At 73.1% G+C, this 88135-nt stretch carries 93 protein-coding genes; 50 read left to right on the top strand and 43 right to left on the bottom strand.

Translation table 11 applies throughout. From position 1 onward, the window contains the following. Positions 1–609: CAP domain-containing protein (locus tag ABD296_RS20145; protein ID WP_344269043.1), on the top strand; the 609-nt coding region annotated here is incomplete at its 5' end. Positions 610–624: 15 nt separating this feature from the next. Here the strand turns inward: ABD296_RS20145 and ABD296_RS20140 are convergent. Continuing rightward, positions 625–2097 carry a sigma-70 family RNA polymerase sigma factor gene (locus ABD296_RS20140; RefSeq protein WP_344269041.1) on the bottom strand — a complete coding sequence of 491 codons (1473 nt, stop codon included), beginning with the start codon at positions 2095–2097 and terminating at the stop codon, positions 625–627. Between the two features lie 177 nt (positions 2098–2274). On the opposite strand from ABD296_RS20140, the gene ABD296_RS20135 reads away from it, so the two are divergent. The 3 genes from ABD296_RS20135 to ABD296_RS20125 all read left to right on the top strand — a co-directional run bounded on the left by ABD296_RS20135 (position 2275) and on the right by ABD296_RS20125 (position 5125). Beyond that, positions 2275–3369 (top strand): sensor histidine kinase, encoded by a 1095-nt coding sequence (locus ABD296_RS20135; protein WP_344269038.1) that lies wholly within the window; start codon positions 2275–2277, stop codon positions 3367–3369. A gap of 12 nt (positions 3370–3381) precedes the next feature. Continuing rightward, entirely contained in the window at positions 3382–4047 is a 666-nt protein-coding gene (locus ABD296_RS20130; protein WP_344269035.1) for a response regulator transcription factor, read from the top strand. Between the two features lie 67 nt (positions 4048–4114). Then, the gene (locus tag ABD296_RS20125) at positions 4115–5125 is read left to right on the top strand and encodes a hypothetical protein (protein ID WP_344269032.1); all 1011 of its coding nucleotides are present in this window, start codon (positions 4115–4117) and stop codon (positions 5123–5125) included. Here the strand turns inward: ABD296_RS20125 and ABD296_RS20120 are convergent. Further along, entirely contained in the window at positions 5101–5595 is a 495-nt protein-coding gene (locus ABD296_RS20120; RefSeq protein ID WP_344269029.1) for a DUF3237 domain-containing protein, read from the bottom strand. The two genes, ABD296_RS20125 and ABD296_RS20120, sit on opposite strands and share 25 nt — an antisense overlap. 25 nt (positions 5596–5620) lie before the next feature. After that, on the bottom strand, positions 5621–6067 hold the full coding sequence (locus ABD296_RS20115) for a nuclear transport factor 2 family protein (protein ID WP_344269026.1): 447 nt from the start codon (positions 6065–6067) through the stop codon (positions 5621–5623). Positions 6068–6184: 117 nt separating this feature from the next. Here ABD296_RS20115 and ABD296_RS20110 point away from each other — a divergent pair, with 117 nt between their 5' ends. Both ABD296_RS20110 and ABD296_RS20105 read left to right on the top strand, forming a co-directional pair. Then, positions 6185–6751, top strand: coding sequence for a DinB family protein (locus ABD296_RS20110; protein WP_344269023.1), 567 nt, complete (start codon positions 6185–6187; stop codon positions 6749–6751). 1 nt (position 6752) lies between these two features. Continuing rightward, a complete protein-coding gene (locus ABD296_RS20105) occupies positions 6753–7190 on the top strand; it encodes a VOC family protein (protein WP_344269020.1) in 438 nt (145 codons plus the stop codon). A gap of 10 nt (positions 7191–7200) precedes the next feature. On the opposite strand, the gene ABD296_RS20100 is transcribed toward ABD296_RS20105, so the two are convergent. Beyond that, on the bottom strand, positions 7201–7773 hold the full coding sequence (locus ABD296_RS20100; protein ID WP_344269017.1) for a dihydrofolate reductase family protein: 573 nt from the start codon (positions 7771–7773) through the stop codon (positions 7201–7203). Positions 7774–7925: 152 nt separating this feature from the next. Next, positions 7926–8159: a winged helix-turn-helix domain-containing protein gene (locus ABD296_RS20095; protein WP_344269014.1), complete on the bottom strand. Its 234-nt coding sequence runs from the start codon at positions 8157–8159 to the stop codon at positions 7926–7928. 169 nt (positions 8160–8328) lie between these two features. Here ABD296_RS20095 and ABD296_RS20090 point away from each other — a divergent pair, with 169 nt between their 5' ends. Then, on the top strand, positions 8329–8619 hold the full coding sequence (locus tag ABD296_RS20090) for a hypothetical protein (RefSeq protein WP_344269011.1): 291 nt from the start codon (positions 8329–8331) through the stop codon (positions 8617–8619). A 120-nt stretch (positions 8620–8739) separates the two neighbouring features. Here the strand turns inward: ABD296_RS20090 and ABD296_RS20085 are convergent, their stop codons facing one another. Next, the gene (locus ABD296_RS20085; protein WP_344269008.1) at positions 8740–9162 is read right to left on the bottom strand and encodes a nuclear transport factor 2 family protein; all 423 of its coding nucleotides are present in this window, start codon (positions 9160–9162) and stop codon (positions 8740–8742) included. A 187-nt stretch (positions 9163–9349) separates the two neighbouring features. Here ABD296_RS20085 and ABD296_RS20080 point away from each other — a divergent pair, with 187 nt between their 5' ends. Then, complete coding sequence (locus ABD296_RS20080) at positions 9350–9928, top strand: TetR/AcrR family transcriptional regulator (RefSeq protein WP_344269005.1); 579 nt, start codon at positions 9350–9352, stop codon at positions 9926–9928. A 123-nt stretch (positions 9929–10051) separates the two neighbouring features. On the opposite strand, the gene ABD296_RS20075 is transcribed toward ABD296_RS20080, so the two are convergent. Continuing rightward, the gene (locus ABD296_RS20075; protein WP_344269002.1) at positions 10052–11191 is read right to left on the bottom strand and encodes an FAD-dependent oxidoreductase; all 1140 of its coding nucleotides are present in this window, start codon (positions 11189–11191) and stop codon (positions 10052–10054) included. Between the two features lie 104 nt (positions 11192–11295). Here ABD296_RS20075 and ABD296_RS20070 point away from each other — a divergent pair, with 104 nt between their 5' ends. Beyond that, the gene (locus ABD296_RS20070; protein WP_344268999.1) at positions 11296–11880 is read left to right on the top strand and encodes a TetR/AcrR family transcriptional regulator; all 585 of its coding nucleotides are present in this window, start codon (positions 11296–11298) and stop codon (positions 11878–11880) included. Positions 11881–11935: 55 nt separating this feature from the next. On the opposite strand, the gene ABD296_RS20065 is transcribed toward ABD296_RS20070, so the two are convergent. Together ABD296_RS20065 and ABD296_RS20060 are read right to left on the bottom strand one after the other, a co-directional pair. After that, a complete protein-coding gene (locus tag ABD296_RS20065; protein ID WP_344268996.1) occupies positions 11936–12667 on the bottom strand; it encodes an MOSC domain-containing protein in 732 nt (243 codons plus the stop codon). Between the two features lie 32 nt (positions 12668–12699). Next, positions 12700–13491 carry a helix-turn-helix domain-containing protein gene (locus ABD296_RS20060; protein ID WP_344268993.1) on the bottom strand — a complete coding sequence of 264 codons (792 nt, stop codon included), beginning with the start codon at positions 13489–13491 and terminating at the stop codon, positions 12700–12702. Positions 13492–13577: 86 nt separating this feature from the next. On the opposite strand from ABD296_RS20060, the gene ABD296_RS20055 reads away from it, so the two are divergent. The 3 genes from ABD296_RS20055 to ABD296_RS20045 all read left to right on the top strand — a co-directional run bounded on the left by ABD296_RS20055 (position 13578) and on the right by ABD296_RS20045 (position 14994). Beyond that, complete coding sequence (locus ABD296_RS20055) at positions 13578–13964, top strand: nuclear transport factor 2 family protein (RefSeq protein WP_344268990.1); 387 nt, start codon at positions 13578–13580, stop codon at positions 13962–13964. Positions 13965–14082: 118 nt separating this feature from the next. Then, positions 14083–14355: a winged helix-turn-helix transcriptional regulator gene (locus ABD296_RS20050; RefSeq protein WP_344268987.1), complete on the top strand. Its 273-nt coding sequence runs from the start codon at positions 14083–14085 to the stop codon at positions 14353–14355. 72 nt (positions 14356–14427) lie between these two features. After that, positions 14428–14994, top strand: a complete 567-nt coding sequence (locus ABD296_RS20045) for a carboxymuconolactone decarboxylase family protein (RefSeq protein ID WP_344268985.1) — start codon at positions 14428–14430, stop codon at positions 14992–14994. Here ABD296_RS20045 and ABD296_RS20040 read toward each other — a convergent pair whose 3' ends face one another. The 6 genes from ABD296_RS20040 to ABD296_RS20015 all read right to left on the bottom strand — a co-directional run bounded on the left by ABD296_RS20040 (position 14995) and on the right by ABD296_RS20015 (position 20275). Next, positions 14995–15450, bottom strand: a complete 456-nt coding sequence (locus ABD296_RS20040; RefSeq protein WP_344268982.1) for a tellurite resistance TerB family protein — start codon at positions 15448–15450, stop codon at positions 14995–14997. It abuts the gene before it with no gap. A gap of 97 nt (positions 15451–15547) precedes the next feature. Then, positions 15548–16708, bottom strand: a complete 1161-nt coding sequence (locus ABD296_RS20035) for a sulfotransferase family protein (RefSeq protein ID WP_344268979.1) — start codon at positions 16706–16708, stop codon at positions 15548–15550. A gap of 29 nt (positions 16709–16737) precedes the next feature. Next, on the bottom strand, positions 16738–17523 hold the full coding sequence (locus ABD296_RS20030; RefSeq protein WP_344268976.1) for an SDR family oxidoreductase: 786 nt from the start codon (positions 17521–17523) through the stop codon (positions 16738–16740). After that, positions 17523–18731: a hypothetical protein gene (locus ABD296_RS20025; protein ID WP_344268975.1), complete on the bottom strand. Its 1209-nt coding sequence runs from the start codon at positions 18729–18731 to the stop codon at positions 17523–17525. Before ABD296_RS20025 ends, ABD296_RS20030 begins: the two co-directional genes overlap by 1 nt. Before the next feature lie 110 nt (positions 18732–18841). Then, positions 18842–19315, bottom strand: coding sequence for a nuclear transport factor 2 family protein (locus tag ABD296_RS20020; RefSeq protein WP_344268972.1), 474 nt, complete (start codon positions 19313–19315; stop codon positions 18842–18844). A 114-nt stretch (positions 19316–19429) separates the two neighbouring features. Further along, complete coding sequence (locus ABD296_RS20015; protein WP_344268969.1) at positions 19430–20275, bottom strand: NAD(P)H-binding protein; 846 nt, start codon at positions 20273–20275, stop codon at positions 19430–19432. A 118-nt stretch (positions 20276–20393) separates the two neighbouring features. Here ABD296_RS20015 and ABD296_RS20010 point away from each other — a divergent pair, with 118 nt between their 5' ends. After that, positions 20394–20792 carry a winged helix-turn-helix transcriptional regulator gene (locus tag ABD296_RS20010; protein ID WP_344268967.1) on the top strand — a complete coding sequence of 133 codons (399 nt, stop codon included), beginning with the start codon at positions 20394–20396 and terminating at the stop codon, positions 20790–20792. On the opposite strand, the gene ABD296_RS20005 is transcribed toward ABD296_RS20010, so the two are convergent. Genes ABD296_RS20005 through ABD296_RS19985 form a run of 5 tightly spaced genes read right to left on the bottom strand, consistent with a single transcriptional unit; the run spans position 20789 to position 26536 of the window. After that, positions 20789–21652 (bottom strand): ATP-binding cassette domain-containing protein, encoded by an 864-nt coding sequence (locus tag ABD296_RS20005; protein ID WP_344268965.1) that lies wholly within the window; start codon positions 21650–21652, stop codon positions 20789–20791. The two genes, ABD296_RS20010 and ABD296_RS20005, sit on opposite strands and share 4 nt — an antisense overlap. After that, positions 21649–23451, bottom strand: a complete 1803-nt coding sequence (locus ABD296_RS20000; RefSeq protein ID WP_344268963.1) for a dipeptide/oligopeptide/nickel ABC transporter permease/ATP-binding protein — start codon at positions 23449–23451, stop codon at positions 21649–21651. Before ABD296_RS20000 ends, ABD296_RS20005 begins: the two co-directional genes overlap by 4 nt. Beyond that, the gene (locus tag ABD296_RS19995) at positions 23448–24389 is read right to left on the bottom strand and encodes an ABC transporter permease (RefSeq protein WP_344268961.1); all 942 of its coding nucleotides are present in this window, start codon (positions 24387–24389) and stop codon (positions 23448–23450) included. The genes ABD296_RS20000 and ABD296_RS19995 overlap by 4 nt, the downstream gene beginning before the upstream one ends. Beyond that, positions 24383–24979, bottom strand: a complete 597-nt coding sequence (locus ABD296_RS19990) for a TetR/AcrR family transcriptional regulator (RefSeq protein ID WP_344268959.1) — start codon at positions 24977–24979, stop codon at positions 24383–24385. Before ABD296_RS19990 ends, ABD296_RS19995 begins: the two co-directional genes overlap by 7 nt. Before the next feature lie 30 nt (positions 24980–25009). Continuing rightward, positions 25010–26536 (bottom strand): ABC transporter substrate-binding protein, encoded by a 1527-nt coding sequence (locus ABD296_RS19985; RefSeq protein ID WP_344268956.1) that lies wholly within the window; start codon positions 26534–26536, stop codon positions 25010–25012. A gap of 519 nt (positions 26537–27055) precedes the next feature. Between ABD296_RS19985 and ABD296_RS19980 the strand changes: the two genes are divergently transcribed. Then, on the top strand, positions 27056–27991 hold the full coding sequence (locus ABD296_RS19980) for a phosphatase PAP2 family protein (protein ID WP_344268954.1): 936 nt from the start codon (positions 27056–27058) through the stop codon (positions 27989–27991). A gap of 45 nt (positions 27992–28036) precedes the next feature. Here the strand turns inward: ABD296_RS19980 and ABD296_RS19975 are convergent, their stop codons facing one another. Continuing rightward, positions 28037–28876 carry a helix-turn-helix transcriptional regulator gene (locus ABD296_RS19975; protein ID WP_344268951.1) on the bottom strand — a complete coding sequence of 280 codons (840 nt, stop codon included), beginning with the start codon at positions 28874–28876 and terminating at the stop codon, positions 28037–28039. 102 nt (positions 28877–28978) lie between these two features. Between ABD296_RS19975 and ABD296_RS19970 the strand changes: the two genes are divergently transcribed. Beyond that, positions 28979–29686: an SDR family NAD(P)-dependent oxidoreductase gene (locus tag ABD296_RS19970; protein ID WP_344268948.1), complete on the top strand. Its 708-nt coding sequence runs from the start codon at positions 28979–28981 to the stop codon at positions 29684–29686. Positions 29687–29707: 21 nt separating this feature from the next. Here ABD296_RS19970 and ABD296_RS19965 read toward each other — a convergent pair whose 3' ends face one another. The 4 genes from ABD296_RS19965 to panB all read right to left on the bottom strand — a co-directional run bounded on the left by ABD296_RS19965 (position 29708) and on the right by panB (position 33012). After that, a complete protein-coding gene (locus tag ABD296_RS19965) occupies positions 29708–30349 on the bottom strand; it encodes an SDR family NAD(P)-dependent oxidoreductase (RefSeq protein ID WP_344268945.1) in 642 nt (213 codons plus the stop codon). 58 nt (positions 30350–30407) lie between these two features. Beyond that, the gene (locus ABD296_RS19960) at positions 30408–31178 is read right to left on the bottom strand and encodes a TVP38/TMEM64 family protein (RefSeq protein WP_344268942.1); all 771 of its coding nucleotides are present in this window, start codon (positions 31176–31178) and stop codon (positions 30408–30410) included. A gap of 88 nt (positions 31179–31266) precedes the next feature. After that, on the bottom strand, positions 31267–32067 hold the full coding sequence (locus ABD296_RS19955) for an SAM-dependent methyltransferase (protein WP_344268939.1): 801 nt from the start codon (positions 32065–32067) through the stop codon (positions 31267–31269). 84 nt (positions 32068–32151) lie between these two features. Continuing rightward, a complete protein-coding gene (panB, locus tag ABD296_RS19950; RefSeq protein WP_344268937.1) occupies positions 32152–33012 on the bottom strand; it encodes a 3-methyl-2-oxobutanoate hydroxymethyltransferase in 861 nt (286 codons plus the stop codon). A 220-nt stretch (positions 33013–33232) separates the two neighbouring features. On the opposite strand from panB, the gene ABD296_RS19945 reads away from it, so the two are divergent. Beyond that, on the top strand, positions 33233–34093 hold the full coding sequence (locus ABD296_RS19945) for an alpha/beta fold hydrolase (RefSeq protein ID WP_344268935.1): 861 nt from the start codon (positions 33233–33235) through the stop codon (positions 34091–34093). Positions 34094–34180: 87 nt separating this feature from the next. Continuing rightward, positions 34181–36016: a serine/threonine-protein kinase gene (locus tag ABD296_RS19940; RefSeq protein ID WP_344268932.1), complete on the top strand. Its 1836-nt coding sequence runs from the start codon at positions 34181–34183 to the stop codon at positions 36014–36016. A gap of 18 nt (positions 36017–36034) precedes the next feature. On the opposite strand, the gene ABD296_RS19935 is transcribed toward ABD296_RS19940, so the two are convergent. Then, the gene (locus tag ABD296_RS19935; RefSeq protein WP_344268929.1) at positions 36035–36829 is read right to left on the bottom strand and encodes an FHA domain-containing protein; all 795 of its coding nucleotides are present in this window, start codon (positions 36827–36829) and stop codon (positions 36035–36037) included. Positions 36830–36999: 170 nt separating this feature from the next. Between ABD296_RS19935 and ABD296_RS19930 the strand changes: the two genes are divergently transcribed. Continuing rightward, on the top strand, positions 37000–37425 hold the full coding sequence (locus ABD296_RS19930) for a ChaB family protein (RefSeq protein WP_344268927.1): 426 nt from the start codon (positions 37000–37002) through the stop codon (positions 37423–37425). Between the two features lie 58 nt (positions 37426–37483). On the opposite strand, the gene argG is transcribed toward ABD296_RS19930, so the two are convergent. From argG to ABD296_RS19900, 6 genes are all read right to left on the bottom strand, one after another. Continuing rightward, a complete protein-coding gene (gene argG, locus ABD296_RS19925) occupies positions 37484–38935 on the bottom strand; it encodes an argininosuccinate synthase (RefSeq protein WP_344268924.1) in 1452 nt (483 codons plus the stop codon). 124 nt (positions 38936–39059) lie between these two features. Continuing rightward, complete coding sequence (locus ABD296_RS19920; protein ID WP_344268921.1) at positions 39060–40289, bottom strand: styrene monooxygenase/indole monooxygenase family protein; 1230 nt, start codon at positions 40287–40289, stop codon at positions 39060–39062. Between the two features lie 49 nt (positions 40290–40338). Continuing rightward, a complete protein-coding gene (locus ABD296_RS19915) occupies positions 40339–40986 on the bottom strand; it encodes a GTP-binding protein (protein ID WP_344268918.1) in 648 nt (215 codons plus the stop codon). Continuing rightward, positions 40964–41305: a DUF742 domain-containing protein gene (locus tag ABD296_RS19910; RefSeq protein ID WP_344268914.1), complete on the bottom strand. Its 342-nt coding sequence runs from the start codon at positions 41303–41305 to the stop codon at positions 40964–40966. The genes ABD296_RS19915 and ABD296_RS19910 overlap by 23 nt, the downstream gene beginning before the upstream one ends. A 55-nt stretch (positions 41306–41360) precedes the next feature. Continuing rightward, positions 41361–41801 carry a roadblock/LC7 domain-containing protein gene (locus tag ABD296_RS19905; protein ID WP_344268911.1) on the bottom strand — a complete coding sequence of 147 codons (441 nt, stop codon included), beginning with the start codon at positions 41799–41801 and terminating at the stop codon, positions 41361–41363. Then, on the bottom strand, positions 41798–42868 hold the full coding sequence (locus ABD296_RS19900) for a sensor histidine kinase (protein WP_344268908.1): 1071 nt from the start codon (positions 42866–42868) through the stop codon (positions 41798–41800). The genes ABD296_RS19905 and ABD296_RS19900 overlap by 4 nt, the downstream gene beginning before the upstream one ends. 42 nt (positions 42869–42910) lie before the next feature. Between ABD296_RS19900 and ABD296_RS19895 the strand changes: the two genes are divergently transcribed. Then, positions 42911–43189 carry a hypothetical protein gene (locus ABD296_RS19895; protein ID WP_344268904.1) on the top strand — a complete coding sequence of 93 codons (279 nt, stop codon included), beginning with the start codon at positions 42911–42913 and terminating at the stop codon, positions 43187–43189. Positions 43190–43370: 181 nt separating this feature from the next. Here the strand turns inward: ABD296_RS19895 and ABD296_RS19890 are convergent, their stop codons facing one another. After that, complete coding sequence (locus ABD296_RS19890; RefSeq protein ID WP_344268900.1) at positions 43371–44273, bottom strand: LysR family transcriptional regulator; 903 nt, start codon at positions 44271–44273, stop codon at positions 43371–43373. A gap of 74 nt (positions 44274–44347) precedes the next feature. Here ABD296_RS19890 and ABD296_RS19885 point away from each other — a divergent pair, with 74 nt between their 5' ends. Next, positions 44348–45295, top strand: a complete 948-nt coding sequence (locus ABD296_RS19885; protein WP_344268897.1) for an EamA family transporter — start codon at positions 44348–44350, stop codon at positions 45293–45295. On the opposite strand, the gene ABD296_RS19880 is transcribed toward ABD296_RS19885, so the two are convergent. Together ABD296_RS19880 and ABD296_RS19875 are read right to left on the bottom strand one after the other, a co-directional pair. Further along, positions 45183–45827, bottom strand: coding sequence for a GNAT family N-acetyltransferase (locus tag ABD296_RS19880; RefSeq protein WP_344268894.1), 645 nt, complete (start codon positions 45825–45827; stop codon positions 45183–45185). The two genes, ABD296_RS19885 and ABD296_RS19880, sit on opposite strands and share 113 nt — an antisense overlap. A gap of 85 nt (positions 45828–45912) precedes the next feature. After that, positions 45913–46647 (bottom strand): helix-turn-helix domain-containing protein, encoded by a 735-nt coding sequence (locus ABD296_RS19875; RefSeq protein ID WP_344268891.1) that lies wholly within the window; start codon positions 46645–46647, stop codon positions 45913–45915. A gap of 225 nt (positions 46648–46872) precedes the next feature. On the opposite strand from ABD296_RS19875, the gene ABD296_RS19870 reads away from it, so the two are divergent. The 18 genes from ABD296_RS19870 to ABD296_RS19785 all read left to right on the top strand — a co-directional run bounded on the left by ABD296_RS19870 (position 46873) and on the right by ABD296_RS19785 (position 67808). Further along, a complete protein-coding gene (locus ABD296_RS19870; protein ID WP_344268888.1) occupies positions 46873–47535 on the top strand; it encodes a DUF4097 family beta strand repeat-containing protein in 663 nt (220 codons plus the stop codon). A 34-nt stretch (positions 47536–47569) separates the two neighbouring features. After that, complete coding sequence (locus tag ABD296_RS19865) at positions 47570–48553, top strand: ATP-binding cassette domain-containing protein (protein ID WP_344268886.1); 984 nt, start codon at positions 47570–47572, stop codon at positions 48551–48553. Continuing rightward, a complete protein-coding gene (locus ABD296_RS19860; protein WP_344268884.1) occupies positions 48550–49335 on the top strand; it encodes an ABC transporter permease in 786 nt (261 codons plus the stop codon). Before ABD296_RS19865 ends, ABD296_RS19860 begins: the two co-directional genes overlap by 4 nt. A gap of 137 nt (positions 49336–49472) precedes the next feature. After that, positions 49473–50891, top strand: coding sequence for an MFS transporter (locus tag ABD296_RS19855; protein ID WP_344268883.1), 1419 nt, complete (start codon positions 49473–49475; stop codon positions 50889–50891). Positions 50892–50916: 25 nt separating this feature from the next. After that, complete coding sequence (locus ABD296_RS19850; protein ID WP_344268881.1) at positions 50917–51486, top strand: GNAT family N-acetyltransferase; 570 nt, start codon at positions 50917–50919, stop codon at positions 51484–51486. A 125-nt stretch (positions 51487–51611) separates the two neighbouring features. Further along, a complete protein-coding gene (locus tag ABD296_RS19845) occupies positions 51612–54443 on the top strand; it encodes a Na+/H+ antiporter subunit A (RefSeq protein WP_344268880.1) in 2832 nt (943 codons plus the stop codon). After that, positions 54440–54973: a Na(+)/H(+) antiporter subunit C gene (locus tag ABD296_RS19840; protein ID WP_344268878.1), complete on the top strand. Its 534-nt coding sequence runs from the start codon at positions 54440–54442 to the stop codon at positions 54971–54973. Before ABD296_RS19845 ends, ABD296_RS19840 begins: the two co-directional genes overlap by 4 nt. Further along, a complete protein-coding gene (locus ABD296_RS19835; protein ID WP_344268876.1) occupies positions 54970–56487 on the top strand; it encodes a Na+/H+ antiporter subunit D in 1518 nt (505 codons plus the stop codon). Before ABD296_RS19840 ends, ABD296_RS19835 begins: the two co-directional genes overlap by 4 nt. Next, a complete protein-coding gene (locus tag ABD296_RS19830) occupies positions 56484–57041 on the top strand; it encodes a Na+/H+ antiporter subunit E (RefSeq protein ID WP_344268875.1) in 558 nt (185 codons plus the stop codon). Before ABD296_RS19835 ends, ABD296_RS19830 begins: the two co-directional genes overlap by 4 nt. Before the next feature lie 13 nt (positions 57042–57054). Then, positions 57055–57348, top strand: coding sequence for a monovalent cation/H+ antiporter complex subunit F (locus tag ABD296_RS19825; protein WP_344268874.1), 294 nt, complete (start codon positions 57055–57057; stop codon positions 57346–57348). Continuing rightward, complete coding sequence (mnhG, locus tag ABD296_RS19820; protein ID WP_344268872.1) at positions 57345–57701, top strand: monovalent cation/H(+) antiporter subunit G; 357 nt, start codon at positions 57345–57347, stop codon at positions 57699–57701. Before ABD296_RS19825 ends, mnhG begins: the two co-directional genes overlap by 4 nt. Before the next feature lie 464 nt (positions 57702–58165). Continuing rightward, positions 58166–59053 (top strand): ThiF family adenylyltransferase, encoded by an 888-nt coding sequence (locus ABD296_RS19815; protein ID WP_344268869.1) that lies wholly within the window; start codon positions 58166–58168, stop codon positions 59051–59053. Further along, positions 59050–59988, top strand: coding sequence for an aspartate/ornithine carbamoyltransferase family protein (locus ABD296_RS19810; RefSeq protein WP_344268866.1), 939 nt, complete (start codon positions 59050–59052; stop codon positions 59986–59988). The genes ABD296_RS19815 and ABD296_RS19810 overlap by 4 nt, the downstream gene beginning before the upstream one ends. A gap of 75 nt (positions 59989–60063) precedes the next feature. Beyond that, complete coding sequence (locus ABD296_RS19805) at positions 60064–61476, top strand: MFS transporter (protein WP_344268862.1); 1413 nt, start codon at positions 60064–60066, stop codon at positions 61474–61476. A gap of 80 nt (positions 61477–61556) precedes the next feature. Next, complete coding sequence (locus tag ABD296_RS19800) at positions 61557–62777, top strand: pyridoxal phosphate-dependent aminotransferase (protein ID WP_344268859.1); 1221 nt, start codon at positions 61557–61559, stop codon at positions 62775–62777. A 44-nt stretch (positions 62778–62821) separates the two neighbouring features. Beyond that, a complete protein-coding gene (gene carA, locus ABD296_RS19795; protein WP_344268856.1) occupies positions 62822–63871 on the top strand; it encodes a glutamine-hydrolyzing carbamoyl-phosphate synthase small subunit in 1050 nt (349 codons plus the stop codon). Beyond that, a complete protein-coding gene (gene carB, locus ABD296_RS19790; protein ID WP_344268853.1) occupies positions 63871–67056 on the top strand; it encodes a carbamoyl-phosphate synthase large subunit in 3186 nt (1061 codons plus the stop codon). Before carA ends, carB begins: the two co-directional genes overlap by 1 nt. Then, positions 67053–67808 carry a maleylpyruvate isomerase N-terminal domain-containing protein gene (locus tag ABD296_RS19785; RefSeq protein ID WP_344268850.1) on the top strand — a complete coding sequence of 252 codons (756 nt, stop codon included), beginning with the start codon at positions 67053–67055 and terminating at the stop codon, positions 67806–67808. Before carB ends, ABD296_RS19785 begins: the two co-directional genes overlap by 4 nt. On the opposite strand, the gene ABD296_RS19780 is transcribed toward ABD296_RS19785, so the two are convergent. From ABD296_RS19780 to ABD296_RS19765, 4 genes are all read right to left on the bottom strand, one after another. After that, a complete protein-coding gene (locus ABD296_RS19780; RefSeq protein ID WP_344268847.1) occupies positions 67802–68488 on the bottom strand; it encodes a TetR/AcrR family transcriptional regulator in 687 nt (228 codons plus the stop codon). The two genes, ABD296_RS19785 and ABD296_RS19780, sit on opposite strands and share 7 nt — an antisense overlap. A gap of 98 nt (positions 68489–68586) precedes the next feature. Further along, entirely contained in the window at positions 68587–69420 is an 834-nt protein-coding gene (locus ABD296_RS19775; protein WP_344268844.1) for an SAM-dependent methyltransferase, read from the bottom strand. 87 nt (positions 69421–69507) lie between these two features. After that, positions 69508–69717 (bottom strand): DUF397 domain-containing protein, encoded by a 210-nt coding sequence (locus ABD296_RS19770; protein WP_344268841.1) that lies wholly within the window; start codon positions 69715–69717, stop codon positions 69508–69510. Continuing rightward, entirely contained in the window at positions 69714–70571 is an 858-nt protein-coding gene (locus ABD296_RS19765) for a helix-turn-helix domain-containing protein (protein ID WP_344268838.1), read from the bottom strand. Before ABD296_RS19765 ends, ABD296_RS19770 begins: the two co-directional genes overlap by 4 nt. 219 nt (positions 70572–70790) lie before the next feature. On the opposite strand from ABD296_RS19765, the gene ABD296_RS19760 reads away from it, so the two are divergent. Then, entirely contained in the window at positions 70791–71288 is a 498-nt protein-coding gene (locus ABD296_RS19760) for a hypothetical protein (protein ID WP_344268835.1), read from the top strand. A gap of 33 nt (positions 71289–71321) precedes the next feature. Here the strand turns inward: ABD296_RS19760 and ABD296_RS19755 are convergent, their stop codons facing one another. Both ABD296_RS19755 and ABD296_RS19750 read right to left on the bottom strand, forming a co-directional pair. Next, positions 71322–71969 carry a nitroreductase family protein gene (locus ABD296_RS19755; RefSeq protein ID WP_344268832.1) on the bottom strand — a complete coding sequence of 216 codons (648 nt, stop codon included), beginning with the start codon at positions 71967–71969 and terminating at the stop codon, positions 71322–71324. A 59-nt stretch (positions 71970–72028) separates the two neighbouring features. Further along, positions 72029–72730 carry a FadR/GntR family transcriptional regulator gene (locus ABD296_RS19750; protein ID WP_344268829.1) on the bottom strand — a complete coding sequence of 234 codons (702 nt, stop codon included), beginning with the start codon at positions 72728–72730 and terminating at the stop codon, positions 72029–72031. A gap of 171 nt (positions 72731–72901) precedes the next feature. On the opposite strand from ABD296_RS19750, the gene ABD296_RS19745 reads away from it, so the two are divergent. Then, complete coding sequence (locus tag ABD296_RS19745; protein ID WP_344268826.1) at positions 72902–74296, top strand: GntP family permease; 1395 nt, start codon at positions 72902–72904, stop codon at positions 74294–74296. A gap of 121 nt (positions 74297–74417) precedes the next feature. Here ABD296_RS19745 and ABD296_RS19740 read toward each other — a convergent pair whose 3' ends face one another. Beyond that, complete coding sequence (locus tag ABD296_RS19740; RefSeq protein WP_344268823.1) at positions 74418–75203, bottom strand: SDR family NAD(P)-dependent oxidoreductase; 786 nt, start codon at positions 75201–75203, stop codon at positions 74418–74420. A gap of 237 nt (positions 75204–75440) precedes the next feature. On the opposite strand from ABD296_RS19740, the gene ABD296_RS19735 reads away from it, so the two are divergent. From ABD296_RS19735 to ABD296_RS19720, 4 genes are read left to right on the top strand one after another with little or no spacing between them, the layout of a single operon-like run. Then, the gene (locus ABD296_RS19735; protein WP_344268820.1) at positions 75441–75605 is read left to right on the top strand and encodes a hypothetical protein; all 165 of its coding nucleotides are present in this window, start codon (positions 75441–75443) and stop codon (positions 75603–75605) included. Further along, on the top strand, positions 75605–76510 hold the full coding sequence (locus tag ABD296_RS19730; protein ID WP_344268818.1) for an ATP-binding cassette domain-containing protein: 906 nt from the start codon (positions 75605–75607) through the stop codon (positions 76508–76510). The genes ABD296_RS19735 and ABD296_RS19730 overlap by 1 nt, the downstream gene beginning before the upstream one ends. Then, complete coding sequence (locus tag ABD296_RS19725; protein ID WP_344268816.1) at positions 76507–77283, top strand: ABC transporter permease; 777 nt, start codon at positions 76507–76509, stop codon at positions 77281–77283. Before ABD296_RS19730 ends, ABD296_RS19725 begins: the two co-directional genes overlap by 4 nt. A 15-nt stretch (positions 77284–77298) precedes the next feature. After that, entirely contained in the window at positions 77299–78765 is a 1467-nt protein-coding gene (locus ABD296_RS19720) for a cytochrome P450 (RefSeq protein WP_344268814.1), read from the top strand. Between the two features lie 9 nt (positions 78766–78774). Here the strand turns inward: ABD296_RS19720 and ABD296_RS19715 are convergent, their stop codons facing one another. Then, the gene (locus ABD296_RS19715) at positions 78775–79455 is read right to left on the bottom strand and encodes a class I SAM-dependent methyltransferase (protein WP_344268812.1); all 681 of its coding nucleotides are present in this window, start codon (positions 79453–79455) and stop codon (positions 78775–78777) included. 288 nt (positions 79456–79743) lie between these two features. Between ABD296_RS19715 and ABD296_RS19710 the strand changes: the two genes are divergently transcribed. From ABD296_RS19710 to ABD296_RS19685, 6 genes are all read left to right on the top strand, one after another. Next, on the top strand, positions 79744–82086 hold the full coding sequence (locus tag ABD296_RS19710) for a DUF4407 domain-containing protein (protein WP_344268809.1): 2343 nt from the start codon (positions 79744–79746) through the stop codon (positions 82084–82086). Next, the gene (locus ABD296_RS19705; RefSeq protein ID WP_344268806.1) at positions 82083–82676 is read left to right on the top strand and encodes a 4Fe-4S single cluster domain-containing protein; all 594 of its coding nucleotides are present in this window, start codon (positions 82083–82085) and stop codon (positions 82674–82676) included. Before ABD296_RS19710 ends, ABD296_RS19705 begins: the two co-directional genes overlap by 4 nt. Next, complete coding sequence (locus ABD296_RS19700) at positions 82673–84070, top strand: hypothetical protein (RefSeq protein WP_344268803.1); 1398 nt, start codon at positions 82673–82675, stop codon at positions 84068–84070. Before ABD296_RS19705 ends, ABD296_RS19700 begins: the two co-directional genes overlap by 4 nt. Continuing rightward, complete coding sequence (locus ABD296_RS19695; RefSeq protein ID WP_344268800.1) at positions 84060–86558, top strand: AAA family ATPase; 2499 nt, start codon at positions 84060–84062, stop codon at positions 86556–86558. Before ABD296_RS19700 ends, ABD296_RS19695 begins: the two co-directional genes overlap by 11 nt. Then, a complete protein-coding gene (locus tag ABD296_RS19690; RefSeq protein WP_344268797.1) occupies positions 86545–86715 on the top strand; it encodes a hypothetical protein in 171 nt (56 codons plus the stop codon). The genes ABD296_RS19695 and ABD296_RS19690 overlap by 14 nt, the downstream gene beginning before the upstream one ends. A 174-nt stretch (positions 86716–86889) precedes the next feature. Beyond that, the coding region (locus ABD296_RS19685) for a hypothetical protein (protein WP_344268793.1) at positions 86890–88135 on the top strand (1246 nt) is incomplete at its 3' end.

Raw genomic sequence — 88135 nt, 5'->3', positions numbered from 1 at the left:
AAGGACGGCGCGCCCACCGCGAGCGGGTCGTCGCTGTCGCCGAGCGCCGCGTCGCCGCGTCCGGTCGCCGACGCGCCGCGGCCCTCGCCCAGCAGGACGGCGAAGCCGAAGCGCCACAAGAAGGCCAAGCCGTCGCACAAGCCGACCCCGCACGCGACGCACCACCGTTCGGCCAAGCCCGCGCCCGCCAAGCCGGCGGCCCCGGCCGCGCCGGTCGGCGGGACCGCCGGACGCTACGCCTCGCAGGTCGTCACGCTGGTGAACGCCGAGCGCGCCAAGCACGGCTGCCGTGCGCTGACCGTCAACAGCAAGCTGGCGCGGGCCGCGCAGGGCCATTCGGCCGACATGCACGCCCGGAACTTCTTCGAGCACACCAACCCCGACGGCAAGGACCCGGGCGACCGCATCACCGCGGCCGGATACCGCTGGTCCGCCTACGGGGAGAACATCGCCAAGGGCCAGTCGACCCCGGCGAGCGTGATGACGGCGTGGATGAACAGCCCCGGCCACCGCGCGAACATCCTGAACTGCGGTTACAAGGAGATCGGCGTCGGCGTGGTGATGGCCGGCGGCCCGTACTGGACGCAGGACTTCGGCACGAGCCGCTGACGCAGTACGCGCCGTTCAGGCGGGCGTCGCGAAGTCCTGGGTCCACCACGGCCCGCCGGACCCGTGCACGACGCCCACCCCGATCATCGTCAGGCGGCAGTTGAGGATGTTGGCCCGGTGCCCCGCGCTGTTCATCCAGGCCGTCACGACGGCGGGCGGGGACGCCTGGCCCTGCGCGATGTTCTCCGCCCAGGCGCTCCAGCGGAAACCGGCGGCGGTGATCCGGTCCCCCGGGTCGTCGCCGCCGGCTCCGCGGTGGTCGAGGGCGCGCCGGGACGCCATGTCCTGCGCGTGCGCCTGGGCGGCCTTGTGCAGGGCCGGCGAGACGCGCAAGGGGCGGCACCCCGCCTTGGCCCTGTTCTGGTTGACCAGCCGGACGACCTGCTGCTCGATCGACGACGCCGGGGCCTTGGCCGGCTTCTTGGACGGCCGCGCGATGCTCTCCTTGACCGACGTGGAGCCGGGTTCCGGCTTGGGCGTGCGCGACGGCGTCCGCTGCGCCGCGACCGGCGGGTCGTCGCGGCGCGGCTGCTCTCCGGGCGAGCCCTGCATGCTCCAGAAGATGACCGCCGCGCCCGTGACGCCGGCCACCGCGGCCCCCGCCCCCCACTTCGCCGCCGCCACCCCGCCGCCCTTGGCTGCGCCCCCCGACGAGACTGCGGCGGAGGAGGGCGCCGTGCCGACGCCGGTTGAACCTGCGGACAGCGCGGTCGCCAGGGAGTGCAGCGGGTGCGCGGCGGGCAGCGGCACCATGACCAGGCCCGCCAGCAGCGCTTCGGGCGGAAGGAGGTCGCGTTGCCGGGCGCCGCAGACCCGGCACCCTCGGATGTGCTTGGCAACGCGCTTGCGCCACAGCGGGGACGGCACCCCGTCCCACCGCGCGAGCACCGGGCCGAGCGCCTCGCAGCGCGGCTCCGCCGCCACGGCCCGGACGACGGCGCGGCACGTCGCGAGCTGCTTCTTCATCCGCTGCACGCGGACGGCCGCGTGCGCCGCCGACAGGCCCAGCGCGTCGGCCAGCTCGGCGCGGGACAGGTGCCCGGAGGCCTCCAGCCACCACAGCCCGAGCAGGTCGCGCTCGCCCGCGTCCAGCCAGCGGGTCGCCTCGGCGATCTCGCGGCGCTGGCCCGACAGCTCCAGCCGCAGCACGGCGGCCTCCGCGAAGTCGGCCTCGGACGCGGCGACCCGCGCGATGGCCTCCGGGTCCATCGGCGTGCCGCGCTGCAGCGACGTCCAGCGGCGGCGCACCTGGTTCATCGCGATGGACACGAGCCAGGAGCGGAACCGGCCGGGCTCGCGCAGGCCGTCCAGCCCGCCGAGCGCGCGCAGCACCGAGTCCTGGACGACGTCGTCCACGTCGGCGTGGCCGTCGAGGGCCCAGCCGACCACGTTGTAGAGCAGCGGCAGGTGCTCGGCGACCAGCCGCTCCGTGGCCTCGGGGTCGCCGTCCTGCGCCGCCCGGACCAGCAGGTCCACGTCCTCGCCCACGCGTGTCACCGTCCCTTCGGCGGATCGCCCCGATTCCCCAGGAGACCTCCCGAAGCACCGCAGATAACAACAAGCAGACCATCACCGGCAAGTGCCCTGTTCCTTGTACGGCTGCGGACGGTCCGGCGGTTCCGGTCGCGCCCCGTATCGAGGGCTTGGTTGGTAGCGTCGGCGAGCGTGCGGGATCGGTATGCGGCGGTGTTGCCGTCCTGGTGGCGGACGGTCGCCGTGGTGTGCGCCATCGGCGCGGCGGGAGCCGTCCCGTTCCTGGATCTGGGCTGGTCAGAGCGCATAATCGTCGTCGCGCTGCTGGGCGTTCAGGGCGCGGCGGCGGCGTGGCTGATGCGGGAGCGTCCCGAAGTGGCGCTCGGAGTGACGGCCGCCGCGGGCGCCGGGGTCCAGGCGCTGGGCGCCGAGATCGGGCCCGGAATCGTCTTCGTCGTGTTGTGCGTGTTCGCCTGGCTGCGGCCCGCGCGGGTCTCGCTGTGGGGCATGGGCATGGTCGCCGCCGCGACCGGCGCCGTCGCGGCGGCGCAGGGCCGGATGGTCGCGGTGTGGCCCGTCGCCGCCCTGCTCGCCTGGAGCTGGGGCGCGCTCGGACGGGCGGGCGCGGCGCGCCGGCACTCCGAGGCGCGGCGGGCGGCGCTGGAGGAGCGGGCGCGGATCGGCCGGGAGCTGCACGACGTCCTCTCCCACACCGTGTCGGTGATGGTCGTGCAGGCCGCCGCCGCGGACGACGTGTTCGACGCGAACCCCGACCTCGCGCGGCGGGCCGTCCGGAACCTGGAGGCCGAGGGACGGCAGGCGCTCGCGGAGCTGCGGCACTTCCTGCGGTCGATGCGGGACGCCGAGGCCGCGGACCCCAGCGGATCGGTGCCCGGCCTGGGAGACTTGGACCGGCTCATCTCCTCGGTCGCCGGCACCGGGCTGCACGTGCGGCTGCACCGGGAGGGCATGGGCGATGTGCACGTTCCGTCCGGCGTGGGCCTCGCGGTCTACCGGATCGTCCAGGAGGCTCTGACGAACACGCTGCGGCACGCCCGCGCCGGCCGCGCCGAGGTCGTCCTCCGCGTCGCGGACGGATGCCTGGACGTCGATGTTCTCGACGACGGCGCAGGCGAGAGCGGCGGCACCGGCCTCGCCGGGAGCGGCCAGGGGGTCGCCGGGATGCGGGAGCGCGCCCTGCTGCTCGGCGGCACGTTCGAGGCCGGGCCCGACCCGTCCGGCGGGTTCCGCGTGCGGGCCTCGCTGCCGATGGAGGCCCACCATTAGAGGGGTGCGTGCGTGACCGTTCGCGTGCTGATCGCCGACGACCAGGACCTCGTGCGGGCCGGGTTCAGCATGATCATCGAGGCGCGGGACGACCTGACCGTCGTCGGCGAGGCCGGGGACGGGGAGTCGGCCGTCCGCCTCGCCGCCCGGCTCGCACCCGACGTCGTGCTGATGGACGTGCGGATGCCCGGCCTGAACGGCATCGAGGCCACCCGGCGCATCACCGCCACCGAGGACCCGCCGAAGGTGGTCATCCTGACGACGTTCGACCTGGACGAGCCGCTGTACGCGGCGCTGCGCGCGGGCGCCGCCGGGTTCCTGCTCAAGGACGTCCGGCCGAACGACCTCGCGGAGGCGGTCCGGGTCGTCGCGCGCGGGGAGGCGCTGCTCGCGCCGTCGGTCACCCGGCGGCTGCTCGACCGGTTCACCGCCACCGAGCCGCGCCCGCCCGTCCGCCCGGACGCGCTCGCCGCGCTGACCGACCGCGAGATGCAGACGCTGGAGCTCATCGCGCGCGCCGCGTCCAACGCCGAGATCGCCGAACGGCTCGTCGTCACCGAGGCGACGGTGAAGACGCACGTCTCCAGCATCCTGCGCAAGCTCGGCCTGCGCGACCGCGTGCAGGTGGTCGTGCTGGCCTATGACCTCGGCCTCGTCCGGCCGCGCCCCTGCGACTAAAGTCGGAGCGCCGAGACCGATCCTTCGTTGGAAGCGCCCGGCGCCGCGCGTTCCTAGCGTTGACGGCATGACATCGCAGCCGCGTTCCCGGCGGGCGGCGTGGACGCTGGTCCTGGTCGCCCCCGCCGTCGCCGAGCTCACCCTCGGCACGGTCCCGGTCCGGATGATCTGGCTCGTGCTGCTGTACGTGCCGATCTACGGCGCCGGCGTGCTGCTGATCCGGGAGCTGGTCCGCCGCCTCGGGGGCGGGTGGAGCAGCGTCCTGGCGATGGGCCTCGTCTACGGGCTGGTCGAGGAGGGGCTGGCGCTGCAGAGCCTGACCAGCCCGCACCTGTACGACGCGGCGGACTGGGGGCCGAGGCCGTTCGGGGTCAACGCCCCGTACACCGAGTTGAACCTTCCCTACCACGCGGTGTTCAGCGTTCTCGTGCCGATCGCGCTGGTCGAGCTGGTGTTCCGCCGCCACGGCCGGGCCCCCTACCTGCGCCGCGGCGGCGTGATCATCACGGGGATCGTCGCGGCCGTCGGGGTGGGCCTGTTGCGCGTCTCCGTCCCGCCGTCCGAGGACCCGCATTACACGCTGCCGGGCGACACCGCGCTGGTCATCCTGGCGCTCTGCGCGGTGCTCGCCTTCGTCGCCCTGTCCGTGCTCCCTCGCCTGCGCCGCCCGCCCCTACCGGGCGTCCCGCCTGCGCCGTGGAAACTCGGCGCCGTCTGCAGCCTCGCGTCCTTCGGCTTCCTCGCCCTGCTGTTCCCCTTCGCCGGCGCGGACCACTCCGCGTTCGTCCCCCGGGCGTGGGTCCCGATGCCGATGGCCGCCGCCGCGCTGCTGGCCGTCTGCACCGCGTTCTACCTGGCCCGGACGGGCGGCTGGACGGACCGCCACCGCCTCGCCGCGATCTCCGGCGCCCTCGTCGCGCACACCGCGTTCGGCTTCGCCGCCAACACGGACAACGTCCCCGACGCGGTCGGCCTGGCCGTCATCGCCGCCGTGATGATCTATCTCCTGCAAGCCCTTGCCCGTCGCCTCCGCACCGACGCGGGCGTCCCCGCTCACGCCACCTGGGCGACCTTGTAAGCGATACCGCACTCGACGAAGTAGCCCGAGCCCACGCAGACGATGTCGTTCAGCCACGCGTACCGCTCGGCTCCCGTCTCGAAGAGCGGGTTGGTCCGGAAGTAGTAGCGGGACGGGTCGACCCGGTGCCTCCCGGCGGGGTCGGCCATCTCGGCGCCCAGCTCCGGCGGGGTGGTGAAGCGGCCGCCGTAGGTCATGTGGATCAGGGCTCCGTCGTCCGTCCGGAGCGCGAGCCGGACGTCCAGGGCCATCGTCCCGCCGGAGCGGAACAGCGCCCAGTCGCCGCCGCCCCGCAGCACGTCGCCGCGCAGCTCCGGACCCTCGAACCTCCCGCCGGCGGAGCCGAACAGCATGCGCCGCCCGGACGGTCCGCGGCCGAAGTCCAGCGGCGGATCCAGATCGACCACGATGTCGAAGAGGAACTCCGTGCGGGTCTCTCCGACGTCCTTCACGCGCGGGTCCGCGACCATGCGCATCACCTTTCTCGGTGGGGGTTCAGGCGGCGGCGAAGAGCCCGCGCCGGACGGCGTCGGCCGAGACGCCCGACTGCGCGCACAGCTCCGACAGGTCGAAGAAGAAGTACTCGCCCGCGATCAGGTCGTCCTTGAACGCGAACCGGATGAACACCGGCAGCTCGGCGCGCCCGCCGCTGGGCACCACGCCGAAGCGGTCGCCCGTCATCGTCATCCGGACCGTCCCCCAGCAGACGAGGTTCTCGCCGTTCGCCGCATGCCCCTGCAACGCGACGTCGTAGTCCGGGAACGAGGCGAAGAACCGGCGCAGCGCCTTCTCGTTCTGCGCATGGCCGCGGGCGGTCGCTCCGAACGCCGGGGTCTCCAGGACCATCTCCGGGTGCAGCAGCTTCATCGCCGCCGGGACGTCCTGGCGGCTCTTGGCGACGGCCAGTTCCTGCGCCAGCGCGAACATGCGGTCACCGTCCATGCGAAAACAATACGAACGATCGTACATATAAACAAGGGTCTCGAGGCGCCCGTTCCCTGGAACGTCCTTGGTGACAAACGGAACGAAACTGTCCGCTGTCTGCGCCAGGCTGGCCACATGACCGAGCAGACCTGGAATCCCCTGCTGCGGGATCAGCTGACCTGGCACTGGACGAACCTGCTGCGCCCTCGCCTCGACGGACTCACCGACGACGAGTACTTCTGGGAGCCCGCACCCGATTGCTGGAGCGTCCGCCCGCGCGGCACCGGCACCGCCCCGGTCCAGGCCGGATCCGGCGCGATGACCATCGACTACGCGTTCCCGCCGCCGGAACCCGCGCCGTTCACGACGATCGCGTGGCGCCTCGGGCACGTCATCGTGGGCGTCCTCGCCCTCCGCAACGCCGCGCACTTCGGCCGCGCCGCCACCGGCTACGACTCGTTCGAATACGCCGCGACCGCGTCCGAGGCGCTGGCTCAGCTCGACGCCGAGTACGCCGCGTGGACGGCCGGGGTCGAGTCCCTCGGCGAATCCGGCCTGGCCCGCCCGTGCGGGGAGGCCGAGGCGCCGTGGGGCGAGCGTCCGATGGCGGCCCTCGTCCTGCACATCAACCGCGAGACGATCCACCATCTGTCCGAGGTGTGCCTGCTCCGCGACCTCTACCTGCACCGGAAGGCGAACTGACATGGCCCGCGAGACCCAGATCACCCTCGACTGCGCCGACCCGGCCGCCCTCGCGGCGTTCTGGGCCGAGGCCCTCGGCTACCGGCTCCAGGACCCGCCCGGGACCTTCCGCACCTGGGACGAGGCCCTGGACGCGATGGGCGTGCCGCCCCAACGCCGCAACGACGCCTCGGCGGTCGTCGACCCCGACGGCGCCGGCCCCCGGCTGTTCTTCCAGCGCGTCCCGGAGCCGAAGCAGGTCAAGAACCGCGTCCACCTGGACGTCCGGGCGGCTCCCGGCCTCACCGGCAACGAGCGGATGGCGGCCCTGGAGGCGGAAGCCGAGCGCCTCGTCTCCCACGGCGCCGCCCGCCTCCAGCGCCACGAGCCCGCTCCACCGCTCGGCGCCGGCCACATCATCATGGCCGACCCCGAGGGCAACGAGTTCTGCCTCGACTGACCCGGCCCGGTCAGCGGACGACGTCGAAGACGTTCTTCTGGATCCCGTTCGCGTACGCCTCGTGCTCGACGAGCTTCAGCTTCTGGGCGTCCTTGTCGGTGTCGCCGAACAGCCGCTTGCCGGCGCCGAGCAGCAGCGGGAAGACCAGCAGGTGGTAGCGGTCGATCAGGCCCGCGTCGGACAGGGCCCGGCCGAGGGTGGCGCTGCCGTGGACGATGATCGGCCCGCCCTCGGTCTCCTTGAGCGCGGCGACCTCGTCCACCGAGCGCAGGATCATGGTGTCGCCCCAGCCGGAGACCAGGTCGTCCTCCTTGAGGGTGGTGGAGACGACGTACTTCGGCATCACCTTGTAGTCGGCGAACTCCTCCATGGACGGCCAGACCGGGCTGAACGCCTCGTAGCTGACCCGGCCCATCATCATCGCGGCGGCCTCCTGCTGCTCCCGCCCCTTGATCTCATAGGCCTCCGGCAGGAACTCGACGTCCTTGAACGTCCACCCGGAGTTCCGGTACCCCGGCTCCCCGCCGGGCGCCTCCACGACGCCGTCGAGCGAGACGAAAGCGGTGCTGATCAGAGTGCGCATCTGGCTTCTCCCAAGCATCTCGTAGGGGTCTTCCCATAGGGCCGGCTCGCATCCGCCGCGGCCGTTCACCCGACCATGACAGACCGCCCCCACCACCGAAACTCATCGCCACCCAACATGGCCCACCGTCCGACCCCGGACCCCGGCGCTCTTCAGCCGGACGGCCGGACGAACACTCCTCGGCCGCGCACGCCGACCACTTCGCCGGACTCGCGAAGGATGCGAAAGGCATCTGAGACGGTACGCGTTGAGATGTCGTATTCGTCGGCAAGCTCGCTCGTCGTGGGCAGCTTCGTCCCAGGCTGGTACGTCCCGGTTGCGATTCGCTCGCGGATCACCTCGACGAGCTGATCCCTCAGCGGCGCGATGCCGTCCAAGCTGGCCATAACGCTACGTTACGCTGCTCGTTTCAATGGTTACGTTCAATTCAATTCTATTCAATTCATATCTCTGCGTAACTCTGCAAGACTGGGGCCAGGCACAGAAGCGCCCCGCCCGGACGTTGCGACCGTCCGAACGGGGCTAGGACCGGACGCCTCAGGAGGCGAACGACCCATGACCCCCGATGCTAGAGCGCGACTCGAAGCGCTCGGGACCGTTCTGCGTGCGCACGGGCTGAGCGCGTGGTTCACCCCGGACGGCCTTCATGTCGAGAAGCCGGAAGCCGACGGCTGTTGCACCGTCCACCCCTGCGTCGTCGTGACCGTCGAGCCGCGTGCGGAGGACGCGGGACGGCCATGGTTCTGGACGGGATGGCGCCACCCCATCGCGGAAGCGGACCAGATCACGGACGCCGTCCTGGCGATCAAGACGCTGCTCAGCGGGACGCCGGGAGTGACGCTGTGACCGCTCTCGTGATGGCGGCGGTCGCCATCGGCGCGGCGGTGCTGGCGAGTTCTGCGACGGCCCTGGCGATCCCGCGGCGTCCCCGCTACACCGGCAGGCACCGCGCGCAGTTCTGATCGTCTACGACTCACGTCCGATGGCGGCCATGGCCGCCGGGATGTTGACGTAGTCGCGCAGATGCACGATCTGCCCGTCCCGCACGGTGAGCACGACGATGTTGGGAAGCGCGAACCCGCCGGTGGAAGCGCTCGTCCCGAGGGCTTCCTGCTCGACGATGATCGTTGCCGGGTCTGCGGTGTCATGGACGGCGAGCGTCCGGTAGCGCTCGTACTTCAGCGGACCATCCTTCCAACCCGCGGCTATCCAGTTCACGATCTCGTCCCGGCCTTCGAGCCGGGACGGCAGCCCCGGAGCCGTGAACGGGAACTCATGAACGGCGTCGGCCGCGTACAACCGGCTCATCTCGGCGACGGACTGGTCGATCGCGGCCCGGCGGTAACGCTCCAGAACGCCCCGCGCGCCGGCTCCTCGCTCGGCGGTCACCTCGCCGCGATCAAGTCGTCAACGACGATGTGGCCCCGCTCCGGAAACACCATGGGGCACCTCCTCCGACCATGACGCTAAGATGAGGAATAGTCCGGTTATGCGAAAACGGTACCGGACTATTCCTCCGGCTGGCAACGGTGAGGTGATCGCGCTGGCAGAGCACGGACCGCGTACCGGGCGTCCGATGCGCGCAGACGCCCGGCGCAACTACGAGAAACTGGTCGAGCAGGCGCGGATCGCGTTCACCGAGTTCGGCGTGGACGCCCCCTTGGACGAGATCTCCCGGCGGGCGGGGGTGGCCAGCGGAACGCTGTATCGGCACTTCCCCACTCGTCTCGACCTCATCGAGGCAGTGCTAGCCGGGCAGATAGCGGAACTGGTCAACCTCGGCCGCGGGCTACTGACGGCCGAGGACGCGTCCGCCGCGTTGTCCAGGTGGTTGCGTGCCGCACTCGCGCACGCGCTGACCTATCGGGGCCTGGCCGCCGCAGTGATGAACTCGGCCCTCGACCAGGACAATGACCGCGCATCGACCTGGCACGCGCAGATGTTCGAGGTGGGCGCCGCGCTACTGGCCCGCGCACGGCGATCGGGGGCGGTGGGCGCCGACGCGGACCCGGCGGACGTCCTGAAAATGGTCGGCGCCATAGCCTGGGCCGTCCAAGACGCCCCGGACGGCTCAACGCAAGCCGACCGCATGCTCACACTCCTCATGAACGGCCTACACGCCCCGCACCGATCAGACTCACGGCCAGAGGAGTGAGCCCAGCCCCGAGAGCGTTGGCGAAGCCGTTCCCGGTCCACGCAAGACGCTGCTAGGCCGGCTCCAATCCAGCCGGGAGCGGGGGCGGCGCGGCACGGGCGGCGCGGCGGCGGGTGGCGGGGTTCAGGAGGGGGTGTTGTTGTTGAAGTTGGGGATGTCGGCGGACAGGAGGTGTTCGGCAGCGCCTTCTAGTAGCTCGGCGGTCTCTATGGAGCGGGGCAGCATCGTCTTCTCGTAGAGGCGGACGGCGTCGGCGACGGTGGGGGCGTCCGCGAGGGCGAGGGCGAGTTCGCAGGCGTCCAGCATGGCGAGGTTGACTCCGACGCCGAGGGGCGGCATGAGGTGCGCGGCGTCGCCGAGCAGCGTCACCGCCTGGTCGTGCTCCCAGGTGTGCGGGACGGGGAGCGCGAAGATCGGGCGGTCGACGTAGCGGCCGTCGTTGTCGGTGATCATCCGGCGTAGGCGGGGCGACCAGTGGGCGTACTCGTCGAGCAGGAGGGCGCGGATGCCGGCGGTGTCGCCGGTGGTGAGGCCGCTCGCGGCGATCCAGTCGGCCGGCGCCCGCCGAATAATGTAGACGCGGATGCGGTTTCCGCCGTTGCGCTGGGCGAACAGGCCGCGGTCGCCGTCGGCCGCGGCGGCGCCTCCGGCGCCGACCAGTTCGGCGATCTCGGGGTGCCGGTTCTCGACGTCGGAGAACCATGCCTCCAGGAAGCTCACGCCGCTGTACTCGGGGACGGCCGGCGACACGGCCCGGCGCACCCGGGAGAAGGCGCCGTCGGCGCCGATGACCAGGTCGGTCTCGATGGTCGTGCCGTCGGCGAAGTGCAGTCGCCGGGGCCCGCCGGCGGGTCCGCCGACACTTTCGAGGGCGCGTCCCCACTGGACGGTGCCCGGCTCCAGAGAGTCGAGCAGGAGGGCCCGCAGGTCACTGCGGTCGATCTCCGGTTTGAAGAGCTCATCGGCCTCCGGGACGTGGTGGGACCTGAGCGCGCCGGACGGGTCCAGCTGGCGCATCTCCTGCCCTTCGGGACGTGCCAGCGCGAAAAACGCGTCGAGGAGGCCGGCTTCGTGCAGGGCGATCTGGCCGTTGTCCGCGTGCAGGTCGAGGGTGCCGCCTTGGTCGCGCGCGTCGGGGCCTTCGTCGCGGTCGTAGACGGTGACCGCGATGCCGCGCCGCTGGAGGATGCGCGCGCAGGTCAGGCCGCCGGGACCTGCGCCGGCGACGCTGATCCTGGCGCTGGCGGGTTCGGGAGAGTTCATGGTCGTTCCTTCCGTCGTTCTGGACTCGCTCAGAACGGAGACTAAGTATAAAAGTGCATCGAGTCAACGAATCGACTCGCTACATTGTCAGATATACTCGCCTCATGACTACGTCCCCGGTCGGCCGCCGCGAGCGGAAGAAGGCCGCCACCCGGCAGGCGATCGCCGACGCCGCGCTGCGCCTCTTCCTCGATCGCGGCTACGACCAGGTGAGCGTCCACGACGTCGCGGACGCGGCGGACGTCTCCCCGTCCACGGTGTTCAAGCACTTCAGCGGCAAGGAGGCGCTGGTCTTCGACCAGGACGAGGACCACGAGTCGGACCTGGTCGACGCGGTCCGGCGACGGCCTGCGGGGCAGAGCGTCCTCGACGCCCTCCGGCGGCACGTCCTCGACACCTGGCCGCCGATCGCGGAGCACCCGCAACGGGCCGGCTTCGTCGACCTGGTCGACTCCACCCCGGCACTGCGCGCCTACTCGGAACGCATGTGGACCCGGTACACCGACGCCCTCACCGCGGCCATCGCCGACGAGTGCGGCGTCCCCCACGACGACCTTGCCTGCGCGACGCTCGCCCGGTTCGTCCTGGACATCCCGTCCCTCACCCGCGGCCGCCGCGATCGCCGCGCCGCCGTGGAAACGATCTTCGACATCCTCGCCCGCGGCTGGACTCCCCCGCCCACCACCTGAGGCCGGGGCGGCGGCTCGTTGAGGTGCGGTGTGTTATGGCAGCACACGCCGCAGGTCAGCGCTGCCCTGGCTGAGCGGGGGCGCCGAGTTGCAGTCGGTCGCCTAGGGAGATGGTGCCGCCGTGGAGGACGGTGGCGTAGATGCCGAGGTTGAGGTCGTTGGCGGCGATGGCCTTGAGGACGCGGCCGTCATACGCGAGGTGGTCTTGGGCGTTGTTGACCATCACGCATCGTTCGGTGCGGTGGGTGAAGGCCACGACGACCTCGGAGCCTATGCGGGCCGTCCGGCCGATCCACGCGTCCTCGACGAGGCCGGGTTCGCAGCCGGTGCGGACGACCAGGTTGGGACGGAGGCGGCGGGCATCGACGGCGGTCCCCGGGACGGCTCCGGCGAGCCAGGCGAGCGAGGCGTCCGTGACGATGTGCAGCGGCGCCTGGTCGAAGTGGGAGATGGAGTCTTCCCGGGCGAGGGTCACGTCGGTGCGGTCCAGCGTTCGCTGCAGGTGAAGGTGGACGTCATCGTCGTCGCCGCGAACCTCGCGGCCGTCGGGCAGGGTGATCACCGGGACATCGCCGTCGTAGCGGGCGCGGAAGTCGAAGAGCCCGTCGATGCGGCGGAAACGGCGGGTGTTCTTGCCGCTGCCGAACTTCCCGTTGCCGTCCCGGACGGCGTAGAGCCGGTCCCCGATCGCGCCTCGCCCGTCGACCGCCAGCGCGTCCTGGCGCTCCCCCAGCATCGACTTGACGGGGTATCTCCACAGTTCACCGGTGTGCCCGCTGTCCGTCATACGGATTGAGACGTGCGCGCAAGGAGTCGTGTTCAGGAGACCGACGGGGCCTTGCCGGCCTCATCGGGGGGTGTTTCGAAGTAGGCGGCGGTCTCGGCGTCCGCCGGGTAGTAGGACTCGATCGCGACCTCGTCCAGCGTGATGTCCATCGGGGTGCCGAACGTGGTGATGGTCGAGAACAACCGCAGTTCCCGCCCGCCGAAGCGGACGACCATCGGGATCATGACGTCGGATTCGGGCGGCGGGCCGTCCTCGGGGCCGGGCGCCAGCAGTTCCTCGTAGAGGGCGGTGAGTTCGAGGTCGGGGGCGGCGGCGAGCTGCCGCCTGACCCGGGAGCGGAACACCGCGCGCACGTCGGCCAGGTTGACGACCAGGGCGGCGAGGCCGCGCGGGTCCAGCCCGAGCCGCAGCAGGTTGACCGGTGGCCGCAGCAGTTCCGGATCGACGTCCGCGAGGAACGGTTCGAGCGCGCGGTTGGTCGTCACGATGTTCCATCGGCGGTCGAACGCCAGCGCCGGGTACGGCTCATGCGCGCGAAGGACCCGCTCGACCGCGTTCCGGGCCGCCGTCAGCGCACCGTCGTCGAGCGGCCGCTCGGGGTACCGGGGCGCGAAGCCGGCCGCGAGCAGCAGCCGGTTGCGGTCGCGCAGCGGCACGTCGAGCTGGTCCGCGAGGCGGACGACCATGTCGGCGCTCGGGTTGGACTTACCCGTCTCGACCAGGCTGACGTGGCGGGGCGAGACGTCCGCCGCGATCGCCAGGTCGAGCTGGCTGAGCCGGCGGCGATGCCGCCACTGCCGCAGGAGTTCCCCCACCGTGTGCATGGTCCTGAAGGGTACTCATCGTGGCGCCGGACGCCATGAAATGCGATTTCATCGACAATTCCCGCGGCCGTGGAAAGACTGCACCCATGACCAACGAGAACAAGGGCATCATTCAGCGGGCACTGGCGGAACTGATCGAGACGGGCGGCGTGGAAACGCTCGCACCGCTGCTGAGCGACGGCTTCGTCCACCACCGTCCGGACGCGACCTCCTCGACCAAGGCGGAATGGCTCGCCGCCGTGCAGACGACGCTCACCGGCCCGCTCGCCCGCATGCAGGTCGAGGTCCGGCACCTGCTGGCGGACGGCGACCACGTCGTGCTGCACTCCCGGCGGCGGCTCCCCGACGGGGGCCCGGAGATCGCGGTCGTCGACATCTGGCGGATCGAGGACGGGCTGATCGCCGAATGCTGGGAGAACATCGAGCCGGTGGCCCACGCGGCCGCGAATTTGGAATGGTGGAACGGTTCCTGAACCCGTGACACCCCACGCCCTGCGCCGCGGGCGGTAGCGTTTCGGAAAACGAAATGTGGGGGTGGGCATGGCGAGGCCGGGCAGGCCCGTGCGGGGGTCGGCGTCGGGGCGGCCGATCATGGCGGCGCTCGACCTGTTCGGGCGGCGGTGGACGCTGCGGATCGTGTGGGAGCTGCACGAGGGGCCGCTCGGGTTCCGGCCGCTGCAGCAGCGCTGCGACGCGATGTCGTCGAGCGTGCTGCGGCAGCGGCTGGTCGAGCTCGCCGAGGCGGGGCTCGTCCGGCAGGCCGATGACGGGCGGTACGAGCTCACCCCGCTCGGCGCGGACGCGCGGGAGGCGCTCGGACCGCTGTCGCGCTGGTCCGAGCGGTGGGCGGCGGAGCTGGAGTGACGCCGGGGCCTTGTGCTTCTGTTTTCGAAGCGCGATGATGCTTCTGAAAACGAAGCACTCCAGGGAGGCGTCATGGCGCGCATCGCACCGCTCGAACCCCCGTACGCACCGGAGATCGACCAGGCACTGCGCAAGTGGATGCCGCCCGGCGTGGCGCACGAGCCGCTGGCCCTGTTCCGCGTCCTGCACCGCAACCCCGAGCTGGCGTCGCGGATGCGGGTCCTCGGCGCGGGCCTGCTGGCGCACGGGCGGCTGCCCGCGCGGGACCGCGAGATCGTCATCGACCGGACGTGCGCGCGGGCCGGATGCGAGTACGAGTGGGGCGTGCACGTCGCGGGGTTCGGGGAAGCGGCCGGCCTGACGGCGGAGCAGATCGACGCGACCGTGTCGGGGGACCCGGCCCCCTGGTCGGCGCGGGAGCGGGTGCTCGTGCGGGCCGTCGACGAGCTGCACGACTCCGCCGGGCTGTCGCAGGAGACGTGGGACGGGCTCGCCGCGTCCTACGACGAGCCCCAGCTGCTGGAGCTGCTCGTTCTCGCCGGGTGGTACCGGATGATCGGCCAGCTGATCAACGCCCTGGAGATCGGGAACGAGCCGTGGGCCGCCACGTTCGCCGCGCCCCGGCCGGCCGGGCGGTGACTACAGCTCGAATTCGGCGGGCGGGAGGCCGACGGCGAAGCACGCCTCGCGGACGATCGCCTTCTCGGCGTCGTCGAAGTCGCCGTCCGCGCCGCCGATGACGATGCCGATCTGGATGACGGCGCGCGCCTCGGCCGGCTTCTTCTTCACCTTGCCGATGTCCTGCAGCACCGCGACCTTGCCGAAGTCGAAGTCGGCGGTCAGCTTCGCGACGTAGTCGTTGAAGCGGCGCTGCAGGTCGTCGGCCGGGAAGTTCTGCAGCACCTCGTTGCCCATGATCAGCGACGCCGTCCGCTGCCGCTCGGCCGCGTCGACGCTGCCGTCGGCCGCCGCGACCAGCGCGCACATGGCCATGCTCGCGTCACGGAACGCTCCGCTCGTCAGTTCGTTCTTCTTGGTGAGCAGCTGCGCCTGCATCGTCTGGGTGGATTCGCGGAGCCTGTTCCAGAGAGCCATCGTTTCCCTCACGTCGCCGTGCGGACCGTCCGCACTCGTTCCTACAACTGTAGTAATTGAGCGATGGTTCCCGGCGCGCCCGCCGTCCGCAGACGGGTCAGTTGCGCAGGTCGCTCATGTAGTCGGCGAAGCGGGCGTCGACCTCGGCGGCGGTCAGGCCGAAGTCCTCCAGGGAGTAGCGGTGCGCCGGCTTGGCGGCGCTGGTGGTGCTCTCGGTGTGGAGGTCCGCCATCGCCGCGCGGGCCTCGGCGGTGAACGGCAGGCCGAAGTGCGCGTAGACGGATTCGACGGTGCCGATCGGGTCGCGGACGAAGTCGTCGTAGTGGACGTCGGCGAACTGCGCGGGGTCGTGCTTCGCGCGTTCGGCGCGGAACGCGTCCAGGCCGCGGCTCCACAGGTCGAGCTGGTCGCGGCCGATCGTGGCGCCGGTGAACACCTCGGACCAGCCGTCGGTGGCGTGCGCGGCGAGGCTGCACATGGACGCCATGGCGGTGCGCGGCGTCCGGTGCGTCTGGATGATGAGGGCGTCGGGGTAGGCGTCCATGAGCGCGTCCAGCGCGAACAGGTGGCTCGGGTTCTTCAGCACCCAGCGGCGGCCGGCGTCGTTCAGCCCGATGAGCTGGAGGTTGCGGCGGTGCCGGGCGTAGGCGGGCGTCCAGTCCTGCCCGGCGAGCCAGGACGAGTACGTCGGCAGGTGCGCCAGGCATTCGAACGAGATCGACAGCATGTTCTGCCGGAGCAGTTGCCAGCATTCCTCGACCGAGTCCGCCGAGATGTAGTGGACGCCCATGAATTCGGGGTTCTCAATGTGGTGCCGGCGGTATCCGGCGTCGATCGCCTGGAAGACGGGGTCGTCCGCCCATTTCTCTCGGGGCGGCCGGGGCTGCGGAACTTCCGCGAGCCACAGGTCCAGGCCCTGGTGGGCCGGGTCGGCGGTCAGAAGGCGGTGCAAGGCCGTGGTGCCGGTGCGGGGCAGGCCGGTGACGAAGACCGGACGCTCGATCGGCACGTCCGCGTGTTCGGGGTGCCGTTTCCAGGCCGCTTCGGAGAACTGGCGGGCGGCGAGCGCGCCGCGCAGCATCGCCCGCTGCGCCTTGTTGCCGACCGGGGTGAGCCCGGCGTCCTTCGTCAACGATTCCAGGAGGACTTTCAGCCCGTCGAGGTAGTCGTCGTCGCCGAACTCCGCCATGCCGGTGACCCTGCTCGCGGACGCGTGGAGGTCCTCGACCGTGCCGACGCCGTCGCGGCCTGCGCTCATCGCTGTGCCTTCCTCAACACGGGGCCTTTCTAGTGGTGCCATTCGCCGGAGTTGACGTCCAGGCATTGCCCGGTGACCGCGCGGGCCAGCGGCGACAGCATGAACACCACGGCGTCGGCGACCTCGTCGGGTTCCGGCAGTTTGCGCAGGTCGGTGGTGGCCGCGTTCTCGTCGTACACCTGCTGCATCGGGACGCCGCGCTTCTCGGCGAGATGGTTGAAGTACCACTGGAGGTTGTCGGCCCAGATGTAGCCGGGCGCGATCGTGTTGACCCGGATGCCGCGCGGCCCCAGTTCGGTGGAGAGGTTCTGCGTCATCGCCAGAAGCGCGGCCTTGGCCATCTTGTAGGCGCCGAAGGTGCGCCGCGAATGCCGCAGCACCGCCGAGTTGATCATCACGACGGAGCCGCCGCGCTCCTCCAGGTCGGGGACGAGCAGCCTGGTCAGCCGGAGGGCGGCGAGGACGTTCGTCTCGAACCCGGTGCGGACGGCGTCGATGTCGACCTTCATCAGATCGCGCAGCGGCGGCGTGGCGAAGGCGTTGTTGACGAGCCCGTCGACCCGTCCGAACGACGTCCGCGCCGTTTCCACGAGCCTTTCGCAGGCCGCCGGGTCGTTGATGTCGGTCGGCACGGCGACGGCGCGGCGGCCGAGGTCCTCGACCTCCTTGGCGACCTCGGCGAGCCGGGTCTCGTTGCGGGCCGCGAGCACGATGTCCGCGCCCGCCTTGGCGCATTGCAGGGCGAGGCCGCGTCCCAGTCCGGGGCCGATACCGGAAACGACGACGACCTTGTCCTTCAGCAGTTCCGATGCCATCAGCCGAGCATCCTTCGCGCGACGGCGACCTGGCGGGCGGCGATCCGCTCGGCCCATTCCTCCGCGGTGACGCGCTGCTTCTCGTAGTACGGGAGAACGCGGGGCAGGTCGTCGAACTTGACGATTTCGGCGGTCGGGCCGTCGTCCGGCGACAGGTCGCGGGCGAGCCGCTGCCAGCGGAACTGCAGATAGCCACGGCGGTGGCCGGTCCGCTCGATCCAGTTGGCGAGTCCGGGATCGCGCTCGCTGACGATGTAGCGGATCTTCCCGTCCCCGTCCACGCGCGCCTGGTCGCGGGTGAGGCTCGTCTGGTGGTTGATGTAGTCCAGCGAGATGTACCACATGCTGCCGAGCTGGAAGCCCATGTACGGCGCCACCGACGGGTCGGCGGCGGGCGCGGTGATGACCATGACCTCGTCGTCGTCCAGGTCGTAATGGCCGACGGACGAGAACTGCGTCGAGAGCCCGCCGGGCGTCGACCGCGGCTCGGTCAGGGTGTTGACCGGCAACTGCAGGTAATGCCATTCGGGAAAGGCCAGGAACGTCTTGATCCTGGACACCAGCATCTTCCCCGCGACCGCGTAACGCCGCGCCATCCGGTCGGACGGGACGGGCTCCGGGGACGTGCCGAGCGTGTCGGCGCGGTGGATGCGGATCTCGCCCGTCTTCTCGTTCTCCCAGTCGCTGAACACCTCGCGGACGATCAGCATCGCGGACCCGGGGGCGACCGCGACGTAGTCGTCCCCGGCGCCGTCCTTCGGCGGGCCGAACGTCAGCCGGAACGAGCCGTCCTCGGCGATGTTCAGCTTCCGGTCGTCGAACGCGGTGAGGCTGTCGGGCGACTGCGTCGGCGAGTAGTCGCCGTTCATGATCTGGAAGCTGAGGTCGGCGGTGGTGCCCCGACGCCCGGTGACGACGTACTCGGCGTCGTCCCTGATGTAGGCGTGGAAGTACAGCGTGTCGGGGTTGTCCAGGCCCAGCTTGGTGTACGGGCCGGTGGACGAGGCGAAGTACGGGTGGTCGTGCTGGTAGGCGCCGACCATGTGCAGGCACGCCTTGATGCTGCCCGCGAGGTAGTCCAGGCCCTCGGCGAGGTCCTGGTCGGTCTTGACGTGCGGCGCGTTGCGGATGATCTGCTCCGCCTCGACGACCGCGTCGGCGAACGGGCGCGTCGCGGCGTCGGAACGGTCTGTTGCGTCGGTGGCCACCGGGCTCTCCTGGGGACGCGAGTTCATGGGCGCGCCGGCACGTGCGGCGGGCGGTGCTGGGGACGGACGCTAGAACGCGTTCTATCTCCGGGTCAACGGACGGGTCCCGATCACCGGGAGCCGTCGACGGGGGTGGTGAACTTCAGGCTCGGGACGTCGTCCAGCGACACCATGTACTCGTAGGTGCGCTTGTGCCCGGTCTTCTCGACGAGCCATTGGCCGTCGCCGCCGCGCCGGTAGACGTCGTGGTAGAACGCGGCGCCGCGGATGAGCAGCCGGTGCTCGGGGATGATGATGGTGTCGTCGAGCGACCAGACGCCGGTCGCCCGGTCCCCGTCCAGGTCGATCTCCGGAGAGCCCGCGGTGTGCGCGCTGATCTTGTCGGACCCCAGGTTGGCGCGCATGTAGTCGACGATCGCGGCCCGCCCCTCCAGCCGCAGGGTGCTGCCGAGCACGGGGGTGTCGTACTCGGCGACGGCGCCGTCGGCGAACAGGCCGGCGAACTCGTCCCACTGCTTGAGGTCGACGCAGCGCAGGTAGCGGTGCTTGAGCCGGCGGATCTCTTCCAGGGCTTCCAGGTCCATGCGCCCCAGCCTGACCGCTCCGCCCGCGCAAGACAAGAACACGTTCTAACAATCCGACGACGCTCCGGCCGCCCTCCGCGGGCGGCCGGAGGCCCCGCAGGACCCGCGCGCGGATCAGCGGAAGGCGGCGGCGTTGGCGCGGGCCCAGTCGGCGTACGCGCGCGGCGCCCGCCCCAGCACCTTCTCGACATCGGGGCCGACCCTCCGCTCGGCCGGGGTGGGCGCGCCCAGGATGGCCAGGGTGGTCTCCACCACGTCCGCCGGCATGAAGGCCAGCATCCGCTCCCGCGCCTGGTCCGGGGCCAGCTCGACGAACCGGACCGGCTCGCCCAGCGCGGCCCCGATCGCCTCGGCCTGCTGCCGGGGCGTCACCGGGGCAGGACCGGTCAGCTCGTAGATCCGCCCGGCGTGACCGTCCTCGCGCAGCGCCGCGGCCGCGACCTCGGCGATGTCGCCCGGGTCGATGGCCGGCAGGCCGACGTCCCCGAACGGCGCCGCGACGGTCCGCTCGGCGCGCACCGACGCGGCCCAGGCGTAGCTGTTGGACGCGAAGTTGCCCGGCCGCAGGATCGTCCAGTCCAGGCCCGACCCCCGCACCGCCTCCTCGATGGACAGCCCCAGCACTCCGTGCGACGCCGACTCCGGTCGGGTCGCCACGCCCTGCGAGGACAGCAGCACCACCCGCCCGACACCACCGGCCTCGGCCGCGTCGAGGATCGCGCCCACGTCCAGCGTGTGGGCACTGGCGCCGCCGCTCTGCAGGAACAGCGCGTCGGCACCGTCGAACACCGGGCGCAGGCTCGCGGCGTCGGCGAGGTCCGCCCGGCGGTGCTCGACGCCGCGGGGCGCGTCGGCCTCGGCGATGTTCCGGGACGTGGCGGTCACCTTCTCGCCCGCCTCCGCGAGCACCCGCACCAGCGCGCCACCGACGTTGCCGGTCGCTCCGGTCACAACGATCATGGTCGTCCTCCTGCCGTCCGACCGCTCGGGCGAGCGGTCCGTCACAACGTCGAGGACGCTAACATCCTGGATATAGTAGGTACCTAGGAGAAAGTGACTATCCCGGAGGGGCATCCGCATGGGCGAGACGACATGGAAGCCGGCCACCGCATCGGCCGACCCCGAGCAGGCCTGCCCGATCGCCCCGGTGGTCGACATCGTCTTCAGCCGGTGGACCACCCCGATCCTGTGGACCCTCAACGAGCACGGCCGGCAGCGCTTCGTCGAACTGCAGCGGCGGATCACCACGATCACCCCGAAGGTGCTGACCCAGCGCCTGCGGCAGCTCGAGCGCGACGGCCTGGTCGTGCGCACGTACCACCCCGAGGTCCCGCCCCGGGTCGAGTACGAGATCAGCGACCTCGGCCGCAGCCTCGCCCCGCTGTTCGCCCACCTCGCCGAATGGGCCGCCGCCAACCTCGGCACGGTCGAGCGGGCCCGGCACGACTACGACCACGCCTCGGCCCCGCGGAGCTAACGCTCCGGCGACGCCTCCGCGCGGCGCTCGCGGCGGCGGCGTTGCTCGGCCACGTCGGCGACCGGGGCCGAGAGGAGGAGCGTGCGCGTGTAGGGGTGTTCGGGGGCGGTGGTGACCTGGGCGGACTCGCCCGTCTCCACGATCAGGCCGTGGTGGATGACGGCGACGCGGTGGCTCATGGCGCGCACGACGGACAGGTCGTGCGAGATGAACAGGTAGGCGACGGCGGTGTCGTCCTGGATCTCCAGCAGCAGGTCGAGGATGGTGCGCTGGGTGGTGAGGTCCAGCGCGGAGACGGGCTCGTCGCAGACGATCAGCCGGGGCCGGAGCGCGAGCGCGCGGGCGATGGCGATCCGCTGGCGCTGGCCGCCGGAGAACTCGCGCGGGAGGCGGTCGGCTGCGTCGGCGGGCAGGTGGACGCGGTCCAGCAGCGCGGCGATGCGGGCGCGGGTGCCGCGGGCGTCGCCGCCCTGGGCGATGAGGGGTTCGGCGAGGGTGTCACCGATGGTCAGCGACGGGTTCAGGGACGTGTAGGGGTCCTGGAAGATCACCTGGAGGTCGCGGCTGAGGGCGCGCCGGCGGGCGGCGGACGCGGTGTCGATGCGCTCGCCGCCGAAGGTGATCGTGCCGGACGCGACGGGGACCAGGCCGAGGATCGCCCGGCCGATCGTGGTCTTCCCGGACCCGGACTCGCCGACGAGCCCGAGCGTCTCGGCGGGCCGGACGTCCAGGTCGATGCCCTTCAGCACCTCGGTGCGGGCGCGGCGCCGCTTGCCGGGGAAGGACACGCGGACGTCGCGCAGCGACAGCAGCGCCTCGCCGTTCGGGGATGCGGTGCCGTTCGGGGATGCGGTGTTCACGCGGTCTCGCTCCTCGCTTCGGCGGGCCGCCAGGGCGCGCGCGGGGGCGCGTCGTCCAGGACGGCGTCCAGCAGCCGGCGGGTGTAGGGGTCCTTCGGGTCGCGCAGGACCCGGTCGGTGGCGCCGGTCTCCACGATCCGCCCCGCGTTCATCACCGCGACGCGGTCGCACAGGTCGGCGACGACGCCGAGGTTGTGGGTGACGAGCAGGACGCCGAGGCCGCGTTCGGCTTGGAGGCGGCGCAGCAGGTCGAGGATCTCGGCCTGGACGCGGACGTCCAGCGCGGTGGTGGGCTCGTCGGCGATGAGCAGCTCCGGGTCGCAGGACATCGCCCCGGCGATGAGGACCCGCTGCGCCATGCCGCCGGAGATCTGGTGCGGGTAGCGGCGCAGCACCTGCTCGGGGTCGGGGATGTCGACCATGCGGAGCAGCTCCAGGGCGCGCTCGGCGGCCTGCTTGCGGGACAGGCCCATGACGTGCCGCATCAGCTCGGTGAGCTGGCTGCCGATGGTGAACGCCGGGTCGAGGTTGCTCATCGGCTCCTGCGGCACGTACGCGACGGTCGTGCCGCGCAGCGCGCGGTGCCGCCGCTCGGACAGCCCGGCCACTTCCTGGCCCGCGACGATGACGCTGCCGCGGCTGACGCGCCCGCCGTCCGGCAGGATCCCGAGCACCGAGAACGCGGTCTGCGTCTTCCCGGAGCCCGACTCGCCGACCAGCCCGACGATCTCGCCCGGACGCACGTCCAGGTCGATGCCGTGGACGACCTCGGCCTCGGTGCCGTCGGGACGGGCATAGGCGACGGCCAGCCCGCGGATCGACAGCAGTTCGGCCCGTTCGCCGCTCGCGGTTTCAGCAACGGGCGCGGCGGCGGCGCGGCGCCGGCGGGGACGCGCCGGGGTCCCGGCTCGGTCCTCCAGGGCGTCCCGCAGGGCGGTGGCCAGCAGGACGAGCGCGCCACTGGTCACGCCGAGCGCCAGCCCCGGCCACAGCATCAGGATCGGGGCGCGCTGGATGTTCTGGAACGCCTCGTTGAGCATCGCGCCCCAGGTCGCGGTGGAGCCGCTGCCCACGCCGAGGAACTCCAGGCCGGCCTGCAGGCCGATGGCGAGCCCGGCGACCAGGGCGACCTGGATGATGACGGGCCCGCGCACCACGGTCAGGACGTGCCGGACGACGATCCGGGTGTCCGACAGCCCGGACACCCGCGCCGCGTCCACGTACGCCTCGCCCCGCACGTCCGCGACGATCCCGCGCACCATGCGGAAGAACTGCGGGGCGACGAGGAACCCGAGCACGATCATCAGGACCCACGGGTTGGAGCCGAGGATCGCGCGGGACGCCAGCAGCACCACCATGGCGGGCAGCGCCATCACCAGGTTGGCGACCCAGGTGGCGGCCGAGTCGAACTTGCCCGCGTAGTAGCCGGCGAACAGCCCGGACGGCACGCCCAGCAGCAGCGCGATGGCCACGCTGAGGACGGCGCCGCCGAGCGTATTGCGCCCGCCGTACAGGACGCGGGACAGGATGTCGCGGCCCGCCGAGTCCATCCCGAGCGGGTGCGCGCCGCTGGCCCCCGCGAACGCGTCGCCGAGCGAGGCGGTCTGCGGGCCCTGCGGGGCGAGCAGCGGCGCCAGCGCCACGGCCAGCACCAGCAGCGCCAGCAGGACGAGGGACACGGCGCCGAGCGGGTTGGTCAGCAGCCGGCGCAGGGCGCCCCGCCGCCGGACCGCGACGCCCCCGCCCGTGTCCCCGCCCGTGCCCCCGCCCGCGGCCCCGACCTCGACAATCCCGCTCATGAGAGTCTCGCCTTCGGGTTCAGCCAGCCGATCAGGACGTCGGTCACCAGGTTGATCAGGACGACCCCGATGACCGTGAGCATGACCAGCGCCATGACCACCGGGATGTCGCCGCGCGCGGTGTAGGAGACGGTCATGCTGCCGATGCCGGGCAGCCCGAAGATCTGCTCGACCAGCACGGCGCCGCCGAGCAGCCCGATGAACTGCAGGCCGAGCAGCACCAGCGCGGGCGCGGAGGCGTTGCGCAGCACGTGCTTGAACACGATCCGCGGTGCCGACAGCCCGCGGGCGCGCAGCGTCCGGATGTAGTCCTGGCGCAGGACGTCGATGACCGCGCCCCGCACCTGCTGCGACACGCCCGCGACCGACGCGACCGACAGCGACGCCACCGGCAGCGTGATCGTGGACAGCCAGCCGCCCGGCGACTCGTCGATGGGCGTGTAGCCGATCGCGGGGAACCAGTCGAGCTTCACCGCGAAGACGAGCACCAGGACCAGCGTCACCAGGAAGCCCGGCAGCGCGTACCCGGCGACGCCCAGCACCTGCACGAACCGGTCGGCGACGCCGCGCCGCACCCCGGCCCACACGCCCAGCAGGAACGACACGACGGCCGTCACCAGCGTGACGCCGAGCATCAGGCTGATGGTCACCGGCAGCCGGTTGGCGATCGTCTGCGTCACGTCCTCGCTGGTGAACCAGGACGTGCCCAGATCGCCGCGGACGGCGTGCGACAGCCAGTCGGCGTACTGCACCAGCACCGGCCGGTCGAGCCCCAGCGAGGCGTTCTTGGCCTCGACCGCCGACTGCTCCGCGCCCTGCCCGAGCAGCTGGCGCCCGACGTCGTTGTCGGGGATCGACAGCAGCAGGTAGGACAGCAGGGAGATGACGAGCAGGAGCACCGCTCCCGACACGAGTCTCCGCGCCACGAACCTCAGCATCGGCCTCTTCCTTCCGCGGGGGCGCCGGCGGTGCCCAGCAGCCGCATCACGTCCCCGATCGGCTGCTCCATGTCCATGGAGCGATCGACCAGCCACTGCATCTGGATGCCGTCGGCGACCGCGACGAACAGCGCCGCGAGCCGGTCGGGCGGGACGTCCGAGCGCATCCGGCCCTCGTCCATGCGGCCGCGCAGGAACGCGGCGACCTGGTCGCGGATCACCGGGTAGCGCTCCGCGAAGTGGGCGTGGGCCGGATGCCGGGGGTCGCCGGCCGCCGCCGCCATGGACACGAACAGCTCCACAAGCCCGGGCGTGGCCGTCCCCTCCCGGACGATCCGCCGGTAGGTCTCCGGGGTGTGGTCCGGGTGCCGCAGGCGGGCCGTCTCGTCCCGCATCCGCAGCACCTGCGTGAGGAGGTCCTCCTTGGACTCGAAGTAGTGCATCAGGCCGGGCAGGCTGAGGCCGCACCGGTCCGCGACCTTGCGCAGGGAGGTGCCCCGGTAGCCCTCCGCCGCGAACACCTCCAGCGCGGCCATGAGGATCTCCTTGCGCTTGGCCTGGCCCTTCCCGTACGGCCCCCGTTTCGCCATGTCAGCGCCGGTGGACGGACGCCGCGCCCGTCACGAGGCCGGCGAGTAGTCGTAGATCGACGGCACGGCCATCCCGGACTGCGTCACCGCCTTGACGCCGCTCCCCGACACCAGCAGGTACTGCATCCGGTAGAAGGGGGCGAACCAGGCCTCGTCGACCAGGTGCTTGTTGAGCTCGCGCAGCGCGGTGCCCGCCGTGTTGCCGTCGCCCGTCTGCGCCTGCCCCAGCAGCTTCTGGACCGCCGGGTCGGTCGTGCCGAACATGTTGAACGTGCCGGGCGTCACCAGGTCCTGGACGGTCAGCCAGTCGACCGACGACTGCCCGATGCTCATGACCATGGCCGAGTAGGCGCGGTCGCGGTAGACCTTCTGCACGGCGCCGGCGGCGTCCATCTGGTCCCAGGAGACCTTGATCCCGACGGCGCCGAGGTCGCTCTGGATCGAGGAGGTCAGGGCGTCGCTCATCGACGGCACACGCGGCAGCTTCAGCGTGAACCCGCCCCCGTATCCGGCGCCGGCGAGCAGCTGCTTGGCCTTGGCGGGGTCGTGCGGGTAGGCGGCGTCGAGGGTCTTGTCGTAGGCCTTGGTCTCCGGGCCGAACACCTGGTCGGTGATCTCGCCGCGGCCCTGCCGGATCTTGTCCAGCATCGTCCTGCGGTCCAGCGCGTAGTTGATCGCCTGCCGCACCTCGGGCTTCTTCAGCGCCGGGGTGCGGGCGCCGCCCCGGTCGAACAGCAGCAGCCCCTGGAAGTCGAAGGTGAACGGCGTCCTGGTCAGCCTGCCGTCGGAGGAGACGGCCTGCTGCTGGCCGGCGTCCTGGAGCACGGCGCTGTCGATCTGCCCGGTCTTCAGCCCGTTGACGACGGCCGTCTCGTTGTCGAACACGCTGATCATCAGCGTGCCGAACTTCGCCTTGTCGCCCCAGTAGTCCTTCTTGGCGTCGAAGACGTACTTGGTCCCGACCGCGGTCTTGGACTTGTCCAGGACGTAGGGGCCGGTGCCGACCGGGGCCGTCTTCAGGCTGCCGTCCTTGAGCTTGGCGGGGCTCGCCATGAGGCCCACCGCGTCGCTGAGGTAGAACTCCAGCCCGGGGTCGGGCTGGGAGAGCTCCAGCACCACGTGCGCGGGGTCGACGACCTTGACGTCCTTGATCGTCTTCGCGTACTTGGCGCCGCCCCCGCCGCCGTTCTTGAAGTGGTCGATGTTGGCCTTGACCGCCGCCGCGTCGAAGGCGGTCCCGTCGCTGAACTTCACGCCGCTGCGCAGGGTCATCGACAGGTTGGTCTTGGACGCGTCGTAGGACCACTGGGTGGCGAGCATCGGCTTGTAGGAGCCGTCCGCGTCCCGCTTGATCAGCGTGTCGTAGACGGCCTGGAAGTAGGGCAGCGCGCTGCCGATCGCGTCGGCCGGGTCCAGACTCTGGGCGCTGGTCAGCGTGGCGACGTCCAGTTCGGACGCGTCGCCGCTCGCCGAGCCGCCGCCTCCGCAGCCGGTCAGCACCAGCGCGGCCGCGGCGCAGGCCGCCGAGGCCGCGATCCGGGGGGAGTACCTCTTCATGATCTCTCCGTCTGGAGGGCCGGGACCGGCGTCACCGGCGGGACTGTCCGCGGACGGCGCCGCGCGGGGAGCGGCGGCGCCCGCCGCTGAACGAAAACCGTAATCTGATCGGTTTCTGTACGTCAATGCTTACGGGCGATAAAACCGATCGTTATACGGTTTTGACCGGCGGACGGCGGCCCGGATCGACGGGAAGCGCCTTCCGCACCCTATTTGACCTGGCTTTCAGCACGTCGTGACCGTGTCTCGCCCGTCCGGTGACCGGCCGGGGGAAGGCCGTAACGCGGGCCGGCGGCGGGCGATGATCGGACCCCGGTGTGCCACGAGGGGCGGAAGGCATGTACGGTCGGCCGTTGAGCGGCTCGCGCAGGGTCCCGCCGGGCCGTCCGTGGGAAAGAGGGCTGAGCCGTCCGCGCGCTACTCCTGCGCCCCGAGGGGCGACGCACCGGCCGTGACACCGGCGTCCGCCGGCCGCGCCGCAAGCGGCCGTGGCTGATCGGCGAGCTGGCGATCGTCTTCGTGCTGCTCGAGGTCTACGGCTACGTCCGGTCGCTGGCCGACACCCGGTACGGGCCGGCGCTCGCCCATGGCCGGGACGTGCTGAGCATAGAGGACCACCTCGGGCTGGACGTCGAACTCCACGTTAACCGATGGTTGACCCGGCATCACGATCTGTCAGAGGTGGCCGTCTGGATCTACCAGCACATGCACACGGGCTTCACCATGGGCGTCCTGCTGCTGTGCTACCTCGCCGGGCCCGGCGTCTACCGGCCCGCGCGCAACTCCCTGGTCCTGATGAACCTCGTCGGGCTGGTGGTGTTCTTCCTCCTGCCGGTGATGCCGCCGCGGCTGCTGCCGGACGAGGGGTTCGTCGATTCGGTGGCCATGGCCGGCTTCGGCACCGTCCACAGCCCCGGCGGGGTGAAGGCCGACCAGTTCGCCGCCATGCCGTCCCTGCACATGGGCTGGGCCGTCTGGGTGGCGGCCGTGATCATGGCGCTGCTGTGGCGGTACCGCGCGCGCTGGCTCGCGGTGCTGCACCCGATCGTCACCGCGATCGTCGTCGTGGTGACCGCCAACCACTACGTGCTGGACGTCGTGGCCGGGGTCGTGGTGGCCATGGGCACCCTCCTGGGGACCGGCCTCGCCTGGGCCGGCAACGGGACGGTCTACGCGGGCGGCCAGCTGATCCGGCGTAAGCGGCCCTCCCCCGCGCCCGACACGGGCACCGCGCCCGACACCGACGCCGGCATGGACGGGAGCCCGGACGCGGCGGACGGCGAGGCCCCCGCCGAGCCGGAGCATGCGGGGAGCTCGGCGAAGAGTTCCGCGAACGGCTCGGCGAACGGCTCGGCGAAGAGTTCCGCCGCCGGGTCCGCGACGACCGCCATGACCAGCCTGGAACGGCCGTCCGGCGGCATCGCCAGGGCCGACCCGGACCAGGCCGCCGGCTAGCCCTTCCCGCCCTCCGGAGGCCCGCTCGGCGCCGTCCGGGGGTGGTCAGCCGACGAGGGACTGGGTGCCGAGGACGCTGAGGAGCGCGAGGCGCTCGGCGTCCGGGGTGCCGGGCTCCGCCGTGTAGATCATGATGCGCAGGTCGCTGCCGGTCACGTTCAGCACGTCGCAGTCGAGGGTGAGCGTGCCCACCTGCGGATGGTCGATGGTCTTGCGGGACGTGTCGTGCCGGCCGACGGTGCCGGAGTCCCACAGCTCGGCGAACGGCTCGCTCGTCGCGTGCAGCTCCGCGATCAGCCGTTGCAGCCCCCGGTCGGCGTGGTAGCGGCCGGCGGTCGCGCGCAGGTCGCCGACCAGCGCCGCCAGGAACGCGCGCCGCTCCTCCGGCGTGGACTGGACGCGGTTCTCCGGCCCGACGAAGTTGCGCCACACGCCGTTGCGCTCGAACCCCCGCCACCCGGACGTGTCGCCCATCAGCGCCGTGTACATGGGGTTGGCCAGCAGCAGCGTCCAGGCCGCGTCGTAGACCGCGACGGGCGTGCCGGCCAGCCGGTCCAGCAGCCGCTGGACGCTCGGGGTGATGTACGCGGGCACCGCGTCCGGGCCCGGCGGCACCAGCCCGGCGAGGTGGAACATGTGCTCGCGCTCGTCCGGCGACAGCCGCAGGGCCCGTGCCAGCGCCTCGACGACCTGCGGCGACGGGTTGGACGCGCGGCCCTGCTCCAGGCGCGTCACGTAGTCGACGGAGATCCCGGCCAGCTGCGCCAGCTCCTCCCGGCGCAGCCCGGCCGTGCGGCGGTGCCCGCCGGCGGGCAGCCCGGCCGCCTCGGGCGCGACGCGGTCGCGCCAGCGGTGCAGCGTCCTGCCGAACTTCCCGGGTGCCATGCCCCCAGTCTGCCCGCCCGGACCGCGTGGCTGCCTGGTACCGCCGTTCCCAGGAAGAGGGGACGACTGGCTGACCGCGCCGCCGCGCCGCAACCTGGAGACATGACGACGACACTGATCACCGGAGCGAACAAGGGCCTGGGCCACGAGACCGCGCGGCGGCTCATCGCGGCGGGCCACACCGTCTACATCGGCAGCCGGGACGCCGAGCGGGGCCGCCGCGCCGCCGACGAGCTGGGCGCGCGGCTGGTCGTCCTCGACGTGACCGACGACGCGTCCGTCGAGGCCGCCGCGGAGACCATCGAGGCCGACGGCGGGCTCGACGTGCTGGTCAACAACGCCGGGATCGAGGCCCGGCTGCCCGACAACGGCGTGCCCGGCGCCGCCGAGGTCACGGCCGACCTGATGCGGACGTCCTTCGAGACGAACGTGTTCGGGGTGGTGCGCGTCACGCACGCGTTCCTGCCGCTGCTGCGGAAGTCGCAGGCCCCGGTCATCGTGAACGTGTCCAGCGGGCTCGCCTCGCTGGCGACGGTCAGCGACCCGGGCACGCCCGCGTACGCCTACCCGGGCGTCGCGTACCCGGCGTCCAAGGCCGCGGTCAACATGATCACGGTGCAGTTCGCGAAGGCGTTCCCGGAGATGCGGATCAACGCGGTCGAGCCCGGGTTCACCGCCACGGACCTGAACGGGCGCACCGGCACGCAGACCGTCGAGGAGGGCGTCGAGGTCATCGTCCGGATGGCGCGGGTCGAGCCGGACGGCCCCACCGGCGGCTACTTCGACGCCGAGGGCCGCCTCCCCTGGTGACGGCCGCCTAGCCGGGTGCGCCTAGCCGGGGGTGTGGACGATCTCCCGCTGCCACTCGCCGCGCGGCTGGACGTGCAGGCGCCAGTAGTGCTCGGCGATGCGGTCGGGGTCGAAGAAGGTCCCCGCGGCGACGGGACCGTCCACGGTCACGCTCGCCGCGTGGACGCCGGACGGCCCGTACTCCTGGTCGAGCAGGGTCACCAGCGTCCGCACCCCGGCCTTGCCGAGCGAGAGGCCGACGTACTCGGGCTTCGGCTCCGGCATGCCGCCGGTGATGATGAACGTGCCGCTCCCGCGCCGCGCCATGTCCGGCGCGACGCGGGCGGCGGCCGTCAGCGCCCCGCCGACGTTGACCGCCCAGGCGTCCAGCTGCTCGCGGGCGGACAGCTCTCCGATCCGGTCGGGCCGGACGAGCGCCGCGTTGTAGATCACGGCGTCCGGGACGCCGAACTCGGCCGCCGCCTCGTCGAGGGCGCCGCGCAGCGCCGTCTCGTCGGCGGCGTCGGCGGCCAGCCGGACGACGGGCGCCGTGGCGTCCTCGATCTCGGCGAGCTTCCCCGCGTTCCGTCCGATGAGGGCGATCGGCATCCCCTCGCGGGCGAACCGCCGCGCGACCGCCCGGCCGATCCCCGGCCCCGCCCCGATGACCACTGCACCCGGCATCTCGTCTCCCTTCGACGGCCACGACGCTAGAGGTTGACACCGGTGTGAAGGTCAAGCGCTAGTCGTCGACCTCGGCCAGGGCGCGCACGCCGGCCGCCTCGGCGCGCTCGGCGCGCGACCGGACGTACCGCGACAGCCACCAGCTGAACCCGCTGAGCAGGACCAGCCCGACCGGCGCTATCCAGACCATGGGGGAACCGGGCTCGCGCAGCGCCTTGCCGAGCCCGGTGTAGACGAGGGTGCCGGGGAGGATCCCGACGAAGGTGCCCGCGATGTAGGGCCCGAACCGGACGCCCGCCACGCCGGCGCCGTAGTTCACCACGCCGAACGGGAACAGCCCGACCATCCGCAGCACCAGGATCGACTCGAACGCGCGGCGCGACAGGTAGGCGTCCAGCCGCGCCAGCCGCCCGGACCCGGCGTACCGGGCCACCGCGGGACGTCCCAGCGCCCTGGCCAGCACGAACGCGAGCGCGGCGCCCGCGGTGGCCCCGACCAGCACCGAACCCACGCCCACCGCGACGCCGAACAACGCACCGGCGGAGGCGTTCAGCACCGAGCCCGGCACCAGCGCGGTCACCGCCAGCGCGTAGCAGAGCGCGAAGACGATCGGGCCCCACCAGCCGAGCGAGTCGACCCACGCGCTGACGTCGCCCCACACCGCGCCGCCCGCCACCGCCACCAGGACCCCGACGCCGAGCAGCGCCGCACCGAGGACCAGCAGCTTCACGAGAGCCCCGCGGGTGAAGGCGGGGCCCCCGCTCGGCTCCGGTTCCTGCGCTGCCTCGCCCGCGCCCGGCACGGGCGCGGCGGCGGGTTGGCGGCTCATGTGTCTCCTGACAGTGGGTTCCGGTGTCCAGTTCACGCTACGAGGCGAACCTGGGAAAAGCACCACCGCCCACCCCCGTACGCGCCGGTCAGGCCTCCTTGCGGGCGACGGCGGTCCAGCCGGCGCCGGTGACGTACTCGCCGCCGACGGGCCGCCATTCGTGCAGCGGCACCACTCCGGGCTCCAGGATCGTCAGGCCGTCCAGCAGCCCGGCCACCTCCTCGCGCGTCCGGGCGACCAGAGCGGCGTTCGCCGACTGCGAACGGTAGGTCTCCCCCACGTTCACGTTGCGCCGCTCCTCCACCGCCGCGTGCGAAAGGACCACGTGGCTGCCGGCCGGCAACGCATCGGTGAAACGCCGGACGATCCCCGCCGGATTCCCCTCGTCGGGGAAGAAGTGCAGGACGGCGACGAACAGCACGCACACCGGCCGGCTGAAGTCGATCAGCCGCCGCACCTGCTCGTCCTCCAGCACCATGCCGGGCTCCCGCAGGTCGGCCTGGACGACGGCGGTCCGGTCGTCGGCGTCGAGCAGCGCCCGCGCGTGCGCGGCCACCAGCGGGTCGTTGTCGACGTACGCGACCCGCGCGCCGGGCCGCACCGCGCGGGCGACCTCGTGCACGTTGCCCTGCGTCGGCAGCCCGGTGCCGAGGTCGAGGAACTGGTCGATGCCGGTCCCGGCGACGAACCGGACCGCCCGCTGCAGGAAGGCCCGGTTCGCCCGCGCGACGCCCTCGACCGTCGGCAGCGCCTGCCTGACCTGCTCGGCGGCGGCGCGGTCGCACGCGTAGTTGTCCTTGCCGCCGAGGAAGTAGTCGTACATGCGGGCCACGCTCGGCGTGGTCGTGTCCACCACGTCCGGCGGCGGCGCCGTCCCGGAGCCGTCCATCGCGAACCCCTTTCCAGCCGAATCAACGGCGATCACCGCCATTGTCCGACATCTCCCCCCAAAGCGGGAACGCGCGGCGGGCCGTCAGTGGTAGGCGTGCTCCGCCGACGGGAAGGCGCCGTTCACGACCTCCTCCGCGAAGGTGCGCGCGGCCTCGTCCAGCGTGCCGCGGATGCCCGCGTAGTCCTTGACGAAGCGCGGCACCCGGCCGGGGGTGAGGCCCATCGCGTCCGTCCAGACGAGGACCTGCGCGTCGCAGTTCGGGCCCGCGCCGATCCCGACCGTCGGGATGCCCAGCACGCCGGTGACCTCGGTGGCCAGCTCCTCCGGCACCGCTTCGAGGACGACCGCGAACGCGCCCGCGTCCTGCACGGCACGGGCGTCCCGTACCAGCTGCCGCGCCGCCGTCTCGCCGCGGCCCTGCACCCGGTAGCCGCCGAACGCGTTCACCGACTGCGGCGTCAGCCCGAGGTGGCCCATGACGGGGATACCGGCCGACACCATCAGGTCGATCTGGCGGGCACTGCGCTCCCCGCCCTCCAGCTTCACCGCGCCGACCCCGGCCTCCTTGACCAGCCGGGTCGCGCTGCGCAGCGCCTGCGCCGGGCCCTCCTGGTAGCTGCCGAACGGCAGGTCGCCGATGACCAGCGCCCGCTCCGTCCCGCGGACCACGGCGGACGCCAGGACGAGGATCTCCTCCAGCGTCACCGGGACGGTCGAGTCGTACCCCAGGTGGCAGGCGCCCATCGTGTCGCCGACCAGCAGCACGGGAATGCCCGCCTGGTCGAAGACGGACGCGGTCATCGCGTCGTAGGCGGTGAGCATCGGCCATTTCTCGCCGTTCTCCTTGGCGGCGGCGATGTCCCGCACGGTGACCCGGCGGGAGAGCTCACCCCCGTAAAGGGACGGCCTGGTCTGCGAGCGGGCATGCGAAATACGCGTCATGGCGACGGCTCCCGTTGCTCATCTCGAAGCGCCCTGACGGCGTCTCCGGACTCCCGCCCATCCTGACACGCCCACCCCAACCGGTCGAGACCCGCAATGCGGCCATGCCGGCGGCGGCGCGGCGTCCGCGGTACCCGGGGATTCTGGCCGGGGCGGGCGAGATTCTGGGGCAGCGATGGGTGTCTCAGGCGGGGACGCGCTCGCGGCAGGGAGTCGCCTCATGGCCGTGTTCGAAAGCCCCACCACGGTCGCCGACACGTCTCGCGGGCCGGTGGAGTACCGGTTGGAGCGGCGTGGGCCGTCCACTGTCCTGGTCCTGCATGGGGGGCACATGCGCGCGGGACTGCGGCTGGGCGAGGAGGTGTTCGCCGACGCCGGGTACTCGGTGCTGGCGCCCTCGCGGCCCGGCTACGGCCGCACCCCGCTGGGCACCGGGACGTCGCCTGCCGGGTTCGCCGACGCGGTCGCCGACCTCTGCGCCGGCCTCGGCATCGGGCGGCTGGCCGCGGTGGTGGGCCAGTCGGCGGGCGGACCGACCGCGGTGATGCTCGCCTCCAGGCATCCCGACCTGGTGGAACGCCTCGTCCTGCAGAGCGCCGTCGGTTTCCTGCCGTGGCCGGACCGCCGCACCCGGACGGGCGGGCGCCTGGTGTTCGCGCCGCGCGCCGAACGCGTCATCTGGGCGCTCGTCCACGCCCTGGTGCGCCGTGCCCCGCAGACGGCGCTGCGGCTGCTGCTGCGCGACCTGACCACCGGGCCCGTCGACCCTGTCGTCTCCGGGCTGTCCGCCGAGCAGCGTGCCCTGCTGCTGGGGCTGTTCGCCCGGATGCGTTCGGGCTCCGGTTTCGCGGCCGACCTGAGGTGCCTGGCCCGCGGTGGCCGGCCGCCGCCCGTCGCGCAGCCGGCGCTGATCGTCGCCGCGGCCGCTGACGGCGCCGTGCCGTTCGCCCACGCCGAGGCCCTGGCCTCCGCGTTGCCGAACGCCAGGCTGATCGCGAGCGGCGCCCCGAGCCATTTCGTCTGGTTCGGCGACGACCATCCCGCCATCGCCGCCACCATCGCCGGGTTCCTCGCGTCGTGATCTCGTACCGGAGAAACGGTATGTGACCGGCAGGTCACGCCCTAGGTTGTTCTTTGCGCGGCTTTCGGTCTTGCGAGAGGAAGCACGGTGCGGTTGGGAGCGAGGATCGCCGGACGGTACCGGCTCGTCCATGGGCCCGCGCGCGGCGGGACGAGCGAGGTCTGGCTCGCCGAGGACACCGAACTCCACCGGCAGGTGGTGCTGAAGCGGGCGCTGACGGACGGGCGCACCGCCGCGTTCGGCCGGGTCCGGGCCGAGGCGCGGGCGCTGGCGGCGTTCAACCATCCGAACGTGGTCACGCTGTACGACGTGGTCCCGGTGCGCAAGCGCGGCCGCGTGACGCCCTGGCTGGTGATGGAGTACGTGCCGGGCGGCAGCCTGGCGAAGTGGCGGCCGGTCGAGCCGCCGGTCGCGGCCCGCATCGGCGCGCAGATCGCCGGGGCGCTGGAGGCGCTGCACGCCGCGGGGATCGTGCACTGCGACGTCAAGCCGGGCAACATCGTCGTCACCGAGGACAGGACCGCGAAGCTGGCCGACTTCGGCGCCGCGTTCCGCACCGAGGGGGCGGCGATGCGCCCGGGCGGCGTCGCCCACACCCCCGCCTACGCCGCGCCCGAGGTTCCACTCGGCCGACCCGAGCCCGCGTCGGACGTGTACTCCCTCGGCGCCACCTTGCACGCGTTGATCAGCGGGGCACCGCCGCGGCGAGGTGCGGGCCTCGCCGCCGAGACCGCGCCGCTGCACGACCTGCTGGCCTCGATGCTCCAGGACGATCCGGCGGCCCGGCCAACGCCTGAGGACGTGCGGCGGCGACTCGACGAGGCCGCGGGCACGGCGCGCGTGGAACTGCCGGACTACGCGGCCCCGACGCTCGGCGCCCCGGACACGGCGCCGGACGAGGCGCGCGCCGACCGCTCCCTGGTCCGGGGAACCCTGAACTTCGTCAGCGCCCACCGCGGGCTCAGCGCACTCGGCGCACTCGTCCTGGCCGCCGCCGTCGTGCTCGCGCTCGTGCTGGCGCCGTCGCCGGGCAAGGACCGGCCGGCCGCCTCGTCCACGACCCCCGCCGCCCGCATCGGCGACCAGCGGAGCACCGACCCCTGCGCGCTGACCGCGCCCGCCGCGCTCGGCCGGTTCGGCGAACCCCGGCTCGACGCGCACTACGGCAACTTCAACCGGTGCGACGTGCTGGTGTCGCGCGGCGGCCACGAGGACTACGTCGACGTGGAGGTGGAGATCGACACGGCATCGGCCCCCGAGGCGACCGGGCCGGTGACGTACGTGCAGGGCGTCGGCATCGTCCAGGAGCCCGCCGAACACGACTCCTGCGCCCGCACGCTGCTGCTGCCCGCCCCCGACCAGGGCACCAGCGTCTACATCACCGCCGGGCAGGACGGCGGGACGGCGCCGCTGTGCGCCGTCGCCGACACCGCCGCCGCGAGCGCCGCCGCCGTCCTGCACCGCGGCCCGATCGCCCGGCGGTCGCCGCCGCTGCCCGCGAACTCGCTGGCGCAGCGCGACGCCTGCCTGATGCTGGACGCCCGCGCCCTCGACGCCGTCCCGGGCATCGACGCAGAAGACCCCGACGTCGGCTTCGGCCGGTGGCGGTGCGAATGGCACAGCACCACCCGGGACGTCCAGGTCAAGCTGCGGTTCGACCAGGGCGGACCGCTCGACGCGCGGGACGGCCGCCCCACCCGGCTGAACGGCCACCCCGCGTTCGTCCAGCCGGACGGCGACGGCGGCGAGGAGCGGTCGTGCCTGGTGCTGATCGTCCACCGGACCTACCCCGGCCCGCACGGCGACGACATCGCCGAGGTGGTGCACCTGGTGGTCCAGGGGCAGCTGACGATGCGGCGGCTCTGCTCGATGGGGACGGACCTCGCCGGCACGGCCGCCGGCGCCCTGCCGCACGACGCCTGACCCGTCCGGCGACCCCGTTCACCGGGTCGGCCCGTCCAGGAGCTCCAGGTCGTCGACGGTCAGGGCGGTGCCGAGCAGCAGCGCGGTGATCAGGTTGTGGTTGATCGTGTTGCCGAGCGGCGGCGGCACGTCCCGCTCCAGGATCCCGTCGACCGCCGGGCTGAGCTGCTTACGGACCTTCTCCACGACGCGGGCGGCGCGCTTGGCGCTCCAGCGCTCGCGCGGCCGCAGCCGGCGCAGCTCGTCGGCCGCCTGCTCCCACGTCAGCGGCTGCGGCCAGGGCTCCTGCCGCAGGTAGCGCTGCCCGAGGCAGGCCAGCACCAGCCGCTCCACCTCGTCCAGCTCGAACAGGTCGGGGTCGTGCGTCGGATCCTCGTACCGGCCCCGCCCCTCACCCGGCCCGGCCGCGATCCGCACTTCCATCAGGTGCTCCTGCCGCGGCGCGACGATGAACAGCGCCGTGTACGACGGCGGCAGTTCGGTGCGGTGCCCGCCGAGCAGCAGCGGCGCCCCGCTCATCCGGATCGCGAGCCGCCCGGAGTTGTACAGCACCCATCGCGAGTGCTCGCGGGCGATGCGGCCGTGCCGGCGGCTCACGTGGGTGTCGGAGCCGCCGACGCAGACGTGGACGTCCGGCTCGCAGCGGCCGAACACCACCTCGAACCCGGCGTCGGGCGCGACGCGCATCCCGCCCTCCGGGCCCATGACGAACAGCGTGCCGGGCTGCGCCGGCGGGATCCCCGCGGCGAGGCTCCCGGTCTCCCTGGGGAGGATCTGCACCCTGCTCGCCGGGTTCTGCGCCGTCAGCGTCATGTCCCCTGTCCTTTCCGCGCGTTACGGAGGCCACGCTAACCGCGCGGTCACGGGAGGGGTCCCGGCTCCGGCCGATGACGTCCCCGGAGACCGTCCGGCACATGTGGATGTTCGCTCTGGGTGGGTACGCCGTGCGCAAGGACGCGAAACGCGTACGGAGGAGCAGCACGATGCCGAAGACCACCAGCAAGGGCAAGGCCAAGAAGGAGGAGCTGCCCGACACCGTCAAGCGCTCGGACGCCAAGGCGCAGCGCACCTTCGCCAAGGCCCACGACTCGGCCGCGGAGGAGTACGGGGAGGGCCAGCGGGCGCACCGCGTCGCCTACTCCGCGCTCAAGCACACCCACGAGAAGGTCGGGGACCACTGGGAGCCGAAGGCGAAGGGCGCCAAGGGACCGTCGGACAAGCAGGCCGAGGGCGGCGTCGGCACCTCGCGGAAGACCGCGGGCGGTGTGGACGCCAACGCGTCCAAGAAGCACCTCTACGACGTCGCCAAGCGGCTGGACGTCTCGGGCCGCTCCACCATGAGCAAGAAGGAACTCGTCAAGGCCATCGAGAAGGCCAACAACCGCAAGACCGCCAAGGCGAGGTCCTGACACGCACGCGCGAAGCCCGTCCGGCGTGAACCGGACGGGCTTCGCGCATCCGTCGGTATCAGTCGGTGCCCGCCTCCATGGCGGCGGCGTCGAGGAGTTCCTCGCCGGTGGTCGTCTCGCCGCGGGACGCGATCGCCTGCGCGCCGCCGGCGTCCATCGCGCCGATCAGCCCGGTCGAGGCGGCCTGCGCGGCGCCGATCAGCGCGGGGTGCGCGGCGTCCCCGACCATGCCGAGCCCCGCGTACTGCTCGAGGCGGGCGCGGGAGTCGGCGATGTCGAGGTTCCGCATGGTGAGCTGGCCGATGCGGTCGACGGGCCCGAACGCGGAGTCCTCGGTGCGCTCCATGGACAGCTTGTCCGGGTGGTAGCTGAACGACGGGCCGGACGTGTCGAGGATCGAGTAGTCCTCGCCGCGCCGCAGCCGCAGCGTCACCTCGCCGGTGACGGCGGTGCCGACCCAGCGCTGGAGCGACTCGCGGAGCATCAGCGCCTGCGGGTCGAGCCAGCGGCCCTCGTACATCAGCCGGCCGAGGCGGCGGCCCTCGCTCTGGTAGGTGGCGAGGGTGTCCTCGTTGTGGATGGCGTTGACGAGCCGCTCGTAGGCGGCGTGCAGCAGCGCCATGCCGGGCGCCTCGTAGATGCCGCGGCTCTTGGCCTCGATGACCCGGTTCTCGATCTGGTCGGACATGCCCATGCCGTGCCGTCCGCCGATGGCGTTGGCCTCCAGCACCAGGTCGACGGCGGAGGCGAACTCCTTGCCGTTGATCGTCACCGGGCGGCCCTGCGCGAAGCCGATCGTCACGTCCTCGGCGAGGATCTCCACCTCGGGGTCCCAGAACCGGACGCCCATGATCGGGTCGACGATCTCGATGCCGGCGTCGAGGTGCTCCAGGGCCTTGGCCTCGTGGGTGGCGCCCCAGATGTTGGCGTCGGTGGAGTAGGCCTTCTCGGTGCTGTCGCGGTAGGGCAGCCCGCGCTCCTGCAGCCACTGCGACATCTCCGTCCGGCCGCCGAGCTCGCCCACGAAGTCGGCGTCCAGCCACGGCTTGTAGATCCGCAGGGACGGGTTGGCGAGCAGGCCGTAGCGGTAGAACCGCTCGATGTCGTTGCCCTTGTAGGTGGAGCCGTCGCCCCAGATCTGGACGTCGTCCTCGAGCATCGCGCGGACCAGCAGGGTGCCGGTGACGGCGCGGCCGAGCGGGGTGGTGTTGAAGTAGGCGCGGCCGGCGGAGCGGATGTGGAACGCTCCGCACGCCAGCGCCGCGAGCCCCTCCTCCACCAGGGCCTCCCGGCAGTCGACCAGCCGGGCGACCTCCGCGCCGTAGGCGGTGGCGCGGCCCGGCACCGAGGCGATGTCGGGCTCGTCGTACTGGCCGATGTCGGCGGTGTAGGTGCAGGGCACCGCGCCCTTCTCGCGCATCCACGCGACCGCTACCGAGGTGTCGAGGCCGCCGGAGAAGGCGATCCCGACGCGCTGGCCGACAGGCAGAGAGGTGAGCACCTTGGACATGAGTAGAAGTATGCACCCCATTGCATGACCATGCAACACCCGGGATGGTGTTCCAGCGCACAGCGGCACGGAGAAGGCCGCCCGCCCCGCAGGACGGACGGCCCGGATCAGGCGGAAGGGGAGGTCAGGCGGTGACGGTCGCCAGGTACTCCTCGGTCTTGGCCGGGTCGAGCAGCCAGTTCGAGAAGTCGCCCGGGTTGGCGTAGCCGTAGGCGAACCGGTACGCGACCGCCTCGTTCTGCGCCGCGATCGCCAGCACCTTCTGGACGTGCTCGGGCAGCGGCCCCAGCATCATGTTGGTGTAGGCGGTCGGGTGCTTGGCGTACTCCCAGTACGCGTCGAACGTCCGCTGCATCCACTCGGCGTCGAACGGCCGCTCACCGTGGCGCAGGATCTCCTGGAAGTAGATCTCGGCGCAGCGCGTGGCGTTGTTGGAGCCCTGCCCCGTCACCGGGTCGTTGGCGACCACCACGTCGCCCATGCCGAGGACCAGCGAGGTCGCCGACAGCCGCCCCACGGGATGCCGGACGACCGGCGCGTACCCCCCGTACAGGGTGCAGCGCGCGTCGGTGGGCTGGGCGTCGACGGTGCGCTCGTACTCCCACGGCGCGTACTGCCGCATCATGTCGAGCGTGCGCGCGAGGTGCCCGGCCGGGCCTGGACGGTCGTCCCAGACGTCGAACGGACCGCCCGGCACCGCCTCCCAGAGCAGGATGTCGCAGGCCCCGGTGTTGGTGTAGCCCGGCATGAAGAACAGCTCCCCGACGCCGGGCGTCGCGGTGATCCGCACATGCGGCTCGGGGTGGTCGGGCCACGCCGTCATCCCGTGCACGTAGATGCACGACAGCTTCCGTTGCGGACGGTCATAGGGCGAACGGCTGGCGTCGCGGTCGAACAGCTCCACCAGCTCGCCCTTGCCCGCCGCGATGAGCGTCAGGTCGTACAGCGCGCTGAGCCCTTCCAGGTCGGACGTCATCACGCTGTGGTAGATGACGTTGCCGCCGCGCTCCTCGAACAACTCCAGCCAGCCGGACATCTTGACCCGCTGGTCGACGGACTGCGCGTAGCGGTCCCAGCGGCCCAGCGTCTGGAACGCGCGGGTGCCCGGGGGCGCCGCCACCGTGACCCGCTGCGCAACGATCTCCGGAGCCCGGTCCTCCCACAGGTTCAGCCCGCGGTCGCGCTCGATCTGCAACTGCGGCCAGAAGATGCACTGCGTCGACATGATCCGCCCGTTCCGGATCTCGTCCGGCGTCCGCGCCGACATGACCGTGACCTCGTAGCCCGCCGACTGGAGGCTGAGGGCCAGCTGCAGGCCGGCCTGCCCCGCTCCGACGATCAGGATCCTTCGCAAAGCTTCCTCCTTGTGCGGGGCGGTCGACGGCCCCGTCAGGGGGCCGGGTTCACCGGGCCGCCAAGGTCCCGCGGCCCGAGGTCGTGTCGAGCGTGTGGCCGAGCGTCGTCGTCAGCGTCCGCACGACCGAGCGCCGGTCGCGGGCGTCGCACGCGACGATCGGGACGTCCGCGTCCAGCCGCAGCGCCTCCGCGACCTGCTCCAGCCGATGGGTCTGCTGCCCGTCGAACAGGTTCACCGCCACGATGAACGGCACGTCGGAGTCGTTCTCGAAGTAGTTGACGGCCGCGAACGACACGTCCAGCCGGCGCGTGTCCACCAGGACCAGCGCGCCGCTCGCGCCGCGGCACAGGTCGTCCCACATCGGCCAGAACCGCGGCTGGCCCGGCGTGCCGAACAGGTACAGCACCAGGTCGGAGGCCAGGGTGACGCGGCCGAAGTCCATCGCGACGGTCGTGGTCGTCTTGCCGCCGGAGTCCGAGAGCGGGTCGACCGTCCTGGCCGCCTGCGTCATCCACGCCTCGGTGTTCACCGCCGGGATCTCCGAGATGGCCTCCACCAGCGTCGTCTTGCCGACGCCGAACCCGCCCGCGACGACGATCTTGACCGAGGTGCGGGGCGCGGCCGGCCGCCCGCCGGGGGCGCCGCGCCAGGGTTCCGGCCCCGGCCCCTGGTCAGGCGAGCTCGCGTAGACCATCGATCACTCTCTCCAGGACGTGCGGGTCGTACGGCGAGGCGCCCTCCGCGGCGATCACGATCCGGTCGCCGGCGGCCAGGTCGGCGAGCAGGACGCGGGTGACCCCGAGCGACACCCCGCAGTGGGCGGACAGTTCGGCGACCGACTCGCTCGCGGCGTGCGCCCGCTCGTACAACTTCCTGGCCTCCGGCAGCAGCCGCTCGGCGAACGCCGCGTCGTAGCCGGCGCCGGACACCACGGTGTGCACGAACAGGTGCCGCCGGCCCCGGGTCCGCCCGCCGGTCAGCACGTACGGCCGCACCCACGGGTTGGCCGTCATGGTCCACCTCCCGGCAGGCCCGGCGCCGCCGCGGCGGCGGTCACGGCGGCGGTGCTCACGGCATCGCCTGCTCGGACATGCGACGCAGGTCGTCGCGCATCTGCGGGGTGAGGACGTGCCCCGCCCCGTGCACGAACTTCGTCATCTCGTGGGCGACCGCGCCGAGGTTCGCGCCCTCCCCGACCAGCACCACCAGCCCGGCGAGCTGCCCGATGCCCATGAACAGCAGGTGGCCGGACCCGAACTTCAGCATGACCTGGTCGCAGCCGCCGGCGCCGACGTGCTTGGCGATGTTGTTGCCCAGGCTGATCATCCCGCTGGTCAGCGCGGCCATCGGGTCGACGAACTCCGACGGCATCGGGGCCGACTCGACGAGCGCCAGCCCGTCCGACGACACGATCAGCGCGAACGTCACGCCGGGGGTGGACGTGGCGAACTGCCGGAGCAGCCAGCCGAAGTCCTGGGGGCCGGTCGGCCCCGTGGAGGCGATGCTCACTGCCGTCCTTCCTCGCGGTCGTGCACATCGGTCCCGCCCGTCGCGCCGGTTCCGCCGGCCCCCGCGGCGGGGTCGCGGGTGGGCAGGCGGGTTCCCGCCGTGAAGGCGTCCAGGTCGGCCGCGAACGACGACCCGGACCCGGAATCGTCCGCGGACGGCGCGTCCGCCGGCTCGGGCGCGGCGGGCGGCACGGGCGAGGCGACAGGGCGCAGGCTCGTCCGCTCCCGGCGCGGCAGGCCGCCGAGATCGGGTTCGGTCCGGGGCTCCCGGACGGGCGCCGCCGCCGTCCTGGCGGGGGCCGCGGGCGCGGCCGGACGCTCCGCCCGGTGCGCCATGGCGAGGTGCGCCATCCCCGGGACCCCCTCGGCGACCCCGGCGGCGCGCGGCTCGCCCGCCGGGATCTCGCAGAGCAGGGACGGCGGGATCGTCACCATGGCGACCGTCCCGCCCGTCCGCCCCGCGAGACGCACGCCGATCCCGTGCCTACGGGCCAGCCGGTGCACCACGGGGAAGCCCGTCTGCCGGGACGTCTCCTCCGTCATCGGCGGCACCGGCCCGGCCAGCGCCGCGTTGAGGCCGTCCAGCTGCGCGGGGGTCATGCCGATGCCCGCGTCCTCGATGCGGAGCATCACGGCGCCGTTGTCGAGCAGGTGCGCGCTCACGGTCACCCGCGCCGGCGAGTACCGGGTCGCGTTGTCCAGCAGCGCCGCGACCAGGGACGCCAGATCCTCCGCCGCGTACGCCGGGACCGCGAGCTCCACCACGCGCAGGATCGACACGTGCCGGTACTGCTCGATGGACGACTCGGCCATCCGGACGACGTCGAGCAGCGACGTGTCGGCCCCGGACGCCTCCTCGCCGTCCCGGCCGGCGAGCACCCGCAGATCGCGCGCGGCCCGCCGCATTCGCGTCACTCCATGGTCGATCTCGTAGAGGGCTTCGAGCCGGTCCGGGTCCTCCTCCTGCCGCTCCAGCAGGTCCATCGCCGGGCGCATCTTCTCCGCCAGGACGAGGAACTGCAGGCAGAAGCGTTCGCACAGCTCCGGCCACACGTCCGCGTCGCTCACCCGGCCCGGCCCGGCCGCTCCCGGAACCGGCGCCTGCTCAGCGTGCCGGGCGGGGACGCCCCTGGGGTGCTGAACCGGCTGCTGGATCGGCGGCTGTTGCACCGGCTGCTGTTGCACCGGTGCCCGGCCGTGCGCCTGGACCGGCACCTGGACGGGCTGGTGGACGCGCTCCTGCGCGGGCGGCCGCTGCGGGGCCGGCGGCTGGTGCGGGGCCGGCCGTGCGCTCCTCCACCACCTCACCGGCGAACCCCGGCGTCCGCCGCCGGCAGTTGCGCGCCGCGGGTCACCCGGCGTTTCGTCACAGCAGCCTTCTCCACCTGAATTCGGCACCGGACATCGCGGCAGCGGCGACGCGGGCGCTTCGACCGCGGCCCGCCGCCCACTGCCGGAAAGAGCACAGGTAAGACTGGCACACGGAGAGTCAACGATCAACGCATACGGCCCGACATGACCTCCATGTTCCCCAAACGCGCACATGGGTCTTTTGTCGCCGTCCCGCGGATCACCGATCGGCGGCGGCGCGCCGGAGCGCCCCAAGGCCCCGCGCGATCGGCGGCTGCCGCTCGCTGCCGCGCCGGACGCAGGCGACGAGGCGCCGCTTCGGGACCACGTCCCCGCGCAGCGGGACCCGGACGGCCTCGTCCTCCGGCGGCAGCGGCGCTAGCCGGGGCACGAGCGCGACGCCGAAGCCGTGCGCGACCAGCGACGACACCGCGAACCACTCGTTCGCCTCGTGCGCGACGCGCGGGGCGAACCCGGCGGCGGCGCAGGCGGCGAGAAGCAACTGGTGCTGGTCGCGCCGGGCGGGATACCCGATCCACGCCTCCCCCGCCGCGTCGGCGAGCCGGGCCGCCGCGCGCCGCGCGAGGGGGTGCCCGGCCGGCACCAGCAGGTCCTGCGGCTCGTCCAGCAGGGTCGTCCGGGTGAACCGCGCGTCGTCCGGCCCGGGGACCTCCTCGCTCGGGATCACCACGGCGATGTCGGCGCGGTGCGACAGGAGCAGGTGCGCGGCGTCCTCGCTCTCCTGCTCGGACATGTGGACGGCCAGCCCGGGGTGCTCGGCGCGCAACCGCGCCGCCGCGGGCGCGACGAGCACCGCCAGCGCGCTGGACACGCTGCAGAACCGCACCTGGCCGGACGTCCCGGACCGGTGCTCGGCGAGGTCGGCGCGGGCCCGCTCCCACTGCGCGGACAGGACGTCGGCGTGCCGCAGCACGGTGCGCGCCGCCGGGGTGAGCCGCACCCGGCGCCCCTGCGCCTCCAGGAGTTCGACACCGAGGTCGCGCGCGAGCTGCTTGAGCTGCTGCGACACCGTGGACGGCGTCAGGTGCAGCGCCTCGGCGGCGGCGGTCACGGTGCCGCGCTCGCGCAGCACGCGCAGGGTCTGCAACCGATGGTCGATCATTCGGCCATTCAACATGGTTCCGCGCGGAAACTTTCGATTGACCCGCACGATCGCGGTGATCAAAGACTGGCCGTATGACCTGCGAAACCGAGCGCCGTCCCGTCCCCGCCCCGCTGCTCGTCCTGGGCAGCGTGGTCTCGATCCAGGCCGGTCAGGCCTGCGGGAAGGGGATGTTCGCGATCGCCGGCACCGCGGGGGTGGTCGTCCTGCGGCTGGGGTTCGCGGCGGCCGTCCTGCTCCTGCTGCGGCGCCCGCCGTTCCCGCGCGGCTCGCTCGGGCTGACCATCGCCCTGGGCGCGGCGATCGCCGGGATGCACCTCATCTACCCGGCCATGCAGCGGCTGCCGGTGGGCGTCGCGTCGGCGTTCCAGTTCCTCGGTCCGCTCACGCTCGCGCTGGTCAAGGCACGGCGGCCGGTGGACCTGCTGTGGGCGGCGCTCGCCGGGACCGGGGTCTTCCTGATGGACGGCCCGGGCGGCGCGCCAGTCTCGGCGTCCGGCATCGCCCTGGCGGTCGGGTCGGGCGCGTGCATGGCGGCCTACCTCGTCCTCAACAAGCGCGCCGGCGCGGAACCGGGGTCACCGCTGGCCTGGGGAGTGGCCGTCGCGGCGCTGATCGTCCTGCCTCTCGCCCCGTCCGCCGGCGGCACGCTCGCGCATCCCGGCGTCCTCGCCGCGGGACTCGGCCTCGCCGTGCTGTCGGCCGTCCTGCCGTGGTCGCTCGACCAGGCCGCGCTGCGCCGGATGCCCGAGCGCACGGTCGCCGTCATGGTCAGCCTCGAACCCGCCGCCGGCGCGGTCGCCGGCCTCGTCCTGCTCGGCGAGCACCTCGCCTGGACGCAGTGGCTCGCGATCGCCTGCGTCTCCGCCGCTTCCGCCGGCGCCGCCGGCGCCGCCCGGAGCCGGAGCGTCAGGGGCGCGGATCCAGGCGCATGCCGAAGAACTTCGTCTGCGGACCGTCGTCCAGAAGCTGGAAGCCCATGTGGGCGTAGAAGCCCAGGGCGTTCGTGTTGCGGGCGTTGACACCGAGGTGGACGCCGGGCACTCCGCGGTCGCGGAGGGCCTCGGTGACGGTCGTGATCAGTCGCCGCCCGTTTCCGCCGCCCTGCGCCTCGGGCAGCAGGTCCACGTGGAGGTGGGCGGGGTAGCGGCCGGTGAGGTCCGGCGAGGTGCGGGGCGGGTCGTCGACGTAGGCGCGCAGCCACGCGTCGGGACTGCCGGGCTCGGCGGGACGGTCCGCCACCCGTGCGCGCACGGGCGGCCACCAGGTGCGGTCGAGTTCGCGTTCGAAGGACACGGTGTCGGCGACGGCGAGGACGTAGCCGACCGGCGGCGATCCCGCCGGGGCGAGGACCCAGGCGAGGTCGGGCGAGCGGGCAAGGTAGGGCCCGACGAAGACGTCACCGAGCAGCCGGGGGTCGGCCACCAGGCCGGTCGCGTCCCGGCCGAGGGCCGCGGTCCGCAGGCAGATGTCGTAGATCCGGCGGACCTCGTCCGGGTCGCCGGCGCGGGCCGGGCGGACGGGCAGCGGTGCGGTGCGGGGACCGGCGGTCATCGGGGGCCTCCCGGGAGCGGAGCGGGCGACGCCCGGCCGACCTCCCCCACCGGCCGGGCCCTCCCGACCCTAACACCAAAACCGATCAATGATCGCTTTTCGAAGTCGCTTCGGTCCTGGTGTGGAGGACTTCGCGTGCCTGCTCGGCGGAGCGGGTCAGGCTCTCACTGACGTAGTCGAGGAAGCGGGCGGCGGCCTCCAGACGGGCGGCGGCGGGAGTGCCGGGGCCGAGGACGGTGACGCCCTGCCGTGCGGCCTCGGTGACCTGGACGAGGGCCTGAGCGCTGGCGATCAGCGACTGGTACCAGACGTCGTCGTCGACGACGTAGCGCTCGCGGCGGTTCTCACCGCGTTCCCGGCGGACGAGGCCCTGCTCCTCCAGGAACGTGATCGCCTTGGAGACCGACGCCGGGCTGACCTGGAGGTGCCGCGCGAGTTCCGACGCGGTGAGGCTGCCGGAGTCGGTGGTGTAGAGGCAGGCCATCACCCGGGCCATCATCTTCGGCGTGCCCGAGGCCATGAAGACGGTGGTGAACGTCTCCTCGAACTCGCGCACGGCCTCGGGGTCGCGCCCGTCGACCTGCGGAACCGCCTCCGCCCCCCGGGGCGCGGCCTGCCTGCGCCGGTGGGCGCGGCGTTCGGTGGCGCGGTGGGCCAGGTCGGCGCGGTAGCCGGTGGGGCCGCCGTTGCGCATCACCTCGCGGGTGATCGTGGAGGTGGGACGGTCGAGCCGCCGGGCGATCTCGGCGTAGGCGAGGCCGTCGGCCAGCCCCAGCGCGATCTGCTGGCGGTCCTGCTGGGTGAGCCTGCCTCCGGGCATCGCGATCTCCTTCTTGTTCCTCTGGCGCCTCCAGCTTAGCGTTCACTCTCCATCCAATGCAACGAGCACGGTCGTCGACGTTGCATTACCTTCAGAACCGTTGCAATGATTTTCTAGTATCCACCTGCGGAGATGCACTTAAAGTGCAACGAACTAGTTGCCGAACCCTTGAATGCAACGTAGCTTTTGCGTTGTCGGAAACAGCAGCCCGCAAGGAGAAACACGATGAACACCTTCCAGACCCCCGCCCCCATCACCGCCGCCTTCGACGTCCCCGCCGGCCGGATCCAGGTCATCGCCGCCGACCGCACCGACACCGTGGTCGAGGTCCGGCCCGCCAACGCCGGCAAGGGCCGCGACACCAAGGCCGCCGAGCAGGCCACCGTCGAGTTCACCGACGGTGTCCTGCACGTCCGGGCCGCGACCGGCCACCAGCACCTCGGCGGGTCCGGGGCCATCGAGGTCACCGTCCAACTCCCCGCCGGCTCCGGCGTCCAGGCCAACGCCTCCGCCACCGAGTTCCGCGCCGTCGGACGCCTCGGCGACGTCGCCTTCGACGGCGCCTACCACCACATCAAGATCGACGAAGCCACCGGCGTGCAGCTCACCGCCACCGACGGCGACATCGAAGTCGGCCACCTCACCGGCCCCGCGGACATCAGCACCGCACGCGGCGACATCCGCATCAACCACACCACCGGCGGCACCGTCGTGCTGCGCACCCAGTCCGGCGACATCACCGTCGCCGCCGCCCCCGGCGTCTCAGCCTCCCTGGACGCCGGCACCGCCCACGGCCGCATCACCAACACCCTCAAGAACAACGGCACCACCGACCTGACCATCAACGCCACCACCACCAACGGCGACATCACCGCCCGCAGCCTCTAACCCGCCACACACCCCGCCTCCGAGGAGCGCCCCCATGACGAACCTGGCCATCCAAGCGACCGGGCTGCGCAAGTCCTACCGCGACAAGACCGGCGAGAAGGTCGTGCTCGACGGCATCGACCTGGCCGTCCCCGAAGGAACGATCTTCTCCCTGCTCGGCCCCAACGGCGCCGGCAAGACCACCACCGTCCAGATCCTGTCCACCCTGATCGCCGCCGACGGCGGCGAGGTCCAGGTCGCCGGACACGACCTGAACCGCCGGCCGGACGAGGTGCGCGGCGCGATCGGCGTCACCGGCCAGTACTCGGCGGTCGACAAGCTGCTCACCGGCGAGGAGAACCTGCTCCTGATGGCCGACCTGAAGCACATGCCCAAGGGGGAGGGCAGGCGCAAGGCGAAGGAACTGCTCGAGCGGTTCGACCTCGTGGAGGCGGCCGGCAAGCCCGCCTCCACCTACTCCGGCGGCATGCAGCGCCGCCTGGACCTGGCGATGACCCTGGTCGGCGACCCGCGCCTGATCTTCCTGGACGAGCCCACCACCGGCCTGGACCCGCGCAGCCGCCGCGCCATGTGGCAGATCGTCCGGGAACTCGTCGCCGGCGGCGTCACCATCTTCCTCACCACCCAGTACCTGGAGGAAGCCGACCATCTCGCCGACCGGATCGCCGTCCTGGACCACGGGCGCCTGATCGCCGAGGGCACCGCCGACGAGCTCAAGCGGCTCATCCCCGGCGGCCACGTCTCGCTGCGGTTCACCGACGACGACGCGCTCAACGGCGCGCTGGGCGCACTCGGCCGCGGCTTCATCGACCCCGCCGACGACGACCGCCTCACCCTCCAGGTCCCCTCCGACGGCGGCGTCGCCTCACTCCGCGAGCTGCTCACGATCCTGGACGCCGCCGGCATCGAACCGGCCGACCTCAGCGTCCACACCCCCGACCTCGACGACGTCTTCCTCACCCTCACCGGCCAGAACACCGACCAGCAGGACGCCCAGAAGCAGGAGGCCACCCGATGAGCACCCTCACCCTCGCCATGCGCGACTCGGCCACGATGACCCGCCGCCAGCTCAAGCGCCTGCTCCGCTACCCCTCCATGACGGTCCAGCTGATCATCACGCCCGTCATCCTGCTGCTGCTGTTCGTCTACGTCCTCGGCGGCACCCTGGGCAACGGCCTGGGCAACGGCTCCGGCGGGGGCCGCGACGCCTACATCAACTACATCGTCCCCGGCATCCTGCTCATGGCCGCCGCCACCGCCGCCACCGGAACCGCCGTCATGGTCGCCACCGACATGACCGAAGGCATCGTCGCCCGCTTCCGCACCATGCGGATCTCCCGGGCCTCGGTCCTGACCGGCCACGTCGTCGGCAGCGTCATCCAGCAGCTGCTCGGCATGGCCGTCGTCATCGCCATCGCGCTGGCGATCGGCTTCCGCCCCAACGCCACCGCACTCGAGTGGCTCGCCGCCGCCGGCCTGCTCACCCTGTTCATCATCGCCGTCACCTGGCTCGCGGTCGCCCTCGGCCTGCGGTCCCCGACCCCCGAGTCCGCCAGCAACGCGCCGATGCCCCTGATCCTGCTGCCGTTTCTGGGCAGCGGCTTCGTCCCCACCGACTCGATGCCCACCGCCATCCGCTGGTTCGCCGACTACCAGCCCTTCACCCCGATCATGGAAACCGTCCGCGGCCTCCTGCTCGGCACCCACATCGGCAACGACGCCGCCATCGCCACCGCCTGGTGCGCCGGCATCGCCGTCCTGTCCTACCTGTGGGCCAAGCGCACCTACAACAAAGCCTGACCACCCCGACCCACCCGTCAGGGCCGCCAGACCACCAGGTCTGACGGCCCTGAACCTTTTCCGCCTGTTTGATCAGGGGGCGGCGGGCAGTTATCCGCGAATGGGACGCATCGGGAACGGACGCCGGGTGAGCGCCGGTGACCTCTGAGCGGATGACGGCGGCGCGCGGCGGGCAACGGGCCGGAGGGCATCGCAAGGCGCTGACGGCGCTCGTGCTGGCGGACGTCGCGTTCGCCTACCAGCAGACCGCCGTCGTGCCGGTGATCCCGGTGATCGAGAAGGAGATCGGCGTCCCGCAGGCGTGGGGCGCCTGGCTGCTCAGCGGGTACCTGCTGGTCGCGACGGTCGCGGCCCCCGTCCTCGGACGGCTCGCCGACCGGCGCGGGCGGCGCGCCATGCTGCTGGTCGGGCTCGGGTTCTTCCTCGCCGGGTCGATCGCGGCGGCCGCCGCGCCGTCGCCGGTCGTGCTGATCGCGGCGCGGGCGGTGCAGGGCATCGGCGGCGCGGTGTTCCCGCTGTCGCTGTCGATCGTCCGCGAGGAGTTCCCCGGCGACCGGGTCGGGTCCGCCACCGGGGTGCTGACCGGCGCGTTCGGCATCGGGACGGCGCTGGGCTTCGCGACGGCGGGCGCGCTGACCGAGGCGGTGTCGTGGCATCTGGTGTTCGCGGTCGGCGCGGCGGTCGTGGCGCTGGCGCTGCCCCTGGTGGTGCGGTGGGTGCCGTCCAGGCCCGGCCCGTCGCGCGGGGCGCTGGACGTGCCGGGCGCGCTGCTGCTCAGCGCGGTCCTGGCGCTGATCCTGGTCGGCCTGACGCTGCTGCCGCAGTCGAAGGGGGCGACCTGGGCGGTGCCGGCCGGGCTGATCGCGGCGGGGCTGGCGGCGGGCGCGTTCTGGTTCCGCCGCGAGGGACGGGTGGCCGAGCCGCTGATCGACCTGCGGACGCTCCGGTCGCCGGCGCAGGTGTGGACGAACGGGGTCACGGTCGCGATCGGCTACGCCCTGTTCGGGACGTTCTACCTGGTGCCGCAGTTCGTCGGGAACGGCACCGAGGGCTTCGGCGCGGGCACCGCGACGGTGGGGCTCTACCTGCTGCCGCTGGCGATCGGGCAGATCCTCGGCGGGCCGGCCGCGAAGCGGCTGCAGAAGGGCGGGACGCCGCGCCGTCCGCTGGCGGCGGGGATGGCGTTGCTCGCCGCGGGGACGGCGGCGTGCGGTGCGATCGGCGGGTCGTCGCGCCCGGCGTTCCTGGCGGCGGCGTTCGTGATCGGCTGCGGCGCCGGCCTCACGATCAGCGCCAGCGGCACGCTGGTCAACGTCAAGGCGGACAAGGAGCACGCCGGCGTCTCGACGTCGGTGAACAGCACCGTCCGGCGGATCGGCGGCAGCGTCGGCGGCCAGGCCAGCGCCGCGATCATCATCCTGGTCGGCACGGGGCGCGCCGGATGGTCGGCGGCGTTCGGCCTGGCCGCACTGTTCGCGCTGGTCGGCGTCCCGTTCGCGGCCCGCGTCCCGCTGGGCGGCGGCCCGGTGACCGATCCGCACGACGGTCACTACTGACGGCCGGCGGCGGCAAGATGGCGTCATGACCTCCCCTCGCTTCGGCGCCCACATCACGATCAGCGGACTCGGCCTGACACTGCGCGAGTGGACCGACGACGACCTTCCGGCCATGGCGGAGCTGTTCGACGACCCGGACGTCGCGCGGTTCACCCCGCTGCGCTCCCCGTTCGACCTGGAGGCCGCCCGCGCCTATCTCGACGCGGCCCGGCAGGCGCGCGCCGAGGACCGGAAGATCCAGCTGGCGATCACCAGCGACGGGCGCGCGCCCCAGGGCGAGATCCTCCTCTTCCGCTGCGTCCCGGACGATCCCGCCCACCGGTTCGGCGGACCGGCCGCCGAACTGGGGTACGCCATCGGCCTGCGGCACCGCCGCCAGGGCCTGGCGTCCCGGGCCGTCCGGCTCGCCGCCGAACACGCCCGCGAGACGCTCGGCTTCAGCACCGTGGTGCTGCGGATCGATCCCGACAACACCGGAAGCGAACGGGTCGCGAAGGCGAGCGGCTTCGAGTTGACGGAGCTGGCTCCGCTGAGCCGGGGGGCCGTCCGGGACAGGCTGCGGACCTGGCGGCACGTCCCCGGAGACGCCGGGTAAAGCAATCGTGTGGGCGGGGCGGGGCGCGTGGCCGCGCACGTGCTCGGCACTAGGGTGACGGTTCAGCACGATGCGGTCACTGTGAGTGATCAACCGTCCGCCTTTCCGATCCTGCCGAGGCCCCCTTGCTGCTGTTGCTCGCCGCGTACTGCGCGGCCGCGGCGGCGGCGCCGGTACTCGTGCGGGTCTTCGGGCGCACCGCGTTCGCGCCGCTGGCGGCGGTGCTCGCCGCGGCGGCCGGGTGGGCGGCCTGGCCGTGGCTGGACGGCGGCGCCCCGCGCACCCAGTCGTGGTCGTGGATCCCCGGGCTCGGCCTGCACCTGTACATGCGCTCCGACCCGCTGACCTGGATGATGATGGTCATCGTCGGCGGCGTCGGGGCGCTGATCGTGCTGTACTGCGGCCGCTACTTCGGCGGGTCGGAGCCGAAGCTGCCCGCGTTCGCCGGCGAGCTGGTCGGGTTCGCCGCCGCGATGCTGGGCCTGATCATGTCGGACGACCTCGTCCTGCTCTACGTGTTCTGGGAGCTGACGACGGTCCTGTCGTACCTGCTGATCGGGTACGACGCGGAGCGCGGCATCGCGCGGCGGGCCGCGACGCAGGCGATCGTGATCACCACGTTCGGCGGGCTGGCGATGCTGGTCGGGCTCGTCCTGCTGGGGCAGGCGGCGGGCACCCACCGGCTGTCGGCGATCGTCGCGGCGCCACCCGGCGGGGGCGCGGTCACGGCGGCGGTGGTGCTGATCCTGGTGGGGGCGCTGTCGAAGTCGGCGCTCGTCCCGTTCGGGCTCTGGCTGCCGGGGGCGATGGCGGCGCCGACGCCGGTCAGCGCGTTCCTGCACGCCGCCGCGATGGTGAAGGCGGGCGTGTTCCTGGTGGCGCGGCTGGCGCCGGCGTTCGCCGGCACGGCCGGGTGGCGGCCGATCGTGCTGAGCTGCGGCGTCGCGACGATGCTGCTGGCCGGATGGCGGGCGCTGCGCGAGCACGACCTGAAGCTGTTGCTCGCCTACGGGACGGTCAGCCAGCTCGGGTTCATGGTCGTGCTGCTCGGGACCGGGAACCGGGTCGCGGCGCTGGCGGGCTTCACGGTGCTGCTGGCGCACGCGCTGTTCAAGTCGGCGCTGTTCCTGGCGGTCGGGGTCGTCGACCATTCCACCGGCACGCGCGACCTGCGGAAACTGTCGGGTCTCGGACGCAGCACGCCGGTGCTGTACGGGGCGGCGATCGCGGCGGCGGCGTCGATGGCGGGCGTTCCCGCGACGCTCGGGTTCGCCGGCAAGGAGGCCGCCTACGAGGCGTTCCTCGGCGGCGACGCCGCGCTCGTTGCGCTGGTCGCGGTGGGGTCGGCGCTGACCGCCGGCTACAGCCTGCGGTTCCTGTGGGGCGCGTTCGCGCGCAAGGAGGGCGTCGAGCCGCGCGAGGTGCACCGCCCCGGGGTGCTGCTGCTCGCGCCGGTGGTGCTGCTCGCGGCGGCGGGCGTGGTCGTGGGGCTGCTCGCCGCCAAGCTGGACGCGCCGATCGGACGGGAGGCCGCGCCCTACCCCGTCAAAGGCCACGGCACCTACCACCTGTCGGCATGGCACGGATTCGGGCTTCCGCTGCTGCTCACCGCGGTGTCGCTCGCCCTGGGCGCGGGGCTGTTCGCGGCGGGACGGCTCATCGCGCGCGTCCCGCGGCTGTTCGAGCCGGAGGACGTCTACCTGCGCCTCATGCACGGGCTCAACACGTTCGCGTTGCAGCTCACCGGGACCGTGCAGCGCGGGTCGCTGCCCGACTACCTGCTGATCATCCTGCTGGCCGCCGTCGGGCTCGCCGGCGGTTCCGTGCTGTGGGGGCTGCCGTGGCCGGACCCGCTCGGCGGCCGCGTCTGGGACAGTCCCGCACAGGGACTGGTGGCGCTGCTGACCGTGGCCGCGGCTGCTGCGGCGATCCGGGCCCGCGACCGGGGCAAGACGGTGGTGCTGTCCGGCGCGTCCGGGTTCGGGGTCTCGACGCTGTTCGTCCTGCAAGGCGCGCCCGACCTGGCGCTGACGCAGTTCCTCGTCGAGACCGCGAGCCTGATCGTCTTCGTGCTGGTGCTGCGGCGGCTGCCCGCCCGGTTCTCGACCCGGTCCCCGGCGCAGCGCGGCGTCCACCTGGCGGTCGGGGCGCTGGCCGGGCTGACCGCGGCCGTCGTCACGCTGCTCGCGGCCCGGTCCCGCAACGCCGCGCCGATCTCCGGGGCCTACCCGCACGCCGCCAAGGAGGCCGGCGGGAGCAACATCGTCGCGACCGTGCTGGTGGACCTGCGCGCCTGGGACACCCTCGGCGAGAGCGTGGTGATCGTGCTCGCCGCCCTCGGCGTGGCCAGCATGGTGTTCGCGCGGCGGCCGGTGTCGGCGCCGCCCGCCCCCGACGAGGACTCCGAGGTGTGGGCCGTCCGGGAGGTCACCGCGCTGGACGCCGACACCGAACCGGACCGCTGGCTCGCCGCCGGCTCCACGCTCGCCGCCGAGCGGCGCTCCATCGTGTTCGAGGTCGTCGCCCGGACGATCTTCCACACCGTCCTGCTGTACTCGCTGTTCCTGCTGTTCACCGCGCATTCCGCGCCGGGCGGCGGGTTCTCGGGCGGCATCGTCGCGGGGCTCGCCCTCGCCGTCCGCTACCTGGCCGGCGGCCCGTTCGAGGTGTGGGAGGCGGCGCCGGTGTCGGCGGGCGCGCTGCTCGGCGCGGGCGTCGTCGTCACGGCGGGAACGGCGCTCGGCGGGCTGGCCTGGGGCGGTGCCGTGCTGCAGAGCGCCTCGGTGGACGCGCACCTGCCGCTGCTCGGCCACGTCCACTTCGTCACGTCGCTGCTGTTCGAGATCGGCGTCTACCTGATCGTCGTCGGGCTGGTGCTGACCGTGCTGAACGTGCTCGGCGCCGAGATCGACCGGCAGACCGGGGCGGACCTGGCCGGCGGCGGGGCGCCCGGATGACCCCGTCGCTGGTGCTGGCCGCGACCGGCGGGACGCTCGTCGCCGCCGGGGTCGTGCTGCTGCTGGAGCGCAGCCTGTCCCGGCTGGTCGTCGGCGTGCTCGTGCTGAGCAACGGGGTCAACCTGCTGATCCTGACCGGCGGCGGCCCGGCCGGCCGCGCGCCGATCCTCGCCGCGCACGAGCCGGAGGAGCGGCCCGGCCGGCCGCTCAGCGACCCGCTGCCGCAGGCGATGATCCTCACCGCGATCGTCATCTCGCTCGCGTCGGCCGCGTTCGTGCTGGCCATCGCCTACCGCAGCGGCCGGCTGAGCGGCGACGACGAGGTCCGCGACGACATCGAGGACATGCGGGTGCGCCGCGAGAGCGAGGACGACGTGCGGCTCCGCACCGAGCGCGAGCGGCGCGCCGTCGCCGACCCGTCCGAGCTGGGCGCCCGCGAGGAGCCCGACAGCGACTTCCCCGGCGGCGTCCCCCGCGACGGGCGTCATGGACGGCCCGGACGGCCCCGGCGGGACGGACAGGGCCGGTGAACGCGCTGATCCCGCTGCCGGTGCTGCTGCCCGTGCTGGCCGCCGGCATCAAGATCATCATCGGCCCGCGGCACGCGCTGCTGAAACGCGCGATCAGCGTGGTCGCCCTGGGCGCCGTGCTCGGCATCGCCGTCGTCCTGCTGGTCCGGGCCGACCGGGACGGCCCGCAGGCCGTCCAGCTCGGCGGCTGGCCCGCCCCGGTCGGCATCACGCTGGTCGCCGACCGGCTGTCGGCGCTGATGCTGGTCGTGTCGTCGGCCGTCATCCTGTGCGTGCTGGTCTACGCGTTCGGCCAGGACGGCGCCGACCGCGACCGGGACACGCCGCTGTCGGTGTTCCACCCGACGTACCTGCTGCTCGCCGCCGGCGTCTGCGACGCGTTCCTCGCCGGCGACCTGTTCAACCTGTTCGTCGGCTTCGAGATGATGCTGATGGCCAGCTACGTGCTGGTGACGCTCGCCGGCACCATGGCCCGCGTCCGCGCCGGCACAACCTACATCGTCGTGGCGCTGCTGTCGTCGATGCTGTTCCTCGTCGCGATCGCCGTGCTGTACGCCGCGACGGGCACCGTCAACATGGCGCAGCTGTCCTTGCGGATCGCCGAGCTGCCCGCCCCCGTCTCCCGGATCGGCGAGGCGGCGCTGCTGACGGCGTTCGCCGCGAAGGCCGCGGTGTTCCCGCTGTCGATGTGGCTGCCGGACTCCTACCCGAGCGCGCCGACCCCCGTCACCGCCGTGTTCGCCGGCCTGCTCACCAAGATCGGCGTGTACGGGGTCATCCGCACCGAGACCGTGCTGTTCCCGGGCGGCCACCTGCACACGGTGCTGCTGGTGGCGGCGCTGCTCAGCATGCTCGTCGGGGTGCTGGGCGCGATGGTGCAGATCGACGTCCGACGGCTGCTGTCGTTCACGCTGGTCAGCCACATCGGCTACATGATCTTCGGGGTGGGGCTGGACTCGGCCGCCGGGCTCGCCGCGACCGTGTTCTACGTCCTGCACCACATCACCATCCAGACCACGCTGTTCCTCGTCGCCGGGCTGATCGACCGGCGCGGCGGCGGGACGTCCCTCGCCCGGCTCGGCGGGCTCGCGCGCACCGCGCCGCTCGTCGGCGTGCTGTTCTTCGTCCCGGCGATGAACCTCGGCGGGATCCCGCCGCTGTCGGGGTTCCTCGGCAAGCTCGGGCTGCTGCGCGCCGGGCTCGCGCAGGGCGGTCCGCTGGTGGACGCGCTCGTCGCGGGCGCCGTCGTCACCAGCCTGCTCACCCTGTACGCGCTGGTGAAGGTGTGGAACCAGGCGTTCTGGGGCGCCCCGCCGGACGACCTCCCGGGCGACCCGCCGGCCGCGCGGCTGCCGGTCGCGATGGTCGCCGGGAGCGCGGCGCTGGTCGTGCTCAGCCTCGCCTACACCGCCGGCGGCGGGCCGCTGTACGGGCTCTGCCAGCGGGCCGCCGCCGAACTGCTGGACCCGCAGGCCTACGTGCGGGCCGTGTTCCCTTCCGGAGGCGCCTCATGAGGGACTTCACCATCCGGGTCGGACGCCGCCGCGCGATCCGGCCGTCCGCCGTCGTCTGGCTGACCGTGGTGTGGATGCTGCTGTGGGACCGGCCGTCCGTGGCGAACATGCTGTCGGGGCTGGTCCTGTCGGTGGTGCTGCCGCTGGTGTTCCCGCTCCCGCCGGTCGGTCACCACCTGCGGCTGCGGCCCGCCGGGCTCGCCGTGTTCGGGCTGCTCGCCGCCGTCGACCTGCTGCACAGCGCGGGCCCGCTGGCCTGGCAGGCGGCCGGCGGGCGCGGCCGGGCCCGGCGGAACTCGGTGATCGGGGTGCCGCTGCGGACCCGCTCCGACCTGATCCTCGCCATCATGGCGATCTCGCTGTCGGCGACGCCGGGCAGGCTGGTGCTGGACGTCCGGCGCTCCGACGCGACGCTGTTCCTGCACGTCCTCGGCGCCGCCGACGACGCGGCGGTGGACAAGGCCCGGCGGGACGTCCTGGCGCTCGAACGCCGGACCGTCCGGGCCTTCGGCACCCGCGACGACCTGCGCGCCCTCGCGGAGGCCGCGTCATGACGGGGGCAGGGGCATGACGGTCGTGCTGGACGTCGTGACGGTGGTGCTGTTCCTGGCCGCCGCGTGCTCGCTCGCCCGGATCGTGCGGGGTCCGTCGATGCTCGACCGCGCCATGGCCCTGGACGTGCTGCTCGCCGTGATCATGGCGGGGCTCGGCACGGCCGCGGTCGCGGACGGCGACACCTGGGTGCTGCCGACGCTGCTGGCCCTGTCCCTGGTCGCCTTCGTGGGCTCGGTGGCGGTCGCCCGGTTCCTCACCCAGCACGTCCCCCTCCCGGACGAGCCGGACCAGGGGGCGGACGCGTGACCGCGGCGTTCACGGCGGCGTTCCTGCTGCTCGGCGCGGGCGCCTCGCTCAGCGCGGGGCTCGGCCTGCTGCGGCTGCCCGACCTGTTCACCCGCATGCACGCGGCGACGAAGTCGCAGGCCGTCGGGCTGCTGCTGGTGCTGGTGGGGGTCGGCATCCGGTTCCCGACCATCGAGGTCATCACCTCGCTGGTGCTGGTGGCGCTGCTGCAGATCATCACCGTCCCGGTCGCGGCGCACCTGGTCGGGCGCGCCGCCTACCGCACCGGCCGCGTCGACCGCGACCTGCTGCACGTCGACGAGCTGGAACGCGCCCTCGAATCGTCCGGCGACGACCCGCCGGGAACGGGCTGACGGGCCCGCCGGGCCTTCTTCGAAGAAACCGGAGCCCTCGGCCGCCTCGCCGCCGCCGACCATTCACGAAATGGTCATCTGATTCCGCTATCGCGACCACCCAGAGCGAAAAGCGAATGTGCTGCTCACGGCGGAATGGCGATCATTGTTCGGCCTGCCGAAAGAAGACATCCGAATACGGCCGAATTTGGCCCGACCGAAACCGCGCACGCGTTCGGCGGGGCACCGCGAGGCCCGTAGCGGCCGCCCCTCCCGCCGCGCGATAGGAGATCGTTCCAGGCGCCGGGACGCGGTGTGACACAGAAAATATTTAGCCGGTCAAACTGCTGGTCAGGCGACGCCCGAACCGTTTCGTTCCGTGCCCGCCGGGACGCGCCGGTGTTTGGCTCCGATCGCTCCGGCGAAACACCGCCGTGGATGTCCCACCCCCCATTCCCCGACCAGTGAAGGGAGCGTCCACGGGCATGGGCAAGAACACCGGACGCAGGATCCAGCACGCCGGCGAGTACGACGACGCCATCTACTGGGAGCGGGTCAAGCGGAACCTCGGCTGGCTCGGCGACACCGACGAGGAGGCGCGCGAGCGGCAACGCACGCTGCGCGACGCGACGGTCGGCGTCGCGGGCGCGGGCGGCATCGGCGGCTCGATGGTCGAACGCCTTGCGCGGCTCGGCGTGCTGCACCTCAAGGTCGCCGACCTCGACACCTTCGAGTACTCCAACATCAACCGCCAGCTCGGCGCGGGCGTCCGCACCGTGGGCCGCAACAAGGCCGAGGTGGTCGCGGAGTACGTGCACGACATGACCCCGGACGTCACGATCGACGTCTTCCCCGAGGGCATCACGCCCGAGTCGGCGCCCGAGTTCGTCCAGGGCTGCGACTACGTCCTCGACGAGATCGAACCCTACGAGTACCCGGCGCGGTACGCGCTGCACCGGGCGTTCCGCGACGCGCCGCAGGTGCGGTTCATGCTCACCGGCTACGTGTTCGGCAACCGGACCTTCCTCTGGAAGTGGACGCACGACTCGATGCCGATCGAGGAGTTCATCGGGCTGCCGGAGGACGCCGGGATGAACCCCGAGATCGCCGAGCACCTGATGGAGCGCCTCATCCCCGACAAGCCCGGCTACCCGGACGCGGCGATGCAGCGCCGCTGGCTGATCGACGAGCAGACCTGCCCGATCACCCCCGGCGCCCCGCCGATGTCGCAGGGCCTGATCCTGGAGCGGCTCATGCTCGGCATGACCGGGATCGAGGACCAGGCCGACAGCGCGCGGCTGCCCGCCGCGCCCGGCTACGCCATGGTCGACTCGCGCACCTGGACCGCCGCCATCGTCGAGGGGAAGGGATGAGCGGGTTCACCGGCCGGCACGTCCTGTCGCTCGCCCCGTTCGGCCGCGACGACCTGGAGACGCTGTTCGACGCCGCCGACCAGGCGGGCCGCGAGCTCGCCAAGGGCGAGGTGGAGCGGGACCTGCGCGGCAGGATCCTGATGTCGGCGTTCTTCGACAAGAGCACCCGCACCCGGCTCGCGCACGAGACCGCGATGCTGCGGCTCGGCGGGGGCGTCTCCGGGTTCGCCGACGCGGAGGTCACCCGCGCGTCCGGCAGCACGCAGGAGTCGTCCGCGGACGTGTTCCGGATGCTCGCACTGTACGGCGACGTCATCGTCACGCGGCATCCGGTCACCGGCGAGCCCGCGCGGGCGGCCGAGTCCGTCGACGGCGCGCTGATCATCAACGCGGGCGACGGCACCGGCGAGCACCCGACGCAGGCGCTCACCGACCTGTACACGATGCGGCAGCGGTTCGGCCGCATCGACGGGCTGCGCGTCGTGGTGGTCAACGACCTGCGGATGCGCTGCGTGAAGTCGCTGCTGCGCGGGCTGGCCAAGTACGACTGCGAGGTCGTCGGCGTGGCCGCGCCCGGCATGGACCTGGACCCGCTCGCCCGCGCGGAGTTCGAGGGCGCCGGCCGGACGATCCGGTTCCACGACGACCTCATCGGCGTGCTGCCGGAGGCGGACGTCGTGTACTCCTCCCCGACCGTCGCGGCCGAGCTGGACGCCGCGGACCGCGCGCGGCCGCCGGCGGGCGAGCTGCCCCTCACCGGCGACCTGCTGGCGGCGGTGGCGCCGCCGGAGCTGGCCGTCCTGCATCCCCTGCCCCGCAAGGGGGAACTGGCGACGGACGTGGACGGCACCCGGCACAACGCCTACTTCCAGCAGGCGGCCAACGGCGTCACCCTCCGGATGGCGCTGCTCAGGCTGATGCTGGGCAGTGGCTGAGACGCGGGTAGGCCGATGAGAGAGACCCGGTACGACGGGCGGCGGACGAGGGAGAGGGAAGGGGTGGCCGGATCGATGACCGGCGGTGACGAGACGGGCGGCGGGTTCGCGTGGCGGCCGCTGATCGCGGTCTGCTTCGGCTGGTTCATGGTGATCGTGGACGCCACGATCGTCAACGTGGCGCTGCCCCGGCTCGGCAAGGAGTTCGGCGCCTCGGTGTCCGGGCTGCAGTGGGTCGTCGACGGCTACACGGTGGTGTTCGCGGGGCTGCTGCTGTCGTCGGGCTGGCTCGGTGACCGGCTCGGCGGCAAGCGGGTGTTCCAGGCGGGCCTCGCGCTGTTCATCGTGGCGTCCGCGGCCTGCGGCTTCGCGCCGAGCCTGGCGTTCCTCGTCGGCGCGCGGGTGGTGCAGGGCGTGGGCGCGGCGCTGCTGGTGCCCTCGTCGCTGGCGCTGCTGCAGGGCAGCTACGGCGACCGGCGCACCCGCGCCCGCGCCATCGGCATCTGGGCGATGGTCGGCGGGTTCGCGTCCGGCTCGGGGCCGCTGCTCGGCGGGCTGCTCGCCGACGGCCTCGGCTGGCGCTGGATCTTCTTCGTCAACGTCCCCGTCGGCCTGGTGGGGATGCTGCTGACCGCGCGCTGGGTGCACACCGGCCGGCACGGGCGCGAGGGCGGGCGGCTGGACGTGCCGGGCCAGCTGACCAGCGCCGTCGCGCTGCTGGCGATCACCGCGTCGATGGTGCGGGCGGGCCGCTCCGGCTGGCTCGACCCGCTGGTCCTCGGCGGGTTCGCGCTGTTCGCCGTCGCGGCCGCGCTGTTCGTGGCGACCGAGGCGCGGGTGCGGGCGCCGATGCTGCCGCTGTCGCTGTTCCGCAGCCGCGAGCTGTCGGCGGCGACCGCGGTCGGCGGGCTGATGAACCTCGGGTTCTACGGCCAGCTGTTCGTGCTGACCCTGTACTTCCAGCAGATCCGCGACTACTCGCCGCTGATGACGGGGCTGGCGCTGCTGCCGCAGACCGGCGTCATCGCGTTCGGCTCCTGGCTCGGCGGGCGGGTGACCGCGCGCGGCGGCCCGCGGCTGCCGATGATCGTCGGGATGGCGACCGGCGCCGCCGGGTTCCTCGCCCTCACCGTCACCACCCGGACCGTCCCGTACGCCGAGCTGGTGGTGCCGATGATGGCGACCGGGTTCGGGATCTCCTTCACCATGCCCGCGGCGACCGCCGCCGTGGTGGAGGGCGCCCCGCCCGAGCGCACCGGCATCGCGTCCGGGACGCTCAACGCCGCCCGGCAGGTCGGCGGCGCCATCGGCATCGCGCTGCTCGGCGCGTTCGTCGCGGGCGGCACGGCCGATTTCGTCCCGGGCCTGCGCGTCGCGGTGGTCGTCGCCGGGGCCGCGTACGCGCTCGGCGCGCTGCTGGCGCTGTCGGTGCCGCGCCCCCGGCGCGAGGCCGCCGAGGAGACGGAGATGGCCGGGGCGCGCCGCTGACCGGCCCGCCCGGCCGACCCGGCCCGCCTGGCCTCGATCCACGAGTTCGTCCCCCAGCCTCACCAGGAAGGAAGGATCCGGTGCGGACGCTGCGCTCTGCCCGCATGTCCGACGTCACCTACGAGATACGGGGCCCGCTGCTGCGGCTGGCCCAGCAACTGGAACGCGACGGCGAGAAGGTCGTCAAGCTGAACATCGGGGACCCGGCCGCGTTCGGCGTCCCGGTCCCGCCGGAGGTGGTCGACGCGGCGCGCGCCGGCGTCGCCGACTCGACCGGCTACGGCGACGCGCAGGGCCTGCTCCCCGCGCGGGAGGCGATCGCGGCGGACTACGCGCGCAAGGGCCTGTCCGGCGTCACCCCGGCGGACGTCTTCCTCGGCAACGGCGTGTCGGAGCTGGTGTCGATGGCGCTGCAGGCCCTGCTCGACCCGGGCGACCAGGTGCTCGTCCCCGCGCCGGACTACCCGCTGTGGACGGCGGCGACGACGCTGGCGGGAGGCGAGCCCGTGCACTACCTGTGCGACGAGGGCGCGGGCTGGCAGCCGGACCTGGCCGACCTCAGCGCCAAGATCACCGACCGGACCCGGGCCGTGGTGATCATCAATCCGAACAACCCGACCGGCGCGGTGTGGCCGCGCGAGGCGCTGGAGCGCATCACCACCCTCGCGGGCGCGCACGGCCTGGTCGTCATGGCCGACGAGATCTACGACGAGATCCTCTACGACGGCGTCGTCCATGTGCCCGCCGCCACCCTCGCGCCCGACCTGCCCTGCCTCACCTTCGGCGGGCTGTCGAAGCGCTACCGGGTGCCGGGGTTCCGGTGCGGCTGGATGGCGATCTCCGGCCCGCGCACGCTGACCGCCGACTACGCCGAGGCGCTGGAGACGCTGGCGTGCCTGCGGCTGTGCCCGAACGTGGTGGCGCAGCACGCGGTGCCCGCCGCGCTGCGCGACACCGCGAGCATCCGCGCGCTCACCGCGCCCGGCGGCCGGCTGGCCGAGCAGCGCGACCGGTGCTGGGAGCTGCTGACCGCGATCCCCGGCGTGAGCTGCGTGAAGCCGCAGGGCTCCTTCTACGCCTTCCCCCGGCTGGACCCGCGCGTCCACCCGCTGGCCGACGACGGGCGGTTCGCCCTGGACCTGCTCCGCGAGGAGAAGGTGCTGATCGTCCAGGGCAGCGGGCTCGGCTGGCCGCGGCACGACCACTTCCGCATCGTGACGCTGCCGCCCGTCGGCGACCTCGGCGAGGCGGCCGCGCGGATCGCCCGCTTCCTGGAGCGGCGGCCGGCGCTCACCTCCTGACCCCCTTTCATCCCCATCCCCCGACCGACCAGAGGAGGACGCCCATGGACGGGCTACTGGTGCTCGCCGACGGCGAGACGTTCGAGGGCCGCGTGGACTCCCCCGCCACGGCCACCGGCGAGGTGGTCTTCAACACCGTCCACAGCGGCTACCAGGAAGTGATCACCGATCCGTCCTACGCGGGGCAGATCGTCTGCTTCACCTACCCGCACATCGGCAACTACGGCGTGACGCCGGCCGACGACCAGAGCGGCCGGCCGCGCTGCCGCGGCGTGATCGCCCGCGAGGTCACCGAACGGCCGAGCAACCGCCGCGCCGCCGAGGCGGTGCGGCCCTGGCTGGCCCGGCACGGCGTCCCGGTGCTGACCGGCATCGACACCCGGCGCCTCACCCGCCACCTGCGCGAGGCGGGATCGCTCTGCGGCGCGTTCGGGCCCGCCGACGAGCACGACGCGCTGCAGGCGGCGGCGCGCGCCGAACCGGGCACCGAGGGCGCCGACCTGGTGTCGGACGTCACCACCCGCGAGCCCTACCGGGTCGGCGACGGCCCGATGCGCGTCGTCGCCTACGACCTCGGGATCAAGCAGGACATGCTGCGCCGGCTCGGCCGCATCGCGACCGTGGACGTGGTGCCCGCGGGGACGCCCGCCGCCGACGTCCTCGCCCGGCGCCCCGACGGGGTGTTCCTGTCCAACGGACCCGGCGACCCGGCCGCCGTGGACGTCGACGTCGCCGGGCTGCTCGGCCGGGTCCCGGTCTTCGGCGTCTGCCTCGGCCACCAGCTGCTCGCCCGCGCACTCGGCGCGCGGACCTACAAGCTGCCGTTCGGGCACCACGGCGGCAACCATCCCGTCCGCCGGGTCTCGACCGGGCAGGTCGAGGTGACCAGCCAGAACCACAACTACGCCGTCTCCGCGGACGGCGTCTCCGGCGCCCGCACCACCCACGTCAACCTCAACGACGGCGTCGTGGAGGGCCTGGAGTGCCGCGACGCGCGCGCCTTCTCCGTCCAGTACCACCCCGAGGCGGCCCCCGGCCCGCACGACGCCGGCTACCTGTTCGAGGAGTTCCGCACGATGATGGAGCACGCCTGATGCCTCTGCGCGACGACCTGAAGAGCGTCCTGGTGATCGGTTCCGGGCCGATCGTGATCGGCCAGGCCTGCGAGTTCGACTACTCCGGCGCGCAGGCGTGCCGGGCCCTGCGCGAGGCGGGCCTGCGCGTCGTGCTCGCCAACTCCAACCCGGCCACGATCATGACGGACCCGGACCTGGCCGACCGGACCTACGTCGAGCCGCTGACCGCCCCGTTCCTGGAGGCGATCATCGAGCGGGAGCGGCCGGACGCGCTGCTCGCCACGCTCGGCGGGCAGACCGCGCTGAACCTCGCCACCGAGCTGCACGAGTCCGGCGTCCTGGACCGGTACGGGGTCGAGGCGATCGGCGCGGGCGCCGAGGCGATCCGCACCGCCGAGACCCGCGAGCTGTTCAAGGACGCGATGACCGAGATCGGACTGGAGACCCCGGAGTCGGGCTTCGCGCACGGCGTGGACGAGGCGCTGGAGATCGCCGAGCGGATCGGCTACCCGGTGGTGGTCCGGCCGTCGTTCATCCTCGGCGGCGAGGGCACCGGCATCGCCCACGACCGCGACCGGCTCGCCCGGCTCGCCGACGACGGCATCGCCGCGAGCCCCGCCGGCGAGATCCTCATCGAGGAGTCGATCGCCGGGTGGAAGGAGTACGAGCTGGAGGTGATGCGGGACGCCGCCGACAACTGCGTGGTGGTCTGCTCGATCGAGAACGTCGACCCGGTCGGCGTCCACACCGGCGACTCGATCACCGTCGCGCCCGCTCAGACGCTGTCGGACGTGGAGTACCAGGTGATGCGCGACGCCGCGTTCGCCTGCATCCGCCGCATCGGCGTCGCGACGGGCGGCTCGAACATCCAGTTCGCGATCGACCCGGAGACCGGCCGGATGGTCGTCATCGAGATGAACCCGCGGGTGTCGCGCTCCAGCGCGCTGGCGTCCAAGGCGACCGGGTTCCCCATCGCCAAGATCGCGACGCTGCTGGCGGCCGGGCTGACGCTGGACGAGATCCGCAACGACATCACCCGCGAGACCCCCGCCGGGTTCGAGCCGGCGCTGGACTACGTCGTCACCAAGGTGCCGCGCTGGGACTTCGCGAAGGTCGAGGGCGTCGACGACACCCTCGACACGCGGATGCGCTCGATCGGCGAGGCGATGGCCATCGGCCGCACGTTCCCCGAATCGCTGCAGAAGTGCCTGCGATCCCTCGACGACGGCCGGCTCGGCCTCAACGCCGACCCCGGCGAGGCCCGCCACACCGGGCCCGACGCCGCCGCGCTGCTGGAGCGGGCGTCGCGTCCGGCGCCCGACCGGATCTTCTGGGTGGAGGCGGCGATCCGGTGCGGCGCGTCGGTCGAGGAGACGGCCCGCGCGACCGGGATCGACCCGTGGTTCCTCGACCGCATCGCGGAGATCACCGCCGAGCGCGCGCGCATCGCGTCCGGCGACCTGGACTGGCGGCGCGCCAAGCGGCTCGGCTTCGCCGACGCGCAGATCGCCCACCTGCTCGGCACCGACGACGACCGGGTCCGCGCGATGCGCGCCGACGCGGGCGTGCACGCCACGTTCAAGGCGGTCGACACCTGCGCGGCCGAGTTCGAGGCCTTCACCCCGTACCACTACTCGACCTGGGAGGACACCGACGAGGTCCGGCGCGGCGACCGTCCCCGCGTCGTGATCCTCGGCTCCGGGCCGAACCGGATCGGGCAGGGCGTCGAGTTCGACTACTGCTGCGTCCAGGCCGCCGGGGCGCTGCAGGACGCCGGGTTCGAGGCGGTGATGGTGAACTGCAACCCCGAGACGGTGTCCACCGACTACGACACCAGCGACCGGCTCTACTTCGAGCCGCTGACCGCCGAGGACGTCCGCAACGTCATCGAGGCCGAGGACCCCGCCGGCGTCGTCCTCACCTTCGGCGGACAGACGCCGCTGAAGCTCGCGCACCGGCTGCCGGAGCGCCTCGTCCTCGGCACCCCGCCCGACGCCCTCGACGTCACCGAGGACCGCGAGCGATGGAACGCCCTGTGCCGCGACCTCGGCATCGCGCAGCCGCCGGGCGGCACCGCGGCGACGGAGGACGAGGCGGTGCGGATCGCCGACCGGCTCGGATACCCGGTGCTGGTCCGCCCCAGCTACGTGCTGTCGGGACGCGCCATGCGGATCGTCGGCGACGCCGCCGAGCTGCGCGCGGCGCTGGCGGAGGTGCGCGCCGAGAGCGGCCTCGCCCAGGAGCGGCCCGTGCTAGTCGACCGCTTCCTCGCCGGAGCGACGGAGGTCGACGTCGACGCGGTGCGCGACGCGACGGGAGAGGTGCTCATCGGCGCGGTGATGGAGCACGTCGAACCCGCCGGGGTGCACTCGGGCGACAGCGCGTGCGTGATCCCGCCCATCGGCCTGCCGGCCGGCACCGTCGCCGCGATCGAGGAGCACACCCGGGCGCTCGCCGATGCGCTCGGCGTCGTCGGACCGCTGAACGTGCAGTTCGCGGTCGCGGACGGCCGCGTCCACGTGATCGAGGCCAACGCCCGCGCCAGCCGCACCGTCCCGTTCGCGTCCAAGACCACCGGCGTGCCGCTGGCCCGGGCGGCGGCGCGGGTGATGACCGGCGCCACCCTCGCCGGGCTGCGCGAGGAGGGCCTGCCGGAGCCGGCGGTGCGGCGCGTCTGCGTCAAGGAGGCGGTGCTGCCGTTCGACCGGCTGGCCGAGGCACGCGACGCGCTCGGCCCGGAGATGCGCTCGACCGGCGAGGTGATGGGCATCGCCGGCGACTTCGGCGCCGCCTACGCCAAGAGCCAGATCGCCGCGGGCGCGACGATGCCGTCCGGCGGGCGCGCATTCGTGTGCGTCCCCGAGCGGCTCGCCGGCGAGGCGCGGGAGGTCGCGGAGCGGTTCGCCGAGCTCGGCCTGAAGGTCGTCGCACCGCCCGCGACGGCGCGGGCGCTCGGCGGGCCGGTGGGCGAATGCGCGGGTTTCCCGCTGGAGGAGCCGGGCAGTGTCCAGCTCATGCTGGACGTTCCGCCTTCACCGTCCGCGCCCCTCGACGACGAACGGGTCCGCCGCCGCACCGCGGCGCGCAGGCAGAGGGTCCCCTACCTGACGACCCTCGCCGCGGCCCGCGCCTTCGCCACCGCGATGGCCTCCTGGGACGGCGGCGCGCCCGAGGTGTCCAGCCTGCAGGAGCAGCGGCCGTGAGCGAACGGCCGCGCGCGGCGGAGGCGATGCTCACCACCCTCCAGGACCTGCCGCCCAACGCGCTGACCTGGTGCGGCGGCTGGACCGTCCACCATGTCGGCGCGCACATCGCGGGCAACTACCTCGAGGCGCTGCGGCACATCGAGGCCTACGCCGAGGGCTCCCCGCTGACCTCGACCCGCTCGTTCGAGGAGCGCGAGCCGCCGCTCCGGGCGCTGCCCGAAGAGCGGCTGCTCGCCACCGTCGAGCAGGCCGAGGAGCGGATGCGCCGCGCCGCCGAGGCCGTCGTCGCCGACGACCCGGACGCCGAGCTTACCTGGACGGGGCGCCCCTTCCGGGTCGCCGACTTCCTCTCCCACATGCGCAACGAATGCGCCCTGCACCGCTGGGACCTGGTGGGCGACGACGACACCAGCGTCGCGCTGCTGTCGGACCCGGCGCTGCTGAAGCACTCGGTGACCGCGGTGGGCGCGGGCCCGCTGTGCGCCCGCGGCCTGCGCGCCGTGGACGAGTCCGGCCCGTTCTCGGCCCGGATGCGCACCGAGGGGCAGCCCGACCTGCTGGTCGAGGTCGCCGGCGGCGAGCCCGCACTGTCGCTGACCGACCCGTCCGGCGAGGCCACCGTCGCCGGCGACCAGGCGGCGCGGCTGCTCATGCTGTGGGGGCGCGTCCCGTCACCGCCGATGCGGCTGCGCCGCGTCGGGCCGCAGGACGACAGCGACCGGCTCCAGGCGCTCTTCGCCGGCTACTGACCCGCCGGGCCCGCCGCCGCGTGCCGGTTCCCGAGGGCGCCGGCGTCCCACAGGGTGCGGACGTTGCGCACGAGCGGCGGGCCGATGGCGCGCAGCGCGTCCAGGTCGTTCTCCGCGACCGCGTTCGTCACCAGCGTGCTGGTCGCCGCGACGATCATCCGGCAGGTGAAGCGGCCCTCCTCGTCCCGCGCGCCGAGCATGTCGGCGAGCATCTCGGTGATCGAGTTCTGCAGGTCCGCGCGCCGCCGGACGGCCTCCGCCCCGGCGGCGTACACCTCCACCAGGAACAGCCGCGTGTAGGGCAGCTCGATGGCGAGGGCCTCCAGGTAGGCGGTGAACGCCTGCTCGAAACGGTCCATCGGCCCGGCGCCGGAGCCCGGCGCGGGCACGCCGCCCTCGCCGCCGCCGATCATCTCCAGCAGATGCTGGAACAGCATGTCCCGCGCCACGTCGAAGGCGGCCATGAAGCAGTCGAGCTTGCCGTCGAACACCTGGTAGAAGCTCTGCCGCGACACCCCGGACCGCTGGAGCACGTCCGCGACCGACGTGGCGACGTACCCCTTCTCGGCCATCACCTCGGCCATCGCGGCGCACAGCCGCGACCGCTGGATGCGTTCCACTTCCTCGGGTGACAGCGCCGAGCGCCCCCTGGGCAACCGGCGCGGCGATGAGTCCGACACGCGTTCACCTTACGACCACACCGCCCTGACATGCCCGTACGCGCCTGTCAGAGCCCGCATTCGGCCGTCCCTCGTACTTCAGGAGCCCCGTGCGGGGGTCAGGGCTTGCGGGCCACGCCGGCCGGGATCCAGGTGTGCGACGGGTCGACCTCGGCCGGGTTCTTGCTGCCCCAGACGTCGACGTAGGACAGGCCGGGCGGGGCGCCCTCGTGCGGCGGGAGGTACTCCCAGCCGTCGAAGAAGCGGTCGATCTCCTCGAACGTCCGGAAGTTCAGCCGCGCGGTGACGTTGCGGTAGACCTCGTTGAACCGCTCGATCTTGTCGGGGCGCTGGCCGTCGGCGGTGACGTGCGACAGGGCGAGGTAGCTGCCGGACGGGACCGCGTCGAGGTACTGGCGCAGCAGCTTCCACGGGTCCTTGCCGGGGTCGACGAAGTGCCAGATGGCGACGTGCATGTAGCCGACGGGCCGGTCGAAGTCGATCAGCCGCCGCACCCCCGGGTCGCCGATGACGGACATGGGGTCGGCGATGTCGGCGTCGACGTAGGCGACGTCGGTCTCGCCGCCGCGGCGGAGCATGTCCCGCGACATGTCGAGGACGACGGGGTCGTTGTCGACGTACACGACCTTCGCGTGCGGGTGGACGACGTGGACGACCTCGTGGGTGTTCCACGCGGTCGGGATGCCGGAGCCGAGGTCGATGAACTGGTCGACGCCGGCCCGCGCGATGGAGGCCGCCGCCCGCTGCAGGAATATCCGGTTGGCCTGCGCCATGTAGTGCAGTTCCGGGACCTTCTCCTGGAGTTTGCGGGCGGCCTCCTCGTCCGCCGGGGTGTGGTGCCGGCCGTTGAGGAAGTAGTCGTAGATCCGTCCCGCGGAAGCGACGCCGGGGCCGCTCTTCAGTGCGCCCTTGGGATGGGAGTGGGTGTCCATTGTGTTCCTTGGGCCGAGGTCGGGGAGGAATGGGGGGAGGCACCCGGCGACCGGGTCGCCGGGTGCCCTTCGTCCCTCTTCAGGCGCTCACAGGTCGAAACGGCCCGCCTTCACCTGGTCGGCGAATTCACGCCAGTTCGCGCTGCCGAACACCAGGGTGCCGCCGTCGCGGTCCTTGGTGTCGCGGACTCCGACGACCCGGTCGCCGCCGCCGACCTCCACGCAGGCGTCCTGCGCGGCATTCGACCGCGACGACTTCCGCCAGGTCCGGGGGTTTATCAGATCATGATTCCTCATTGCGGGGCTATCCTTTCCATCTCTTTCTCGAGGAACTCCGTCGTCTGTTTCGGGGTGAGCGCCTTCGCCTGGAGCCAGGCCCAGACCTGCTCGTAGCGGGCGACGGCCGTGCCGGTCTCGACCCGGCTGCGGCCGGTCACCGAGCCCTCGACGAACACCCCGGCGCCGATCACGGGCGAGTCGAAGTCGAAGGCCATGAAGGAGCCGAGCGCCGGGTGCGGGCCGGCGCTGAACGGCATCACCTGGATGGTGACGGCGGGCGGCGGCACCAGCAGCCGGGCGATCTGGGCGCGGCGCAGCGCGGGCCCGCCGGGCATCCGCGCGAGCGCGCTCTCGTCGATCATGAAGACGGCCTCGCGGACCGCGCCGCCGAACACCTCGGCCTGCCGTCCCATCCGCAGCTCGACGCCGGAGTCCACCCGGGGCGGGGACACGCTCGGGTCGACGGCCTGGATGACCTGCCGCGCGTACTCGGGGGTCTGCAGGAGGCCGGGAATTGCGGTCAGGTCCCAAGCGCGAATCCGGACGGCCGCCATCTCCATGCCGAGCAGTTCGGCGGTGGCGTCGGGCCAGTCCCCGCTGCCGTTCCACCAGCCCGGCCGGCTGGCCCGTTCACGCAATTCTTCCAGTTCGTCCCGTTTGTCGGGCGGAACTCCGTAATGCGTGCAGAGCCCGCGCAGAACGATGACGCTGGGCGTGACCTCGGCGTTCTCCCACCGCCTGACGGTCTGCGGATGGACGCCGAGATCCTTCGCGATGCTCGTCACCGACTCTCCGGACGCCTTGCGGGCATTGGCGAGCGCATTGCCGAGCAGCCAACCCGACAGCACTGGCCCGTCGTCACCCGGAGTCATGCTCCGTGTCTACACCGCCGTCATCACACCATGCAACCCGCATAATGCAGCTTTTGCCCGGCGATCTTCACCTCGCGCAAATGATCATTCTGTGCCCGGCGTCATGTCAATTGACATGAAGCGCTTGACACACTGCGGGGCGCGTAGGACTGTTTTTCGCAGGGAGTCAGTGTCGCGCGACCTGGCTGTCAGACACCGCCACCGGTCACGGGAGCCCGCATGACGATCACCGCATTCGCCAAGCCCCCGCATCCGGACCCGGCCGGTCGCGCGACGGGCCCCGGCGACGTCGCGGACGGTCCGGACGGCGATCCCGGCGCCGACGAGGCGGAGGAGTACGCGCGCCGGCTCATGACCCGGCTCGACGCCCTCGGCCTGCACGCCTCGGGCCCGTGGGAGAGCGGCTCGTGGGAGATCGGCCCGAAGGAGGACGCCCCGCCGGAGGCCCCGCCGTCGCTGATGGCGGTCTCGGCGCAGTGCGTACAGGTCGAGCCCTACGTCGGGCGCACCGTGTGGCTGCTGCCGCCGCCCGGCGAGCGGACCGGCGGCCGCGGCAAGGGCCTGTACTGGCACTGGCAGCGGCCCCGCCGCAACCGCCGGGGCCACCCGATCGCCCGCTGGTTCCAGCCGTTCTGCCCGGCGGCCGACCCGGAGAAGGCCGCCACCGCGATCTCCGAGGCGATCTTCGCCGACGTCCGCAGGCGGCGCCGCCGCTAGCGCGGCGGGCCGCCTCTCCGTGCTACCGGCGCATCACCACTGGTCCACGTGGAGGATCTCCTCCAGGGGGACGCGGGGGGCCGGGCGGAAGGTCTCGCCGGTGAAGTACGCGGTCGGGACGAGCGCGCCCTGCCGCACGTCGGCCGGCAGATCGAGAACGTCCGCGACCTCCTGCTCGTAGGCCAGGTGCAGCGTCGTCCACGCGGTGCCGAGGCCGCGCGCCCGCGCCGCGAGCGCGTAGTTCCACACGGCCGGGAGCAGCGACCCCCACAGCCCGGCCTGGTTGCCCTCCGGCAGCTTCCCGCCCTGCAACCGCAGGCACGGGATCACCAGCACAGGGACGTCGCCCATGCGTTCGGCCAGGTAGGCGGCACTGTCGCCGACGCGGCGCTGCACGTCCGCGCGGTCGGGGTCGTCGGCGTAGAGGCCTGCGGAGGTGCCGCCCGACGCGGCGTACGTGGCGAACGCGCGCCGGTAGTACTCGCCGATCGCCTTCCGCTTCTCGGTGTCGGTGACGACGATCCAGTGCCAGCCCTGCCGGTTGCTCCCGCTCGGCGCCTGGACGGCGATCTCCAGGCACTCGCGCACGAGGTCCATCGGCACGGGGCGGGCCAGGTCGAGGCGCTTGCGCACCGTACGGGTGGTGGTCAGCAGTTCGTCCGGGCTCAGCGGAAGAGTCATGATCCCAGTATCGACGGCCTCGCCCCGGCACGGCGCGACCACCCCGCCGGGCACACGGATCAGCCGGGGTCGAGCATGGCGTGGGTGGCCTCGTCGACGATGTCGCGCATGGCGCGCTCGGCGGCCCCGGCGTCGCCCGCCTGGACGGACTGGGCGACCTCGGCGTGCCAGCGGATCGCGGCCGGTTCCGGGTGCGCCGGCATGAGGTGGTGGTGGGTGCGGCCCGCGAGCACGGCGGCGACCACCCCGCTGAGCGCGCCCATCATCTCGTTGCCGGACGCCTCCAGCAGCGTCCGGTGGAACAGGATGTCCGCGTCGAGGTAGGCCTCGAGGTCGCCGGACTTGCCGTGCACCGCCATCTGCATGACGGCGCCGGTCAGCATGCCGCACTGCGCCGGGGTCGCGCGGAGCGCCGCGAGGTGGGCCGCCACCGGCTCCAGGCCGCGCCGCAGCTCGCCGAGCTCGCGGAGCTGCTCGTCGCGGCCGGGGCCGTCGAGCCGCCAGCCGACGATCTGCGGGTCGAACAGGTTCCAGCAGCTGCGCGGCGCCACCGTGATGCCGACGCGGCGGCGGCTGGTGACCATGCCCATCGACTCCAGCACCCGGATCGCCTCGCGGACCACGGAGCGGGAGACCCCGAACCGGGCCTCCAGCTGCTCGATCCGCAGCACCTCGCCCGCCGGGCACTCCCCCGAGGTGATCTGCACGCCGAGCCGGTCGACGACGCTGCCGTGCAGCCCGGCCCGGTTGTCTCGCACCATGCGCCAATCATCACATGATTGCCTCGATGCAGGCACACCGAGATGTCAAAGGTATGTTTTTTCCGCATGACCTCTTGATTACGGCTGGTCAATAAGGTGCACTCGGCGGGTGGCGCACGTTCCCCCCACCCCCGGGGTCCCCCAGCCCGCCACCGAGGAGGATGACCGCACATGCACTCGATCGTGCTGGCCGCGGCGCCGCACGCGTCCAGCGGGCGGCTGGTGCCCGCCGCGCTGGCCGGCATCGCGCTGATCGTCGTACTGATCACCTGGTTGAAGGTGCACCCCTTCCTGAGCCTCACCCTCGGCTCGCTGCTGGTCGGGGCCATCGCCGGGCTCCCGATGGCCGACACCGTGAAGAGCTTCGGCAAGGGCTTCGGCGACACCGCGTCCGGCGTGGGCGCGCTGATCGCGCTCGGCGCGATGTTCGGCAAGCTGCTGGCCGACTCCGGCGGCGCCGACCAGATCGTCGACACCATCGTCGGACGGTCCGGCCGGCGCACGCTGCCCTGGGCGATGGCGCTGGTCGGCGCCCTGATCGGGCTGCCGATGTTCTTCGAGATCGGGCTCGTGCTGCTGATGCCGGTGATCTACCTGGTGGCGCGCCGCTCCGGGCAGTCGATCATCGCGGTCGGCATCCCGGCGCTGGCCGGGCTGTCGGCGATGCACGGGCTCGTCCCTCCGCACCCCGGGCCGCTCGTCGCGATCGACGCGCTGCACGCCGACCTCGGCGTCACCCTCGGCCTCGGCGTGCTCGTCGCCGTCCCGAGCGTCGCGATCGCCGGCCCGCTGCTGGCCCGGTTCGCCGCGCGCTGGGTGGACGTCCGGCCCCCCGAGCTGTTCACCACCGCCGAGGACGCGGAGGGAGAAGAGGGCGAAGAGGGCAAGGAGGCCAAGCGCCGGCCGTCGTTCGCGCTCACGCTGGCGACCGTGCTGCTGCCGGTCGTGCTGATGCTGCTCAAGGCGTTCGCCGACATCGTGCTGGACGAGGGCACCGAGGCCTACACCGTCCTCGACAACCTCGGCACGCCGCTGATCGCGCTGCTCATCGCGGTGGTCGTCGCGATGTTCACGCTCGGCGGCGCCGCCGGCATGAACCGATCGACGATCACCACGACGCTGGAGCGGTCGCTGCCGCCGATCGCGGGCGTGCTGCTGATCGTCGCGGCCGGCGGCGGCTTCAAGCAGACGCTCGTCGACACCGGCATCGGCAAGACCATCGCCGACTGGGTGGACGGCAGCGGCGTGTCCGTGCTGCTCCTCGGCTGGCTGGTCGCGGTGCTGATCCGGCTCGCGACCGGGTCGGCGACCGTCGCGACCGTCACCGCGTCCGGCATCCTCGCCCCGCTCGTCACCGGGCTGAGCACCGGCGACACCTCGCTGCTGGTGCTCGCGGTCGGCAGCGGCTCGCTGTTCTTCTCGCACGTCAACGACGCCGGGTTCTGGCTGGTCAAGGAGTACTTCGGGCTGAGCGTCGGGCAGACGATCAAGTCGTGGTCGCTGATGGAGACGGTGATCTCGGTGTGCGGGCTGGCGTTCGTCCTCGCCCTGAACATCGTGATCTAGGCGGCGGTGCGCGCGATCGCCAGGCCGAGACGACCACGGCAAGCAGGACGACGACGACTGACGATCCCCGCACCGGGCGAAGGCGCCGCATCCCGCGCGGCGCCTTCGCCCGGTGCGTGTTTCACAGCATGACCTTGCCGCCGGCGATGTCGATGGTCAGGCCGGTGAGCCAGGACGACTGGCCGGACGCGAGGAACAGCGCGGCCCCCGCGACGTCGCGCGTCTCGCCGATGCGGCCGAGCGGGTGGGCGGCGGCGACGCGGTCCTGCACGTCCTGCGGCATGTACCGGCCGGTCCGCTCGGTGCGGATCGTGGCGGGCGCGACGCAGTTCACCCGCACGCCGTGCTCGCCGACCTCGGCGGCGACGTGCCTGGTCAGCGCCTGGATTCCCGCCTTCGCCGCCTCGTAGGCGACCGGCGCGCCCCACGGGTTGCCCATGTCCCGCCCGCCGCCGTTCGGCAGGTTGGACGGCATCCGCCCGGCCGAGGACGACATCGTCACGATCGAGCCGTCCCCCCGCTCCTGCATGCCGGGCAGGAAGCTCTTCAGCGTCAGGAAGGTCGCGGTCAGGTTCCCGTCCACGACCGAGTGCCACTCCTCCTCCGTCATCGCGGCCGTCGGTCCGGGCCGGGCGATGCCGCCGCCGGCGAAGGCGCAGAGCACGGCCGCGGGCCCGAGTTCCGCCTCGACGCGGCGGCGCGCCTCCTCGAGCGCGGCGAAGTCCGTCACGTCCGCGACCGCGCCGATGCCGCCGGTCTCCTTGGCGACCCGGTCGAGGGCGTCCCGGTCGCGTCCGAGCACCGCGACCCTGGCGCCCTCGGCGGCGAACGCGCGGGCGGTGTCCGCGCCGATGCCGCGCGATCCGCCGGTGACGACGACGACCTTGCCGTTGAGCTCGGGGTACATCGGTGCCTCCGTGACTGAGTGAGTGCTCAATCCCAGCTTGAGTGAGCGCTCACTCATTGTCAAGCCGGTGCGCGCGCCGATGGCGTCGTCCTCGATCCGCAGAAACCTGGTCACCCCTTCATTGGACGCCCGGCCTTGCCGCGCCGCAACCGGATGCATACATGGCGATCACCCTGTGGACACTTTGGCGCTGTAATGACACTATGTCTCGCAAAACTGATTCAGAGGAGACGCGTCATGCCCGATCTGCCCTCGCATCCCGACACCGAACGAGGCGGCGGCCCCGCGATCGCCGGCGGGTCGCGCCGCCGCAGGTTGCTCGCCATCGCCGCCGTCGCGGCCGTCGTCGTCCTGGTCGTGGTGCTGCACCTGACCGGCGTCATCGAGATGGGCGGGCACTGATGATCGAGGCCGACGGGCTCGTCAAGCGCTACGGGGCCGTCACGGCGGTGGACGGCCTGTCGTTCACCGCCCCGCCCGGCTCCGTCACCGGATTCCTCGGCCCGAACGGCGCAGGCAAGTCCACGACCATGCGGATGATCCTCGGGCTCGACGCGCCCACCGCGGGCACCGTCACCGTCAACGGCCGCCCTTACACCGGGTACCGGCGTCCGCTGCTGGAGGTCGGGGCGCTGCTGGACGCCGGGGCCGTCGCGGGCGGACGGTCCGCGCGCGACCACCTGAGATGGCTCGCCCTGAGCAACGGCATCCCGCGCTCCCGGGTGGACGAGGTGCTCCGGCAGGTCGGCCTCGCCTCGGCGGCCCGGCAGAGCGTCGGCGGGTTCTCGCTCGGCATGGCGCAGCGGCTCGGCATCGCCGCCGCGCTGCTGAGCGACCCGCCGGTGCTCATGTTCGACGAACCCGTCAACGGCCTCGACCCTGACGGCGTCGCCTGGATCCGGACGCTGCTGCGGTCACTGGCCGGGCAGGGCCGCACGGTGTTCCTGTCCAGCCACCTGATGAGCGAGATGGCGCTGACCGCCGACCGGCTCGTCATCATCGGCCGCGGCCGGCTCATCGCCGAGACCGGCATCGGCGACCTGCTCGCCGAGGACCACGTCCGGGTCCGCTGCGCCGAGCCGGACGAGCTGTCCGGCCTGCTCGCCGCGCGCGGCGCGACCGTGGCCCGCGGCACCGACGGCGCGCTCCGCGTCACCGGCGCCACCGCCGGCGAGATCGGCGACCTCGCCCGCACCCGCGGCCTCGGCCTGCTGGAACTGTCGCCGCAGCGGACGTCGCTGGAGGAGCGCTACATGGAGCTGACCCGCGACGCCGCCGAGTACCGGTCGGAGGCGGCCGCGTCATGACCGCCTTGTTCAGCGGGACGGTGCGCGCCGAGTGGTGCAAGCTGCGCACGGTCCGCTCCACCCTCTGGGTGCTGCTGGCCGCGTTCGCTTCCAACATCGGCTTCGCCGTCCTGACCGCGACGGTGCTGGCGCCCCGGCTGGGCTCCGGCGAGCGGGCGCGCGTCGACACCGTCCAGGTGGCGCTGGCGGGGCTGCACCTGTCGCAGATCGCGTTCGGCGTGCTCGGCGCCCTCGTCATCACCGGCGAGTACGGCAGCGGCATGATCCGCACGACGCTCGCCGCCGTCCCGCGCCGCCGCGCCGTCCTCGCCGCGAAGGCGCTGGTGCTCGCCGGGTTCACCCTCTTCACCTCCACCGCGTCCACGTTCGCGGCCTACCTGGCCTTCCGGACGGCGCTGCCCGCGCACACACTGGCCGGGACGTCGCTGGCAGACCCGGGCGTCGCGCGCGCCGTTGCGGGCGGCGGCCTCTACCTGACCGCGCTCGGCCTCCTCGGCTTCGGACTCGGCGCCGTCCTGCGCTCCTCGGCGGGCGCCATCGCCGCGCTGTTCGGCCTGCTGTTCGTCCCTCCCCTGCTCCTGGACCTCCTGCCGCGGACCTGGAAGGACACCGTCGGCCCCTACATCCCGATGCAGTCGGGCGACCAGATCTACATCGCCGCGCACCGCGACGCCGCCGCCCTCGGCCCCTGGACGGGATTCGGCGTGTTCTGCCTCTACGCCGCAGCCGCGATCGCGGCCGGATTCGTCGTCACCGCCCGCCGAGACGCCTGAAAATCGAGAGAGGTCATGCCGACATCACGAGCCAGCGTCCGCACCGCCCGCGCCACCCGCTATCTCACCCAATTGCGCAAGCACACCGATCGCATCCGCCACCACAACGGCGCTCTCACCGAATGGTCGGACACGGAAGGCACCATTGAGCTGCCCTGGGGACGCTGCACCCTGCGCACGAGCCGCGACGAACTGACGCTGCACGCCGAAGCCGAGAACAACGAGCGCCTCCGGCGAGTCCAGGACGCCATCACCACCCGCCTGCAGACGATCGGCCGCCGCGACGCACTGACCATCGCCTGGACGAGAAGCGCCGCGTCCATCGTCGAGGCCCTCACCGCTCCCGCCGGACGCGCCGACCCGTTCCCTCTCTACGCCGAAGCCCACGAGCTCGGACCGGTCTCCGCCATAGCCGACACCTGGTTCCTCGTTTCCGGCTACGCCGCCGTCGACCAGGTACTCCGCAATCCCGATTTCGGCCCGTCACCCCGCTCACCAGAACCCCGGAACCCGGACCTCCCCTCAATGAGCAGGTCGATCCTCTGGGCCGATCCACCCGACCACGGACGCATGCGCTCGCTGATGTCCCAGGTCTTCACACCACGCCGCGTCGCCGCCCTCCGACCCGCGATCGAGACCGCGGTGGAATCCCTGCTCGACGGCCTCGATGGCGATCCCGTCGACTTCATGGACCGGTTCGCCTTCCCGCTCCCCATCACCGTCATCGGCGAAATGCTCGGCGTCCCCCCGTCCGACCGCGACCGTTTCCGCCCACTCGCCACCGACCTCACCGAAGCGTTGGAACTGCCCGCCCTGACATCCCGTTCCACCGCCGCCGAATCGGCCGCCCGCGAACTCGGCGAATACTTCACCGCGCTCATCCGCGACCGCCGCGCGCACCCTCGCGACGACCTCGTCAGCGCCCTGGTCACCACCGACGGCCGCCTCACCGATGACCAACTGCTCGCCAACCTCATCCTGCTGCTCGTCGCCGGTTTCGAGACCACCACGAACCTCCTCGGCAACGGCCTAGCCCTCCTCTTCGACCACCCCGAGGTCGCGTCCGCCATCCGCTCCGGCGAACTCCCCGCCGAACAATTCGTCGAAGAAGTGCTCCGCTACGACTCCCCCGTCCAAATCACCACCCGCACGGCCCGCACCGAAACCCTCACCATCGCCGGCACCCCGATTCCGAAAGGCAGCCAGGTCGTCCTCCTCATAGGCGCCGCCAACCGCGACCCGTCCCGCTACCCCGACCCGGACCGCTTCGACCCGTCCCGCCGCGACACCAAACCCCTGAGCTTCGGCGCCGGTCCGCACATCTGCCTCGGCAACGCCCTGGCCCGCCTGGAAGCCGCCATCGCCTTCCCCCGCCTCCTGACCCGCTACCCCGCCATTTCCCCGTCCACCCCACCCACCCGCCGCGACCGCCTAACCCTAAGAGGCCACACCACCCTCCCCATCCACCTGAATGGCGTTTGAGCGGGACGGTTATGGGCGGGTGGCGGTGCCGAGGATGTGGGGGGCTTGGGGCATGGGTGGATTCGAGTCGGGCCAGTTGAGGTGGGTGACCCGCTCGTAGGTGAAGCCGGCGCGTTCGATCGCGGCCTCGGTGTCGTTGGCCAGGTGGCAGCCGCCGCTCAGCAGCGGCCACACGGTGGCGTCCAGGGTGCGTTGGACGCGGCGCAGGGCCGGGGAGGCCGCGCGGACGTGCTCGAAGAAGTGCAGCCGCCCGCCCGGGCGCAGCGCCCGGTGCATCTCCGCCAAGGCGGCGGCGCGGTCGCTCACCGAGCACAGCATCAGGCAGGCGACCACCGCGTCGAAGTCGCCGTCCGGGACGGCCAGGTGCTCGGCGACGCCGTCGGTGACCTCGACCGGCACCGGCGCCGCGGCTGCGGCGGCCGTGGCCAGGCCGCGCAGGTGCGGTTCGGGTTCGACGGCGACGACCTGGGTGACCTCCGGCGGGTAGTGCGCGAAGTTCGCGCCCGCACCGGCGCCGACCTCCAGCACCCGTCCCGCGGCCCCGGCTAGGAGGGCGCGGCGGTGCTCGGTGCCGCCGCCCCGGTCCATGGCGGGGCCGGCGCGGGCGTAGAAACGCGCGAAGAGCGGGTGCCCCCGCCGCCGCGCACGGTCGCGGGGGCTGGATGCGGCGGGTCGCCACGGACGGGTCATCGACGCTCCTCCCTATCGCGGACGCTATCCCCGATCGTGGGCGGATCACCACGCCCAGGGGGAGCGCAACCCCTGGCGGGGTTCCGGAAGCGGTCAGGCGCGGCCGAATTCGGCCACTTCTGCCGTGTGTGTCGGGAGACTCACAAGGTTCGTGTGTTAACTGCCAGTATCTAACGAACCCTCTCGGTAAGGGATGCGTCACAACTGAAAGCCGGTGGCATCGCGGTCCGCGTCGCCACCGGTGGATGTCCGGCGGACCGGTGGCCGAACGCCACGGCGGAGGTGCGAATGGCGTTGGAGGACGAGCCGGGCGGGCACCCGCGCCCCCCGTCCTGGGGCATGCGCGACCCCGGCGCACCGGACGGAGGCGGCCCGCCGGGAGGGGTCCCGCTGCCGGGGGTGCCCAATGAAGGGGTGCCGATACCGGAACGAGCGGGCGCGAGGGTGGTGCCGCCGCACGTCCGCGCGGACGTGCGGGCGCCGGACGGTCCCGTCGAGAACGCCGACGAGCGCGCCGAGCCGCTGCGCGCGGGCGTCCTGCGCCGCCGCGCGCCCGGCCGGCTACGCGCCGCGCTCCGGCGCCCCTCCCCTCCCACCGCGGACCGGCTCCCCCCCGTCCCCCCGACCGAGCGTCCAGTGAGGGCCGAGCACATGACCGAAGCGAGCGCACCGACCCCGGAGCCCGGCCGGCGGCGCGGCGGGGAACGGTTCTCCCCGCTGCTGTGGGCGTCCGGCGCCAACCGGGACATCCTGCGGCAGACCCCGACCGACAAGGCGCGCTTCCAGGGGCTCGGCAGCGTGGTGATCTTCACCGCGGCGCTGGCCGGGGTGTCGATGGCGGCGGCGCTGCACATCGCGCTGAAGGCGCCGTGGCCGGTGATCGTGCTGCTGACGGCGGGCTGGTTCCTCGGCATCCTGTCGCTGGACCGCTGGCTGGTCGCCTCGATGACGCGGACGGTCAGCAAGTGGGGCGTGATCTTCCTGGCGCTGCCCCGGCTGCTGCTCGCGCTGCTGTTCGGGTTCGTGCTGTCCATGCCGATCGTGCTGCAGATCTTCGCGCCGGAGATCTCGCAGGAGGTCAACGTCCTGCACGCCGAGGCGGAGTCGAAGTACCAGGCGCAGACCGCGGACGACCAGGTCGGCAAGCGCATCGACTGGCTGGAGAAGCGCAGGCAGCAGCTCGAGGCGCAGGTCACCGCGGGCGGCCTGCCCGCGACGCCGGACGCCGACCCCACCCTCAAGCAGCTCCAGGACAAGCGCGACGAGCTGCAGAAGCAGCTGGAGCAGCGGCGCGAGAAGCTGACCTGCGAGCAGCTCGGCCAGTGCGGGACGGGCCGCGCCGGCCTCGGCCCGGAGGCCCGCAAGCGCATCCAGGACTACAACGACACCAAGCGCGACTTCGACACCGCCGACACCCAGCTCAAGAACTACATGGCGCAGCTCAAGACCAAGGGCGTCCAGGACGCGCAGAACGAGCTGAACGGGCAGGGCGGCGCCGAGGGCGTGACCGCGGAGCTGAGCCGGCTGAAGAAGCAGCAGTCCGCGCTCCAGGCGCAGCACGCGGCCGACACGCGCGACTCCGACGGGATGGCGCTGCGGCTTGAGGCCCTCGACCGGCTCTCGCAGAAGAACGGGACGATCGGCACCGCGCACCTGTTCGTCACGCTGATGTTCATCGCGATCGAGCTGCTGCCGGTGCTGGTGAAGATGATGCAGATCCTCGGCCCGTCGACCGTGTACGACGATCTCGTCGCGGCGCACGAGCGGGAGAACCGGGAGACCGGCGCGCATCTCGCCCGGCGCGACGCGGACGTGGCGCGGGTCCGCGCCGCCGACGACGTCAAGTACGCCGGGCTGGTCTACGACGCGCGGCGAGCGGTGCTGGAGGACCTCGCGCAGCGGACGGCCATGGCCGAAGGCGAGGTGGGCGAGGCGGCGCTGGAGGAGTGGAAGCGGCGGGAGATGGCGCGGATCCCCGCGGACCTCGACCGGTACGTCCGGACGGAGCCGGGCTACGACCGCCGCATGCCGTCCGCGAACCCGGGCGGCCTCGCGTTCGATCCGCCGATGCCGTCCGGCGGAAACGGCGGCTTCCCCAGCAGCGGCTCGAACCCTGCGGGCTCGAACCCTGCCGGCTCGAACGTGCGCGTGGTGAACGGCATGCCCGGCCGCACCGCCGACACCCAGTACGGCGGCGACCCGGCGCCGTTCAACGCCGCCCCGAACGCCGGTTCGTACGGCCCCGGCGCAAGCGGAGGCGCGGCGCCCTTCGGCAGCGGCAACGCCGGCGATCCGTACGGTCCCGGTGCAGGCGGCAGCGCGGCGCCCTTCGGTAGCGGCGGATCATACGGTTCCGGAGCGGGCGGCAACGGCGGTCCGCTCGGCGGCGGGTCCTACGGAGCCGGGTCCGGCAGCAACGCGGCGCCCTACGGCGGCAACGTGGACGGAGGCGGTTCGTTCGGGGGCGCGGCTCCTTACGGTGCCGGCCCGAATGCGGGCGGACGGCCCGGGAACACGCCGCGGTTCGAGCCGTCCGGCTACGAGGGGCATCTGCGCGGCGCCACGCGCCGGTCGCGGCGGGACCAGCTCTTCGGGCCGCTGACGAACTGGTGGCAGGACCGGCGCCGGTGATCAATGTCGCGGAGACGTGCGTGGGCACGCGGGCGCTCGGGCCGGGGCTGCGGTCGGTGGTGTGGGTGCAGGGCTGCCCGTTCCGCTGCCGGGGCTGCATCGCGCCGGACTGGATCCCGTTCCGGGAGGCCCGCGCGGTGGCGCCGGACGAGCTGGCCGGCGAGCTGCTCGCCGACCCGGACGTCACCGGCCTCACGCTGTCCGGCGGGGAGCCGATGGCGCAGGCGAGCGGCCTCGCGGCGATGGTGCGGGCGGCGCGGGCCGGGCGCGAGCTGTCGGTCATCTGCTTCACCGGGTTCCGCCGCGAGGAGCTGGCGGGACGGCCGGACGCGCAGGCGCTGCTCGCCGAGGTGGACGTGCTGATCGACGGCCGGTACGTGCGGTCCCGCAACGACGACCGGGGGCTGCGCGGCAGCGGCAACCAGCGCGTCCACCACCTGACCGGCCGGCTGGCGACTGCGGCCGGCGAGCTGGCGGACGGCCCGCGCCGCGCGGAGGTGCGGGTCCGCGGCGGGGAGGCGCTGCTGGTCGGCGTGCCGCCCCGCGCCCTGGCCGAGGCCTTCACCACGAGCGACGAGGAGCCCCGATGAGCGGCGCGAAGGTGATCTCCGTGGACGCGGCGGCGTGGCGGGACGCGCAGGCGTCCGCCCGCGACCTGGCGAAGGTGCGGCGGGACATGCCGCGCCTGCTGCGGCAGGTGGAGCGGGCCGCGCGCGAGGACGTGGAGCGGGTGCGGCGCGAGACGGCGGCCCGGCAGGACGGCACGGACCGCGCGCTCGCCGGGCTGTCCGAGCAGGCCAGGAAGCTGGAGGACGAGACCGGCCGGCGGCTGCGCGAGCACGGCAGGCGATTGGCGGAAGGCCGCGAGCAGCTGGCGGAGCAGGGCGAGCGGCTCGCGGCGGAGATCGCCCGGGAGCGGGCGGAGCGGCGCGCCGGGCTCGCGGCGGTGGACGCGCGGGTCGGCGAGCTGCGCGGGGAGAGCGACGCGGCGGCGGCCACGGCGCGGCGGCTGTTCGAGGACGCGCGGACGATGCACGACGCGATCCGCGACACGCTGCCGCACGACCGGTTCGCGCCCGGCCGGCTCGACCGGCTGGCGTCCCGGCTGACCGTCGCGCGGGGGAACCTGGAGGCGCACGCGGCCGGGTACTCGCTCAGCCAGGTGCAGGACCTCTACCTCGACCTGAGCGAGCTGCGCGCGGACGTGGAGCGGCTCGCGCTGGAGTGGGAGGCGGTCCGGGCGGAGGCGCTCGCGGCACTGCGGACGGTCGCGGCGACAGTCGAGGACAACGCCGAGCGTCCCGTCGCGGAGGCGGACCCGGGCACCGTCCTGGACGTCGACCACTGGACGGACGGCGGGCTCGGCGAGCTGCGCGACGAGGTGGCCCGGCGGGTGGAGCTGGTCGCCGATCCCGGCTGCCCGCTGGACGCCGCCGAGCTGCGCGCGCTGATCAGCGAGTCGGCGCCGGAGTACGAGGGGCGGCTGGACGCGCTGGTCGAGCGGGCCGCCGAGCGGATCGTCGCGTCGCAGCTGCGGGTGAACGTCGCCGAGCAGGTGGTGGCGGTGCTGGAGGGGCAGGGGTTCGCCTGGTCGGGCAACACCTACGCGGCCGGGGACGAGCGGCGCGCGTTCTTCAGCCGGCTGCGGCACCGCGCGGACGGCGGTGAGGTCGTGGTGGAGGTGGCGCCGGACGGCGGCGACGGGTCCGGCTTCACGCTGCGGATCCTGTCGTACGAGGACGATCCGGACGAGGCGGCGCGGCGGGAGCGGTCGATGGCGGTGAGCCGGGCGCTGCGCGCGGAGGGCCTGCACGCGGGCGATCCGGCGGAGGAGGGCGGCGAGCCCGATCCGGAGCTGCGCGACTTCGCCGCACTGTCGCGCCCGCGTCCCGGGCACGAGCGTCCGGCCGCCGAACGCCCCGGGGACGAGCGTCCGGTGGTGAAGCAGGCCGAGGTGCGCGCCCGAGGGGCCGATGAGCACTGACGTTTTCGACGCGGTGCCCGAGCGGCTGCGGGCGCTGCGCGACGCGGCGCGCGAGGGCGAGTCGGTGCTGCCGCTGTACGGGCCGGGCGTCAAGGACGCGTTCGTGGACGGCCTCTACCGGCAGCACGATCTCGGCAGCGCGGTGTGGGAGGCGCTGCACGCCGCCGGTTACGAGCGCATCGTGTTCTTCTCGCTGGATGCGACGCTGACCGTCCGGGACGCGGCGTCGCGGCGCCTGCCCGCCGACCCCGGAGCGGACGGCGAGCCGGAGGGCGACGCGTCGGTGATGCGGCCCGGGTTCAGCGGCCCGCTCGGACGCCGCCGCCTGCGCCGCCCGCCCGCCGCACCGGCGAGGGCGGAGAGCCGGGCGATGTCCGGGGCGTTCGCGGTCCGGATGCTGCGGAGCCTGATGCGGGACGAGTCGACGCCGACGGCCGTCGTCGTCGAGCAGCTGGAGGTGCTGGAGCGCTGGCAGGAGGCGCGGGCGCCGTTCGCCGCGGCGCTGGAGCGGTGGCTGGAGTTTCGGCCGGGGAGCCGCAACATCTGCGTGCTGGTGTTCGGCGGGGCGTCGCTGGCGGAGGTCCGCGCGTTCGCCGAGGGCAGCCGCGACCTGCCGGGACTGGTGCAGGTGGTGCAGGCCGAGGAGCGGCGCCCGGCGCGCCCCGGCCTGCTGCGCCCGCCCGGCGAGGCCGAGCTGACCCGCCTCGTCCACCGGCTGCGGATCCAGAAGAACCTGCGGATGGCGGACTGGACGAAGCTCGAAGGAACGGTCCGGGCGATGGCGGCGCAGGACGTCCCGCTGGAGACATGGGAGCGGCGGCTCGGCCGGCGGATGGCGGCGGAGGGGACGCCGCTCGGGCAGGAGCAGCTGCACCGGTACGGGTGGATCGCCGGGACGGTCGCGGACGGCGACGTGATGCGCCGCCTCGGCGAGCTGGTCGGGCTGGAGCCGGTGAAGCGGCACCTGGAGGGCCTGCGGTACCGGCCGCCGGCGGGCGCGGAGCCGGTGTCGCACCACCTCGTCTTCACCGGCAATCCGGGGACGGGCAAGACGACGGTCGCGCGGATCGTCGGCGACCTGTACCGGGAGCTGGGAATCCTGCGGCACGGCCGGGTCCGGTCGGCTCGGGCGAGCGACCTGGTGTCGGGGTTCGTCGGGCAGACGGCGACGAAGACCCGCGAGGTGATCGACGGCGCGCTCGGCGGGGTGCTGTTCGTCGACGAGGCGTACGAGCTGAGCGACCAGGCGGACGGGTTCGGCCGGGAGGCGATCACCGAGCTGCTGGCCCGGATGGAGGACGACCGCGCCGAGCTGGTCGTGATCGTCGCGGGCTACCCCGACGAGATGCGGGAGTTCCTCGACAGCAACCCGGGCCTGCGCAGCCGGTTCCCGCACGAGAACGTCATCGAGTTCCCCGACTACGGGCCCGCGGAGCTGGCGGAGATCGCGGCGCGGCGGCTGCGTCCGATGGGGATGGCGTGGGGCGAGGGGTTCGAGGCGGCGCTCGGCGAGGCGATCGCGGAGCTGCACCGCACGCGGGACCGGGGGTTCGGCAACGCGCGCGCCGTCCGGGACGTGACGCAGGAGACGGCCGCCCGCTGGGCGCGGCGCGTGAAGGACGACCGCGACAAGCCGTTGGAGCCGCGCGACCTGCCCGAACGGCTGCGCCGCGACGCGCGTCCCGTGCCGAGGGACACCGCGGAGCTGCTCGGCGAGCTGGACGCGATGATCGGGCTGGCGCAGGTGAAGCGGAGCGCGGACGTGCTGGTGAAGCGGCTGCGGCTGCGGCGGCTGCGCGGCCACGGCGAGGTCGTCGCGCCGAACCTGCTGTTCACCGGCCCGCCCGGCACCGGGAAGACGACGGTGGCGCGGCACTTCGGCCGGATCTTCAAGGAGATGGGGCTGCTGGAGCGCGGGCACGTCGTGGAGACGGGGCGGTCGCGGCTGGTCGCGTCCTACGTCGGGCAGACCGCGCCGCTGACCCGCAAGGCCGTGGAGCGGGCGCTCGGCGGGGTGCTGTTCATCGACGAGGCGTACGCGCTCACCTCCGGCGGCGACAACGACTTCGGCCGGGAGGCGATCGACACGCTCGTCGAGGAGATGGACCGGCACCGCGGCCGGCTCGCGGTGATCGCGGCGGGCTATCCGGAGCCGATGCGCCGGTTCGTGGCCGCCAACGACGGGCTCGGCTCGCGGTTCACCGAGACGATCGAGTTCCCCGCCTACGAGGTCGGCGAACTGCTGGAGATCCTGCGGGCGATGGCGAAACGGCAGGCCTACGAGCTGGACCCGGCGACGCTCCCGGCGGCGCGGGCGTGGCTCGCGGACGCGGCGCGGCGGCCCGGGTTCGGCAACGGCCGGACCGTCCGCCGGCTGCTGGAGCGGATGGAGGCGCGGCTCGCCGAACGGGTGGTGGACCGCCCGGACGCCGACGCGCGGATGCTGAACCTGCTGCTGCCGGAGGATGTGCCCGATGAACTCGGCTGACGGCCGCTGCCCGCTGTGCGCGGTGCCGATCGACCCTGTCGGCGGCTGGGCCGCCGTGAACGCGGCGGCGGAGCGGGAGGACGTCCGGTGCGCGGTGTGCGGGTGGACGCTCGCCGGTCCGTGGCGTCCGGGCCGCGCCGACCGGGCCGCCGGATAGGCCGCGCTGTCGGCGGCGCGGCTGGACTTCGACCTGCGGGCGGCGGCGCGCGCCGGGAACGACTGGCTGCCCTACGCCGCCCACCTGCGGGGCAGGCCGAGCGAGGCGCAGTGGCAGGCGGCGCGGCGCGAGCTCGAGGCGGGCCGGGAGGCGGCGCGACCGCCGCTGGGTGCGGTGCTGGACGCGCTCGGCCCGCACCGCGCGCTCGTCGTCGTCGCGGTGGAGGACGCCGGGGTCCGGCTGTTCGTGACGGGCGGCGTCCCGGCGGCGGGCCCGCTCGGCTTCCGGGAGTTGGCGTCGGTGCCCTGGCCGGTGCTGCTGCCCGGCCTGGCGCAGGACGCGGCGCTGCGCCGGTTCCAGCTCGCGGGCGGCCCGTCCGGCATCGACCCGGCGTGGGCGGACGCGACGATCGGCGGGGCGGCCGGGGACCTGGTGCGGCGGTACTGCACGTCCGTCGACACCGCGGTGATGTCGGGGATGCCCGGCATGCCGTTCCCGGACGCGGTCGTCCGGGCGTTCACCTACCTGCTGCCGGACGTCCGGATCGCGGCCGGGCGGAACGCCGGCGAGGGCGACGCGGCGGCCGTGCTCGCCCGGCTCGTCGCGGAACGGCCGATCGCCCGCCCGTACGGGCTGGCGGCGCTGCGGGCGCGGGCCGCCGACGGGTCCGCCGAGGTCGTCCGGCTGCCGCTGTTCCCGGCCGGGGCGCGCGCCGGCGACGAGACCGAGGTGCGGGTGCGGCGCGTGCCGGGCGCCCCCGACCAGGAGACGGCGCTGGCCATCGTCACCTGGGACGACCCGCCCGAGCCGATCCGGATCGTCACGGCGCGGATGCCGAGGGGCGCGTCCGGCATGGTCCGGGTGGCGCTCGACGGACCGGGCCGGGTCCGCTTCCTGGAACCCGGCGACGTGAGCGACGGCGCGCCGAGCTGGCCGGAGCTGCTGCGCCGCGTCCCGGCGCGGCTGCCGACCACGGCGTTCACCACCGAACTGGTCTGCGTGCTGGAGCTGGGCGGCCGCCCCGAGACCGCCGAGCGCCGCCGCGACCTGGTCGCCGACCTGCTCGAACTACTCGGCGATGAGCTGGGCGGCGCCGCCCGCGTCGCCGTCGTCGGGCACCTGGACCACCCGATCGAGCCCAAGCACAAGGACCGGGACGTGGTGTTCGGCGGCCCGCTGCAGCCGCCCGACGACGCCGCCCGCACCCTCGCGGACCTGCCGTCCGCGCCGTCCGGCCGGTTCGGGCCGCGCGCGGCGCCGCTGGAGGACTCCCTCGACCGGGCCGCCGCGCTGCTGCACGGCGCCCCGGACGGCCGTGCGCGGGTGCTGCTGACGGTCGCGGGCCGCCCGCCGCATCCGGGCAGCGGGCACGGCGACGTGATCAGGCCCGTCGAGCCGTGCCCGCGGCGGCTGAGCTGGC

Source organism: Actinomadura napierensis, assembly GCF_039529375.1.
In the GTDB taxonomy this organism is placed as follows: domain Bacteria; phylum Actinomycetota; class Actinomycetes; order Streptosporangiales; family Streptosporangiaceae; genus Spirillospora; species Spirillospora napierensis.
Note: the sequence above shows the minus strand (reverse complement) of the source record. Positions and strands in the feature narration are given on the sequence as shown.

Bases quoted from the DNA above. Each gene is read 5' to 3' on its own strand.
- ABD296_RS20125 (WP_344269032.1), top strand. From the start codon at position 4,115: ATGACATCGCAGCCGCGTTCCCGGCGGGCGGCGTGGACGCTGGTCCTG.
- ABD296_RS20120 (WP_344269029.1), bottom strand. From the start codon at position 5,595: ATGGTCGCGGACCCGCGCGTGAAGGACGTCGGAGAGACCCGCACGGAG.
- ABD296_RS20115 (WP_344269026.1), bottom strand. From the start codon at position 6,067: ATGGACGGTGACCGCATGTTCGCGCTGGCGCAGGAACTGGCCGTCGCC.
- ABD296_RS20110 (WP_344269023.1), top strand. From the start codon at position 6,185: ATGACCGAGCAGACCTGGAATCCCCTGCTGCGGGATCAGCTGACCTGG.
- ABD296_RS20105 (WP_344269020.1), top strand. From the start codon at position 6,753: ATGGCCCGCGAGACCCAGATCACCCTCGACTGCGCCGACCCGGCCGCC.
- ABD296_RS20100 (WP_344269017.1), bottom strand. From the start codon at position 7,773: ATGCGCACTCTGATCAGCACCGCTTTCGTCTCGCTCGACGGCGTCGTG.
- ABD296_RS20095 (WP_344269014.1), bottom strand. From the start codon at position 8,159: ATGGCCAGCTTGGACGGCATCGCGCCGCTGAGGGATCAGCTCGTCGAG.
- ABD296_RS20090 (WP_344269011.1), top strand. From the start codon at position 8,329: ATGACCCCCGATGCTAGAGCGCGACTCGAAGCGCTCGGGACCGTTCTG.
- ABD296_RS20080 (WP_344269005.1), top strand. From the start codon at position 9,350: ATGCGCGCAGACGCCCGGCGCAACTACGAGAAACTGGTCGAGCAGGCG.
- ABD296_RS20075 (WP_344269002.1), bottom strand. From the start codon at position 11,191: ATGAACTCTCCCGAACCCGCCAGCGCCAGGATCAGCGTCGCCGGCGCA.
- ABD296_RS20070 (WP_344268999.1), top strand. From the start codon at position 11,296: ATGACTACGTCCCCGGTCGGCCGCCGCGAGCGGAAGAAGGCCGCCACC.
- ABD296_RS20065 (WP_344268996.1), bottom strand. From the start codon at position 12,667: ATGACGGACAGCGGGCACACCGGTGAACTGTGGAGATACCCCGTCAAG.
- ABD296_RS20060 (WP_344268993.1), bottom strand. From the start codon at position 13,491: ATGCACACGGTGGGGGAACTCCTGCGGCAGTGGCGGCATCGCCGCCGG.
- ABD296_RS20055 (WP_344268990.1), top strand. From the start codon at position 13,578: ATGACCAACGAGAACAAGGGCATCATTCAGCGGGCACTGGCGGAACTG.
- ABD296_RS20050 (WP_344268987.1), top strand. From the start codon at position 14,083: ATGGCGGCGCTCGACCTGTTCGGGCGGCGGTGGACGCTGCGGATCGTG.
- ABD296_RS20045 (WP_344268985.1), top strand. From the start codon at position 14,428: ATGGCGCGCATCGCACCGCTCGAACCCCCGTACGCACCGGAGATCGAC.
- ABD296_RS20040 (WP_344268982.1), bottom strand. From the start codon at position 15,450: ATGGCTCTCTGGAACAGGCTCCGCGAATCCACCCAGACGATGCAGGCG.
- ABD296_RS20035 (WP_344268979.1), bottom strand. From the start codon at position 16,708: ATGAGCGCAGGCCGCGACGGCGTCGGCACGGTCGAGGACCTCCACGCG.
- ABD296_RS20030 (WP_344268976.1), bottom strand. From the start codon at position 17,523: ATGGCATCGGAACTGCTGAAGGACAAGGTCGTCGTCGTTTCCGGTATC.
- ABD296_RS20020 (WP_344268972.1), bottom strand. From the start codon at position 19,315: ATGGACCTGGAAGCCCTGGAAGAGATCCGCCGGCTCAAGCACCGCTAC.
- ABD296_RS20015 (WP_344268969.1), bottom strand. From the start codon at position 20,275: ATGATCGTTGTGACCGGAGCGACCGGCAACGTCGGTGGCGCGCTGGTG.
- ABD296_RS20010 (WP_344268967.1), top strand. From the start codon at position 20,394: ATGGGCGAGACGACATGGAAGCCGGCCACCGCATCGGCCGACCCCGAG.
- ABD296_RS20000 (WP_344268963.1), bottom strand. From the start codon at position 23,451: ATGAGCGGGATTGTCGAGGTCGGGGCCGCGGGCGGGGGCACGGGCGGG.
- ABD296_RS19995 (WP_344268961.1), bottom strand. From the start codon at position 24,389: ATGCTGAGGTTCGTGGCGCGGAGACTCGTGTCGGGAGCGGTGCTCCTG.
- ABD296_RS19990 (WP_344268959.1), bottom strand. From the start codon at position 24,979: ATGGCGAAACGGGGGCCGTACGGGAAGGGCCAGGCCAAGCGCAAGGAG.
- ABD296_RS19985 (WP_344268956.1), bottom strand. From the start codon at position 26,536: ATGAAGAGGTACTCCCCCCGGATCGCGGCCTCGGCGGCCTGCGCCGCG.
- ABD296_RS19975 (WP_344268951.1), bottom strand. From the start codon at position 28,876: ATGGCACCCGGGAAGTTCGGCAGGACGCTGCACCGCTGGCGCGACCGC.
- ABD296_RS19970 (WP_344268948.1), top strand. From the start codon at position 28,979: ATGACGACGACACTGATCACCGGAGCGAACAAGGGCCTGGGCCACGAG.
- ABD296_RS19965 (WP_344268945.1), bottom strand. From the start codon at position 30,349: ATGCCGGGTGCAGTGGTCATCGGGGCGGGGCCGGGGATCGGCCGGGCG.
- ABD296_RS19960 (WP_344268942.1), bottom strand. From the start codon at position 31,178: ATGAGCCGCCAACCCGCCGCCGCGCCCGTGCCGGGCGCGGGCGAGGCA.
- ABD296_RS19955 (WP_344268939.1), bottom strand. From the start codon at position 32,067: ATGGACGGCTCCGGGACGGCGCCGCCGCCGGACGTGGTGGACACGACC.
- panB (WP_344268937.1), bottom strand. From the start codon at position 33,012: ATGACGCGTATTTCGCATGCCCGCTCGCAGACCAGGCCGTCCCTTTAC.
- ABD296_RS19945 (WP_344268935.1), top strand. From the start codon at position 33,233: ATGGCCGTGTTCGAAAGCCCCACCACGGTCGCCGACACGTCTCGCGGG.
- ABD296_RS19935 (WP_344268929.1), bottom strand. From the start codon at position 36,829: ATGACGCTGACGGCGCAGAACCCGGCGAGCAGGGTGCAGATCCTCCCC.
- ABD296_RS19930 (WP_344268927.1), top strand. From the start codon at position 37,000: ATGCCGAAGACCACCAGCAAGGGCAAGGCCAAGAAGGAGGAGCTGCCC.
- argG (WP_344268924.1), bottom strand. From the start codon at position 38,935: ATGTCCAAGGTGCTCACCTCTCTGCCTGTCGGCCAGCGCGTCGGGATC.
- ABD296_RS19915 (WP_344268918.1), bottom strand. From the start codon at position 40,986: ATGGTCTACGCGAGCTCGCCTGACCAGGGGCCGGGGCCGGAACCCTGG.
- ABD296_RS19910 (WP_344268914.1), bottom strand. From the start codon at position 41,305: ATGACGGCCAACCCGTGGGTGCGGCCGTACGTGCTGACCGGCGGGCGG.
- ABD296_RS19890 (WP_344268900.1), bottom strand. From the start codon at position 44,273: ATGATCGACCATCGGTTGCAGACCCTGCGCGTGCTGCGCGAGCGCGGC.
- ABD296_RS19885 (WP_344268897.1), top strand. From the start codon at position 44,348: ATGACCTGCGAAACCGAGCGCCGTCCCGTCCCCGCCCCGCTGCTCGTC.
- ABD296_RS19880 (WP_344268894.1), bottom strand. From the start codon at position 45,827: ATGACCGCCGGTCCCCGCACCGCACCGCTGCCCGTCCGCCCGGCCCGC.
- ABD296_RS19875 (WP_344268891.1), bottom strand. From the start codon at position 46,647: ATGCCCGGAGGCAGGCTCACCCAGCAGGACCGCCAGCAGATCGCGCTG.
- ABD296_RS19870 (WP_344268888.1), top strand. From the start codon at position 46,873: ATGAACACCTTCCAGACCCCCGCCCCCATCACCGCCGCCTTCGACGTC.
- ABD296_RS19865 (WP_344268886.1), top strand. From the start codon at position 47,570: ATGACGAACCTGGCCATCCAAGCGACCGGGCTGCGCAAGTCCTACCGC.
- ABD296_RS19860 (WP_344268884.1), top strand. From the start codon at position 48,550: ATGAGCACCCTCACCCTCGCCATGCGCGACTCGGCCACGATGACCCGC.
- ABD296_RS19850 (WP_344268881.1), top strand. From the start codon at position 50,917: ATGACCTCCCCTCGCTTCGGCGCCCACATCACGATCAGCGGACTCGGC.
- ABD296_RS19840 (WP_344268878.1), top strand. From the start codon at position 54,440: ATGACCCCGTCGCTGGTGCTGGCCGCGACCGGCGGGACGCTCGTCGCC.
- ABD296_RS19830 (WP_344268875.1), top strand. From the start codon at position 56,484: ATGAGGGACTTCACCATCCGGGTCGGACGCCGCCGCGCGATCCGGCCG.
- ABD296_RS19825 (WP_344268874.1), top strand. From the start codon at position 57,055: ATGACGGTCGTGCTGGACGTCGTGACGGTGGTGCTGTTCCTGGCCGCC.
- ABD296_RS19815 (WP_344268869.1), top strand. From the start codon at position 58,166: ATGGGCAAGAACACCGGACGCAGGATCCAGCACGCCGGCGAGTACGAC.
- ABD296_RS19810 (WP_344268866.1), top strand. From the start codon at position 59,050: ATGAGCGGGTTCACCGGCCGGCACGTCCTGTCGCTCGCCCCGTTCGGC.
- ABD296_RS19805 (WP_344268862.1), top strand. From the start codon at position 60,064: ATGACCGGCGGTGACGAGACGGGCGGCGGGTTCGCGTGGCGGCCGCTG.
- carA (WP_344268856.1), top strand. From the start codon at position 62,822: ATGGACGGGCTACTGGTGCTCGCCGACGGCGAGACGTTCGAGGGCCGC.
- carB (WP_344268853.1), top strand. From the start codon at position 63,871: ATGCCTCTGCGCGACGACCTGAAGAGCGTCCTGGTGATCGGTTCCGGG.
- ABD296_RS19775 (WP_344268844.1), bottom strand. From the start codon at position 69,420: ATGGACACCCACTCCCATCCCAAGGGCGCACTGAAGAGCGGCCCCGGC.
- ABD296_RS19770 (WP_344268841.1), bottom strand. From the start codon at position 69,717: ATGAGGAATCATGATCTGATAAACCCCCGGACCTGGCGGAAGTCGTCG.
- ABD296_RS19765 (WP_344268838.1), bottom strand. From the start codon at position 70,571: ATGACTCCGGGTGACGACGGGCCAGTGCTGTCGGGTTGGCTGCTCGGC.
- ABD296_RS19760 (WP_344268835.1), top strand. From the start codon at position 70,791: ATGACGATCACCGCATTCGCCAAGCCCCCGCATCCGGACCCGGCCGGT.
- ABD296_RS19755 (WP_344268832.1), bottom strand. From the start codon at position 71,969: ATGACTCTTCCGCTGAGCCCGGACGAACTGCTGACCACCACCCGTACG.
- ABD296_RS19750 (WP_344268829.1), bottom strand. From the start codon at position 72,730: ATGGTGCGAGACAACCGGGCCGGGCTGCACGGCAGCGTCGTCGACCGG.
- ABD296_RS19745 (WP_344268826.1), top strand. From the start codon at position 72,902: ATGCACTCGATCGTGCTGGCCGCGGCGCCGCACGCGTCCAGCGGGCGG.
- ABD296_RS19740 (WP_344268823.1), bottom strand. From the start codon at position 75,203: ATGTACCCCGAGCTCAACGGCAAGGTCGTCGTCGTCACCGGCGGATCG.
- ABD296_RS19735 (WP_344268820.1), top strand. From the start codon at position 75,441: ATGCCCGATCTGCCCTCGCATCCCGACACCGAACGAGGCGGCGGCCCC.
- ABD296_RS19730 (WP_344268818.1), top strand. From the start codon at position 75,605: ATGATCGAGGCCGACGGGCTCGTCAAGCGCTACGGGGCCGTCACGGCG.
- ABD296_RS19725 (WP_344268816.1), top strand. From the start codon at position 76,507: ATGACCGCCTTGTTCAGCGGGACGGTGCGCGCCGAGTGGTGCAAGCTG.
- ABD296_RS19720 (WP_344268814.1), top strand. From the start codon at position 77,299: ATGCCGACATCACGAGCCAGCGTCCGCACCGCCCGCGCCACCCGCTAT.
- ABD296_RS19715 (WP_344268812.1), bottom strand. From the start codon at position 79,455: ATGACCCGTCCGTGGCGACCCGCCGCATCCAGCCCCCGCGACCGTGCG.
- ABD296_RS19710 (WP_344268809.1), top strand. From the start codon at position 79,744: ATGGCGTTGGAGGACGAGCCGGGCGGGCACCCGCGCCCCCCGTCCTGG.
- ABD296_RS19700 (WP_344268803.1), top strand. From the start codon at position 82,673: ATGAGCGGCGCGAAGGTGATCTCCGTGGACGCGGCGGCGTGGCGGGAC.
- ABD296_RS19695 (WP_344268800.1), top strand. From the start codon at position 84,060: ATGAGCACTGACGTTTTCGACGCGGTGCCCGAGCGGCTGCGGGCGCTG.
- ABD296_RS19690 (WP_344268797.1), top strand. From the start codon at position 86,545: ATGAACTCGGCTGACGGCCGCTGCCCGCTGTGCGCGGTGCCGATCGAC.